A 110,702-nucleotide genomic window follows, 5' to 3' on the forward strand; every position below is an offset into this window, starting at 1 on the left:
TGTCGCGGTCGCGGTGTGTCGTTCGCATTCAACCGAAATCGCCTCGACCACTTAAGGCCGTCGTATCGTCGGCGTCGTGAGAGTGCGAGGCACTCCCCGAGCGACGTTTCGTCGGTGGGGTCGAGGGGCGTTCGGATGTTTGGCGCTCCGGGAGTGTCCCGGGGCGCCCCGCGTATTTCTACCAATGGCAGGGTAACATAAAAGGCCGTCGAACCGGGACCGCTTCGTCATGCGATTTCATGCCTCGTGTGTCGCGGACGCGACCCATCCGACGTGGAGACCGGTCGGTCGAGCGACCCTCACGGCGGCGTCGCTCACGGTGGTAGTGTCCGGAGATGTCGCGCGGTCGGAGGCCGGTCGGTCATCCCTCGCGTTCGGCGTCGGGTCGGACCGGGTGTTAGCCGCGCGAGTGAGCGTCGTCGGGCGACGGTCAAAGCGGTGTCGGATGCCACTGGCGGTTGACGCACGCGTGTGCGCGAAGAAAAATCTGAAACGGCGTCTCTCGGCGATTACTCTTCGATGTGTTCGATACCCTGTTTCGAGACGTTCCCCTTCGTGATGTCGCCCTCCATCCAGTCCGGTTTGTCACCCGGGGCGTCGTCCACCCACGCCCACGCGTGGAAGATGTGTACCTTGTCGGTTCCTTTCTCACGGAGACGAATCTCTGTGGCGTGTTCTTTCGCTTCGTCTTCGGACCCGCGCGGTTCGAGACGTCGAGCGGCTTTCAGGGCGGCCTGTCGCGGCATACTCCCGGAGAAGACGCTCGACTCCGAGCCGTCCTCCTCCCGCAGCACGAAATTCCGCTTGCCGTCCTCGCGTACCATGTTTTTGACCTCCATGGCAACCGAACACATGATTGGGCTTAAATATATCGGCAAAAGTGGGGTGCGGCGGCGAGGTGCTTATATACGATAGCACGGGTTGAACGTCGGGACCGGTCAGTTTCGAAGAGCGGATTCGAGCGACAGACGCCGCGTGGGCCGAGCAGACGAGAGACGACGCGTAGACAACACTTATGTATATCCTACGGCGAAGGGTCGAACAGAGAGACCCCGATGGTCCGGAAAAAGAAGCTCAGCCCGAGTGGCGCCAAAGACGAGAACGGCGAGTACCACAACGTCCACGTGAACCTCCACGAGGACGAACTCGCCGTTGCCGGAATGGACATCGGCGACGAGGTGTTCGTCCGAGTCCGAGATGGCAAGATAATCATCCAGAAGGCTGACCCCGACGAAGTCGAACACGACTTCTGAATGCGTTCGACGAGAGATGTCTCGAACGGCAGACACACCGCACGGCGGTACTCCTCGATGAATTCCCTCTATCGAACGCTCAAACCCGTACTGTTCTCACTCCCACCGGAGACGGCGCATCACCTCGTCCACCGGGGGCTTCGAACCGTCCAGCACACGCCCGTCTCCGACGCACTCGCGACGCGGTACCGCGTCGACGACGACAGACTGCGAACGGAGGCGTTCGGGTGTTCGTTCGACAACCCCGTCGGCGTCGCCGCCGGGTTCGACAAGAACGCCGAGGTTCCCGACGTGTTGGGCGCACTGGGCTTCGGTCACGTCGAAGTCGGCGGGGTGACCGCTGAACCGCAGGACGGCAACCCTCGCCCGCGGATGTTCCGTCTCCCGGAGGACCGCGCGATAATCAACCGGATGGGGCTGAACAACGAGGGTGCCGACGCGGTGGGCGCGCGCCTCGCGTCCGGACCCGACCCGAGCGTCCCCGTCGGCGTCAACCTCGCCCTCTCGGAGTCGACGGACGCGTCCGACGCGCCGGCCGACTACCGCTACACGTACGAACGGGTGGGCGACCACGCGGACTACGTCGCCGTCAACGTCTCCTGTCCCAACAGCGAGGGCTTTCGCGACCTCCAGAACCGCGACTCGCTCGAAGCGATTCTGGGCGGACTCGTCGACGCCGGTGCGTCACCGCTGTTGGTGAAACTCTCGCCGGACCTCCCCGAACCGGCCATCGAGGACGCCCTCGACGTCGTCCGCGAGTACGGCTTAGACGGCGTCGTCGCGACGAACACGACGACGGAACGGCCCGAGGGCCTGACGAGTCCGAACCGCGCGGAACGCGGCGGCCTCTCGGGTGCGCCCATCGAGGACCACGCCACCGAGATGGTCCGCTTCGTCGCCGAACGGACCGACGTGCCCGTCGTCGGCGTCGGCGGCGTCTCCTCCGCCGAGGGCGCGTACGCGAAGATTCGCGCCGGGGCGAGCCTCGTCCAACTGTACACCGGCCTCGTCTTCGAGGGACCGACCCTCGCGCGCGACATCAACGACGGCCTCCTCGACTTGCTCGAACGTGACGGCTTCGACTCGGTCGAAGACGCCGTCGGCGCGGACCTGTAGTCTGTCATCCGACGAACTGCCAGCAGGGCTATTTATCCCCGCCGAGTCGTCCGGAGCGTGCCAGACATCGGAAGCCCCGCCGGCTTCGACCTCGCGACCGTACTGACCGGGTCCGGTCTCACCCTCCTCCTCTCGGCCGGTATCGCCAGATACGGCGACCAGTTCCAGTACACCCCCGCCGAGTTGTACGGCATCAGCGGTGCCGCCCTCGTCGTCGTCGGCGTGCTGTTCGGACTACTCCTCGTGGCGACCGGAAACCGCTAGCGGGAACCAGAAGAGACGGGAGAGCGAGCGACTGGTTCAGTCGCCGTGCTGGACGATGACGACGGCGTCGCCCGCTTCGAGCATCTCGCCCTCGCCGACGTACTTTCGCTCCTCTTCGATGGTGAACATCTCGGGGGCGAGTTCGACGCCCGCGGCGTGGAGTTCGCCGTCGACGACGTCGTACGCCTCGTCTTCGAGTGCCGCCTCGATGTCCGGCACCTGCGCGCCGAACTCGGGGCCGACGAGCGAGTAGTCGAGGTCGACGCCGGTGACGACGGACTCTATCTGCGGTTCCTCGTCGAGCGTCTCCAACTCCTCGACGTGCATCACGCCGGAGATGTCGTCCTCGAAGCCCTGGACGGAGCCCCAGACCTGCACGCGGTCCAGTTCGGCGTTCATCGACAGTTGGTTGTCGCTCTTGTACTTGCGGAGTGCGCCGACGACGGCCATCGCCGTCTCGCCGGCCGCGAAGTCGGCCTCCAGTCCGAGCGGTTCGGGCCACGCGGCGCGGTGGACGCTCCCCTCGTCGTACATCTCGCGCCAGAGTTCCTCGGTGACGTGCGCGAGGACCGGCGCGAACAGTTTGACGAAGCGACGGTGCGCCGTCTGGAGCGTGTACTTCGCGGAGGCGTCGCCGTCGCGGGCGCGGCCCTTCGCTATCTCCAGGTAGTCGTCGCAGAACGTGTGCCAGAAGAAACTCCGGAGGCCGTCGCGGGCCTTCGAGAACTCGCGGTTCTCCAGTTTCGCCGTGACCGTCTCTATCTGGTCGTCCAACTCGGCGAGCAACCAGCGGTCGATGGCGCGGAGGTCGGCGTGGTCGAACTCCTCGGGTGCGTCATCGGTGAGACCCTCGACGAGTTTCGAGGCGTTCCACAGTTTACGGATGAGTTTCTCGCCGGCGCGGAGTCCCTTCTCCGAGTACGGCAGGTCGTCGCCGACGGCCGACCCCGCGGCCCAGTAGCGCGCGGCGTCGACGGGGTACTTCGAGACGACTTCGTCCGGCGAGACGACGTTACCCTTCGACTTCGACATCTTCTCGCGGTTCTCGTCCAACACCATCCCGTTTATCATCACGCTGTCGAACGGCACCTCGCCGGTGTGCTCGTAGCACTTGACGACGGTGTGGAACAACCAGAACGAGATGATGTCGTGACCCTGCGGGCGCAGGTCGAACTGGTAGAGTTCGGGTCGGTCGAGGACCGTCTCTTCTGTCTCCGAGTCCCAGTCCCATCCGGCGTTGATGAGGGGCGTGAGAGACGAGGTGGCCCACGTGTCGAACACGTCGTCCTCGGGGACGAACTCGTCGTGACCGCACTCCGGACAGGCGTCGACCGGCGGGTCGTCGCTCAGGGGGTCGACCGGGAGCGACTCGCGTTCGGCGACGACGACGTGTTCGCACTCGCCGCAGTACCAGACGGGGAACGGGATGCCGGAGGAGCGCTGTCGGGAGATGGACCAGTCCCACTGGAGCCCCTCGATCCAATTTTTGTACCGCGTGAACATCTTCTCGGGGTACCAGTCCATCTGGCGGCCCGCTTCGAGGTACTCGTCGGTCTTGTCGAGCAGTTCGACGTACCACTGGTCCTTGACGAGGAACTCGACGCTCGTCCCGCAGCGTTCGTGGACGTTGACCGTGTGCGTGATGGCGCGCTTGTCGAGGAGGGCGCCCGCGTCGTCTAAGTCGGAGACGATGCGTTCGCGTGCGTCCTCCGAGGAGAGACCCGAGTACTCGCCCGCCACGTCCGTGAGCGTCCCGGACTCGTCGATGGCGATGCGGAGGTCCAGGTCGTGCGCCTGGTACCACTCGATGTCGGTCTGGTCGCCGAACGTACAGCACATGACGATACCGGACCCGGTTTCGAGGTCGACGCGTTCGTCCTCGATGATGGGCACCTCCTGACCGAACAGCGGAATCCGCGCCTCTTCGCCGACCAAGTGCTGGTTGTCGTCGTCGTCGGGGTGGACGAAGACGGCGACGCAGGCGGGGAGCAGTTCGGGTCGCGTCGTGGAGATGACGAACGACTCCTCCCCCTCGACCACGTCGAACTCGATATCGTGGAAGTGACTCGCCTGTTCGTCGTCTTCGGTCTCGACCTGCGAGATGGCCGTCTCGCACTCGGGACACCAGATGGCGGGGGCGCGCTGGCGGTACTCGCGGCCCTCGTCGTACAGTTCGACGAACGAGAGCTGAGAGGTGCGCTGGACTTCGGGAGAGATGGTCTGGTACGTCTGCTCCCAGTCGATGGAGATGCCGAGTTGCTGCATCTTCTCCGTGAACTCGGCCTCGTACTGTTCGCAGACCTCCCGGCACATCTGCTGGAACTCGCGCCGGTCATACTCTTGGTGGCGAACGTCCAGTTCCTCCTCGGTCAATCGCTCGGAGGCGATGCCGTTGTCGTCGAAGCCGAACGGGAAGAAGACGTTCTCGCCTCGCATCCGTTCGAACCGAGCGACGAAGTCCTGCAGGGTGAAGCCGTAGGCGTGGCCCCAGTGGAGACTCCCCGAAACCGTCGGCGGCGGCGAGTCGATGGAGAAGGCGGTGTCGGGGTCTACGCCGCCCTCGGCGTACGCGTACGTGTCCTCGTCGACCCACCTATCCTGCCACTTCGATTCGACCGTCTCGGGGTCGTATTCTCCGCTCGGCATTCTTGTCCAGAGGTACCACCGGAAGCCGTGTTAAGTTACTCGGTTACGGGTGCGAGACTGCCCCACGAGGACGATTCACCGCGATACACGAGTCGAGAGCCACTCGCGCGGAGACGGTCGAGAGCCGACGCTCCGAGACGGATTCAGATGGCGTCCAGACCCCTCGCCAGGTCCGAGAGCAGGTCGTCCTCGTGCTCGACGCCGACGGAGATTCGCAAGAGACCGTCGGTGATGCCGAGGAAGTCGCGGTCCGCCTGCGTGAGCGGAGAGTGGGTCATCGTCGCCGGATGCTCGACGAGCGACTCCACGCCGCCGAGACTCACCGCCAGCGGGAAGTGGTCGAGGGCGGCGACGAACCGCGCGACGCCGTCGAGGTCGGTGTCGAGTTCGACCGAGAGGACGCCGCCGTAGCCCGACATCTGCCGCGTCGCGAGTTCGTGTTGCGGGTGCGACTCCAACCCGGGGTAGTGGACGGCGCTGACCCGCGAGTCCGCTTCTAAGAACTCGGCGACGGCCTGCGCGTTCGAGGCGTGTTTGTCCATCCGGAGGGGGAGCGTCTTCAGGCCGCGGAGGGTGAGGTAGGCGTCGAACGGTGCGAGCATGTTGCCCATGCCGACGCGTTGGAGGAACGTGACCTCCTCGGCGTACACGTCGTCGTTCGTCGCGAGTGCGCCGCCGATGGAGTCGGAGTGGCCGTTGAGGTACTTCGTCGTGGAGTGGACGACGACGTCCGCGCCGAGTTCGAGCGGTCGCTGGAAGTACGGACCGACGAACGTGTTGTCGACGCCGAACGTCGCGTCGTACTCGTCGGCGATGGCGGCGATGGCCTCCATATCACAGAGGCGGAGGAGCGGGTTCGTCGGTGACTCCATCCAGACGAGCGCCGTCTCCTCGCGCATCGCCGCGGCCACCTCGTCGGTGTCGCGCGCGTCCACGAACGAGGTGGTGACGCCGAGGCGTTCCTCGAAGAAGCGCGTGAGCATCGATTTCGTCCCGCCGTAGAGGTCCTCGAAGGCGACGACGTGGTCGCCGGGTTCGACGGCGGCCGAGATGGCGGTGACGATGGCCGCGGTGCCCGACGCGAACGCGAGGGCGTGGTCGCCTCCGCAGAGCGCGGCGAGGCGGTGTTCCAGCGCGTTGCGCGTCGGGTTCGAGAGTCGAGAGTAGAAGAACTCGCCCGCGTCGGGGTCGAGCGTCTCCAGCGACGCGTCGGGGTCGATATCGGGCACCGCGTACGTCGACGCGAGGTGGACGGGGACGGCCACGTCCTCGACGCCCTCGGCGGGTCGCTGTCCGCGCTCACCGTACGTCACCGCGAGCGTCTCGAAGTGACCGACACTATCGTTCATGTGTGATAGCGAGGCGTCGGGATACTAAACGTTTCTATGGATTGCGAAGAGATAATTAGAGATAATTTTATAGAGAGGGAGATACGCTCAGGTTATGTCGAACGAGCCGGGAGAGCGCGTGTCGGCCGTGGTCGTCGTCCATGGTTATTTGACGGTCGACGCGGAACACCGGCCGATGAGCCTTCACGCGCTCGCGTCTCGGCTACTGGCGCAGACGGGGTATCCCGACCCGGTCCGGCGTCTTCTCGACTTCTCGCCCGTCGAGACGCACATCGAGACCGAGGGACCGTACGACATCGCTCCCGGAACCGAAGTGTTGGGGAGCCTCCACCTCGGCGCGAACGTGGACATTCCCAGAGGATGCTTCCTCGACGGCGACATCCACATCGGCCGCGGAAGCAGTCTCGGGGTCCAAAACCGCGTCGTCGGCGACGTTCGCATCGGACGGTACGTCGCCGTCGCTCCGAGCGTCGTCTTTCAAGAACCGAACCACGAGCAGGCAAAGATGGCGATACAGGGGAAGTTCTACCGTCGCGTTCTCGACGAACCGTTGGCCGTCGATACCGACGGACCGATACGAATCGGTCACGACGTCTGGATCGGCGACGGCGCGAAGATTCTCTCCGGCGTCGAGGTCGGTCACGGTGCGGTGGTCGCTGCGGGGGCGATAGTTACGAAAGACGTCGAACCGTACGCCGTCGTCGCGGGCGTCCCCGCCCGACGAATCGAGTACCGGTTCGACGAGGCAGTCAGAGAGCGACTGTTGGAACTGGCGTGGTGGGAGCGAGAGGAGGACGAACTTCGACGGCGACGCGAGTGGTTCGAAGGGGAAATTCGGAGCGTCGAGGACCTACCGGACCCCGACGAGCGGTGACCGGGCAGGCGGAGATACGACCTCGCTACCGCAACGCGTCCAGGTTGAATTCGAACGCCGCGACGGGGAGTTCCAAGTCGTGTTCGACGAGCACGCGCGGGTGGAGTTCGCCGACGACGCCGACGTCGTCGCCGTCGATTCGGACGCCCGCGACCCGTCCGTCGATGAACGACGGGTGCGTCGTCGCCGGCGTCTCCAGTTCGACGCCGAAGTCGCGGCAGAGCGCCTGCAGGCGTCCCTTCGCGTCCTCGAAGGTGGCGTCGTGACGGGCGAGGACGGCCGCGACGTGCCGCCGTTCTCGCACCCGCGTGTTCACCGAGTCGTCGCGTTCGGCGACCAACCCTATCTCGGCGAGGTCCTGCGGGTACGCTCGGTGCGTATTGTTCTCTAAGACCATCGCCAGCGAGGGGAGCGCCCACGTGCGCAGGATGGTGTAGTCCTCGCTGTACGGGCCGGTGATGCGTGCGGGGTCGCCACCGCCGAGGTAGTCCGACCCGGCCTCGACGTTCATCCGGTCGTGGACCTCCGCCTCGCTCGTCATGTGGAAGTTCAGCATGTCCTCGAAGCCGAGGCCGACGAGGGAGGCGCGGGCGGCGTCCTCCAGTCGAGAGCGTTCGTGTCTGCCGCCGACGGTACCGACGTTCGGGTAGCGCGGTTCGAGTTCGTTGAACCCGTACGCGCGGCCGACGTCGTCCACCAAGTCGAGGGGGTGAAGGATGTCCACGCGGTACGGCGGAATCGACACTTCGTAGACGGTGTCGCTCTGGTCGGCGGCGTCGTCGCGAGCGTCGTCGACGTTCACGTCGGCGTCGAGTCCCGACCGCTCGAACAGGTCGACGACTTCGCGGGCCTCGAAGTCGACGCCGAGCATCGTCTCGATTCGCTCGTGCGGGACGGACTTCGTGTCCACCTCGAAGTCCGGGCGGACGGCCGTCCGGTCGGGGTACTCGACTTCGACTTCCTCGATGGTCGCGCCGCGGGCGTCCAGGGCGTAGCAGACGATGTTGCACATCCGGTCGATGGTCCACTGGTCGGTGCCGGTGAGTTCGACGAGGAGTTCGCGCGACTCCGTCGACACCTCGGTCCGGCGACCGTTGATGACCGGCGGGAACGAGAACAGACCGAGTTCGTCGTAGATGGCCGGGTAGCGGTCGTACTCGCCGACCAGGTCGGCGTACTTCTGCCCGGTCTGGTGTTCGTCGAGCACCTCGGCGGGCGTCATCTCCCGGTCGCCGTCCAAGGGGACGAACGTGTCGCCCTGGGGGTCGACGCCGGTGTAGGTGATGGAGTTCCCGCTGGTGTCCTCCCGCAGGACTTCGCCCTTTATCATCGTCAGGTCGTGGATACCGATTGCGCCCTTCGCGCGCTTTCTGCCCATCGTCGCGTGCAGTTTCTCCTGCAGTTGGATGAGCGAGTCGAGGGCGTCCTCGTCCAAGTCGACGCCGCGAATCACCGCGCCGGTGACGTACGGGCGTTCCTCGGGCACGTCCTCGTCGACGACGAACGTGAAGTCGGGGTCGTTCGTCTTCGGGACGTAGACGCCGCGCGCGTCGCCGTACTGATAGCGAAGCGACCGGGCGACACCCTCGACGGAGAGTCGGTCGAGTCTGTCCGGACCGAACTCCAACTGGAACGCGCCGTCTTCGGTCTCGCCTTCGAACTCCAAGCCGAGGGCGAACAGGTCGTCTTTGAACTCCTGGTCGGACTTGTCGTCGTGGCCCGTCAGTTGCCGCAGTTCGTCGGGGTGGACGTCGACGACGGGCATTATCGGAGCACCTCCGTCTCGCGGAGCAGTTCGATGTCGGACATCGTCCCGTGCACGTCGCGGATGTCGTCGAAGCCGTACATGAGCATCAGTAGTCTCTCCAAGGCGAGGCCCCACGCCATCACGTCGCACTCGACGCCCAGCGGTTCGAGCACCTCGTCGCGGAACATTCCCGAGTTGCCTATCTCTATCAGTTCGCCCGTCTCGGGGTGGCGTCCGAACAGCTCGAACGACGGTTCCGTGTAGGGGTTGTAATGCGGTTTGAACTGGATGTCCGTGATGCCGAACTGCGCGTAGAACTCCTCGAACGTACCCATCAGGTCGCGCACGGAGAGGTCCTCGGCCATCACCCAGCCCTCTATCTGGTAGAACTCGAGCAGGTGCGTCGGGTCCAAGGTGTCGTTGCGGTACACCTTCTCGACGGAGAAGTACCGCTGGGGCGGTTCGAGGTCACCGACCTCGTGTCCGGAGAGATAGCGCATCGACAGCGAGGTGGTGTGCCCGCGGAGCGCGATTGCCCGCGCGAAGTCCTCGGACCACGGCGAGTGGTAGCCGTCGCCGTCGTCGCCGACGCCGTTTCGGTGGGCGTCCTCGACTCGGTCGACGAGGTCCTCGGGCACGTCCTCGATGGGCGGCACGTCGAGGGCGAAGCGGTCCCAGTGGGTTCTGGCGGGGTGGTCCTGCGGCATGAACAGGCAGTCGTTGATCCAGAAGTCGGCGTCCGCGTGCGGGCCCTCCATCTCCTGAAAGCCCATGCCGACGAGCACGTCTTTCACCCGGTCTGCGGTCTGTCGGAGGATGTGCGTCTTGCCGCCGTTGACCTCGGGCGCGTCGGCTTCGACGTTGTACTCGGTGAACTCCACGTCCTCCCACTCGCCGGAGGTGAGCATCTCGGGCGTCAGGCGGTCGACCGTCTCCGCGGCTTCGACGCCTTCCATGAGGAGCGTGACGCCCGCCTCGGTGAGCGTGACGGAGCGAACGGTCTGTTCGTGACGTTCGACGAGGTTGCGGGAGACGAGTTGCTCTAACACGCCCTCGTCGACGACCGCTTCGCCCGCTTCGAGGGCCGTCAGGACGACGGACTCGGGGTCGTCTTCGGCGTCCGCGTCGGCGTCCGCCGAGAGTTGGCCGCTCTCTATCTGTCCGTATCCCTTCCGGCCGAAGTTCGCCAGCGCGATGTCCACCTCGGGGCCGCCGAGGCCGGACGCGCCGATGACCTGTCCCATGCCGACGGCGTCTTCGGTCGCACCGGCCTCGACGGCGGCCCGGTAGAGTCGGACCTCCGGGAGGCCGTCCTCGACGTACTCGCGGCCCTCGTCGGTGAGGTCGTACTCGACGCGCTCCTCCTCCGAGACGGCGACGTAGCCCTCGTCGCGGAGTTCGAAAGCGGCCTGCGTCACCGTCTCCGGTTTCAGTCCGGTCTCGTCGGCGAGACTGTCGATGGTCTGTTCGTCTGTCGCACTCGCGGCGTTCAACACCGCGACCTGTGATTCGGGTAGTCTCATTAGTTCGTCTTCGTGTTCGGGGTCGTCTCGGTCGTTGTCGCGTCTACCGACCGCGTGTTAGTTATACCGTCGGTTTCCGAGAGCGCGGACGCCGCGTCCGCACCGGGCCGGTTCGGCCGGTTTCGGCACCGAGGACCGCAGGACGGGCGTGAACCCACCGCGACGGCCCTCGGAGCGTCCACCGCCCTCACAGGACCCGAAAGAAGAAGCCGAACCCGTCGGTGACTGTCGAATCGCGCGCGACGCCTCCGCCGTCTCGGGGTCCGGTCGACATACTCCGAGGATACCCTGCCGCCGACAAAACGGTTCCGACTGTCCGGTTCTCGCCGCCGCTCACCCGTGCCGTCGGCGCCGACGACGCCCGGCGGTTCCGCTCGGCGAGTCGAACCGCCACGTCTCCGTCGGCCCGCAGACTCATGCCGACGCCGCGTCTCCGCTCTCGGTGCATGCGCGAAGCCGACCTGTCACGTTCGAGACGACGTATCGCCGACGAACCGTTCGGAACGCCCACCCGGAGGGGCCGATAGATGCTCGACCCACTACTCCTGCAAGCGGGGCGTGGCGGGTCCGTCGCGGGCGCGGTCATCGTCTTCGTCGTCAACCTGCTCATCGGAGCCGTCGGCATCCACACCGGCGCGCGCCTCATCGTCGACAGGGACGTCGGCTACGGGCGAGCGGTGTTCACGGCCCTCGTCGGCGCACTCGTCTGGGCCGTCGTCGCGTTCTTCCTCGGGTGGATTCCGCTCCTCGGCCCCATCCTCGCACTCGTCGCGTGGGTCGGCGTCATCAACTGGCAGTACCCCGGCGGGTGGGGGTCGGCCGTCGCCATCGGCTTCGTCGCGTGGCTGGTCGCCGCACTCGTCCTCTACGCCCTCGCCGTAATCGGCCTGTTCGAGTTCTCGGCGTTCGGCATCCCCGGCGCCTGACGGGAGTACCGGACTCCGTCTCGGCTCGAACCGGAGCGGTTCGGCCGTGTTTTTTATTCGCACGCTGTCCCACCGGTGCGTATGGCCAGCAAGACGCTGAACGCCGAGAAACTCTCGCGAGAGGAGACCGCAGAGCGACTGCGAACGCTCGCCGACGCCATCGAGGGAGACGGCCCCGCGGCCGTCGACGTCGGCAACAAAGAGATACGGCTCAGTCCGCGTTCGTCGCTCGCCTACGAAATCGGCGTCCGCGAGCGGTCGTCCATCCTCCGGGGGAGCAGAGAGGGAATCACCGTCAAGATGGACTGGAAAGCGCGGCGGAGCGACTGAGCGACCTCACGCGACGTTCCGTTCGACCGCGGTCTCGCCGTCTTCGAACCGCGTCAGCGACAGCGCCGAGATGTCGACGTGCGTCGCCTCGCCGTCCAGACACAACTCCGCGACGCACCGACCCGTCGCGGGGGCGTGTTGGAAGCCGTGGCCGGAGAACCCGGCGGCGACGACGAACCCCGGTCGGACCTCGTCGACGATAGCGTGGTGGTCGGGCGTGACGGCGTACAGTCCGGCCCACCCGTTTCTGACGCGCGTCTCGGGGCCGAAGTAGCCCGCCACGTCGGCCGCGCGTTCGACGGCCTCGGCCGTCCAGTCGAGGTCCGGCGACTCCGAGAAGTCGTCGGGGTCCACGTCCGGGTCGGCGTCCGCGAAGTGCCCGCCGACGAGCGCCGTTTCCTCCCGTTCGGGGCGAAAGTACGACCCACGGTCTAAGTCGATGGTCAGCGGATGCGACTCGGCCAGCGGTCGTTCTGGTTCGACGACGGCCGCCTGCCGACGACGCGGGGCGATGGGTAACTCCGCGCCCGCGAGGCGGCCGACGCGGCGCGCCCACGCGCCGGCGGCGTTCACGACGTAGTCCGCCGGGAGCGTCTCGCCCGGCGTCTCCACGTGCCACGTCTCCGTCGCCCCCTCTCGGGCGAGTCCGGTCACCGGCGTCTTCGTCCGCACGTCGACGCCCGCGTCGGCGAGTGCCGCGGCGTAGCCCTGTACCGCCGAGTGCGGGTCGGCGACGCCGTCGCCGGGGCAGTACGTCGCCGCGACGAACGACTCGGCGTGAAGTTCTGGACAGTGCTCCCGCGCCTCGTCGGGCGTGAGCGTCCGACTGTCGACGCCGCGGGCCGTCTGCATCTCGACGTTTCGCTCGAAGTCGGCCGCGGTGGCCGCCTCGCGGGCGAGGAAGAGATACCCCGTGCGCCGGTAGTCGATGTCGACGCCGAATCGCTCCTCGAACGACTCCCAGACGGGGACGCTGGCGACGGAGAGGTCCACGTTCACGGGCGTGGAGAACTGCAGGCGAATCCCGCCGGCCGCGCGACCGGTGCTCCCGCCGCCGAGCGTTCCGGACTCGCAGACGGTCACGTCCGCGCCGCGTTCGGCGAGGGCGTGCGCACACGAGAGGCCGACGACGCCTCCGCCGACGATGACGACGTGCATGTCCGCGCTTCGACGGCGGTGCGTATGAACCCCACCCACGCTCAGAGCGGAAGAACGATTCCTCGGGGGCGAGAACGGAGGGGCATGACCGACGTCCGAGTGCTCTCCGAGGACCACGTCGCTTCGTTACTGTCGCTGTCCGACCTCCTGCCCGAGATAGAACGCGCCTTCGTGAAGCAGGGCTGCGGCGAGGTGGAACGGCCGCCCCGTCCGCACTACCCGGTGGGGACGAAGACGCCCGGAACCGCGCTGACGATGCCCGCGTACGTCCACGGCGACGCGACGTACGCGACGAAACTCGCCGCCGTCCACGAGGCGAACGCGGAGCGAAATCTGCCGACGGTGAACGCGCAAGTCGCGGTGACGGACGCCGAGACGGGCCTCCCGCTCGCGTACCTCGCCGGGACGCGCGTCACGAACGCCCGAACGGGCTGTATCGGCGGCCTCGCGGCGCGCGAACTCGCCACCGGCCCGGTCCGACTCGGCGTGTTCGGCGCGGGGGCGCAGGCGCGGTGGCAGACGCGGGCCATCGCGGCGGCGACTGACCTCGAACGGGTCCGAATCTACTCGCCCTCCGACTCGCGCGAGTCGTGCGCGGCGGACCTGAGAGAGCGATTCCCGGACGTGGACGTCGCGGCCGTCGACTCGCCGGACGAAGTCGTCTCCGACGCGAACGTCGTCGTCACCGCGACGACGAGCACGGAACCGGTGTTCGACGGCGCGCGACTGACCCCCGGAACGCTCGTCGTCGCCGTCGGCGCGTTCACCTCCGAGATGCGCGAGTTGGACGAGGAGACGGTCCGCCGGGCGAGTCGGCTGTTCGCCGACGTGCCCGAAGAGGCCGTCGAGACGGGCGACTTCGCCGACTCCGACGTGGGCGTGACCGACCTCACACCGCTCTCGGACGTGTTCGAAGGAGCAGTCGGCCGCGAGGACGACGGCGAGATTCTCGTCGTCGGGAGCGTCGGCTCTGCGGTGCTGGACGCCGTCACCGCGGAACTGCTGTACGAGAAGGCGAGAGAAGCGGACGTCGGGTCGGTCGTCGACCTCTGAGCGACCCGGACGGGGTCGGCGTCAGTCGTCGCCGGGGGCGACGCCGCGCCGCGCGGACTCGGTGGAGATGTCGAGCGAGTCGAGAAGTTCCTCGGCCTCCTCGCGTTTCTCCTGGTGGTCTTCGAGGAACTCGCGCATGAGTTCGGCGGCCTGTTCTTTGCATCCGCCGCAGAGGCGTTCGCCGCCGACGCACTCGTCGTACACCTCTTTGGCGAACTCGTCGTCGTCGCCCGACAGCAGGTAGGCGTACAGTTCGTACACCGGACATTTGTCCGCCTCGCCGCCCTTCTCTCGTTGCTCTTCGGCGGTGGAACGGCCGCCCGTCGTCGCGGACTTCACCTTGTCGTAGCCGTCCTCGGGGTCGTCGAGGAGCGAGATGTGACTCGCGGGGACCGACGAGGACATCTTCCCGCCGGTCAGACCGGTCATGAACCGGTGGTAGATGGACGACGGCGCGCGGAAGCCGTAGCCGCCGTGGTCGACCTCTATCTCGCGGGCGAGTTCGTCGGCATCGGCGAACGAGAGGTCGAACGCGTCGACGTGTTCGTCGTACCGGCGTTTCTCGCCGTCGATGGCCTCGATGAGCGCTTCGAACGCCGCCTCGGTGGCGTTGGCGTCGAGGAACCGCGTTCGGGGACGGAGCGGTTCCATGCCCGCGTTCGCCAGTTTCTCGACGGTGGACTCGCGGACCGACTCCGCGACGACGACGCCGAGCGAATCGAGGTCGGCCTCGGAGAGCCACTCGCCCGCCTCGCCGCATCGGGGCATCTCCGCGTCTTCGGCGTACTCCTCGCGGGCGTCGTAGACGGCGGCGACGAGCGGTCGTTCGGCGTCTCGAAGTTCGAAGCTCGCGTACGCCTCCGTCACCTTGAAAAAGCGCATCCGGTCTGCGAGGTCACGCGCGAGGCGAACGTGCGGGTCCTGGTCCGGGCCGACGGGGATGACCGTCGGTTTCGGCTCGTCCAACTGCGGGTAGAGGATGTCGGCCATCTGCGTGACGACCGACTGCACGTGCGAGACGTTCGTACTGCCGTCGAAGCCGTAGATGGCCTCGAACTCCGAGTAGTTCGCCTTCGAGCCGAGTTCGAAAGCGAGGTCCTGTAGCTCTCGGTTGTCCGACTGCCGGTAGAGTTCTCCCTCCTCGGGGTCGAACCCGAGCGCCAGAAGCGACAGCAGGTAGTCGCGGGCGTGTTCGTCTATCTCCTCCCACGTCATCCCGCGCGCGGAGTGCGCCTCCAAGTCGGCGATGAGGCCGTACGCGTCGCCGCCCTGCCGTTGGTGCCAGATTATCTCGTCGAAGACGAGTTTGTGGCCGATGTGGGGGTCGCCCGTCGGCATGAATCCAGAGAGGACGGCGAAGTCGTCGCCCTCGCGCATCGCTCTCGCGACGGGGTCGTAGTCGCGGTGGCCGAAGATGACGCCGCGACGCATCAGGTAGTGCGGGTTCGGCACGTCGGGGAGAACGTCGTCGAACTCCTCGATGCCGAACTCCTCGAACAGTTTGCGGTAGTCCGAGATGGTCGAGGAACCCCACGGGTCGAGAGCCACGTCGTCGGCGCCCTCGGCGGACGTGCCGCCGTCTGTGCGGGCGTGTTCGCGTACCGACTCGTCGGTCTCGGTGTCGTCGTCTCGTATCATGGAGTCAGGCGGGCTACCGAAAGCCAGTCTATGCCTTCCGTGGCGTCGGTGAGCGCAAAAACCATTCGTTTCCGCACCCCGCCGGCGAGGCGAACGTCCAAGGAGAGGTCGCGCGGCGCGAACGTGTGGTCGGGCGTGACGACGCGGACCAGGTCGGCGGAGTGACTCAGGTCCGAGACGGAGTCGAAGTCGGTGTAGACGCGGAAGTCCGCGCCGAACTTGAACCCGCTCTTGGGGACAGAACCGGCGTCTCGGAGGGCGGCGTACGCGCGGAGTCTGCGGTCGAACCGGTCGCCCTCGACGTCGCGGGCGAGTCCCACGACGGCGTCGGCGTCCACGTCGAGGACGCCGCGTTGGGCGAGGTACGCGCCCTCCACGAGCGACAGTTGAAGGGGGCCGTCGTCGGCGTTGCGCCCGAACAGTCGCTGGCCGTAGAAGCCGCGTTCGTACACCTCGTCGGGCGACTCGTAGCAGACCACCCGGTCGGCGAGCAAGTCGGCGTCCAGTCCGGTCGGCGGGTCGTACGACTCCGTCCCGCCGACGTCCGGGGCCGAGTCGGTGTCGAAGTACGTCAGGTCGCCGTCCTCGTCGACGACGGCGAGGACGACGTCGCCGAGCGAACCGGCCGCGACGCGTTCGCGTTCGCCGGTCACCCGCATCCGATGTTCGACGACGCCGTCGGTGGGTCCCTTCCCGCGCGGGTAGACGACGAAGTCGACGCCGTCGTCGTCAGCCACGTCGTCGTCGACGCCCGGCCACGCCGCGCGGGCGGGCGAGAGGTAGAAGCCCCGGTCCCGCAGGTCCTTGTAGACGACGAACGACAGCACCGCGCCCGTCTCCGCGAGGAACTCCCGGAAGTCCATCCCGTCGACGGCGTCGATGTCGCCTCGTGAGAGCAGGTGCGCCGCCTCGACCGGCGCGAGTTCGATGCGGTTCCCGTCGAGCGGTCGGCCGTAGCCTCTCGCGTCGTAGAACCGTTGACGCGCGTCGTCTCCCACCCGGACGACGCCCTCGTGTAGTGTCGCGTCCATGCACGGGAACGCGCCCGGCGACGACATAGGGCCTGCGATGCGGGCGTGTCGTTCGCGGCGGCCTCGGCACGAGGGCTTCGACGCGACGACTCAGCGTCTCACTCGCCTCCGACGAACGCCTCGCACGTCCCGTCGAGACACCGCCGTCCGCGGGCCGTCTCGAACACGGGGAGACCGCAGTCGCACTCACCGACGACGACGCCCGCGGGTATCGAGAACGCCGTCTCGCAGTCCGGATACGCCGAACACCCCGCGAGCAGTCGCCCGCCCCGGCGGATGATTCGCAGGTCGGACCCGCAGTCCGGACAGGTCCACTCGCCGTCGAACCGGTCGCGCACGGCGTCGTCGAGCGACTCGCAGGCACGGTCCACACAGAGTTCGAAGACGGCCCCGCACTCGGCGCGTATCGTCGGCAGGCCGCAGTCCTCGCAGGCGTCGTCCAGCACCGTCGCGCCCGCGGGGAGTCGGTACTCCGCGTCGGAGTCGAGGCCGACGACGGCCCCGCCGGTTCGGACGAGGGGTTCGCCCGTCCGCGGGTGCGACCCGACCGGAACGCCCGCCTCGGTGGCGGGGTACTCGACCCATCCGCTCGACTCGTGGCTCCGCACGCGGAGCACTTGTTCGTCCGTTCTGGCGACGAGACCGAAGCCCGAACTGTCCGTCTCGACGGTCAGCGAGTCCGGGCGGGTGAGCCACGACACCGGTTGATAGCCGTCGGCGTCGTGGACGAGGACGGTTCTATCGGGTTTCACCACGACGACGACGCGGCCGCGTTGGGTGCGGGCGCGAGACCCCTCGAACGTCGTCGTACAGTCGCCGGCGAACACGCGAATCGTCTCTGGCATGGGGTCGCTGGCCGCCCGTTGCAACATGAACCTCCGCACGAAGACCTTTGAGTCAGAGGGACGGTGTGGGCGTATGAACGTCCCCGACGACGCGGTGCTGTTCGACATGGACGGCGTGTTGGTCGACTCCGAGACGTACTGGCACCGGTTCGAGAACGACTGGGTGTACGCCGACGCCATCTCTCAGGGGTCGCCCGACCACGAGGAGATAACGGGCATGAACTACCGCGAGATATACGACTACCTCTCCGCGGAGTACGGCACGACGCTGTCGAAAGAGGAGTTCGTCGGCGCGTACGACGACCACGCCGAGTCCGTGTACGGCGAGAACGTCGTCCTCATGAACGGCGCGAACGAGCTGTTCGACGACATCCGCGACGCCGGGCGAAAGCTGGCTATCGTCTCCTCCGCGCCGCAGGCCTGGATTGCCATCGTCCGCGACCGGTTCGGACTCGACCCCTTAGACCTCGTGTTGAGCGCCGACGACATCGACGACCCCGGGAAACCCGAACCGCACATCTACGAACACGCGGCCGCGGAGTTGGGTCTGGAACCCGAGGACTGCGTCGTCGTCGAGGACTCCGTCCACGGCATCGCCGCCGCCGCGGCGTCCGGCGCGTTCACCGTCGCCTACCGGTCGACGCACAACGCCGAGTTGGACCTCTCCGCGGCCGACGTCGTGGTGGATGGACCGGACGAACTGCGCGACGTGCTGTTGGACTGAACGACTGTGAGAAGCGGTTCACTCCACCCGAACCGTCCGCGTCTCCGTGATGGGGTGTAACGGCGCGTCGGGGAACGTCACCTCGACGCGGTAGGTCACCTCGTCGGCGGGCGCGCCGAAGACGCCGACGTGGACGTCCGTCTCGTCGGTGAGGTAGGTTGTCTTGGCCGTCATCTCGACTTCGTTCCCCTCGTCGGCGACGGCGGTGACGCGGATACCGACGGCGGCACCGCCGCCTCGGTTGCGAACGCGGACGGCGCACATCTGGTTCTCGCCCGTCGCGATGGAGTCGGGGAAGTCGCCCCACTCGACGTCGACGTCGGGGAAGTTCCGCGCGTTCTTCACCACCTGTTTCGCCACGCCCTCCGAGAGGCCCGCCTGCCGGAGTTCGCTCTCGCCGGCGTCGACGACGTCTCGCGGAGAGCGCAGGCCGCCGGTGGCGAGTTTGCTCGCGCGGTTCGGGCCGATGCCGTCGACGGCGGTGAGGGCGACGGCGTCGCGAGAGACGCCGTGTTCGACGCGCGCTTCGACGCGGCGCGCGAGGTTCGCGGCGCGCGGCCCGGCGAAGTCAGAGAGGAACTCCCTGAGCGCCGAGAGCAGTCTGAGACCGTTCTGGCGGATGACCCACGCGTCCGACCGGAGGTCCGCGGGCGTGCTGTTCGCCATCCCGGCGTGGAGGATGGCGAGCACCTTCCGCGGGCCGTCTTCGAGCGTCGTGTCGACGCCCGTGAGGACGGAGTTCACGGCGTCCATCTCCGACTGGCGGGCGGAGACGTCGTGGAACTCGGCCGCGCCGGCGACGGCCTCCAGAATCGAGTCGTCGGTGATGGTGTCGCGTTCGCAGAGCGTCGCGAACCGGCGGGCGGTGTCGAGGCGGAGGTAGTACTTCGAGGCGAGGCGGCCGAGCGTCGTCGCCTCGATGGAGAGGTCCGAACCCATCTCGACGAACCCGCGGGAGACGAGCGATTCGAGCGTCTCGCGCACCCGGTCTCGGAGTCCCTCGAAGTCGTAGTCGTCTGGTTTCGAGCGGGCGCGCTGGTAGTAGAACGTCGTCCGGAGCCACGACATCACGTCCTCTAAGTCGCCGATGGTGCCCATCGCTATCTCGGCGTTGAGATGCGAGTCCAGGTCTTCGGCCAGTCGGGACTCTATCTCCTTGCCCTCGCGGAGGAGCCTGCGGTACTTGTCGGCGTCCGAGCGGTCGCAGACGACCCAGCCGTACCCGACGTCGTCGTAGCCGGGGCGGCCCGCGCGACCGAGCATCTGGAGGATGTCGAGCGGCGAGATGTCCACCTCGCCTTCGAGGGGGTCGTGGTACTTCGTGTCGCGGATGACGACGCAGCGAGCGGGGAGGTTGACGCCCCACGCGAGCGTCGAGGTGGAGAACAACAGCTGAATCTTGCCCTCCTTGAACCACTGTTCGACCTTGTCGCGGTCGTCTTTCGCGAGTCCGGCGTGGTGGAAGCCGACGCCGTCGGGGGCGGCCTTGCGCAACGCGTCGTTGCTCAACTCCTTGGCCTCGTTGTGGAAGTCGTAGTCGCCGCGCGCGCCGATGGGGATGTCGCGTTTCCCGAGTTCGTCGCGGGCCTTCCCGGCGGCGCGGACGGTGTCCTGCCGCGAGGAGACGAACACGAGGGCCTGCCCGCCGTCGCGGATGTGCTGTTCCGAGAGGTCGATGGCGCGGTAGAGCCGTCGGTACTTGTCGGCGAAGGCGTTGTCGCCGTGCGAGTACGTCTTCACGCCCGCGTGGAGGTCCACGGGTCGGTAGTCGTCGCCGAACTCGAACGTCGTCTCCGGCGGCGCGTCGAGCCAGTTCGCCACGTCCTCGATGTTCGGCATCGTCGCGGAGAGCGCGACGACGCGCGGGTCGCAGATGCGTCGGAGTCGCGAGACGGTGACTTCGAGGACGCCGCCGCGCGTGTCGGAGTCCAAGAGGTGTACCTCGTCGATGACGCAGCAGTCGACGTCGGTGATGAACGAGTAGCGCGCCGAGTCGTGTTTCCTCGTCGCCGAGTCCGTCTTCTCGGGCGTCATCACGAGGATGTCCGCGCGTTCGGCGCGGCGCGGGTTCAGGTCCCGTTCGCCGGTGACGACGTAGACGGAGTAGCCGAGTTCCTCGAAGCGCGCCCACTCGGCCTCCTTCTCGTTCGTGAGGGCGCGAAGCGGGGCGATGAAGAGGGCTGTGCCGCCGTTTCGGAGGGCGCGACAGATGGCCAACTCCGCGAGCGCCGTCTTTCCGCTGGCCGTCGGCGCGGCGGCGACGACGTTCTCCTCGCGCTCTAAGATGGCCGGGGCGGCCTCGCGTTGCATCCGATTGAACTCGTCGAAGCCGAACGCGTCGGCGAACTCGGGGACGACCGATTCGACCTTCACGTGACCGACCTCCGAGGACGGAACGCGAGCGAGAGAGTCATACGCGACACCGGGTACTACGGACTAAAAGGCGTTTCTCCACGTGGCGAGCGCGATACCTCTCAAAAGTACGTCGCACGTCGACTGCACCAAAGAAATCGGGAGGGGCGCTACGCTGCACCGACGGCCGCGGCGATGAACGACCACTTGGTCCCGGTTTTCGTCTCTTCTTTCTTCGATTCTGCCTTGGTTCTGTCGCGGCGGTGTTTCCAGTGCACGGGGTCCTTAGAATTCACTCGGATATGAGTTTTTCGGAAATATGATATATGTCACGGTCGTCGATGGTCGATGCGGAACAGTCGTGAACGACCGCCGGAGACGGCCCGCGGTCACCGGTGTCGGGGAGACGCGAAAAACGAGCGGCGGAGAAACGAGCGACGGAGCGGTGTGACGGCCGGGCGAAGACTACTCTAACTGCTTCTTCGTCGGTTCGCCGAACGACGACTCGCCGACCTCCAGGGTGCTCTCGAGCAGGTTCTTGTGGCCGCGGCGGAGTCGTTCGGAGACCGCCTGCTGGGAGATGTCGAGCGTCTCCGCGAGGTCGCCCATCGTGACGCTTCGGGGGACGTCGAAGTATCCCTGTTCGATGGCCGTCGTGAGTACCTCGTACTGGTCGCGCGAGAGACCGTACTGGCCGCGTCCGACCGACCCGTCGAGTTCGTAGATGTGCTTGATGACGAACGTGATTCCCTCCTCCTCGCAGAACTGCGCCGTCTGCGTGAGCGAATCTCGGTCCGGGAGGAGGATGCGGAGTCGCCAGCAGTCTTGATGCCCGTGCATCTCCAGCACCGCCCCCTCCTCCTCTAACAGGAGGTGGACGACCACGAGGATGTCTTTGACCCACTCCATCCGGTAGAGTCGTTCCTCGCCGAGGTCGTCGACGAGACGCCACGACTGGACCGTCGTGTCCTCGTCCAGTGCGTCGTGGAAGGCGTCGAAGTCGTCCGCGCTCACTCGGACGTACGGGACGACGGTCTGTTCGTCCGTCGCGGCGACCCTGATGACCTCTACTTCACCGTTCGTGAGCGAGGGCAACGACTGACCGAGGGCGAACTCGTCCGCGTTCAGTTCGATTGCCGCGATAGTGCTCATCACCAGAAAAGCCAACCCCGAACGCGTATCAAGCCGTCGGCCACCAGACGGCAGAGCGTACAGTAGTACTCGAAAGAGTGTAATTTCCCCCCGAGTGTACAGAATCGAAGAAACTTCCAACGTACCGGATAATTTCGACAGAATAGCGTATAAACTGCACGGATATACAACCACAAACAAGTACGGCAATCCCGGTGTTGTTTATTTCAGAGGATGGACCCCTACAATCGGCTGGACAGGGGGCGGATGCCCTGTCACTGGTACGTGGTATCTTCACGGGATTGCATCGCCTTCCGGCACCGTGAGCGAGATATCACGGTCGAAGCGGTGGAGGCCGACGGCCCACATCGCGAACTCGCGGGTCGCTGGCAGTTGCAGTACCGCCACCACCGAAACGACGCCGAATCGCGCCGCGTCGTCGGGCACGTGACGAGCGAGTCCGAGGCGCTCGGCGCGCTGTTCGAGTGGATGGAGCGTATCAACCGCGCCGTGCAGTCGAACGACGTGACACCCGACGTGGTCGGTCTCGGCCGGGCGGTCACGGCCGACACCGCGCCGCAGTCGAGTGCGGGTTGGCTCCCGAACGACGACGGGTCGGCCGACGAGTCGCCGGACACTCACTCGGGCCCCGTACGCCCCGGCGAGAACGGGTCACGCGAACGCGTGCGGAGATAGATTTTCAGATGTCAGAGACACCTTCAGTGGAACTCACGGACGACATTCGTCCGAACGTAGACGACAGGATAGCTGCGGAAGCAGAGACGACCCTCGAAGACGAGGAGACGGAACGCGACCTCGTCGTCGTCTCGAACCGCGAACCGTATCAACACGAGTACGACTCCGACGGAAGCGTCGTCGTCGAAGAACCGGTCGGTGGGCTGACCGCCGGACTCGACCCCGTGGTCCAGAAGACGCAGGGCGACTGGGTCGCGTGGGGAGACGGCGACGCCGACGCCGTCGTCACCGACGACGACGACTGCGTGGCCGTCCCGCCGGACGACGAGCGATACACGCTACGCCGCGTGTGGTTGGAAGACGAGGAAGTGGAGGGTTACTACTACGGCTACAGCAACCGCGTGCTGTGGCCGTTGTGTCACGACTTGGTCGACCGAGTCGAGATGGAACCCGACTACTGGGACACCTACCGGTCGGTCAACGAGTCGTTCGGCGAGGCGGCCGTCGAACGGGCGACGGAGAACTCCACCGTCTGGATTCAGGACTACCACTTCTGTCTCGCCCCGAAGACGATTCGGGAGTCGCTTCCCGACGGGGCGTCGATGGTGCAGTTCTGGCACATCCCGTGGCCCGCGTGGGACACGTTCCGCGTCGTCCCGCACGCCGAGGAACTCGTCGAGGGTCTCCTCTCGAACGACGTCGTCGGCTTCCACATCGACCGCTACCGAGACAACTTCCTCGAATGCGCCGCGCAGTTAGACGACACGCGCGTGGACCGAGACGCGGGCGTCGTCCACGTCGACGGCCGAACGGTCGAGGTGGGCGCGTTCGAGATGGGCGTCGACGCCGACCGTATCGCCGAGACGGCCGAGACGTTCGACCACCACGCGTGGGCGCATCTCGCCGGGAAGTACGACATCGACCCCAACATCAACGTCGCCGTCGGCGTCGACCGCATCGACTACACGAAGGGGATTCCGAAGCGAATCGACGCCTTAGAGCAGTTCTGGGAGGAACACCCCGAGTGGCGCGGCGAGTTGACGTTCGTGCAGAAGTCGAGCCACAGTCGTTCGCAGATTCCGGCCTACCAGCGCGCCGCGAACGAAGTCGAGGAGGCCATCGAACGCGTGAACGACCGGTTCGGGACCGAGGACTGGCAGCCCATCGTCCACGTCGACGACCACCTCTCACAGCGCGAACTGTTCGGCCTCTACCGCCACGCCGACATCGCCCTCGTGAGTCCCCTGCGCGACGGCCTGAACCTCGTCGCGAAGGAGTACGTCGCCGCGCAAGTCGAAGACGACGGCGTCCTCTTGTTGAGCGAGTTCGCGGGCGCGCACCAGACGCTCGACGAGGCGGTGACCATCAACCCCTACTCACCCGAGGGGTTCGCCGAGGCGATTCACCAGTCGCTGTCGATGACGGCCGTCGAACGGGGTCGCCGGATGCGGTCGCTTCGAAGCGTCGTCACCGAACACGACTTGGACGACTGGGTGGCCGAACTCCTGACCGCCACGGTACCCGACGGCGAGGAGTTCACCGTGGAGGGAACGGATGTCTGACCCGCGAAGCGACGCGTTCGAGTCCACCGTCGAGACGCTGTCGTCGCGACTGGCCGACCACGAGGAACTCCTCCTCTGTACGGACTTCGACGGGACGCTCTCGCCCATCGTGGACGACCCCGACGCGGCGGAGATACTCCCCGAGAGTCGCGCCGCGTTGGAGGAACTGCACAGTCATCCGAGCGTCACCGTCGCCGTCGTCAGCGGTCGGAAACTCGCAGACGTGCGGGCGCGAGTCGACCTCCCCAGCGTGACGTACGCCGGGAACCACGGCCTCGAACTGCGGACCGAGGGCGTGACGCAGGTCCACCCCGTCGCCAAGGAGTACCAGTCGGACGTATCGGAGCTGTACGATGCTCTCGGAGACGCCTTCGAGCGAGAGCGAGGCGTCGTCGTGGAGAACAAGGGCCAGACGCTGACGGTGCACCACCGGAACGCTCCGCCGGCCCACGCCGAACGGGTGAGAGAACGGACCGCGCGACTGGTCGGACAGGTGGGCGGCGAGACGCTGACCGTCCGCGGCGACAGACAGGTCGTCGAGGTGCGACCGGCCGTCGACTGGGACAAAGGCAGCGTCGTCTCGACGCTCGAACGCGAGAGCGCCTCCTGTCTCCCGGTCTTCCTCGGCGACGCGAGAACGGACGAATCCGGGTTCCGTGCAGTCGAACGCGACGGCGTCGGAATCCGCGTCGGCGAACCGGACGAGCGAGCGACGGCGGCGACGGAGTTCCTCCGAAGTCCGGCGGAGACGGCGGCGCTCTTGGAGTGGTTTCGACGCACGGGCGTGGACAGACTCGCCGGGCGCGTCGAGACGGCGGCACCGGCCCGGACGCCGAACTCCGGCGACGACCGACGACCGCAGTCGGGCTAATCCTCACGTTTTTCACGTCTCCCGCGAACACTCGACTATGAGCGGCAGGCGGAAGCCCGATTGGTTGAAGATGCGTCCGCCGTCGGGGCGACGCTTCACCGACATCAAGCAGACGCTCCGTGACCGTGACCTCCACACCGTCTGCGAGGAGGCGAACTGCCCGAACATGGGCGACTGCTGGAGCGGACGCGACGGCCCGGGGACGGCGACGTTCATGCTGATGGGCGACCGCTGTTCGCGCGGGTGTAACTTCTGTGACGTCCAGACCGGCGGGATGGAGCCGTTGGACCCCGACGAACCCGAGAACGTCGCGGCCGCGGTGGCCGAAATCGGCCTCGACTACGTCGTCCTCACCTCCGTGGACCGAGACGACTTACCCGACCAGGGCGCGTCGCACTTCGCCGAGACCATCCGCGAGATAAAGCGGCGCGACGCCTCGATTCTGGTCGAAGTCCTCATCCCCGACTTCCAGGGCGACGAGGACGCCGTCCGGAAGATAATCGACGCCGGACCCGACGTCATCGCGCACAACATCGAGACGGTCGAACGCCTCCAGTGGCCGATTCGGGACCGACGAGCGAACTACGAGCAGTCGCTGTCGGTGCTCGAACAGGTGAAACGCGAGTCCGACATCTACACGAAGACGAGCATCATGCTCGGCCTCGGCGAGTACGACCACGAGGTGTACCAGACGCTGTCTGACCTCCGCGAGGCGGACGTCGACGTGGTGACGCTCGGACAGTATCTCCAGCCCTCGCGGACGCATCTCGACGTGTTCGAGTACGTCCACCCCGACGCGTTCGAGACGTGGCGACGGGCCGCCGAAGAGGAACTGGACTTCCTCTACTGCGCCTCCGGCCCGATGGTCAGGTCGTCGTACAAGGCGGGCGAGTTGTTCGTGGACGCCGTCGTCCGCGACGGGAAGAGCGTCGAACAAGCGCGGCGCGAGGCGCGAACGGCGGCCGGCGACTGACACCGTATCGCACGACCACGCCACGGTGCGTGCCCACATTTCCCACGACCGTCACACGGTTCTACACATTCGTCCATTACTTTACCCGAGAGCGAACTATCGGAGGAGGAATCGTCGCCGTGCCGGGGCATAAATTGTAAGATTCGATTTTTTACCCCCAAGGATGGACGGTTTTCGCGTGGGCGGCAGTATTTCTTCCCATAGTAAACTATTTACGAAAACACTATACGCGGTCCGGGAGACGTGCGCAACATGAACAGGTGGGTACACCCATGAGCGTACTACAGCGAGACCCGCAGGACATGCTTCGCGTCCTCGACGAGGACGGCGAACCGGTCGGCGAGGTCCCGGACCTGAGCGACGACGAGTTGGTGACCATGTACCGCGAGATGTATCTCGCCCGCCACTTCGACACCCGCGCCGTGAGCCTCCAGCGGCAGGGTCGGATGGGGACGTATCCCCCGCTCTCGGGCCAAGAGGGAGCGCAGATAGGCAGTGCGTTCGCACTCGACGAAGAGGACTGGATGTTCCCGAGTTACCGCGAACACGGGGCGGCCCTCCACCGCGGTCTGCCGCTGAAGCGCACCCTCCTCTACTGGATGGGCCACGAGAAGGGTAATCAGATTCCCGACCACGTGAACATGTTCCCCGTAGCCGTCCCCATCGCCACGCAGATTCTCCACGCCACGGGCGCGGCGTGGGCGAAGAAACTGCAGGACAAGAACGAGGCCGTCATCTGCTACTTCGGCGACGGCGGCACCTCCGAGGGCGACTTCCACGAGGGGCTGAACTTCGCCGGCGTGTTCGACACGCCGAACGTGTTCTTCTGCAACAACAACCAGTGGGCCATCTCGGTCCCGCGCGAACGCCAGACGGCCTCGGCGACCATCGCACAGAAGGCCGTCGCCTACGGCTTCGAAGGCGTCCAAGTGGACGGCATGGACCCTCTCGCCGTCTACGCGGCGACGCGCGCGGCCGTCGAGAAGGCGAAGAACCCCGGCGAGGGAGAACGTCGTCCGACGCTCATCGAGGCGGTGCAGTACCGCTTCGGCGCGCACACGACGGCGGACGACCCCACCGTCTACCGCGACTCCGACGAAGTGGAGCAGTGGAAGAAGAAGGACCCCATCCCGCGTCTGGAGCGATTCCTCCGCGACACCGGACGCTTAGACGACGAGAAGGTCGACGCCATCCACGCGGAGGTCGAAGACCAAGTCGCGACGGCCATCAAGGAGGCGGAGGCCGAACCGCGCCCCGAACCCGAAGAGATGTTCAACAACGTGTTCGCCGAGATGACGCCCGAAATTCGGGCGCAGGCGGACGAGTTCGCGGAACTGTACGAGAAGCACGGCGACGAAGGATTCCTCAGAGAATAATGAGTCAGAGTCAGCAGACACAGAACCTCACGTTGGTACAGGCGGTACGAGACGGTCTCTACACCGAGATGCAGGCCGACGACCGAGTGGTCGTCATGGGCGAGGACGTCGGGAAGAACGGCGGCGTCTTCCGCGCGACGGAAGGCCTCTGGGACGAGTTCGGCGACGACCGGGTCATCGACACGCCACTCGCGGAGTCCGGCATCGCCGGGACGGCCATCGGCATGGCGACGATGGGGATGCGTCCCGTCGCGGAGATGCAGTTCTCCGGCTTCATGTACCCCGCGTTCGACCAGATAGTGAGTCACGCGGCGCGCCTCCGAAACCGGAGTCGCGGTCGGTTCACCTGTCCCCTCGTCGTCCGCGCCCCCTACGGCGGCGGCATCCGCGCGCCCGAACACCACTCCGAGTCGAAGGAGGCGTTCTACACCCACGAGTCCGGCCTGAAGGTGGTCATCCCCTCCACGCCGTACGACACGAAGGGACTGCTCATCTCCGCGATTCGCGACCCCGACCCGGTCATCTTCCTCGAACCGAAACTCATCTACCGCGCCTTCCGCGGCGACGTGCCCGAGGGCGACTACGAAATCCCCATCGGCGAGGCGTCCGTTCGCCGCGAGGGCACCGACATCTCCGTCTACACCTACGGCGCGATGACGCGGCCGACGCTCGACGCGGCCGAGAACCTCGACGAGGAGGGAATCAGCGTCGAAGTCGTCGACCTCCGGACCGTCTCGCCGATGGACAAAGAGACGGTGGTCGAGTCGTTCAAGAAGACGGGCCGCGCCGCCGTCGTCCACGAGGCACCGAAGACGGCCGGCCTCGGCGCGGAGATTACGGCGACGATTCAGGAGGAAGCGCTGCTCTACCAGGAGGCACCGGTCGAGCGTATCGCCGGCTACGACGTTCCGTACCCCCTGTACGCGCTCGAAGACTACTACCTCCCGTCGGTCGCACGGGTCGAAGAAGGTATCCGCGACGCGGTGGAGTTCTGAACGATGGCTATCAAGGAATTCAAACTGCCGGACGTGGGCGAGGGCGTCGCCGAGGGCGAACTCGTCACGTGGCACGTCTCGCCCGGCGACACGGTCACGGAAGACCAAGTCGTCGCCGAGGTGGAGACGGACAAGGCACTGGTGGACGTCCCCTCCCCGTACGACGGGACCGTGAGCGAACTCCGCGCCGAAGAGGGCGAGATGGTCCCCGTCGGCAACGTCATCATCACCTTCGAAGTCGAGGGTGAGGAGGACGAGGCGGGCGCGTCCGAGGCCGAACCGGACGTCGAGAGCGAGGCGGCCGAGACGACAGCCGAGAGCGAGACGGCGGCCGAGACGACAGCCGAGAGCGAGGCGGCCGAGACGACAGCCGAGAGCGAGACGGAGACGCCGTCGGGCCGCGTCTTCGCGTCGCCGAGCGTCCGCCGGCTCGCTCGTGAACTCGGCGTCGACATCGCGTCCGTCTCGGGAAGCGGCCCGAGCGGTCGGGTCACCGAGTCGGACGTGCGCGCCGCGGACTCCGGCGGCGACGACGCGGACGCCGACGACGACGGCCCCCGGAACGTCTCGTTCTCGGGCAACTCTGCCGTCTCGAAGTCCGGCGACGCCGGCAACGGCAAGACCGCCGGGGCGGCGTCTGCAGAGGCCGCCGGGCGCGCCAGGACGCTGGCCGCGCCGGCGACGCGCCGCCTCGCCGACGAGGAGGGCGTGAACATCGACGACGTACCCGCGACCGAACAGCGTGACGGCGAGGCGTTCGTCACCGCCGCCGCGGTCCAGCAGTACGCCGAACAGCAGCGGCAGGCGCAGGAGGCCGACGCGCAGGCGCTCTCCGAGGAAGCGGGTGCCGGCGAGGCCGAAACGTCGGCCGACGACGGCGCACCGATGGCGGGCGAACGCGTCCCCTACCGGGGCGTCCGCCGGGCCATCGGCGAGCAGATGCAGCGCTCGAAGTACACCGCGCCGCACGTCACCCACCACGACGAGGTGGACGTGACCGAACTCGTCGAACTGCGAGAGGAGCTGAAACCGCTCGCAGAAGAGCAGGGCGTGAAGCTCACCTACATGCCGTTCGTGATGAAGGCCGTCGTCGCGGCCCTGAAGGAGTTCCCGTTCATGAACTCCCAACTCGACGAGGAGAACGAGGAGATAGTCCTCCGCGACGAGTACAACGTCGGCGTCGCCACCGCGACGGACGTGGGCCTCATGGTCCCCGTCGTCCACGGTGCGGACGGGATGGGACTGCTCGACCTCTCGCGCGACATGAACGAGAAGGTGGAGAAGGCCAGAGACCGCAAGATATCCCGCGAGGAGATGCAGGGCGGCACCTTCACCATCACCAACATCGGCGGCATCGGCGGCGAGTACGCGACGCCCATCATCAACTACCCCGAGGTGGGCATCCTCGCGCTGGGGTCGATAAAGGAGAAACCGCAGGTGGTCGACGGCGACATCGTCCCGCGGAAGATGCTCACGCTGTCGCTGTCGTTCGACCACCGCATCGTCGACGGTGCCGTCGGCGCTCGCTTCACGAACAAGGTCGAGGAGTACCTCTCGAACCCCAAACTCCTGATGCTCGAATAATGGTCGTTGGAGATATCTCGACGGGGACGGAAGTACTGATAATCGGCGCGGGTCCGGGCGGCTACGTCGCCGCCATCCGCGCGGCGCAACACGGACTGGACACGACGCTGGTCGAAAAAGACGCCTACGGCGGGACGTGTCTGAACCACGGCTGTATCCCCTCGAAGGCGTTCATCACGGCGTCGTCGCTGGCGCACGAGGCGGGCCACGCCGAAGAGATGGGTATCCACGCCAGTCCGGCGGTGGACATGTCCCAACTGCGCAACTGGAAAGACGGCGTGGTCGACCAACTGACCGGCGGCGTCGAGAAACTGTGCAAGGCGAACGGCGTCAACCTCATCGAGGGGACGGCGCGGTTCAAAGACGACGGCGCGGTGCGCATCGAACACGGCGGCGAGGGACAGGGCTCCGAGACGGTGGAGTTCGAACACTGCATCGTCGCCACCGGCTCTCGGCCCATCCAGATTCCGGGGTTCGAGTTCGCCGACGACCCGGTCTGGTCGTCGCGCGACGCCCTCGCCACCGAGTCGGTCCCCGACCGACTCGTCGTCGTCGGCGCGGGCTACATCGGCATGGAACTGTCGACGACGTTCGCCAAACTCGGCGCGGACGTCACCGTCGTGGAGATGCTCGACGACGTTCTCCCCGGTTACGAGGACGACGTGGCGCGCGTCGTGCGTAAGCGCGCCGAGAGTCTCGGTATCGACTTCCACTTCGGCGAAGGCGCGAGCGGATGGTCGCCCGACGGCGACGACGTGGTCGTCGAGACGGAGACCGAAGACGGCGAGACGTCGACGTACCGCGCGGACAAGGTGCTCGTCGCCGTCGGCCGGTCACCGGTGACCGACACGCTCGACATCGAGAACGCCGGCCTCGAAGCCACGGAGAACGGCTTCTTGGAGACGGACGACCGGATGCGTACCTCGGTCGAACACATCTACGCCGTCGGCGACGTCGTCGCGGACTCGCCGATGCTCGCGCACGTCGGGTCGAAAGAGGGCATCGTCGCCGCCGAACACGTCGCGGGCGAACCCGTCGCCTACGACGCCCAAGCCGTCCCCGCCGCGGTGTTCACCGACCCCGAGATAGGCACCGTGGGGATGACCGAGGCGGAGGCCGAAGAGGCGGGCTTTACCCCCGTCGTCGGCACGATGCCGTTCAACGCCTCCGGCCGCGCGATGACGACGGGTCACACCGACGGCTTCGCCCGAATCGTCGCCGACGAGGAGAGCGGATTCGTCCTCGGCGGCCAGATAGTCGGTCCGGAAGCCTCGGAACTCGTCGCCGAACTCGCGTTCGCCGTCGAGATGGGCGCGACGCTCGAAGACGTCGCGGGCACCATCCACACCCACCCGACGCTGGCCGAAGCCGTCATGGAAGCCGCCGAGAACGCGCAAGGGCAGGCGATTCACACGCTGAATCGGTAGTCGGCCGAATCGACCGGTGCGGGATTTTTCAGCCGTCGAACTCGTCTCGAAGAGCGTCAGTCGCGGCGCTTGACGACGTTGTAGCCCTCCAAGACCTTCCCGAGGCGGTACATCGAAGCGACCACCACGTCGCAGGACGAGCGAACGGCGGGTTTCGGGACGAACCCGACGGAGAGGCCCGCGACTTCCAGCATCGGGAGGTCGTTCGCGCCGTCGCCGACGGCGATGGTTCGAGAGAGTTTCACGCCGAGTTCGTCGGCTAACTCCTCCAGTGCCGTGTCTTTCGTCCCCTCGATGAGCGGTCCGTCCACCTCGCCCGTGAGGCGTCCCCCCTCGACGGGGAGGCGGTTGGCGACGATGGAGTCCACCTCGACGCCTTCCTTCTCTAAGGCGCGTTCGACGCCGCGTTCGAAGCCGCCGGTGAGGATGGCGACGTGGTGTCCGGCGGCCCGGAGGCGAGCGATGAGTTCGGCGGCACCCGGTCGGAGCGTCACCTCGCCGTACGCCTCCTCGGCGTCTTCCTCTTCGAGACCGTCGAGGAGTTTCGCGCGGCGGCGGAGACTGTCGGCGTAGGACATCTCGTCGTTCATCGCACGTTCGGTGATGTCGGCCATCTCGTCGGCCACGTCCATCCGGCGGCCGAGGAGGACAGTCATCTCCGAGTCAGAGAGCGTTCCGTCGAAGTCGAAGGCCACGAGTCGCATACCGGGTACTCGCTTGCGGGCGGTTTGAAACCACCCATCTCGTCAGTATTCAAGCCCACAGACTCGACAATTAATTATTTGTTCTTCCAGCAAAGACAGTCTGTAATGGCTAGCCTTCCGGACGCCGACGGTGAAGAAGACCTCCCCGACGTGGAGCAAGAACTCCGCGAGGATATCGAGGCGAAGGGAGCACGCCCCGGTGACGCACTCGACGCGTTCGTCCGACAACTCCGTGCGACCAACGACGAGGCGGTGCGCGGAATCGGGTGGTACGACGCCGGGAGTTGCGATATTCTCTACCTCCGAGAAGAGATACAGCGCCAGTTTACCGAGGCGGAGAACCGCGAGCGCATCAAGTCGTTCGCGATGAAGGGGCTGTCGGACCCCCGTTCGGACGACACGCTCGAAGATTTCGGCGAACTGGACGCGACGGTCCGGTGGTACGAGAACGCCATCGTCGCCATCTACCCGCTGTCGGAGTGGTCCGGCGTCGTCGCGACGTTCGACCGTCGCGCGTCGCCGTTGGTCGACGCGGCGATGGAACACCTCTACTGACCGCTCCGCTCAGTCGTCGATACTGACGGGCGTCCACGCGCGCGGCCCGTAGTCGGCACCGCGGACGCGGACTTCCAGCGTCTCTCGCTGTCGCACCTCCACGACGGCGTCGAACGCCTGCAAGAGGATACTCTCGTCGCGTTCCGAGACCACTTTTTCGTCGAGAACGAAGACGCCCGTGAACTCGAGCGCCGCGATACGCCCGGTGACGACGTGGAGGAACTGGAAGACGCGTTTGAGGTCCGAGTACATCAGCATCGTCGACAGCGAGTGCAAGCCGATGCGGGCAGCGATTCCCTCGTCGTGGTACCGGCGCATGAACTCCGTGAGTGCGATACCGATACCGGTCAGGTCGCCCGGACTGGAGACGAACCGTCGCATCGGGCCGCCTTCGTCGTCGCCGAACCCGCCGTGGCTGAGACAGTCGACGACGGTGAGTCGTTCGGACGACACGTCGGCGAACGAACGAAACTCGCGTTCGACGACGTGGGCCGGTTTCCGCGTCGTGACGACGGTGGTTCCGCGGGACGCCGCGTCGCCCGCCGCCAAGAGCGCGTACATGAGACGCCGTTTGCTGGTCATGACCGGGCCGGTCACGAGGACGCTCGTTCCCGCCGGTATCGAGAGGATATCCGAGAGTCCGTCCGGCACCGTCGGCTGCGACACTGTCGAGTGATAACCACCGATACCCATTATTGGTTTCGAGTGCCTCCCGACGTCGATATGACGGACGAGAGCACTTCACACAGCTAATACCGCCGTCGAAGAAACCCTTAACCCCCAACCTACGGTGAGTACGCGCATGAAGGTACTCGTCACAGACCCCATCGACGACGCGGGTCTGGAACGCCTTCGTGAAGCGGGTCACGAAGTCGAGACCGCCTACGACGTAACGGGTGACGCACTGCTAGACGCCGTCTCGGACGCGAACGGACTCGTCGTTCGCTCCGGGACGCAGGTGACCGACGCGGTGTTCGAGGCCGCCCCGGACCTCGTCATCGTCGGCCGCGCGGGCATCGGCGTCGACAACATCGACATCGACGCCGCCACCGAACACGGAGTCATCGTCGCCAACGCGCCGGAGGGGAACGTCCGCGCCGCCGCCGAACACACCGTCGCGATGGCGTTCGCCGCCGCCCGGTCGATTCCGCAGGCGCACGCCCGACTCAAGGCGGGCGAGTGGGCCAAGTCCGACTACCTCGGAACCGAACTGAACGCGAAGACGCTCGGTATCGTGGGTCTCGGCCGCGTCGGCCAGGAGGTGGCGAAACGCCTCGACGGCCTCGGGATGGACCTCGTCGCCTACGACCCCTACATCAGCGAGGACCGCGCCGAACGACTCGGGGCCGAACTCGTGGAGTTCGAGGCGTGTCTCGAACGCGCGGACTTCCTGACGGTCCACACGCCGTTGACGCCCGAGACGAAGGACCTCATCTCGACCGACGAGTTGGAACTGATGGGCGGCGGCTACCTCGTCAACTGCGCTCGCGGCGGCGTCGTCGACGAGGCGGCACTCGCCGTCGCCGTCGAGAACGGGACGCTGGACGGCGCCGCAATCGACGTGTTCGCCGAGGAACCCGTCTCCGAGGACAACCCCCTCCTCGACGTGGAGAACGTCGTCGTCACGCCGCACCTCGGCGCGTCCACGGAGGCGGCCCAGGAGAACGTCGCGACGTCCATCGCCGACCAGATAGACGCCGCGTTCAACGGCGAACCCGTGATAAACGCCCTCAACGCGCCGTCGGTGGACCAGAGCGCCTTCCCGCGCATCCGTCCGTACATCGACCTCGCGGAGACGGCGGGCAAGATAGCGGCCCAACTGTTCGACGGTCGCATCTCCTCGGTCGAAGTGTCGTACGCGGGCGACGTCGCCGAAGAGGACGTCGAACTCGTCACCGCCTCGGCGCTGAAAGGCGTCTTCGAACCGCTGGAGTGGCAGGTCAACGCCGTCAACGCGCCGCGAATCGCCGAAGAGCGCGGTATCGAGGTGACGGAGTCGAAGACCCGGCAGGCGGAGGACTTCCAGAGTCTCGTCACCGTCGCCGTCGGCGACGACGAGGAGTCGCTCAGCGTCTGCGGGACCCTGTTCGCGGGCGACGACCCGCGCATCGTCCGCATCGACGGCTTCCGCGTCGACGCCATCCCGCACGGACAGATGCTCGTCGCGCGCAACTACGACAAACCGGGCGTCATCGGCTTCATCGGAACCGTCCTCGGCGAGAACGACGTCAACATCGCGGGGATGTTCAACGCCCGTCGCTCCGTCGAGGGCGGCGAAGCGATAACCGTCTACAACCTCGACGACCCCGTCCCGGACGCGGTCAGAGAGAAACTGCTCGCGGACGACCGGATAACCGACGTCAAGTATCTCACGCTGAACGGCGCGGACGAGTGAAGCGCTCGGAGGCGAGACGTCCGCGGCGCGACAGTCACCGGCGTCGGTAGCGGCGTTCGAGTCGCCGCCGCGTCGTCTCGAACCCGGCTTCGAGGCGCTGCCACAGTTCTTCGAACTCGGCTCCGAGGCGGTCCGTGAGCGACTGCGTCGGCGTCGGCGGTGCCGTCGCGAGGTCCATCGGGTCCGGCGGCGCGTTCGTCGCGTCCGCGGCTTTCGGGGAGACGCCGGCCGAGTCGTCGAGAAGTCGTTCGTATCGGTCGATGACGTCCTGTCGCTGTTTTCGCGTCTGCTGAAGGGCGCGACGGAGTTCGGCGTTCTCTCGGCGGAGTCGTTCCAGTTCCGTCGAGGGCGACTCGGGTCGTCTCCGCGTCGTCGGCGCTTCGGTTTCGGTTTCGGCCTCGGGTGGGGAGTCGCGGACGCGTTCGACGGCGCGCCCGTCGCGTGGAGGGAACGTCCGCCCCCCGAGCGACTCACCGCTCACCGTCCCGGTCGGAAACGTTGGCGAGGGCATGACTGTCACGAAGTACCACGACGGCAAGAAGCTACGTCAGACTCGCGTCATTCACCAGTTAGAAGGTTTGAGAGTCTCGTTTTCTTACTCCGCACCGATGTGTTCGAGGACCTTCTCGGTCGAGTTGGCGACGGGTTCGGGTTCGCCGCCGGCCTCGAACGCCGCGTCGGGGTCTTTGAGGAGGTGGCCGGTGGTGAGACAGACCACGTCTTCGTCGGCGGAGACGACGCCCTCGTGGCGAAGTTTACGCAGGCCGGCGACGGACGCCGCGGAGGCGGGTTCGACCCCGATACCCTCTCTGGCCAAGTCGCGCTGTGCGGTCGTGATCTCCTCGTCGGAGACGGCGACGGCGGTGCCGCCCGTGCCGCGAATGCCGGGGAGTGCCTTCGGCGCGTTGACGGGGTTGCCGATGCGGATGGCCGTCGCGCGCGTCTCCACCTCGTCCCAGCGCTTCGTGTCCTCCCACCCGTTCTCGACGGCTTCGACCATCGGGGCCGCGCCCTCGGCCTGGACGCCGGTGAGTTTCGGCACCTCCTCGGGGTCGAGTGCGCCCGACTGGACGAGTTCGCGGAACGCCTTGTACAGTGCGGCGGTGTTGCCCGCGTTGCCGACGGGGAGGACGATTCGGTCCGGGAACCGGCCGTAGTCGGTCTGGAACGCCTCTAAAATCTCCAATCCGATGGTCTTCTGGCCCTCCAGTCGGAAGGGGTTCAGCGAGTTCAGGAGGTAGACTTCGCCGCGTTGCGCGAGGTCCTGAACGATGTCGAGGCAGGCGTCGAAGTTACCGTCGACTTCGAGGATGCGCGCGTCGTGGAGGGCGGCCTGCGCTATCTTCCCGGCGGCGACCTTTCCGGACGGGAGGAGCACCAGCGTCTCCATCCCGCCGCGGGCCCCGTAGGCGGCGAGTGCCGCGGAGGTGTTGCCGGTGGAGGCACACGCGAGGCGGTTCACGCCGAGTTCCTTCGCGACGCGCACGCCGACGGTCATCCCGCGGTCTTTGAAACTGCCCGTCGGGTTCATCCCCTCGTGCTTGATTCGGAGGTTCCGAACGCCGATGGCGTCCTCCAGTCGCGGGGCCTCGTGAAGCGGCGTGTCGCCCTCGGGGAGGCTGACGCCCTCCTCGAACGGGAGCGCCGAGCGGTATCGCCAGACGCCGCGGCCTTCCCCCTCGAAGTCTTCGAACGTCGGCGGGTCCGCGTAGCGCACTTCGAGGAGGTGGCCGCCGTCGCTGGTATACCGAATCTCGTCGAAGGGGGCGTACGTCTCGCCCGTCTCGATACACTCCAGCCAGACGCCGTCGTCTGCCACGTCCGGCACCTCCGGCGCGGGAGCGGTGAGTTCGAGGCTCATTGTCGGAGCGTGACGTTCGGCGGGCAAAAGCGAGACGGTTCGGGCGCGTACTGCCAGCGAGGCGAACCCGACGTGTCGGTGCGAGGCGACCCGCGAGGAAGCGGGGCCGGACGACTACTCCTCGCGACCGTACTGGTCGATGCTCTCGTGGACCTGTTCGGCCCACTCGTCTAAGGCGGCGTGGAGCATCTCCTTGGCCTCCGGAAGCGGCGTTCCGGTGTACTGGTAGACGTAGCCGCCGGGGTCCAACAGACGGCGCTCTCTGTCGGCGAGGTTCTTGTCCATCAGCGTCGTCAACGAGCGGTTGACGTTGCTCCGGTCTCTGTCGAGGAGTTCCGCGAGTTCGGCGACGGTGCTCCCGGGGTTGTCGAGGAGGGTGATGTACGTCCGACTCTCGTGCTGTTGGATACCGAACACGCACGCGAGGACGTGCTGGAAACTGGGGTCGTCCGTCTCGATGAGTTCCCCCATGTCTGGCGCATCGCTCATACGGAGTATACTCCGCCCGTCCGATTAAAAGGACCTGCCATCGGAAACGAGCGCGGTCACTCCTCGTCGCGGGCGTAACCCATCTTCAGGATGCAGTTGCGCATCCCCTCTTCGTCCTCGTGTTTGTGCAGCGTCGTCGGCGTGTCGCAGTAGAACGTCGTCCCGTCGTGTCGCAACGAGACTTCGTGGACACTGCCCATCATCTCCGCCTCGACGAGGACGCGACGTCCCTCGCGAACCGCCGCCAGAATCTCGTCGACGGTCAACTCGCCGGACTTCGCACGAAGTGGCTCGGGCATCGACTCGTACGACGGTCCTGAGAAGTATGAGAGTACCGTCTGCGCCGTCGCCTCCGCCGACGGTTACTCAGTTCGTCGTCGACTTCGACTGCGGTTCGGACTCGGGTGCTTCGACGCCTTCTGCCGCCTCCGCCGTCGTCGTCTCCTTCTCGACGTCGACGTGCCAGCGGTCCACCTCGTCGTCGTACTCGCCGAGTCGGCGACTGACGTGCGACTTCAACTCGTCGTCGTTGATGTTCACCTCGAAGATGAACGTCACCTCGTCGTCGCCGCGCGCGGACTTCTGGATGTTCGCGCTGACGAGTTCGTTGTCGAAGTAGTACGGCGCGAGTTGCGTCATCACCTTCCGGTAGACGGTGTCTTCGACCTTTCTGAGCGCCTTCCGACCGGCGGAGTCGGCGGCGCGAGCGACGTAGCCGATGGACTCGCTCCAGCGTTCGACCGCACCGTCGCTGTCGCCCTCGTCGACCTTCTGGTACGACTCCGAGAGCTTCTCACCCGCCGTCTGAAGGTCTTCGTTCGGGTCTTTTCCGGCCTTCTCCCCCTGCCCCTCGCCGACGCTCGCCTGTGCCGCCGTCTTCTCGTTTACGTCCTCGTTCAGTCGTTCGTGGGCTTTCGGCCGCCACTCGTCCCACTCCTCGAACGCCGCACTCTCGACCCCGGCGTCGCGGAGTGCGAGTGTGATCCGTTCGCCGTGTTCGACGGCGTCTCCCCACGACCCCCGCATTTTGAAGCCGGAAACGCTCTCTTCCATCTCGTTGACGGGTGGTAAGTTCGCAGTCGTATAAAACTCTATTTGCAGGTTGTATCTGCGCGCGTGGCGAGACAGGGCATCGTTCCCGCCGGCGGGTCAGCGAGACCCGTAGACGAGGCGCGAGGCGGCGTCGTCCAGTCGAGAGACGACGCCGGATAGCCACGCGCCGGGCGACGTGGCCCGAAGTTCGCGGTCCGAGAGTTCGATTCGGTCGCCGTCGAACGGGTTCGCCGTCTCTGACCCCTCGCTCGCCGTGTCGACGACGGTGGACATCGCACACCGACCACAGCTCTCCGTCTTCTTTCCGGACATGGGTACTGTTCACGTGGAGTACGGAACGCTCACGAATAAATGGTGGGGAGCGCGCGAGAGCCGAGCCGTTTTTACACGCGACTAGACGACAGTGGGTATGGGATACCGTGTCGTGGACTGCGACGAGGTGGAGACGACCGACGACAGAGACTGCGAACTGCGTCGGGTGAGCGACGCCGCCGGACTCGAAAACGTCGCCATCAACCGGTTTCGCGCGGAACCGGGCCAGCAGATTCCGCTCGCCTACCACTACCACGAAGAGCAGGAAGAGGCGTTCTACGTCCTCTCGGGGACGCTCTCGGTCGAGACGCCCGAACAGACGTACGAAGTCGAAGCGGGCTGTCTGTTCAGCGTCGAACCGAACTCGCCACAGCGAGCGTACAACGCCGAGGCGGCGACCGAAGCCGTCGAACTCCTCGCTATCGGTGCGCCCGCGGTGACGGGCGACGCGAAGCCGTACGAGGGCTCCGAGGAATGAGCGGGGCGGCCGACGCCGACGACTCGTTCGACCCGAAGGCGGCCGCCGAGGAGGCGGGCATCGACCTCTCGGGCGTCCCCGACTGGGAGGACGACTACCTCGACAGGGTGTCGGACCGCCTCATGTTCAACTACGACCTGGAGCGAGACCGGTCCGTCTCGGGCGAGCGGTTCTCGCTGTTCGGCGAGATGCGCATCGAGTCGGAGAAGCACTTCTTCCACCCGGCGCTGAACTACGCGAACCACGAGAGCCACGAGTACCTGTTCGCCTGTCGCGTCGCCCGTCCGACCGTCGCGGAGTTGGAACGACTGGTCGGACTCGGCCACGAACTCGCCGACAGCGGCGCGTGGTTCGACGCCGACGAAGAACACTTCGGGACGGACTTCACGTTCGTCCTCGTCGCCGAGGAGATACCCGAGGACGTGCGAGCGTTCGTCTCCGAGTTCGCCGACCGGACGCTCATCAAACTCGGCTACTACGGCCACTACGAACTGAACCTCGCCGTCGTCGCGCCGGCGGACGAAGACGTCGTCGCGAGTAGCGGTGCCGACGTGGCGCAGGCGTTCACGCTCTGGACCGACGTGTCGCCGACGGCGCGGCGCGGCATCGTCTCGCGCGTGCTGGACCGTCTCCGACGCTGAGTCGGAACCGTACTGACGAACGGTGTGTCGTCACGAACGGTGTTGCTCTGTCGTCTGGAACGTTCCTCGCTGTTCTCGCGACTCCGGGCCGGCGCTTCAGTCGTTCGTCTCCTCTCTGGCGTGAATCTTGGCCTGTTCGCGAGCGCTGGGGTTGACCGACTCCTTGAACGGAACCTTCGCGACCGTCGCGTACACGGGTTCGCCGGCCTCCTCGGCGTACTCGTCCGGGAGGTGAACTTCGAACTCCGCGTCGACGTCCGCGTCGTATATCGAGTCGTCGAGCGGAACGTCCGTCTCGTCCTGCAGCGTCTCCGCCGGCACGAAGCCGAGGCCGATGTTGGTCCCGAGTTCCGGGTTCCACCACGCCGACGTCAGATAGCCGCACTCCTCGCCGGTCTCCGGGTCCGAAACGAGCCAGAAGTCGGGGGCGTAGTCTCGAATCGGTTCGCCGGCCATCTTCAGGCCGACCAGTTTGTGCGTGAACGGGAACTCGCCGTTCTCGATGGCCTCCTTCTGGCGTTCCAGTTCGGCTTTGCCGACGTAGTCCGCGTCCTTGTCGTCGGGGACCTGATAGCCGAGGTTAACCTGGAACGGCGACGTCTCGTCGTCCATGTCCTGCCCCAGCGACATGATTCCGGCAGCGATACGTCGTTGATGGGATATCGCTGTCGCCGCGCCGCCGTGGGCTTCGACCGTTTCGAGCACCGGGTTCCACACTGCCTCGGCGTTCTTCGTCGCCTCGCGGACGTATATCTCGAATCCGGCCTCTCCGGAGAATCCGGTCTGACTCACCAGCACCGGGACGTCGTTGACCGTGGCTTCCATCAGTCCGTAGTAGGGGATGTCTTCGACAACGTCGCCGATGAGCGACTCTATCACGGCGGGCGATTTCGGGCCCTGAACCTGCATCGGCGAGACGTCGATTTCGTCGATGTCGACGTCGAACTCGGAGTTGACCGTGACCCCTTGCAGCCACTGTTTCAGGTCGGCGTCTGCGATGGAGAACCAGAACTCGTCCTCGGCGAGTCGTAAGAGGACGAAGTCGTTGAGGATACCGCCGTCCTGGTTACAGCAGATGGCGTACTTCCCGCGCATCGGCTCGATATCGGTCGCGTCGCGCGTGATGACGTAGTTGACGAACGCCTCGGCGTCGGGCCCCTGGACGCGAATCTGACGCTCGACTGCGACGTCCATCAGCGTCACCTCGTTGACCAGCATGTCGTACTCGGCGTCCAATCCGCCCTCGTCGGGGTCGATGTACCCTCGCGGGTGGTACATGTGATTGTAGACCGTCGCCTGCCGACACCCCGCCTCGACGGAGAGATGCCAGAACGGCGACTGCCGAACGCGGGTCGTAATCAGGAGGTCGACGTCCGCGTCGCCCGTCTGACGGAGGTTTCTCGGGATGGTGCGGTCCGACTGGTCGACGTCGGGATGGTTCGGATGGTGGTTGTTGCTCGTCATCGTCTATCTATTTCGGTCGTCCTGTGGCCTGTCCGAGGAGCGCCGTCCGGAGACGCCTGAGTCGGCTGACGGTGAACGCCGTGACCCCGACGAGGAGGGAGAACGGTGGTTCAGTCGCTCTGGCTCGGCCGGCGGCATTGTGATTCTGTGCCATATCAGTAGATAGCATGGCCGTGGCCGTATCGTTCTGTAGCTTATTCGTATAACCCGTTTATATGGGGGCAGGAGTTTCGCCGGCGTCGCCGAGTCGAGTACTCTCGAACGCGAACGCGCTGTCGCGGTCGCTGAGACGTCGAGTCGACGGAGAGAAGAGGCGGGGACGGCGGTACGGCGTCGAACGCGGACGCGACGATTCAGTCGTCGCTCGGCGAGAACCCGCCTTCGCCGGGGTTCTCGCGGACGCGCTGGATGTTACGGTAACCCATCACGACGAGCGACAGCGCGAGGTAGATGAGGACGAACGCGATGAGTATCTGCACCACCGCAGACAGCATCGCGAACGTCGTCGCCTCGGCCATCCACGCCGAATCGAGGAACTTCGCGTAGACGTTGTCGTGCAGCGCCAACCAGAGCAGGCCGACGACCGTAATGCCGGTCATGACCGCCATCGGACCGCCCGTGCTGATAAGCTGTTTCGACTCGCTCCAGTTCGCCAGCCACACCGTCGCGGTGAGGAGTGCGAGCGCGGCGAGCAGTTGGTTCGCGCCGCCGAACAGTTGCCAGAGCGTCAGCCACGAACCGCTGGTGATGAGGACGTACGCCGGGAGCGCCTGGACGACGGCGTTGCCGTAGCGGTTCGACGCGAACGACTCGACGGAGGACTCGGGCGTGCCGATTATCTCCTCCATCATGTACCGACCGAGACGGACGGCGGTGTCCGTCGACGTGAGAAGGAAGCTCACGAGGACGAGCGCCATGAACGGCCCGCCGAAGGAGGCGGGGATGCCGAAACTCGTGAGCAGGATTCCGCCGCCCGTCGCGAACGTCGGCAGCGCGAGGCCGATACCGCCGCCGACTTCGGGGGCGACGAGCGCGACGGTGATGAGCGCCACCGTGGCGAGGAGGCCCTCGCCGAGCATCCCGCCGTAGCCGATGACGCGCGCGTCGGACTCGCGGTTCAGTTGCTTCGAGGTGGTGCCCGAAGAGACCAGCGAGTGGAACCCGCTGATGGTCCCGCAGGCGATGGTGATGAAGAGTAGCGGGAACAACGGCGCGCCGCCGCGGCCGATGAAGCCGTAGTACGGTTCGAGGTTCGTGACGAGCGGTTGGCTCGCCGTCCCGAACACGGTGCCGACGATGACGGCGAGGAGTGCCCCACCGACGCCGGTGTACAGGAGGAACGACGAGAGGTAGTCACGTGGTTGGAGAAGTACCCAGACCGGGAGCGCGCTGGCGAGTGCACCGTACACGAGGATGACGGGCACCCACGCGGCGGTGTTGGCACCGAGTGCGCTCGCACCCGGCAGCCACGAGGCGGTGCCGGAGAAGAGCACGAGCGTCTCCGCCGGGGCGCGCGAGGCGGGTTCGAAGAGCGCGAGGGGGTACTGCGTCCCGACGAAGACGCCGACGAACATCGCGGCGACGAACGCCACGGTGCCGGGAACGAACGGGAGGTTCAGTTGGTAGAGGTACGCGCCGAACAGCACGGCGAGACCGATGTATATCAGACTCGCCGTCGCCGCCTCGGGGTAGGCGTTGAAGACGATGGCGACGACGAGGGCGAACACCGCCACGACGAGGATGATGGTCAAGAACGCGAACCACAGCAGCATGTTCTTGCCGCGTTCGCCGACGTACTCGCCGATGATGTAGCCGATGGACTTCCCCTCGTGTCGGAGACTCGCCGACAGCGAGACGAAGTCGTGGACGCTCCCCATCAGGGGGTTCCCGATGGCTATCCACGCGAGGGCGGGGACCCATCCCCAGACGACCCCCGCCGTGATGGGACCGACGATGGGCGCGCCGCCCGCGATACTCGAATAGTGATGCCCCAGTAGGACCGGCTTCTTCGCCGGGACGTACTCCTGTCCGTCTTCGTACTTGTGGGCCGGCGTCTCGCGACTGTCGTCGAGTTCGACGAACTGTGCGAGGTATCTCGAATAGCCGAGATACCCCGCCGTGAACAGTGCGAGCACCGCCGCCACCAGCCAGATTACTTGTACCATGGTGTCGTGCCTCACTCAGTTTCATGGAAAACCGTGACTTAATGATAACGATTGTTACCGTCCGATATCGGCCGAAATGTTGTCTGTACCGACAGAATTCGGCGGTATTTGCTCTCTCTCGACGCGAAGAATTGTGTCCGTGTGCACACTCGGATGATAAAAAACTGTGTATATGTCAAGGTCAGTCGGGGAGAGTAGTCGTTTCGCCGGAGACGTGCGAAACAGATGTTCGAATAGTAAGTATATGCGAACGTCACTGCGATTCGGGGTCGCTTCGGCGGCCGGAACGAGAGAACGTCGTCTCGTCGTCGCCCGCGAACCGGGCCGCGGCGGCGTCGACGGGGTACGTCGCGAACGCGTCTCCAGCGACGCCGCGAGCGTATCGGACTACGCGGGTGCTGCGGTCACGTCGATGTCGAGTTCGTCGGCCACCTCCTCGAGGAAGTTCCCTTTCACCTCGGCGACGCGCGTGGCGATTTCGGCGACGACGGGATAGTCGAACTCCTCGTGGAGTTCGCGGAGTCGTTCGCGTTCGGTCTCGACTCTATCGCGGAGGAAGCGCGCGCCGCGGCCTTCTTCGTGGTCCTCGGGTTCGGGCGTGAGACGGTTGACGGCGAGGCCGCGGACGAGGAGGCCGTACTCGGTTAGTTCGTCGGCGGCCCGACGCGTCTCGCGAATCGAGAGTTCGTCGGGGTTGACCACGAGGAAGAACGCGGCGTCCTCGCGGAGCGTCTCTCCGGCGAACTCGAAGCGCCGTTTTCTGGTCCGCAGACGGTCGAGGATGGGGTCACCCTCCATCACGCGCCGCGGTTCGTTGTTCCCTATCGCCGCCTTCTCGTAGAGGTCGATGGACTTCTCGCGCTTGTAAACGAGGCGGTCTATCCAGCCTTCGAGCAGGTCCGGTAACGAGAGGAGTCTGAGCGTCCCGCCCGTGGGCGACGTGTCGAAGACGACGCGGTCGAACTCCTCCGAAGAGCGCATCACCTCGATGAAGCGGTCCATCAGCGCGGCTTCGTACGCGCCGGGCGTCTGGTGGGCCATCTCTATCTGCCGGTCTATCTCGTTGACCATCGCGGCACTCACCTGGTCGCCCATCGCTCGTTTCGTCTCCATCAGGTGATTCTCCACCTCGGTGTCCGGGTCCACCTCCATCGCGAAGAGGTTCTCCTCGCCGGAGACGGCCTGCGGGTCGTCGCCGAACTGTTGGTCGAACACGTCCGAGGTGCTGTGCGCCGGGTCGGTGGAGACGATGAGCGTTCGCAGACCCGCGCGGGCGCATTTGAGCGCGTACGCAGACGACATCGTGGTCTTGCCGACGCCGCCCTTCCCGCCGAAGAAGACGAACTTGCGCATCAGAAGTGGTACTGCTGGCCCTTTCGTTCGAGGAGCGACCCGCGGTCCCACATCCGCCGCTCCCACGCCTCGAACTCGTCTTCGAGGTACGGCAGGAGTTCGGCGGTGTAGTAGGAGACGGGACTCGGGATGCCGAACGCCTCGGGGAAACACGCCAGCATGAACGCGTCCTCTTGGTCTTCGGCTTCCTTCTCTATCTTCTCGTACGCCGGGTGCGAGAACAGTCCGTGCGAGAGGCCGCGGAGCCACTCTTCGACGACGTCGCGGTACTCCGCGATTCGCTCCGCAAGTGTCATTAGTTCACGTACCCCGTCGGCTCCGGAAAAGGGTATCGTTCACGGACGAACACGCGGGTTCCGTCGGTGCGCACCCACAGATAGCCACGCGGAAGAGATAGTGCCCGGAAGAGACAGGTCAGCTCCGGCGGAATCCACGCTTTTGTGACTCGGAGATTATGTGAACAGCATGAACTTTTCTCGGGGTGCGATAGCCGTCGCACTCGCCCTCCTCGTCGTCGTGGCGGGATGCGCGGGGACGCCGAACGCGACGGCGGACGGAGAACGGGGCGGGACGCAGACGACGGGAGAGTCGGCGTTCCAGTTCGAGACGCCGTCGAACGCGACGAACGCCACCGCGGCCGGTCCGAACGGGACGCTCGAAGTCCACTACATAAACGTCGGACAGTCCTCGAGCACGCTGCTCGTCGCGCCGAACAACGAGACGCTGCTGATAGACACGGGCGACTGGCGCGACGACGGACGAGACGTCCTCCGGTACCTCAGAGCGCAGAACGTCACCCGCATCGACCACCTCGTCACCTCGCACGCCGACGCCGACCACATCGGCGGGCACGCCGCCGTCATCGACTACTACGAGACCGAAGCCGAGGGCGTCGGCGCGGTGTACGACCCCGGTATCGCCTCGTCGTCGCAGACGTACGGTCGATACCTCGACGCGGTCGAACGACACGACGTGACGCTCTATCGCGCGGGCGCGAACGACTCGATTCCGTTCGGGAACGTCTCGACGCGGGTGCTCGCGCCGCCGGACGAACCCCTCGCGGGCGGCCAGCGAAACGAGAACAGTCTCGTCCTCGCCGTCGAACACGGCGGCCACGAGTTCCTCTTCCCCGGCGACGGCGAGACGGAGGCGGAGAGCTACCTCGTGGAACGGTACGGGTCGGCGCTCTCCGCGACGGCGCTCTCCGCGGGCCACCACGGGAGTCGGTCGAGCACGAGCGACGCCTTCCTGAACGCGACGGCCCCCCGCGTCGTCGTCGTCTCCAGCGCCTACGACTCGCAGTACGGCCACCCGCACGAGGAGACGTTACGCCGACTGGCGAACCGGTCGATTCCGACCTACTGGACCGCAACGCACGGCGACGTGGTACTGACGAGCGACGGGCGGAACCTGACCGTCTCGACGCAACGGGCGGCCCCGACGAACGCCTCGCGACTCCGGTCCGTCCCGGCCATCGGTCCCGACGCGAACGAGACGGTGACGGTCCGCGAGACGTTCGTCGTCACGAACGACTCGGAAGCGAACGAGTCGGCGGTGAACGAGTCGACGCCGAACGGGACGCAGACGCCCGAGCGACGGACGGTGGCTCCGACGCCCACCGCGACTGCAACGCCTACCGCGACGGCGACGCCGACGCCGTCGCCGCCTCCCGCCGAGGGAACGCTCTCGCTCGTCCGCGTCCACGCGGACGCGTCGGGCGACGAGTGGGACAACCTCGACGACGAGTATCTCGTCTTCGAGAACACGGGCGACGCGGCACTCGACCTCTCGGGGTGGACCGTCAGCGACGAGGCGGGCCACACCTACCGCTTCGCCGACGGGTTCACGCTCGACGTCGGCGCGTCCGTGACGCTCCGCACGGGGACTGGGGCGGACACCGCGACGGACCGCTACTGGGGGTCCGAGGCACCCGTCTGGAACAACGGCGGCGACACCGTCACCGTGACGACGGCCGAGGGCGAAGTCGTCGTGGAGGAGACCTACTCGTGAGTACACACACCTACACCGCGGTGGTAGACCGCTTCGAGGAGGAAGACGCCGTGCTACTCCTCGAAGCGGACGGCGAGACGGTCGACGAACTCGTCGTTCCGAGGCCGGTTCTCCCCGCCGACGGCCGCCACCGAGACGCGGTGTTCGCCGTCACCCTCGACGCCGACAGAACCGAACTGGTCTACCGCCCCGACGAGACCGACCGCCGACGCGACGCGGCGCAGCGTCGCTTCGACAGACTGGCGAGACCGCTCGGCCGCAAAGACCGAGACGAAGACGGCGAGTGAGCGTCTCGGCGCGACGTCTCCGAGTCCGTGCGTTGATATACCGTGACGCACCAACCGCGAGGTATGAGTCTGGGCACGGCGGGTACGATACCGGTGACTATCCTGAGCGGGAGCCTCGGCGCGGGGAAGACGACGCTTCTGAACCACGTCCTCCGGAACGCGGCCGACCGGAAGATAGCCGTCCTCGTCAACGACATGGGCGAGTTGAACGTCGACGCCGAACTCGTGAGCGAGGAGTCCGAACTCTCCGTCGCCGACGGCACCGTCGCGGAACTGTCGAACGGATGTATCTGCTGTGAGTTACAGGACGACTTGGAGACGGCCGTCGTCCGTCTCGCCCGCGAACGCGACTTCGACCACCTCGTCGTCGAACCCTCCGGAATCAGCGAACCCGCGCCGGTCGCTCGCCTGTTCACCGGCGGGTCGCCCGCGGCCGCGCGGTACGACGTGGACGCCGTCGTCGCCGTCGTGGACGCCCGCCTGTTCGCGGACACGTTCGAGAGCGACGGGACGCCCGAACAGACCGTCGCAGAGGGCGGCGAGGACGAGCGTCGGCCGCTCTCGGACCTCCTCGTCGAACAGGTGGAGTTCGCGAACGTCGTCGTCCTGAACAAGCGCGACCTCGTGACCGACGAGGAACTGGCGCGCGTGGAGTCGGTCGTCCGCGCCCTGCGACCCGACGCGGAAATCGTCACCGCGGAGCACTCCACGGTGCCGATAGCGAGCGTCCTCGGAACCGGCTCGTTCGACCCGCAGACGGCCGCCGAACGCGCCGGATGGCGGCAGGTACTCGGCGAGGGAGAGGCGGAGAGCGATGGGAACGACGAGCACGGCCACGGCGACGGGCACGACCACGGCCACGACGAGAACGACGGGCACGCGCACGACCACACCCATCCCGAGGAGGCGTACGGCATCGACTCGTTCGTCTACGAGCGACGGCGGCCGTTCCACCCCGAGCGAGTCGCCTCGGTCCTCGGAGACCTGCCCGACTCGGTCGTCCGCGCGAAGGGGTCGATGTGGGTCGCCGGGCGCGAAGCGGCGCACCTTACCTACAGTCAGGCCGGGCCGTCGGCGTACGTCGAGGCGACCGGTCGGTGGATAGCGAGCCTCCCCGAGTTCGAACAGAAAGCCTACCGGGACAACCGGTCGGACCTCGGGTTCGAGTGGGACGAGACGTGGGGCGACCGCCGGACGGGACTCGTGTTCATCGGCCGCGACGTGGACGAGGAGTCGCTCTCGGCCGCACTGGACGACTGTCTGCTCACCGACGAAGAGATGGACGCGGCGTGGGACGAGTTCGAGAACCCCTTCCCGGCAGAACCCGGCGAACGGACGACGCTCGCCGAACCGAGCGTCGAAGAGTAGAGCATCTGGGCCGCGAGGAGAGCGGGGCGGGTCAGCAGGCGCACCCGGTCGACCCGGGCGAGCGTTCGAGGTCCATCTCGTCGCCGCAGTCGGGGCACGACGGCGCGTCGTCTCCCTTCACGTCGCGCGCCGGAATCCGCTCTGCGCAGTCGTGACACCAGTACGACCCGAGCGTCTCGTCGGTTCCGGTGCCGCGGTCAGATGACTGCGTCGACGCTTCGAACGCGTCCTTCAGCGTGCCGAGTATTCCCATGGTCGTTCGTGCGAAACCGTGGGCAATAAACCGCGGGCCGGTCGTCCGCGAGAGACGCACGACCGTTCGGTCGTCCCCTCCGGTCAACCGGCCGACACTCAGGCGTCGGCCGCGAGGGCGTCGAGCGCGCGTTCGAGCTCTCCGCGGCGCTTCCACGCGGCGAGTCGGTCGGACAGCGACGGGAGGGGGAGACCCAGAGACACCGTCGAGTGAGCGGTGACGGTGACGCCCCCGTCCGCGGGTTCGACGGTCACCGTCGTCGTCATCGCCTCGAACGGCCCCGCCTCGCCGGCCTGCTCGTAGAAGAGGCCGTTCTCACGCGGCGCGAAGCGGAGCGAGAACTCGACGCCGCGAGCGCCGACGGCGACGGTAGTCGCCTCGGCCGTCTCGCGGACGTCGCGAACGTCGAAGCTCCCTTCGTACCGCACCATCGTCTCCGGCGTGAGTCGTCCGAGCACCGTCGGTTTCGAGCGCGGAACGAACCGCGACACCGTCACCTCGCGCATCCGTGACCTCTCATACGCGGTGGGTCGGTGCGGGTCACAAAAGTGGTATCGAGAGGAGGGCGAACACGAGCGCGAGGACGAGGCCGCCGTACAGCAGTCGGCGGAACCGCGCGTCGACGGGCACCTCGCCGCGGAGTTCGGGGTCGGTCGTCCAGACGTAGCGATGATAAGAGACGACGGCGACACCGGCGGCGACGGCGAGCGAGAGGGGGACACCGACGGAGAAGTCGAGGCCGAACGCCGCGCAGTAGAGCGGGCCGAACGAGACGCAGAGGAGGAGTGCGACGCCGGAGACGACGAGGAAGGGCACGGGGTCGACCGGTTCGCCGTGGCGGTTCCGGGGTCGCATACGCGTCTCTTCGTCCGAGTCGCAAAGAAGCTAAGTGCCGGAACGCGGACGCTCTCGTATGGGAACAAACACCGCGTCGCGCGGCGACCCGCGCGTATTGTTCGCGATGAACCTCGTGCTCTCGTCGGTGTTCGCGTCCGTCGTCGTGTGGGGGTTGGACCTCGTGGGGTTGTTGGAACTCACGTTCGTGAACGTCGCCTCGTTGGCGCTCGTCCTCATGGCGGTCACGTATCTCGTGACGAGGTGAGAGGGCGGCGGACCAGCGGCGACGCTCGAACAGTGACAGCCGACGACCAGTTGTGTCGCGTGAACCTCCCGCACGAGTGTTCTTCCGGGCGATTCAGCGGAATTTATGTCGGTGGGGAGTCCGCGTTTCGAACAACATGCCCATCGAAGACCGAGACGACGCGTACCTCATCACCCACGCGCTCGCGAAGGACACCCTCCTCAGACTCCGCGACGTGGAGACAGAACAGGTCGCGTTCCGCAAAGGCCTCGTGAAACTCGGCCGTATCTGCGGCTACGAGATAATCGACGGCGCGATGGAGACGGAGTACGTCACCGTCCAGACGCCGCTGACCGAGACGACGGGCGAGCGCGTGAAAGGGCTGGACGACGTGGTCATCATCAACGTCCTCCGCGCGGCGACGCCGTTCGTCGAGGGTCTGTTGAAGGCGTTCCCCCGGGCGAAGCAGGGCGTCATCAGCGCCGGCCGCGACGAGGAAGCCGGGATGAACGACGACGGCGAGTTCCCCATCACCATCGACTACGTGAAGCTCCCCGAAATCACGGAGAAAGACACCGTCATCGTGGCCGACCCGATGCTCGCGACGGGCAGTACGATGTGCGCCGTCCTCGACCACGTCTTGGAGAACGCCGGTGCCGACCCGACGGACCTGTTCGTTCTCTCGGCCGTCTCCGCGCCCGACGGCCTCCTCCGCGTCGGCGAGCAGTTCCCCGACGCCGACCTCCTCACCGTCTCTATCGACGACTACCTCGACGACGACGGCTACATCATCCCCGGCCTCGGCGACGCCGGTGACCGCGCGTTCCGCACGAAGTAGCGGACTCTCTTTCTGTCTCTGCTCCCGCACGACGGTAAACGACTATACCGCCGGCCGAGAGAGGTGGGAGCGATGAGCGACGCCGACCCCTGCGACGGGTGTGGAAGTCACGTGTCGGGCGCACTCGCGCGCACCGTCAGAATCACCGTCGACGGCTCCGAAGTCGACAGCCAACGGCTCTGCCCCAACTGCTTCGCCGGGTGGATAGAGCGCTACCGGACCGAGATGACGTCGGGACGCTCCGGCGACGACGAGTCGGGCATCATCGTCGACTGACACCCGTACGGTCGTCCGGCGACGCCGTCCGCGCGCCGAACCCCCTCGCTTCGAGTCGAACGTCGTCGGAGTCCGGCGGTTACACTTCGAATGGAAGGAGTCGAAACGGACCACCGGTCGCGTTCCGTGTGAAACACAGTCGTACCGAGCGGAGCGAAGAGAATAGTCATATCACCGTCACGAACCCCTTCGCTTCGCCTCGAAACCACCCGACAGTGCGGTGATGGCCGCTCGTGTCGTGGACCTGAAACGAACCCCTCACGGCTGGGGAGCACTCCGGAGTGCTCGTTACTCGTCGCGGCCCTCGTCGTCGGCGTCTTCGTCTGCGCTCTCTGCCGCAGAGAGGCCGTCGTCGCCGCGTTCGAGCGCCGTCGGCACGTCGTGGTGGTCGGAGTAGCCGTCGAACCAGCGGACGGTCCGTTCGAGTCTGTCGACCACGTGGGCGGGTTCGCCGGAGCGCGAGAGTTCGTGGCCCTCGCGGGGGTACCGAACGAGGCGCGTCTCGACGCCGTTCTTCTTCAAGAACAGGTAGAACATCTCGCCGTTGTTGACGGGGACGCGGAAGTCGTCGTCCGCGTGCATCACGAGCGTCGGCGTCGTCACCTCGTCGGCGTAGGCGACGGGTGACTGCTCCCAGAGGAACTCCGGTTCGTCCCACGGCGTCGTGCCGAAGTCGCCCTCGATGAGTTTGAACGCGTCCGTCGACCCGTAGAACGACGAGAGGTCGTAGACGCCGCGTTGGGCGACGCCGCCGGCGAAGAAGTCGGTGTGGCCGACGATCCATCCGGTCATGAACCCGCCGAACGAACCGCCGGTGACGAAGGCGTTCTCCTCGTCGACGTAGTCGCGTTCGCAGACGAGTTCGACGCCGTTCATCACGTCGGTCATCGTCACGTCGCCCCAGTCGGACTCGATGGCGGTGGCGAACTCCTCGCCGTACCCCGTCGACCCGCGCGGGTTCGACCAGAAGACGACGTAGCCGCGGGCGGCCAAGAGTTGGTACTCGTGCCACATCGTCCCCGACTCGGACCACATCGCGTGCGGGCCGCCGTGAATCTCGACGGCGAGGGGGTACGTCTCGTCTTCGTCGAACTCCGGCGGCGTCAGCACCCACCCCTGCACCCGCACGCCGTCCGAGTCGAACCAGAGTTCCTCGGGTTCCTGCACGTCCACCTCGGCGAGGTAGTCGGCGTTCACCTCGGTCAGGCGCGTCTCCTCGCCGTCGGCGAAGGCGAACACGTCGCCGCGGTGGTCCCACTCGCTCTTGGCGTAGGCGACGACGGGCGCGTCCGCGTCGCCGCCGACGGAGAGCGTCGTCGCGTGGCCGTCGCCGACGAGGAGTTCCGGGTCCTCCGAGGCGTCTCCGGGCACGCGCCGCGAGACGTAGTGCCCCTCGTCGGGCGTGAGGAAGTAGACGAACTCCTCGTCCGGACCCCACGTGAACCCGCCCGCGAGGTCCACCGTCCGGTCGAGATTCGCGGTCGGGACGGTCGTCTCGTCGGTCTCGGGGTCGTACACCTCGATGTCGGAACTCCGCATCGACAGGCGTTCTTCTGGCGTCTTCGCGTACGCGACGCGGCCGTCGGTGGCCACGTCCATCACGAGACCCCAGCACGTCGTCCGCGTCACGTCCGTCACGTCGCCCGAGTCGAGGTCGAGCGACTGGATGTCGATGACGACGCTGTCGTCGGGTTCGGTCTCACCCTGTGGATACTTCACGCCGAAGTAGACGGTGTCGTCGTCGCGCCACGCGGGAGCGACGTGGTCGAGGTCACCGTCGGTGAGGCGTTCGACCTCGCTCTCGCCGTCTGCGCCGTCCCCGTCGAGATGCGCGAGGTAGGCGTGCGTGACGGTGTCGTCGCGGTACCGTTGGTGCTGACGGTAGACGAGACGGTCGACGACGCGCGGGTCGGGCGTCTCGCGTTCGTACTCCTCGCCGTCGAGGCCGACGTCGAGGCCGTCTTCGCGTTCCGCCTCGGTCGTCGCTTGCTGAAACAGGAGACGACTCCCGTCGGGACTCCACTCGACGCCGGAGACGCCGCCGGGCACGTCCGTCACCTGTTCTGCCTCGCCGCCGTCGACCGGGAGGACCCACAGTTGCGGTCGGTCGTCGTCGGCGCCGCGCGTCGAGACGAACGCGAGTCGGTCGCCGGACGGACTCCACCGCGGGTGCGAGTCGACGCCCTCGGCGATGGTGAGTCGTCGCGGGTCGGACTCGCCGTCGGTCGAGACGGTGTAGATAGTCTGTTCGTAGGAGTCGTCGCCGCTCGGGACCTTCCGAACGAACGCGACGCGCGTCCCGTTCGGTGACACCCGCGTGTCCTCAACCTGTACGATGTCGCAGTAATCAGTCGCGGAGACCGGAGACATACCGCCGCGTTCGGCATCGTTCGTGAAAGGTGTACGCCCATCGGCGGAGACGGCCGCAGATTTTCACATATCAGAACCGAAATGTAACTTTCCATACATCGAGACACTCTCGTATCAGATGAAAATCCGTATATATCTCCCGTCGGATACTAGATGGATATGGCTCGAAAGTTCAATCGTCGTGAGTTCATCGCAGCGACCGGTGCGGCCGGAATCGCCGGATTAGCGGGCTGTTCGTCGAACGGCGGCGACGGCGGAGAGACGGAGACGGAGGAGAACGGTGGCGGCTCCACCGACGCGGAGACGGAGACCGAGACGTCCGGAAACGGCGGCGGAAGCGGGAGCACGCGCCTCTCGTGGCACGCCGGCGGGACGGGCGGGACGTACTTCCCGCTCTCGAACGAGTTCAAGACGGTCGTCGAGGACAACACCGACTACACGCTGCAGGTGCAGTCGACCGGTGCCTCCGTCGAGAACGTCGGCAGTCTCTCCCGCGGCGAGGCCGACTTCGCGCTCATCCAGAACGACATCGCCTACTTCGCGTTCAACGGCGAAGGCATCGACGCGTTCAAAGGGAACGCCGTCGAGAGCCTCCGCGGCGTCGCGACGCTGTACCCGGAGACCATTCACATCGTCACGCTCGCCGACACGGGCATCGAGCAACCGTCGGACCTCTCGGGCGCGACCATCAACACCGGTGACCTCGGGTCCGGGACGCAGGTCAACGCCGTCCAGATTCTCGACGCGCTCGGAATCTCCGACTACGACGAGCAGAACACCGGGTTCTCCACGGCGTCCGACCAGTTGAAGAACGGCGACATCGACGCGGCGTTCGTCGTCGGCGGGTGGCCCGTCGGCGCGCTCGAAGAACTCGCGGCGACCGAAGACGTCGTCGTCGTCCCCGTCGAGGGTGAGAACCGACAGGCCGTCAAGGACGCCGCACCGTTCTACGCGGACGACGAGGTTCCGTCCGGAACGTACGGCCTCGACTCGGCGGTGCCGACCGTCTCCGTGCAGGCGATGATCGCGACGACGACGCAGGTCGACGACGCCGTCGTCGAGGACGTGACGGCGGCCATCTTCGACAACACCGACCAGTTGACCATCAAGACGGACTTCATCACGAAAGAGTCCGCGCAGGACGGGATGTCCATCGACCTGCACCCCGGCGCACAGGCGTACTTCGGCTGAACACGACCGACGATGTCGGGGAGTCTCGCACGTCGTCTGGCGGTCGTCGTCGTCCTCGTTCTCGTCCTCGCGGGTGCGGGGGCGGCAACGACGACCGACGGGCGAACGCTCGTCGTCGAAGACGCAGAGACCGGCGAGACGCTTCTGTCGACACCCGTCTCCGAAGGGACGCTGGTGGCGCTGGAGTACACCCACAGCGTCGAGAAGACTCGCGTGTTGGACGCCTACGCCGTCGACGGGACGAATCTGACGATGACGCGCATGGAGTTCGAATCCTACGGCGCTGGACTCCCGGCGCGAGCGAACGTGACCGTCGAGAACGGGACGTTCGTCTTCGACCCCGACGGCACCTACGAAGAACTGTACGTCAAACCGGGGCGCATCGCGGGGCACGAACTCCACGTCGGATCGGAGACGTACGACCTCGTCGCCCTCTCTGACGCCCGGTCGGTGCGGCTGACCGTCGAGCGACGGTCGGCCCTCGCTCGCGCCCTCTCGTTCGGAGCAACCAGACTATGACAACAGAGAACCACGACGACCGAACAGACCGAGAAGCGGGGGCCGACCCCGAGACGCACGCGCCGCTCGCCGCCGACGGCGGCCGAAACGACGCGAACGACAGTCCCGAAGACCCCGAAGACGACAGTCTGAGCGACGAAGAAGCCGAAGAGATTCTGCAAGAGATCGAACGGAAGCGCTCGCTCTCGCGGTACACGGCCGTCTTCGTCTCCGCCGTCGGCATCCTGTTCTCTCTGTATCAGATATGGCTCGCCGCGCGCGGGTTCGACTTCAGTCTCTCGCTCCCGTTTCTCGGCGAGGTCGGCGTCGGCCAACTCCAACTGCTGCAGGTGAACGCCGTCCACGTCGCGTTCGCCCTCGTCCTCGCGTTCGTGCTCTTCCCCCCGACCAGCGGAACCGGGGCCATCTCCCGTCGCTTCGGCCGAATCGTTCCGTCCGCACGGGCGCGGTTCGGTGAACGGAGTCCGCTCACCCGCGGTGCGGCGGGTCTGCGGCGCGGCGCCCGTTGGGTCGCCGTCGACGCCGAGAGGGACCGCGTGACCGCGATAGACGTGGTTCTCGTCCTCCTCACCGTCGCCACGGCGGAGTACATGGTGACCGAGTGGGAGGAGATTCAGCGACTCCGCGTGTTCGGTCTCGAAGCCGGACGCTCCGTCGCGGAGTATCTCGGCGGCCCGTTCGTCGCACTGGGGGACGCACTCGGTCCGCTCGGATTCCTCGCCGACGCCGTGGTGACGCTCATCGGACTGCTCCCGTTCAGCGACGTCTCCTACCCGTTCTTCCTCGGTGCCGTCGGCGTCCTCCTCGTCCTGGAGGCGACGCGTCGGGCACTCGGCGTCTACTTGATGCTCATCGTCGCGATGTTCATCGTCTACGCGCGGTACGGCTACTTCATCGCGCCCGACACGCCCATCATCGGCGTCCTCTCTATCACCGAGGGGTCGTGGGCGAACATCATCCAGAACCTCTGGTACAACACCGAGAACGGCGTGTTCGGCGTCCCCGTCACCGTCTCCGTGCAGTTCATCTACATATTCATCCTGTTCGGCGCGTTCTTGGAGATGTCCGGGGCGGGTCAGTGGTTCATCGACCTGGCGTACGCCGCCACCGGGACGCGACGCGGCGGTCCCGCGAAGGCGTCCGTCCTCGCCTCGGGATTCATGGGGATGATATCCGGGTCCTCCATCGCCAACACGGTGACGACCGGTGCGTTCACCATTCCGTTGATGAAGCGGTCCGGTTACCGACCCGAGTTCGCGGGGGCCGTCGAGTCGTCGGCCTCCTCCGGCGGACAGATTCTCCCGCCCGTGATGGGCGCGGCGGCGTTCCTGATGATAGAGTTCATCGGCGTCCCCTTCTCCGACATCATCGTCGCGGCCACCATCCCCGCCATCGTGTTCTTCTTCGGCGTCTGGGTGATGGTCCACCTCGAAGCCGTCCGCGTCGACATCGGCGGCTTAGACGAGAGCGAGGTCGTCAACCTGCGGACGCACATGCGCGCCGGGTGGTTCTACCTCGTCCCCCTGTTGCTCCTGTTGTTCTACCTCCTCGTCGAACGACTGACCGTCGCGCGGTCGGCGTGGTTCACCCTCGTCGCCATCATGGCGCTCATCGCCGCCGTCGCGGCGTACAACGAACGCACGCGGATTCCGCTCGTCGGGAGTATCGCGCTCGTGACGCTGGCGCAGTTCGCCTCCTACCTCACCACGGGTGCGGGAATCGTCGACGCGGTCACGGGGCAGACCGAAGAGGCACTGGCCGTCAGCGAGGCGGCGTTCGCCGCGGGCGGTGACCTCGGAACCATCGTCATCCTCGTCAGCGCCGCGTTCCTCCTCGCGCGGCCCAAGATTCGGTCGCCGTACCTCAACCTCGACGACGCGGTGGACGAGACGAGCGACCGACTCGCGGTCACCGTCGGGCGCCCCTCGCTCGGAAAGCTGAACGTGTTCCGCTACGGCACGTTCGTCGGCAAGTCGATGGACTCCGGCGCGCGAACGGCGACGGAAGTCGTCGTCGCCGTCGCCGCCGCGGGAATCATCCCCGGCGTCGTGAGTGCGACGGGCCTCGGCCCGAACCTCACGGCCCTCATCCGGAACGTCGCGGGCGGTTCTATCGTCCTCCTCCTCGTGTTCACGGCCATCGCGTCCATCATCCTCGGGATGGGGATGCCGACGACGGTGACGTACATCATCCTCGTCTCGCTCTTGGGGCCGGCCATCGCGCAGTCCTCGGACATCCCGCTTCTGGCGGCTCACCTGTTCATCCTCTACTTCGGCGTCATCGCCGACATCACGCCGCCCGTCGCCGTCGCCGCCTACGCGGCGTCCGGAATCGCGAAATCAGACCCGTTCAGGACGGGGGTGCAAGCGTTCTCGCTGTCGCTCAACAAGGCCATCGTGCCGTTCGCGTTCGCCCTCACGCCGGGCATCCTGCTCCTGCGCGGGAGCGGTGAGAGCGCGCGAATCCTCACGTTCGCCGACGTGGCCGACGTGGGCTACTTCGTTCCCGAAGTCCTGATTCCCGTCGCCGGCGTGTTCGTCGGCGTCGTCGGCCTCGGCGTGACGGTCATCGGCTACCTCTACGGACCCGCCACGCGGACCGACCGTGCGTTGTTCGCCCTCGCGGCGTTCCTGCTCATGGCACCGATGCTCCTCCTGAACGCCGTCACGGACCTCCTGGGCTTCTTCGGCGTCCTCGCGAACGTCGGCGAACCCCTCCTCGTCGACGTCGGGATGCGGGCGGCCGGCGGCGTCCTGTTCGCCGTCCTCGCGCTCCGAAACCGGCGCAACACCGGCGACGAGTCGAAACCGACGGCCGCGGCGACGACGGACTGAATTCCGCGCGTCGGTAGTCGGCCGTACGGCGTCGCCCCATCTTCGCTGGCTCTCTCTTCGCTTACTCTATCTTCGCGCGTCCGCTCGTCGCACTCCTGAGTCTGTCTCTGAGCGCCGCCCCGTCTTCGACGGGGACGCGAACCTCGAACGAGACGTCCGCCTCGTAGGCGGCGTCGAACTCCGCGTCCGCGCTCTCTAACAGGCCGCGGACCGACCCGGAGTCGTCGTACTCGACGGTGACCGAGAACGTCTCGTGCGGCACCTCCTCGACGACGCCGGCGGCGTCGACGGCGTCTTTCACCCCGCGAGAGTACGCGCGGGCGAGGCCGCCGACGCCGAGGTTGGTGCCGCCGTAGTAGCGCGCGACGACGGCGACGACGTTTCTGAGGTCCTGCTGGACGAGGACGTTCAGCGCGGGCTTTCCCGACGACCCGGTGGGTTCGCCGTCGTCCGAGGAGTACTCGCGGAGCATCGTCCCGGCACCGGCGGACTCGCCGCCGGCGGGGACGCGATACGCGGGGACGTTGTGCGTCGCGTCCGCGTGCCGGTCCCGTACCGAGGCGACGAACGCCTCCGCCTCCTCGACGGTGTTCGCCCGGTCCACGTAGCCGATGAACTCCGACCCGCGAACCTCGAAACTGGCCTCTCCCGGGCCGGCGACGGTGCGGTAGGCGTCGGTCATGGACGGAGTTGGCGCGGTATCGGTCAAAAGGGTTCGGTCGAGAGCGTCGACGAGCGAGGGCGGTCAGGCGATGCTGATGCGGCGGACGAACGAGAGGTCCGAGAGTTCGTTCAACAGGTCGCCCGGCACGGGTTCGTCGGTGACGAGGTAGAGTTTCGGGTCGTCGGTGAACTCGGGGTCCTCGCTTATCGTCTGCCGGATGGAGATACCCGCCTCGGCCAGTCGCGAGGTTATCTCGGCGACGATGCCCGGCGCGTCGGCGTCCGCGACTTCGACGGTGAGCACCGAGAGGTCGAGGACCGGAGCCAGGTCCATCAGACTCGGGATAGAGGAGATGTTCTGAAAGATGCGACGCAGTTGCTCGTCCGCGAGGATGGTGCTCGTCGTGGAGTCGACGACGCGGCGGTCCACGCCGATTTCGCGGGCGATACCCGTGTTCGGAATCTCGATACCACCGGAGACGACGCGCCCCTCGTCGTTGACCGAGAACCCGCGTTCGAGGAGGAGTCGGATGACCGCCTGTTGGCTCGGACTACCCTCGAACTTCCGCATTATCTCGTCGAACATCGGTTTGCCGAAGATACGTACCACCGTTCATTAATGCACGTGTTCGGCCCCCGTCGCTCGCGGTTCCGTGCGGCCCATCGCCGGACTGGCGAGTGGCTTTAACCTCCCGCGGCGACGACGAATCGGTATGCCCATGCGCCAACTGCGCACGTGTGATTTCTGCGGTGACGACGCCGTCGGAATCTACGAAGTCCTCCCCGCCGAACTGTCGCCGACCGAGACCGAACAGCGCCGCGTCGTCCTCTGTGCGGACTGCTCTGAGACGCTCGAAGGCGTTCTCGACCCGCTTCTCGCCCGTCTCGGCGTCGAACAGGAGTCCACGGTCGGTGCGAACGAGGCGGAACGAGACGCCTCGCCGGAACCCGTCCCCGCGGCGTCGGGTCGCGAGGAACGCGCGGACGACGTCGCCGAACGGCGGGACGACGCCGCGAATCGTCGCGTCGACGCGCCGAGTACGTACGAGACGGAGGCGGGCGACGTGACGCCGATGACGGAGCGACCCGCCGACGGACCGGGCGAAGACGAACGCGACGACGGTGCGGGCGAAGACGATGCAGGAGACGACGAGTCCGGCGGCGACGATTCGAGAGGCACCGAGACGGGAGACGGCGAGGTGACCGAGGAGGCGGTGGCCGAACCCGCCGCGGACTACGAAGCCGACGACGCGGACAGGAAGCAGACGGCGGCGGACCCGAGCGAGGATTACGACGTCGTTGGCGACGCCGGAGCGCCGGAGGCGGCCGACGACGACTCTGCGAACGAGGAGTCCGTCGGCGCGGAACCGCCGCAGTTCCGCAAGGTGATGCGCCTCCTGAACAACCGCGAGTTCCCCGTCGACAGAGCCGAGATTACGGACTTAGCGAGCGGTGCGTACGGACTCGAACGTTCGGAGGCCGCGGAGATACTCGACTACGCCATCCAGCGAGACGTCCTGCGAGAAGACGACGGGCAGTTGCGGAAGGCCTGACGGCGACGCGCGGACCGCCTCAGAGTTCGCCTTTCGTGCTCGGCGTGTCGCTCCGTCGTGGGTCCACGCGCGTCGCGTCGTCCAGCGACCGCGCGAGCGCTTTGAACAGCGCTTCGGCCTCGTGGTGCGCGTTCTCGCCGCGAATCTCGGCGTGGAGCGTCAGGCCGGCGTGCATCGAGAGCGAGTACGCGAAGTGTCGCGCCATGTCGCTCGTGAAGTCGCCGATGGTGTCCTGCGAGAACTCGCCGTCGAACGCGAAGTACGGCCGCCCGCTGACGTCGACGACGACGCCCGCGACGGCTTCGTCAAGCGGCACCTGTCTGTCGGCGTAGCGGACGATACCGCGCTTGTCGCCGAGCGCCTCGGTGAAGGCGTCGCCGAGGACGATGGCCACGTCCTCGACGGTGTGGTGGTCGTCGATGTGCAAGTCGCCGTCGCACTGCACGGTCAGGTCGAACAGGCCGTGCTTGGCGAACGCTTCGAGCATGTGGTCGAAGAAGCCGACACCGGTGTCGACGGCGGCGTCTCCGTCGCCGTCTATCGTCAGCGTCACCTCGATAGTCGTCTCGGCCGTCTCCCGCGAGACGGCGGCCGTTCGCGACGTGGCGTCTGCCTCCGCGTCGGCGTCGTCGGTCATACTCGGGTGTCGTCGCCGGTCGGTATCACGATTGCGCTCTCCGGACGAGACGCGCGACCCCACCCCTTCGTGTCCACTGGAGAAACACTCACGAATTCAGAGATGTATGACGCCCGTCTGCCGGTGATTGATGCATCTCTGCCGCCAACGAGGCAGGTGCCATGCGCTTGAAGGGAGCGGTAGTGGCGTTGTACACGCTCGCGCTCGGGTGTCTCCTGCTCTTCGCGCCGTCCGGAACGGGAATCGCACTCGGAGTGGCACTCATCACGCTGGTCTCGGTGGCGGCCATCGCGAAATTCACCGCGAAACGACCCGCCCGCACCTGGCGGCGTCGCGACGTGGAGTGACACGCGGCGCGAAACCGACCTCCGGCCGCCGAAGGCCCCGACAGTGAGGACGCCGGACCGTGCACGACGCGCGTCTGACGTAGGTTCATACCACGTGGCTCCCGAGAACGTGTATGGGAAAGCGGGCGATACTGACGCTCTTGACGTGTCTCGTCAGCGTGCCGTTCGTCACCGCACCGACGGCTGAAACCGTCGGCGTCGGTCTGTTCCTCGCGGCTATCGGCGTCTACGCCACCGCCGAGTCGGTGGGGAGACGGGTGGCGACCCGCGTCGCTTTTTGACGTCCATTGGACGGTCGAATCAGTGCTCGTCCACGGTATGCTGCGCCTCGCGGAGCGTGAACGTCCCCTCGTACAACGCGGTGCCGACGACGACGGCCGCCGCGCCCGCCTCCTTCAACGCCCGAACGTCCGAGAGCGAGGCGACGCCGCCGGAGGCGACGACGGGAATATCCACCGCGTCGACGACGCGCCGCGTCACCGCCGTCTGGACCCCTTCCATTCGTCCTTCCACGTCCACGTCGGTGAACAGAACCGCGCCCGCGCCGAGTTCCTCGTAGCGGGCGGCGGCCTCGGCGGGGTCGAGACCGGTCCCCTCGGTCCACCCCGAGACGAGGACTTCGCCGTCCTTCGCGTCGAGACTCACCATCACCGACCCCGGATGCGTCTCGCTCAGGTCCGAGACGATGTCGGGGTTCTCCACGGCGGCGGTGCCGAGGATGACGCGTTCGACGCCGCGTTCGAGGAGGGCGCGCGCGTCGTCGGCCGTGCGGATGCCGCCGCCGACCTGGACGGGCACGTCCACCGCGTCGACGATGGCCTCGACGGCGTCGGCGTTCTTCCGGTCGCCCTCGAAGGCGCCGTCCAAGTCGACGAGGTGGAGCGTCGTCGCCCCCTCGTCGACCCACCGACGGGCGGCCTCGACGGGCTCGCCGTAGCGTTTCTCGGTGCCGCGTTCGCCCTGTACCAACTGGACCACTTCTCCGTCCTGCATGTCCACCGCGGGAACCACCTCGAACGTCGGAAACGCCTCAGACATGAGAGACGGTGGACGTGCGACGCGCGTAAAGTCACCGAAGGCGGCGGAACTGTGTCGAGACGGTCGGCGACCGAGCGAACCGTCGCGCGCTCCACTCTCGGGGCGGAATCCCTCGAAAGTTCCGAGTCGGAACCGCTTTGATGCCGGACGCATCAGACAGAGGTAATGAAACTGTTCGGTTCGAGTGGGACCCGCGGCGTGGTCGGAGACGGCCTCACGCCCGAGTTCGTCCTGCGCATCGCGAAGGCGGCCGGGACGGTCTGGGAATCGGACCGCGTGGCCGTCGCGTGCGATACTCGAACGACGGGCGAGATGTTCTCGAACGCCGCCGTCAGCGGACTCGCGAGCGTCGGCGTCGACGTGGACGACCTGGGCGTCGTCCCGACACCGGGCGTCGTCCGCTACTGCGACCGAGAGAGCGTCCCGGCCGTCGTCATCACCGCCTCGCACAACCCGCCGGAGTACAACGGCATCAAACTCGTCGGCGACGACGGGGTCGAACTCTCGGTGGCCGACGTAGAACGCGACGAAAACCACGTCCTCGCCGAAGACTTCGCCACCGCGGCGTGGGACGAGGTGGGCGAGGTGCGCGACGTCCAGTCGGCGAACCGCGACTACGTCGACGAGTTGGTCGCCTCCGTGAACCGCGAGGCCATCGCGGACGCGAACCTCACCGTCGCCCTCGACCCCGGCCACGGCGCAGGCTGTCTCACCAGCCCCGAGTTCTTCCGCGAACTCGGCTGTGACGTCGTCACCGTGAACGCCAACCCCGACGGCTACTTCTCCGGTCGGGAGTCCGAACCCGTCGGGAGCAAACTCGGCGACCTCTGCCGCCTCGTGAAAGCCAGCGACGCCGACGTCGGCGTCGCGCACGACGGCGACGCCGACCGGGCCGTCTTCGTGGACGAGAACGGCGAGTTCGTCGCCGGCGAAGCCTCGCTGGCCGCCCTCGCGGCCGCCTACTTGGACGAGGGCGACACCACCGTCGCCGCCGTCAACGTCTCACAGCGACTCGTCGACGTCTGCGAGGACGTGGGCGCGAACCTCGAACTGACACCCATCGGCGCGACGAACATCATCACGCGCATCCGCGACCTGTGGGCCGAGGGCGAGTCCGTTCCCGTCGCCGGCGAGGGCAACGGCGGCGTCTTCTTCCCGGACTACCGCCTCGTCCGCGACGGCGCGTACGTCGCCGCGAAGTTCCTCGAACTCGTCGCGGACCGACCGGTCAGCGAGTTCGTCGCCCCCTACTCGAACTACGTGAACGTCCGCGTCAACCTCCAGTACGACAGCGAGGCCGAGTTGGAGGCGATGCTGGACGCCGCGCACGACTACGCCGAGTCCTCGGAGGCGACGCCGAACACCACCGACGGCTACCGCCTCGACTACGGCGACGCGTGGGTGCTCGTCCGCCCCTCCGGAACCGAACCGAAGGTGCGCGTCTACGCCGAGGCGCGGAACGAGGAACGCGCACAGGAACTGGCCGACAGCGCCGAAGCGGCGCTGAGAGACGCGCTCGAATCGGTCTGAAACCGGTCTGAATAGGTCTGAAACCGGTCCAGATCTGTCGGGTCGTTTCGTTTTTGTCGCTACGCGGAGAGTGAGAAGTGATGTCCGTCACCGTCCGTCCCGTCGCTTCGTTCGAGGAGTACCTCACGGCGATGCGGACGTGGCGTCTCGCGTGGCGCGCCGCCTTCGACCACGTCGTTCCGGCGGAACACCTCCCGTCGGCCGAACTCACGGAGGCACGCCGCGACTCGCTCGAAGCGGTGTACGACGACGTGAGAGACCGCGACGCGGTGTTCGTCGCCGACGCGGGAGGCGTAGTCGGCTACGCGCATCTCGTCACCGACACCGACCGAACGGGGGCGTTCGTCCCCGACGACGACGCCGAACTGCACGCGCTGTACGTCCGTCCCGACCGATGGGGCGAGGGCGTCGGTTCCGCCCTCCTCGAACGGGTGGAGTCGGCCTGTTCGGAGGCGACCCGACTCGTCCTCCAGACGTTCGCCGCGAACGAAGACGGGAGAGCGTTCTACCGCGCTCGCGGGTTCGAACGGGTCGGCGACCACACGTTCGAGGTGGGCGGCGAGTCGTACCCCACCGTCGTCCTCGCGAAGCCGCTCAGAAACTGAACAGGCCGAAGAGGAGACAGAGCAGACCGAGGACGAGGAGGGCGACGCCGCGTTCGACCGCTATCTCCGAGGCCGGGTCGTCGGGCATCTCGGGCGACTCGCCGGGCGGTGTCAGCCACGCCGTCGGCGCGTCGTCGGCACCGGTCACTTTCTCAGTCGCGTCGCGGCGGTTCACGCGGGCGACGGCGCGTCGGAAGTTCAGCGCCCGCGCACCGAAGTAGAAACAGGCGAGACCCGTGAGCAGTGCCACCGCGCCGACGACGGACATCTGTCACCCTTCCTCTCGGAGTTCCGCCGCGAGTGCGTTTCGGGCCTCGCGGAGTTCGCGGCGCTCCGTCTCGACGGCCCCCGACCGGAGTCGGTCGACCTCTTCGTCGGTCAGTTCCGTCCGCGCCCGCGCCGCCGTCCGGAGGCGTTCGTAGTCGTCGCGTCGGGTGAGTTCGCGAACCTCGCGGAGACGCACGATGGTCTCCTCGCTGGCGAAGGTGTCGAGGAGCGAGACGAGTTCGCCCGCGCGCCGACGGAGCGTCTCGGCGTCCGGCGGCGGGAACGAGACGCAGAGCGGGTCGGCGTCGAGGCGTTCCAGATACGTTCGGTGGACGGCGACGGTGGTCTGGAGGGCCGCCGGGTCCTCGGCGTAGTGGTCGAGTTTCGACCCGGAGTAGTCGGCGTAGTCGAGGAGCGTCGGAATCGGTTCGTCGGCGTCGGGGCTCTCGGCCGCGAACTCGCGCAGGTCCCGCGGCGGCGTCCGGAAGTCCACGAGCGAGGACCACTCGGCGCGTTCGACGAACGAGAGCACGTCGGCGATAGACGCCGATTCGACGAACGAGCGAAACTCCTCGGTGACGGCCTCGTCGTACGCCTCGACGGGGTCTCTGAGGCGTTCGATGGGCGCGTCGACGTCGGCCTCTCCGAGCGTCTCCAGTCGGCCGAGTTCCGCGAGTCGCTCGTCGATGTCCTTTCGGAGGAGCTTCGCGTCGCGCTTGGCCGCCGTGAGTTCCTCTCGGGCGGTGCCGCGGCGGTCCAACAGGTCGACGTGGCGACTCGCCGGTTCCAAATCGTCGCGCGCCCCCTCGAAGTCCCGGTCGCGGAGTCGCCGTCGGTCCATCCGGTCGGCGGCGGCCTCGAACGCCTCGCGGTCCGGCAGGTCCTCGGGGAGGTCCTCGACGAGGCCGAGGAAGGTGTCTTGGAACTCGACGTACGCCTGAAAGTCGCCGGTTCCCACCGCCGAATCCTCGTATCGGTCGAGCAGTCGCGTCGCCTTCCGGTAGGCGTCCGCGGCCGCGACGACGGACTCCTCGCCCACGTCGTCGATGGCCGACTCCGCGTCGGCGTACGCGGCGCGGGCGTCCGCGAGTCGCCCCCGCGCGTCCTCGGCGTCGGCCGTCGTCGGCGTCTCCTCCGCCATCGTCACTCGTACACGTCGTCGGGGTCGAACACTCGTTCGCCGACGTCGTCGCCGTCGACGGTGCGGTAGAAGCAGGACCGGTGGCCGGTGTGGCACGCGCCGCCGGTCTGGTCGACGAGATAGAGCAGGGTGTCGGCGTCGCAGTCGACGCGGACCTCGCGAATCGACTGGGTGTGCCCGCTCGTGGCTCCCTTCTCCCAGAGTTCGTCGCGACTGCGGGAGTAGTAGTGCGCGCGCCCCGTCTCGCGGGTCAGTTCGAGCGCCTCGGGCGAGACGTACGCGAGCATCAACACCTCGCCGGAGTCGGCGTCCTGCGCGACGGCGGGCACGAGTCCGTCCTCGCCGAAGTCCACCTCGACGTCGTCTGTCATCGACTCGAACCACGAGAGTCCCGCCGATATGTCTTGTGTACCGCTGGCAGTCGTCAGTCCGTGCCGGTCTCCGTCGAGTCGCCGTCGGCCGGCGAAGCGCCTCCGAGAGCGAGGCCGAGGCCGATACCGGAGAGCGCCGCGCCGACGACGAGGAAGACGAGTGCCCAGCGAAGCGACGAGGGGACGGGAAGCCCGCGGTGGACGCCGAACAGTCCGACGACGAGGACGAGCGCGGCGGGCGCGCCGTCGAGGAGCGACGTGCGCTCGGGGTCGCCGGTCCACACCGCACGGTGCCGAGTCGTGAGGGCGCCGCCGACGCCCCAGCAGAGGCCCGCCGTCGCCGCGAGGAGCGGGTCGGGAAACAGCGTGTAGGCGACGAACGCACCGAGGAGCGAACCGGCGACGCCGACGAAGCGCGTGGTGCGACGCATCGACGTCAGACCAACCCGAGTGCGCCGACGACGCCGAAGACGATGTCGCCGTAGACGAACGCGACGACGGTGCCGAAGAACATCGGGACGATGAACGGGATGCCCGGCGAAATCCACACCTCGTCGCGGGTGGCGACCACCTGCAGGCCGTCGCGGAGTTTCTCGGGCGTCGTGCCGTACGCCGTCGTGTCGATGTCGTCTAGGAACGCCTCCGCACCCCACGGGTCGTCCGCCTCGACGACGCCGCCGTCGACGGCCATCCCGTCGCCCACCGCACCGTCAGTCGGGTCGTGCGTCTCGGTGATACTCGTCGGGTCGCGGAGTCTGTCGGGGCGTTCGCGGAGTTCCGACAGCGTCGTACCGCGCCAGCGGAGGTACATCCGAAGCGCGTCGATGTCGAGGCCGTTTCGAGTGTAGCCGCCCGTCGTCTCGAACAGGCGACCGTGGGCCGTCGAGAGCGACGAGACGCCGATTCGGCGACCGAGGAACATCAGCGGCAGTTCGACGTCGCCGTCCACGAGATTTCTCGCGGCGAGTCCGAGCGGGTAGCCGATGGCGAGGACGACGGTGTTCGTGAGGATGGTCATCGAGAAGACGCCGAGCGTCGTCACGACGAGGGGGAACGACTCGCCCGGAAGCAGGTACGTCGGGAACGTCGGCAGGAGGATGGCGATGGTGATGAGCGCTTTCGCGTCCGCGCCGCCGAACCCGCCGAGACGCCAGAACAGATACGATAACGGTGCGACGAACAGTAGGCTGATTCCGACGCGGAGGAAGTAGAGTTGGTCGACCGGACGGAACGAGAGGTGAGACAGCGAGTCCCACACGAGGAGGACGACGCCGAGAAGGACGAGCGGATACCACGTGACCGAGGGGACCCGTCGTGTCTCGATGTCTCGCCACGCCGCCCATCCCAAGACGGGGACGATGGCGAGACGGAGGATGTCGGGTACGGACGCGAACATACAGAGCGAACGAGTCTGGGGGGAGTTATCGTTTTGGAATTCTGATACCCGGCGAACACGAATCGGAGAGATGTCGGACGGGGGGTACGAGCGTCATCGCTCGACGGGAACCGAGAGCGTCGACTGAATCCACGCCGTGTACTGTTCGACGTCCTGGATGACGGCGACGACGCCGTCGTCCCCCTCGAATTCGAGGTAGTTGTACGTGCGGTCGGTGCGCGGTTCGGTGTTCGAGTCGGTGTCGGTGTTGGGTGCCATCGTCGGTGGAGAGTCTGGTCGTTGGTGATGGGTGCGGTCGTCGGTGGTGAGTACGGTCGTCGGTGTTCGGTTCGTATCGGACGGCGGTGCGGGGTGACAAGCGGCGGTCACTCCGTCGCCTCGGCGGTCCAGACCGTTCTGCAGTCCGTACTGCAGAACAGGTAGACGACGCCCGACCCGTCCGGTGCCGTCGCCGCGGGATGTCTGGCCGTCGGGTCTATCGCCGCCCCGCAGGTCGCACACCGCTTCGGCGACCGGGAATCGTCGTCGGAGCGACAGACCGCGGCCACTTCGGAGTCGGAGTCGGAGTCGGAGTGTCGCGTCATGTTCGAGCGGTCGGCTGTGGCAAGTTAGTCTCCGCCGAGGAAACGTCGCCTCGGGCGGTCACGCGCTATCGGTGGTCGCCGGGTCGCGCGGCCGACACCGGAGCGACGGAGACGGTGCCGCCGCTCTCGACGGTGACGCCACACCCCTCGTACTCGAAGGTGAGGTCGACGTCGTGGGGGCGTGTCAACTCCGAGCCGGGGGCGAACAGTGCGTCTAACGCGTCGGTGTCGACGACGGCGCCGAGCGGAGAGAGTTCGAGAGGGTCGATAGCCCGGACGTCGGCGACGGCGTCGACGACGGTGAAACAGACGCTCTCGTCCGAATTCACCCGGACGGTCTTTGGCTCCTGCATGGTGGTGTACGACTCGTCGTAGTAGTGGTACCGCCAAGACCCTGTGGCGTATCCAGATAGCCTCCGCGCTCGGCAGGGGCCGTATACTGATTCAGACGTCGGAGTCCGCCCCGTCGAAGACCAGCGAGAACAGTTCGTACTCGCCCTTCCTGACGTGCCGGTTCACCGTCGGTTGCGAGATGCCGAGGAGGGAGGCGACCTCCTCGCCGGTCGCTTTCCGCGGCCAGTCGAAGAACCCCGCGAAGTACGCCGTTCGGAGCACCTCCTCCTGCCGTTCGGTGAGTCGCTCGCGGTAGAGCGCGCGGAACTCCGACTCCGTCTGAATCGGGCGGTCTAACTCACGTCGCGCGACGAGTTCGGCACCGGCGTACGAGTTGACGAACGCGTCGAGGAACGCGCGGATATCGCCGTTCCGCGGGAGTTCGACGGTCAGCGTCCCCCCGTCCGGCGTCGCGGTGAACGCCGTCGGGTGCGCGCCGTAGTCCAGGAGCGTCCCGAGGAAACTCCCCTCGCCGAGCGTCGTCTCGAACCGGTAGTCGCCGTCGCGTTCGGAGATGAGGTTCACGTCGCCGATGCTCGGGGTCCGTATCGCGTGTTCCGTGACCGTCTGCGGGTCGACCCCGGTGACGTGGAAGAACGCGCGAATCGTCCCGTCGCTCCGTTCGACGAGCGTGTCGAGCGAGAACTCGCCGCCGGTCTCTCGACAGAACCGAATCGCCGGAATCGACTCGTCGTCGACGGCGAACACCAGTTCGACCGCTTCGTCGCTCACGAGCGCGTTTCGACGTTCGAGCGCGTTGATAGCGAACCCGATGGTCTTTCCGAGTTCCGAGAGCACGTTCACCTCCAACTCGTCGAAGACGTTCGCCTCGTCCGCGTAGAGACACAACACGCCGTAGAGCGTCTCTCGGTAGACGAGTGGGATGGCGATGCTGGCGCGGAATCCGCGTCTCATCGCGGCCGACCGCCACGGTTCGAAAGACCGGTCCATGTTGATGCTGTTCTGGACCTGCGGTTCTCGCGTCCGAATCGCCCTGCCCGCCGGTCCCTGTCCCGTCACGTCGCCGGCGTCGCCCGTCACCGTAATCTCATCGAGGTAGCTTCGTCCGACGCCCGCCGACGCCCTCGGGACGAGTTCGCCGTCCATCGTCTCCTGTTCGCCGACCCACACGAACCGGTAGGGGTCGGCGTTCGCCAACTGCGTACAGACGACCTGTTCTATCTCCTCACGCGTCGTCGCCTCCGTCAGCGCCCGCGTCAACTCCCGGATGACGCCGTTGATGCGGTTCACCCGCTCTAAGGTCGCCGTCCGCGACTCGAGTTCGGCCTTCTGTCGGCGAAGCGTCTCCTCGCGGTCGGTCCGTTCTAACGCGGCGAGAACGTTGGCCACGAGGATGTCGGCCACGAGAACGTCCGTCTCGGTGAAGGCGTCCGGTTCGGTCTCGCCGGTGACGAAGACGCCGTACTGCGCGACGGGGAGGACCATCGCACTCCGCAGCGGAGTCGCCGACGGCGAGACGTCCGCGGCGTCGCAGACGTTCCCGACCACCGTCTTGGTCCCGTCGACGTACGCCTGCCAGGCGACGTCCGACTCCGACCCGAACAGCGCGTCCTCGCCGACGAGTTCGCTCGCGGCGGGCGTCCGCGCCGTCGGGGTGAGCGTCCCAGTCTCCGCGTCGTACAGTTGGAACGTCGAGATGGGCAGGTCGAGCGTCTCCGCCGCGGCGTGGACGGCCACCTCGCACACCTCGCGGGCCGTCTCCGCGGCGGCCAACGCCTGTGCCATCTCGTTGAGGGAGGCGAGTTGCTGTTCTCGGCGCCGTCGCTCGGTGATGTCGCGAACGACGCCGATTCGACCGTATTCGCCGCTCTGCAACGGGAACAGGGAGATGTGTGCTTCGAGCGGGACCGGACCCGCGGGCGTGTCGAGCGTCGTCTCGTAGGTGACGGCGTCGGTGTCCCCTTCGAGCAACGTCCGTTGAAGCGCGTCGACCTCTTCGGAGACGGATTCGCCGGTCACCGTCGTCGACGGCGCACCGAGGAGTTCGTCTCTGTCTCTGCCGACCAACCGGGCGTACGCCTCGTTGACGCCGAGGAACCGACTCGACTCGTCGAGGACGTACACGCCGTCGTGGACGGATTCGAGCATCGCTTCGTACCGTTCTAGCTCGCGTTCGCGACGCGTCTGTTCGGTCACGTCGCGCGCGACGCCGACGAACCACCGGTCGCCGTCCACGCGGAGTTCGTTGAACGAGATGCTCAACGGGACTTCGTGCCCGTCGCGGTGACGGCCGGGGAGGCGGACGTCCTCCCAGTCGAGGGTTCGCTCCCCCGTCTCCAGATAGCGCCGCATCCCCCGCCGGTGGCGTTCGCGAAGTGTCGGCGGAATCAGGACGGTCAGCGGGTTCCCCGTTACCTCGTCGGGGGCGTATCCGAACACGTCTTCGACGGCCGGACTCGCGAAGGTGACGGTGCCCTCGGCGTCGACGACGAGGACGACGTCCGAGACGACGTCCATCGTGGCGGTCACCCCCGGTTGGTCCGTCGTCTCCGCCGACGAGGACGACGCCGACTGCCGGGCGAGGAGGTGGTCGACGAGGACGTCGACCGACGCCGACCCGGAATCGTGGACGTACTCGTCGATACCGGCGTCGGCGACGCGTTCGAGGAGGGCGGGCGAGTGGTCCTCGTCGTACAGAACCGTCGTGGCGGTATCGTCCGCGTCGACGGTCGCGAGCAAGTCGACGCCGTCGCCGTCCGAGAGGGTGGCGCGGGAGACGACGCAGTCGACGGACGCCGCGGTGCACGCCGCCTCGGCGGCGGCGCACGTCTCGGCGACGCGCATCTCTACCTCGGGGTGGCTATCGGTCACAGTCGAACGAATCGATTCGGCGCGGGAGGGGTTCGAGTCGACGTAGAGGACGCCGAGTTCGGTGGCGGTCATAGTGAGGACACCGGTGGAGTGGGGAACAATCGGCAGAATCGTTGTTACTGCGAAAACATAAGCATCTTGGCCAATCGGCTTCCGGGTAAAAAATCTGGGTCGGTGTGACCCTGAGAATCTGAGTGCGACTTAGATGACGCGGTTCTGGAGGTAGTCGAGGTGCTTCGCGTTGTAGACGATTTTGACCTCGTCGGACTCCGGCGAACCGATGCAGGTGAGACGGACGTTCTTCTCAGAGACCTCCTCGTCGGAGAGAATCTGCTGCATGTCCATCTCGATTGCGCCCTCTTTCAGGATCGCTGCGCAGTTCGCGCAGGCGCCGGCGCGGCACGAGAAGGGCCAGTCGTAGCCCTGTGCCTCGGCGGCTTCGAGGATGTACTCGCCCTGGTTGACTTCGAGCGAACCGTAGTCTTCGTCGCCGAGACCCGCGTCTGCGGCGTTCTCGAAGAGGTCGTCGTCGTCGATATCCCAGCCGTTGTCGTCGAGTACTTCGTAGTTGAGGTATTCTACCGTGGGCATCGCCTCACGGTTCGCAACCCATCCCATTAGACTTTGCTGTTTTCGCGCACGGCGTGAAGATATCTCCGTGGGCGACACGGAGCGTCCGCCGATGCGAACCGCCGCCCGCTTCAGAGCGGCGTCAGCGAGAACAGCGCGTAGGAGGCGACGGCCGACAGCGACGGCGTGAGCAACCAGAAGAAGATGACGCGACCGGTCGTCCCGGGGTCGAACAGGTCGGACCCGGCGAGGTCCGTCTCGGACTCCTCGCCGACGGCGGGCACGTCCTCTCTCGTCTCGGCGGTCAGCGCGTTCACCGACATACCGGGCGCCTTCCCGCCGATGGCCTCGCCCAGCGTCACGGTTCGCGTCGCCCGTCCCCACCCGAGGCCGACGATGCACATCGTCGCCGAGACGGCGAGACTCGCGGGGATACCGATGAACGAGAGGAAGGTGATGAGCGACGCCGAGACGGTTTCGACGACGAGGGCGGCGAGAATCGGTAGCTCGGTCAGGTCGTTGCCGACGGTGTCGAGCGTCCGCCGAGCGATGGTGAACGCGCCGAGGCCGATGGCGCCCGCGCCGAGGAAGATACCCTCGTCGATGCCGATTGCCCCGTTACCGACGAGGGGGGCGACGGCGTTCGCGGCGTTCGACGCGCCCGCCGAGTACGCCATGTAACAGGCGATGGCGACGACGAGGACGGTACTCCCCGCCTCGCGGAGCGTCGTGTTCGGCCCGAGCGTCGGTCTCGGGAAGCCCTCTCGGTCGAGTACGACGAGCGGCCCCGGCGAACTGTCGAGTTTGAGTTTGGCGTCGAGATACGGGTAGACGTAGCGGCCGACCACCGCGCAGATCCAGAAGGCGATGACGGGGGCGACGATCCACCACGACACGATTTCGAGCATCACGCCCTCGTCGAGCGTTCCGGAGGCGACGCCCAACCCGGCGATAGCGCCGACGGCGGTCATGGAGGTCGAGGCCGGAACGCCGAACGTGTTCGAGATGAGGAGCGCGAGACCGACGAAGAACAGGACGGCGACGCTGGCGGCGAGTGTGAACTCGTCTTGCGGGACGATTTTCCCGCCCATCGTCTTGATGACCTCCCGGCCGGCCGTCCACGCGCCGAGGAGGGCGAACGTCGACATGAGCGCGGCCGCGAGGAGTTTACTGACGAGTCCGCTTCCGACGGCCGGGCCGAAGGCGACCCCGGTGGAGGAACCACCGATGTTGAACCCGACGAACGCCGCCACGAGGAGGCCGACCAGGAGGAGTATCTCGACCACACTCTCCGTTCGATGCTGCGGTGGATAAGCCTCATCATCCCGTCCGCGGCCTCAGAGACCGACCGCGGGCCCGGCGACGGAGAAGACGAGATACGCCCCGACGGTGGCGATGAAGGGGACGAGGTTCTGCAGGGCGATGACGCGTGCCGTTGCCAGCGGACGGTAGAGCGGGTCGGCGGTGTCGGCGTCGGCGGCGGCGTCAGAACCGCCGTCGGCGGCGTCGACGCTCGCGGTCGAGCGGTGGGCAGCGACGGGTCCGGCGACGTCCGCGACGTTCGGCGTCGAGTCCGTCGGGTCGGGTCGCCGCGTCGTCTCGCGCCCCCACCCGAGACCGACGATGGACATCGTCGCGATGACGACGAAACTGGCCGGGATGCGGAGCCACGAGAGCGCGGTGACGAGCGTCGCACTCACCGTGGCGACGACGAGGGCGGCCGTGAGCGGTAGTTCCGTCAGGTCGTTGCTCACCGTCTCCAGCGTCCGCCGAGCGATGGTGACCGCGCCGACGGCGATAGCGCCGCCCGCCAACAGGATACCGGAGTTCATCGACAGCGACCCGTTGCCGACGAGGGGGGCGACGGCGTTGGCGACGTTCGACGCGCCCGCCGAGAACGCCATGTAGCAGGCGATACCGACGACGAGAGCGGCCCCCGACAGTTCTCGGCGCGTCGTGCCTGCACCGAGCGCTGGTCTCGGGAGGAGGCCGTCGCGACGAATCCGAAGGAGGTCGCCGTCCGAGCGGTCGATAGCGACCCGTGCGGCGATGTCTTCGTAGAAGTAGCGGCCGACGACGGCGCTGACCCAGAAACCGAGGATGGGGGCGACCAGCCACCACGAGACGATTTCCAGCGCCAGTCCGACCGCGAGACGGTCGGTCGCTAATCCGTAGCCCGCGACGGACCCGACGGCCGTCATGGACGTCGAGGCAGGCACGCCGAAGACGTTCGAGACGAACAGGGCGACGCCGATGAACAGCAAGACGACGACACCCGCGGCGACGGAGAACGGCGGGCCGACGATGAGGTCCGAACCGAGCGTCTCGACGACGCGCCGACCGACCGTCCATCCGCCGAGAAGCGCGAACACGCCCATGAGGATGCCGGCACCGAGTTTCGAGACGGTGTTGCTCCCGACCGCCGGACCGAAGGCGACGCCGGTGTTCGACCCGCCGATGTTGAAGCCGACGAACGCGGCGACGGCGAGTCCGCCGACGAGGAGTGTTTCGACCACGTTCGGACTGCGCGGGCACCCCCGTTAAATCCTCATACCGACGTTCGCGTCAGTTCGTCGCCGCCTCGATGGCCTGTCGCAGGTCGGCCACGATGTCGTCAGGGTCCTCGATACCGACCGAGAGGCGGACCATGTCGGGCGTCACGCCGGCGGCCACCTGTTCGTCCTCGGTCAACTGCTGGTGGGTCGTCGAGGCGGGGTGGATGACGAGCGTCTTCGCGTCGCCGACGTTGGCGAGCAGCGACGCCAGTTCGACCTCGTTCACGGTCTCTCGCGCCGCCTCGTAGCCCGCTTCGAGGCCGAACGTGATCATGCCGCCGTATCCGCCTTCGAGGTACTCCGACGCCTCCTCGTGCGTCTCGTGCGATTCGAGGCCGGGGTAGTTCACCCACGACACGGCCTCGTGGTCCTCCAAGAACTCGGCGACGACCTGCGCGTTCTCGCAATGCCTCCGCATCCGCATCGGGAGCGATTCGACCTTCTCCAGCGTGTTCCACGCGTCGAACGGCGACTGCGCGTTCCCGAGGTCACGCAGGCCGCGGGCGATGGCGGCGTACGTGAACGCCGCGTCGCCGAACCGGTCGGAGAAGTTGACGCCGTGGTAGGCGGGGTTCGACTGCGCTATCTCCGGGTAGTCGTCGGCGTACTCGGTCCACGGGAACGACCCGCCGTCGACGAGGACGCCGCCGATGGTGGTGCCCGCGCCGTGAATCCACTTCGTCGTCGACTCCCAGACGAGGTCCGCGCCGTGTTCGAGCGGTCGGCACAGGTACGGCGTCGCGAACGTGTTGTCGACGAACAGGGGGACGCCGTTGTCGTGCGCCACCTCGGCCAATCGCTCGAAGTCGGGCGTGACGAGGGCGGGGTTCCCGATGGTCTCGACGTGGACGAACGCCGTGTCGTCGTCGATGGCCTCGTCGTACGCCTCGTAGTCGAGGGTGTCGACGAACTTCGTCGTGATTCCGCGTCGTTCGACGGTGTGGGTGAGGTAGGTGTACGTCCCGCCGTACAGCGACGACGAGGAGACGATGTTGTCGCCCGCCGACGCGAGGAGGAACGTCGCGAGGTCGAACGCGGCCATCCCCGACGCCGTCGCCACCGCGCCGACGCCGCCTTCGAGCGAGGCGAGACGCTCCTGCAACGTCGCCACCGTCGGGTTCATCAATCGCGAGTAGATGAAGCCCTCTTTCTCCAAGGCGAACTGGCTGGCGGCGTCCTCGGCGTCGTCGAAGACGTACGAGGTGGTCTGGTAGATGGGCGGTGCGCGCGCGCCCGTCGCCGCGTCGGGCGTCTGTCCCGCGTGGAGACTCCGCGTACTGAATCCCGGTGTCGTCTCTTCGCTTGGGTCGTCTGACATACGGAGACCGACGGGCGACTGAGTAGTAAAGCATCATGGGGTCGCAACGTTCGCCGGAGTCTACGACGCCCTGCGGATGGGAGTCCTCACGCCGCCGACCGGCGACGGACGCCGAGCGACGCCCCCGCGAAGAGCAGTGCGAACCCGACGACGACGAACGAGAGGCCGAACAACGGCGTGAGCACCGGGTACGCGAGGACGACGACGCCGCCGACGGCGAGAGCACCGCCGAGCGAGACGGCCGCCGAGCGGCCGCGGCCGAACACGACTGCGAGGGCGACGAGCGTCACGAGCGTACTGAGCAGACCGAGCAGCGAGAACGGCGTCACGACGCCGCGAAGCAGGGCGTCGAGGCCGCTCGCCAGTTCCGGTGACGACGCCACGAGGCCGAAGAAGGCGACGACGAACCCGACGGCGGCGACGACGAGTGCGACGACGCGGGCGGCGAGAGCAGACGGGTACACACACGGGGTATCGCTCGCCAACGAGAAAGTCGCTTTCCCGTCCGCGGAGGGTCACGTCGGCCGGGAGTTGGAGAGACGGAGCGACGCGCCGGCGAAGACCAACGCGAGTCCGCCGACGAGGAGAAGCCCCGCGACGAGGAGCGAGAGGACGGGGACGACGAGGACGACGACGCCGCCGACGGCGAGGACGCCACCGAGCGAGACGGCCGCCGACCGACCGCGGCCGAACACGACCGCCAGGGCGACGGCCGCGAGGAGGACGCCGAGGAGACCGACGGCGGCGAACGCGTTCGGTTCGCCGGCGAGGAGCGAGCCAAGACCCGGGGCCGGTGCGCGGAGGAGTCCGTACGCGGCGACCGAGAGGCCTTCGACGGCGACGAGAACCGCGACCAAGCGACCCGCGAGTTCGGAGGGAGACACGACCGGTCAGTCGCCCGGCGGCGGCAAAGTCGCTTCGAATGCGGTATCGTCGGCCGGTCAGCGACTGAACAGCGACGAGTGGACCGGAGCGAAGTCTCGGTCGTCGGGGACCGACTCGGGTTCGTCCTCGGTGTCGTGGACGGCGCGCCCCTCGACGCCCGATTCGAGGAAGTCCCGAACCGGCGGGCCGACCTTCTCGGGTTCGACGAGGAAGGCGTCGTGGCCGTGGTCGGACTCGATGGCGTGGTGTGCGACGGGGACCGACCGCTCGCGGAACGACGCCGCGAGCGTCTCCGCCTGTTCGGTGGTGAAGTGCCAGTCGCCGGTGAACGAGAGCAAGAGCGTCTCGCCCTCGAAGGCGGCGACGGCGTCGGCGTCCGACTCGTACCCCTCCGAGAGGTCGTAGTCGTCCATCGCACGCGTGAGGTAGAGATAGGAGTTCGCGTCGAAGCGGTCGACGAACTTCTCGGCCTGATAGTCCAGGTACGACTCCACGTCCCGGTACGGGAAGAACGCCGCCGCGGGGTCCGAGGGGAACGAGTCGCGGCGGGCGTCGCGTCCGGCGGCCCGGCGGCCGAACTTGCGCTCCATCGACGCCTTCGAGAGGTACATCACGTGGCCGAGTTGGCGGGCGAGAGCGAGTCCGTCGGTCGGTTTCTCGTCGGCGTCGTAGTAGTCGCCGCCGTTCCAGTCGGGGTCGGTCGTGATGGCGCGGCGAGCGATGGCGTCCAGCGCGAGACACTGCGGGTCCAGGCGCGGGGCGGTGGCGATGCCGACGAGGTAGCGCACGTCGTCGGGGTACTGCCGCACCCAGTCGAGGGCGTTCATGCCGCCGACGCTGCCGCCGACGACGGCGTGCAGGCGGCCGACGCCGAGTTCGTCGAGGAGTCGACGCTGCGCGCGCGTCCAGTCGCCGACGGTGACGGGCGGGAACTCCGTCCCGTACGGGTCGCCGTTCGGCGCGTCCGAGGCCGGACCCGTGGTGCCGTAGCACGACCCGGGGACGTTCGCGCAGACGACGTAGTAGTCGTTCGTGTCGATGGCTTTGCCGGGGCCGACGATGTCGTTCCACCACGCGCGGGCCTGTCCGGCCGTGTCGGTGCCGTAGCCCGCGACGTTCTGACTCCCGGTGAGGGCGTGACAGACGAGGACGGCGTTGTCGCCGTCGAACTCGCCGTACGACTCGTACGCGACTTCCATGTTCGGAATCTCCGCGCCGCACTCGAAGTCGAACGCGCCGAGTTCGACGGTGCCGCTGTCGGACTTCATCGTGTCGCCTCCGCGGCCCGGCGAATCGACTCGTCCAAGTCGGCGACGACGTCGGCGGCGTCTTCGATGCCGACGGAGAGACGGAGCATGTCGGGGCCGACGCCCGCGGCGCGTTGTTCCTCGGCGCTCAACTGCGCGTGCGTCGTCGAGGCGGGGTGGATGACGAGCGTCTTCGCGTCGCCGATGTTCGCCAAGAACGAGGCCAACTGCGTGTTCTCGCAGGTGCGCTTGGCCGCCTCGTAGCCCGCTTCGAGACCGAACGTGACCATGCCGCCGTAGCCACCGGCAGACGATGCGTCTGCCGAGGTCCCACTCGCTTTGCTCGCGGGACCCCCGTCCAGATACTCGCTCGCGTTCTCGTGCGTCGGGTGGTCCTCGAACCCGGGATACGACACCCACGCGACGTCGTCGTGGTCGCGGAGGAACGTCGCCACGTCGTGCGCGTTGTCGCAGTGTCTCTGCATCCGGAGCGGGAGCGTCTCGATTCCCTGCAGGGTCTGCCAGGCGTCGAACGGCGACTGTTGACTGCCCAGCGTCCGGAGCGAGCGCTGCCGGGCGGCCACCGCGAACGCCCTGTCGCCGAAGCGTTCGACGAAGTCGACGCCGAAGGCGGGGTTCTCCCCGGAGAGTTCGTCGTAGTCGGCGTGCTCCCACGGGAACGTCCCGCCGTCGACGAGGATACCCCCCACCGTCGTCCCCGACCCGTGAATCCACTTCGTCGTCGACTCCCAGACGATGTCCGCGCCGTGTTCGAGCGGTCGGCACAGGTACGGCGTCGCGAACGTGTTGTCGACGACGAGGGGGGCGGCGGCGTCGTGCGCGATGTCGGCGAGGCGCTCGAAGTCGGGTGTCTTCAGCGAGGGGTTGGCGATGGTCTCGACGTGGACGAACGCGGTGTTCTCGTCCACCGCCTCCTCGTAGGCGTCGTAGTCCAGCGTGTCGACGACGCGCGTCTCGACGCCGCGGCGCGACGCCATCTTCGTGAGGTACGTCGAGGTGCCGCCGTACATGTCGGCGGAGGCGACGACGTTGTCGCCGACGGACGCGAGGAGGCTCGCGGCGGCGTCGAAGGCGGCCATCCCGGACGCCGTCGCGACGGCCCCGGTCCCCCCTTCGAGGGCCGCCAGTCGGTCCTCCAGCACGCGCGTCGTCGGGTTGGAGATGCGCGAGTAGACGTCGCCCTCGGCGTCGAGCGCGTACAGGTCGGCGGCGTGGTCGGCGTCCTCGAACGCGTACGAGGTGGTCTGGTAGATGGGCGGTGCGCGCGCACCCGTCGCCGCGTCCGGCTCCTGCCCGGCGTGGAGACTCCGGGTGTGGAACCCGTGTTTCATGTACTACACGCATATTCACAGAGAGAGATATAACCTGCGGTTACGGCGCGAGCGACGGTGACAGTCGCACCGAAGTGTTTTTTCACTCCGACCGACGTGTGCGAGTCATGTCGAATCAGGCGGGCGCGGCGGACGCCCGAATCGAGGTGGGGTACGACGCCGCGGTGTACCGACACCTGCGGAGCGGGGACCCGAACCCCCCTGCGGCCGTCAGCGTGGTCACCGACGACAGAGAACTCGCCCGCGGCCACGACGGCCTCCGGTGGCACTGCGAGCAGTTAGTCCGCGCGTTGGAACCGCTCTCGAACGACGACCCCGCCACCGTCGAGTTCTACGACGAGGACAGCAGATACCACCTGTTCCCCGACGGCGACGTGATTCGTTTCGAGTTCGAGACGAACGAGCGAGCGGTGCCGACCGACGGCGTCGACCCGTCCGCGGGCGTCGTCGTCGACCGAGAGCGGTTCGTCACCGAACTGCTCCGAACCGCGGAGACGTTCTGCGACGCGGTGGTCGGCGCGAACCCGGGACTCGCCGGCGAAGTCGCAGAGATACGCGAACGAACCGGGAGAGCACGCGTCGTCGCCGCGGGGTTCGGTGACTGGGGACTCCCCGTCAGACTCCTCGACACCGTCCCCGAGACGGCGCACGACGGGACGGTGTACACGCAGACGACGGTGTTCGCGACCGGCGACGCCCGGTTCGGCGCGTTCGACGGCGACACCCTCGCAGACGACTGCCCCCGCGATGCCCCGGCCGCCGCCCGCATCTGGCTCCACCGGCCCGAACTCGTCGACTGCGGCGACCAGGTCGACTTACAGATAGTCCCGAACCCCGACGCACTCGTCTGGCGGGACCACACGTTCGCGGGCGAAGTCGTCGACGTCTCACCCATCTCCGAATCGGCGCGGACCCCGTCGGACCACAGTCCGGACCGGCGTGCCCTCCTCCACGTCGGCGCGGGTACCGTCGCGTTCGACCCCGACGACGTGGACGGCGTGAGCGATGCGACGTCGTCCGGCGATATCGCCGTCGGCGACCGACTCCGTCTCCGCGCGGCGCGCGTCCACCTCAGCGACGTCGTCGTCACCGACGCGCCGTCGATGGCCGACCGCTCCGAGGAGCAACTCGAAGCCGCCCTCGCGAACCCGACGTTCCGGTCCGCGGCCGCGACCGAACTGGCTCGCCGCGGCGTCGACGCCGTCGACGCCATCGCGGACTGTCTCCGAGCGGCCCCGCCCGTCTCCGACCGGCGCGCACTCGTCCACGCACTGGACGTCCTCGCCGACGAGGCGGCCGTCCCGGCGCTCGTCGAGTGTCTGAACGACGTCGACCCCGACGTTCGCCGCGCCGCCGCCGTCGCCCTCGCCACCGTCGGCGACCCCGGCACGATGGACGCCCTCCTCGCGGCCGTCCGCGCCGAATCCGACGCGGCCACGCGCCGCGCCATCGCCCGCGCCGCCCGGGACGTCGACCCGACGAACGCCCTCGAACACTTCGCGAGTCTCGTCCGGACGGACACCGACTCCGCGGTGCGAGAGAGCGTCGTCCGCGTCCTCAGCGGGACCCAGAGCGTCCACGCGGAGGCACTCGTCGTCGAAGCCGTCGACGATCCGGACCCGGCCGTCGCCTGCGAGGCCATCGCGGCCGTCCGCTGGTTCACCGACGAACGGCCCGTCGGCGGCCTCCTGCGCCGACTCATGGACGACGACCCGACGGTCAGAGTCGCCGCCGCCGACGCGTTCGTCGAACTCGGCGCGCGCGCCTCGCACTACCACGACGGCGACGAACTCGGCCCCGCGACTCGTACGCGGGTGGTTCGCGCACTCCTCGACAGACTGCACGACGAGAACCGAGCGGTCAGAGCGACGGTGATGGAAGCGCTCGGGTCGCAGGCACACCCCGAGTCGGTGTCGCCGCTGTGTACCGCCTACGAGGACGACGAGGCGTGCCGACAGAGCGCCGTCGCCGCGCTCGGCCGAATCGGCGACCTACGAGCCATTCCGACCGTCGTGGCCGCTCTCGACGACGACGAGGCGGGCGTCCGCCGTCGCGCCTGTCGGGCCTGCGCCCGTCTCGACACCAGCGCGGGCGTCCGTCGCCTCTGTGACCTCGCGCGGACCGACCCGGAACTGGCCGTCCGCGTCGAAGCCGTCGAAGCGCTCGGACACGTCGGCGACGACAGAGACGAGGTGTTCGAGACGCTGGAAGCCGTCCTCGGCGTCGACGGCCAGTCCGGGGACGCACGGACGAAACAGCGCGTCTCGGACGCCGAGAGCGACGACGCCGACCTGCGCTGGGAGGCGGTGACGGCACTCGGCCGACTCGACCACCCCCGGGCGCGGTTCGTCCTCCGACAGGTCGCAGAAGACGACCCCGACGAGTCCGTCAGAGACCGGGCGCGCAGTCGCTTAGACTGACCGCGAACGTCGAGTACGGCGCACGACGACGCGAACGGCCGTCACCCCGCGGGTGAGAACCGCGTCACCATCCGTGCGAACAGGTCGGCCCGGCGCATGAGTACCGTCCCGAGGACGCTCGTCATGAGGACGTAGCCGACGGTGAACGCCGGAATCGCCTCGCTGAGCGCGGGCGTCGTGCCCGCCGTCGTCAGGAACGCGGCGACGACGAGCGAGAACTCTCCTCTCGGAGTGAGCGCACATCCTACGCGTATCGCTCGTCGTCGGTCCAGGCCGTACGCTCGCCCGGCCAAGAACCCGCTCGATAGTTGCCCGGCCGTGGTGACGACGGTCGCGACGGTGACGACGGCGAACGTGTCGAACAGGAGTGCGGGGTCCGTCGCCAGTCCGATACCGAGGAAGAACGTCGCGGCGAAGAGGTCCCGACTGGAGGCGACCAATCGCCGGATGCGGTCGACGTGGTGCGTCCGTCCGAACGCCGTTCCGGCGACGAACGCCGCGACGGCCTCGCTCACGCCGACAGCGAGACCGACGCCGGCGACGAAGGTGGCCAGACCGAGGACGCCGAGGAGGAACAGTTCCGACGGACGGTCGTCGAACAGGCGTTCGAGGACGCTCGCGCCGTAGTGAGCGAACGCCACCAGCGCGAGGAGAAACAGGACGGAACGGACGAGAGAGAAGGGGAGGGAGGAGACGTCGCCGCCGTCGACCAGGAGGACGGCGAGCGCCGCGAACCCGAACGCGGTGACGACGTCCTCTACGACGCCGACGCCGAGGATGGCCTTCGCCTCCGGGTCGGCGACCCACCCCAGGTCGACGAGCAGTTTCGCGATGATGACCGTCGACGAGTTGAACACGATGAGCGCGAAGAACGCGGCTTCGAACCAGTCGAATCCGAATCCGAGACCGAGGAGAAATCCGAGCGGGAGGCTGATTCCGACGTCGATTACACCGGCGCGGAGGAGTTCGTCGCGATTCGCGAACAGTTCGTCCAAACTCAGTTCGAGACCGACGAAGAACAGCAGTAAGACGACGCCGATGTCGCCGAACAGGCGCACGACCCCGGGGTCGTCGACGAGAGCGAGAGACGTCCCGGCGACGGTCGGAGCGTGCGGACCGACCGCGATGCCGACGAGGATGTACGCCGGGACGACCGACTGGTCGAACCGAAGCGCGGTGACACCCGCGAGGGCGAGTATCGAGAGGAGTATCCCGAGCGTCGCAAGGAGGTTCAGTTCGACCACGGTGACCGTGGTTCAGCGCACGCGACCATAGTCGTTGTCGAGTGTCAGGTCGGCGAGGCGTGACCGTCTCCCGAGAGGTACGAGTCGAACTCGCGGTAGGCCTCGTCGGTACCGACGACGACGACGACGTCGCCGGGGCGAATCTCGGCGTCGGGAGATGGGGTCGAGAGCGTCCGCTCGCCCCGTTGGATGGCGAGTATCGACACCCCAGTCCGACTCCGAATGCCGGTCTCTCGAATCGTGCGGTTCGCGAGGGGCGAGTCGTCGTCGACTTCGACCCACCGTACCCGGGCGTCGTGAAGCGCCTCTCTCAATCCATCCTCGACGGGGGCGAAGTACGTCCCGTCGAATATCTCGGCTATCTTCCGCGATTCGGACTCGGACACCTCGAACAGGGCGTCGCCGTCGACGGACTGGTTCTCGCGCCAGTACGTCTTTCGCCCGCCGTCGTTTCGGAGCAAGACGACGAACTCCCCGCCGGCGGGGAACCGGAGCGTGTACCGTCGGCCGACACCCGGAACTTGCGTCTCGAACACTCTCATCCGTAGTATTTCGTCGATGAACGATATCGCTGTTCTGGTCGGGGCGGTCCCGGCCGGCCAGCGACGTGAGGCCGTTCGGTTAGACCGATTTTCGTCCCGCGGCGTCGGGTTCCGACGCGCCGTCGTCGGCGCGGAACTGGTCGACGGCGAACGCGAGCGTCGAGAGAACTACCAACCCGGCGAACGGCGCGACGAACCCGCCGATGCTGAACCCCGTGAGGAAGGCGAACACCGGGAGAACGACGGCGAGGACGACGAGCGACGCGAACGACTCCATCCGGACGGCGTACGACACCAGTATCGAGAGGACGACGAGGACGCCCGCCCAGAACGCCGCGACGGGTGCGTTGTCTGCGCCCAATCCCGGACCCTCGACGAATCCGATGCCGGACGGAGACACCGAGAGGTACGGGAGCACCCAGCCGACGAACAACTGAATCGCGCCGACGAGACCGGCGAGGACGGCGACGTAGCCGAGCAGTCGTCCGACGGAGCCCAGAGTGACGGGTGAACGGACCATGCGGGAAGTAGGTCACGCGCCGGCCTAACTCGTCCGGACGCGCGACTGCCGACGTTCCGACGACTTTTCGCACCCGCGCGCCGACGAGTCGACAATGAGCGACGAGGACATCTCAGCGGAGACGCTGGAGTACGCCGACCCGGAGAACCCGTACCTCACCGACCCCGACACCGACTTCGCGTCGCCCGACTCGCTGTCGGCGGCGGACGCCGAACGCGAGGTCGAACTCCTCAGAGCGGCCGTCCGCGAACACGACCACCGGTACTACGTCGTGGCGGACCCCCTCGTCGCCGACCGGACGTACGACGCCCTCTTCTCGCGCCTGCAGGAACTCGAAGACGCCTTCGGACTGACGTCGGAGACGAGTCCGACACAGCGCGTCGGCGGCGAACCGTTGGACGAACTCGACACCGTCGAACACGTCGCGCGGATGCTCTCTATCGACCAGTCCGTGGAGGAAGACGACGTGCGCGACTTCGACCGGCGCGTGCGGAACGACGTCGGCGACGTGCGCTACGTCTGCGAACCGAAGTTCGACGGCCTCTCGGTCGAAGTCGTCTACGAGGACGGCGAGTACGAACGCGCCGCCACCCGCGGCGACGGCGAACGCGGCGACGACGTGACGCGGCAGGTGCGGACGATTCGGTCGATTCCGCTCGAACTCCGCGGCGACCACCCGGACTTTCTCGCCGTTCGCGGCGAGGTGTACATGCCGAAAGACGCCTTCCGCGAACTGAACCGAAAGCGAGAGCAGACGGAGGGCGGCGAGGAACCGTTCGCCAACCCGCGGAACGCGGCCGTCGGCACGCTTCGGCAGTTGGACCCCTCCGTGACGGCGGAGCGACCGCTGGACTGTTTCTTCTACGACGTCCTCGACGCGAGCGAGGTGCCGGACACGCAGTCGGCGACGCTCTCGAAACTGGACGACTGGGGCCTGCGGACGAACGACCGAGTCGTCCCCGCCGACGACATCGACGGCGCAATCGCGTACCGAAACGAGATGATGGCCGACCGCGAGGAGTTGAACTACGAGATAGACGGGACGGTCATCAAAGTCGACGACCGAGACCAGCGCGAACGGTTGGGCGAGACGAGTCGGTCCGTCCGGTGGGCGTTCGCCTACAAGTTCCCCGCGCGGTCGGAGGTGACCCGCGTGACGGACGTGGTGGTGCAGGTGGGTCGGACCGGCCGTCTGACGCCCGTCGCCCTCCTCGAACCCGTCGACGTGGGCGGCGTCACCGTCTCGCGGGCGTCGCTTCACAACCCCGAGGAGATAGCCCGACTCGGCGTGAACGTCGGCGACGAGGTGCGAATCAAGCGCGCGGGCGACGTGATTCCGGACGTCGAGGAAGTCGTCGAGAAACGCTCGGAGGGGACGTTCTCGTTCCCAGCGGAGTGTCCCGTCTGCGGCAGTCCGGTCGAGCGCGACGGTCCCCTCGCGTTCTGTACCGGCGGCCTGACCTGCGAGGCGCAACTCGTCCGCGCCGTCGGCCACTACGCGATGCGCGGCGCACTCGACATCGAGGGCCTCGGTGGCGAGCGCGTCGAGCAGTTGGTCGACGCCGGACTCGTCGAGGGCCTGCCGGACCTCTACCGACTCGAACGCGAGGAACTCGCCGAGTTGGAGGGCTGGGGCGAGACCAGCGCTGACAACCTCGTCACGGAGCTAGAGCACGCGAAGTCGCCCGCGCTGTCGTCCTTCCTCGTCGGTCTCGGCGTGCCCGAAGTCGGCGGGTCCACGGCGCGGAACCTCGCCCGCGCGTTCGGGAGTCTGGACGCGGTGATGGCCGCCTCCGAAGAGGAGTTACGGGAGGTGGACGACGTGGGACCGACCGTCGCCGAGAAGATTCGGGAGTTCTTCGCGAACGACAGCAACCGCGAGGCCATCGAGGAACTCCGGTCGCTCGGCGTCGAACCGGAGACGGAGGAAGTAGTGACCGACGCCGCCGACCAGTTGGAGGGTCTCACGTTCGTCTTCACCGGGTCGCTGTCGATGACGCGGGGGGAGGCGCAGGAACTCGTCCAACGGCACGGCGCGAACGCGACGGGGAGCGTCTCGGGCAACACGGACTATCTGGTCGTCGGCGAGAATCCGGGACAGTCGAAGCGCGACGACGCCGACGCGAACGACGTACCCGTGCTCACGGAAGCGGAGTTCGAGGCGTTCTTGGGAGAGCGCGGAATCGAGTACGCGGCGTGAGGCGGCGACCGAGATGACGACAGACGACTCCCGTCGCTCGACCGTTCGAATCTCGTCGCTCCAGCGACTCGTGGAGGCGCGATTCGCGAACCCGCTTCTCCGCCGTCTCCTCCGGTCGCCGCTGCACTGGCCGGCGAGTCGGTCTCTCGTCCTCGTGTCCTACGTCGGACCGCGGAGCGGGCGACGGTACACGTTCCCGGTGGTGTACGCCCGCGTCGACGAGCGTCTCGTCGTCGTCACACCGGGGCGGGAGAGTCGGTGGTGGCGGAACTTTCGTCGGCCTCGGGCGTGTTCGGTCTGGTTCCGTGGCGAAGAACGCCCGGCGACCGGAACGGTGGTCTCGGGCGACGAACGCAAGCAGTTACTCGGCGCGTACGGCGACGAACACCCGCGATTCGGCCGGAGACTCGGCGTCGGAAGCAGGGAAGAACCGGAGACGGCCGCGGAAGAACTGGTCGTGGTTCGGTTCGCGTTCGACGATTCGTGATTCGTGATTCGGTTCGCGTTCGGCGACCCGTAAGAGAGGTTTCGGCGGCCGCTACAGGTCCTGTTTCTCGAAGACGTAGTAGCCCACGAGCGTCGGGACGGCTATCCACGCCAGAAGGATGGTCATCATCGCCGCGCCGGAGAAGTACGGCGGGATGCCCTGTTCGAAGACGGGCGCGATGACGAGTTGTTCGCCGACGGTGGAACTGACGAGGCGGGCGCGGGCGGGGCCGTAGTACAACTGCGCGGTCAGCGTCTCGTACGTCCGAAGCGGGTTGAGATACTTCAGGAACAGCCCGATTTGGACGCGCGTGACGTTCTCCAGCGCGCCGACGCCGGCCTCTTCGGCCACGTAGTTGAGGAGCTTCGGGATGCCCTCCGCGATGGGCTTCCAGAGGATGCCGAAGATGAGGAAGAGTCCGAGCGTCGCCAGCGTCGCCTCCCGGTTCGAGTCGGCGACGGCGGAGATGCCGAGGCCGATGGAGACGAACGCGAGGGCCAGAAGCGCCGTCAGCGCCACCATCGGGACGAACGAGCCGTAGCTAACGGCCGTCCCCGTGCCGACGAGGACGACGAACGCGGCTAAAAAGCCCGTGAGGAGGGCGACGACGACGACGGCACCGCGGCCGAGCAGTTTCCCGGCGACGAGGTCCGTCCGAGAGTTCGGCAGCGACAGCGCGAGTTTGATACTGCCAGTCTCGCGTTCCTGCGTTATCGACCCGTAGGAAGTCGAGAGCGCGATGAATCCGAGGACGAGTGCGAGTAGGCCGGGGAACGAGAGGCTGAAGATGCCCAGGTCGACGAAGAATCCGAACAGGTTCGAGGCGTCCTTGAGGTCCTGCGGGAGGAGGAATCCGAACGCCAACAGCGCCGCGCCGCCGACGAAGAGGACGAAGAAGGCCGTCGCGCCGTGGAGCCATCGAGAGCGAACGGCGTCGTCGAACTCCTTACGGGCGACCGCTTGCCACGTCATGCGCGCACCTCCCGTTCGTCGTCGGACTCGCTCGGTTCGCCGCCCCCGGACGGGGCGGAACCGCCGTCGGTCCGGTCCGTCCCGTCGTGACCGGTATACGAGAGGAACAGGTCTTCGAGCGACGCCTCGCGCGTCTCGAAGTTCACCACCTCGACGCCCTGCGACTCCAGTTCGGCGATGACGGCCGTCTTCGCGTCGCCCGAGCAGGAGACGGTGAGTGCGTCCTCGGCCGCCTCGGTCGTGACGCTGTGGACGCCGCCGAGAGCGGTGACCGCGTCGGCGTTCACCGCGTCGACGTCGCCCGCGACGCGGACGTGGAGCGTCGAGTCCGCGTCGGACTTCTCGCGAAGGCTCTCGATGCTGTCGACGGCGACGAGTCGTCCCTCGCGCATGATACCGACGCGGTCACAGACCGCTTCGACCTGTTCGAGGACGTGACTGGAGAAGAACACCGTCGTCCCGCGTGCCGCCTCCTCGGTGACGATGTCGCGCATCTCTTTCGCGCCCGCGGGGTCGAGTCCGCTGGAGGGTTCGTCCAGAATCAGGAGGTCGGGGTCGCCGACGAGGGCCATCGCGAGGGCGAGTCGCTGACGCATCCCCTTCGAGTACCCGCCCGCCTTCCGGTCGGCGGCGTCCGAGAGACCGACGCGGTCGAGGACGGCCTCGACTCGGTCGCCGGCCTCTTCGAGTCCCTTCGAGTCGGCGGCGAACTCGACGTGTTCGCGGCCGGTGAGTCGGTCGTACACGTCGAATCCCTCGGGCAGGACTCCGGTTCGCGCACGGACGCCGACGCTGTCGTCGTGGGCGTCGAGTCCGAGCACCTCTATCGTCCCGTCCGTCGGTCGGACGAAGTCCAGAAGCATGTTGATGGTCGTCGACTTGCCCGCGCCGTTCGGGCCGAGGAAGCCGAACACTTCGCCTTCCTCGACGGTCAACGACACGTCGTCGACGGCGGTGACGTCGTCGGGGTCGACGTCCCTGACCGAATCGACGAACCGCGAGAGTCTCCCACCCTCCTCGAATCGTTTTGTCACGCTGTCGAGTTCGATGGCGGCCATGGGCGTGGGTAGTCTGTTCTCCTGATAAAGTGTTTGGTGCGAGAATCAAGCCTGAGACTCGGCGTACGGCGGTCGCACCGAGAACCTATCAGAGTTCTGCGTCGGGGTCGTAGCGGCCGCGGACGCGTTCGACTTCGGTTCGGTACCGGTCCCGCGTCTCCTCGTCGGTGACGGCTTCGAGAGGCGACCGGTCCACCGTCGCCGCCGCCGTCGTCTCGACACCTCGCCGGCGAGCGAGCGTCGCGGAGTACTGCTTTCGGTGCGTCCACTCGCCGTCCGGCGTCGCGTACACGACGTCTATCATCCCGCGGTCGGTGTACGTCCGTTCGAGCAACCAACGGCGAACGGCGTCCGCGTCGTCGCTCGTACGTCGGCGTCAGACAGGGGACAATCGTAACTACCGCCGTATGTGTCTAGATGTTTGAAATAGAACGTTAGCTCAGAGAAGTATTAACTGCCGTGACGAACGTTGTCGTAATGGGATGGGGAGGGAAGCCATGGATACACTCTACGAGATGCTGTCGGCACAGAAGCGAAGACAGGCCCTTAAGGTCCTCACCAGTACTGACGAACCGCTCGCGCGCGATGAGTTAGCGCGGCAGATCGTCGTCCGTCAACGCCCGAGCCCTCGACGCACGAACACGGTCGATACCACTCAGGTCGAGAAGGTGAGAATCTCGCTCGAACACGTTCATCTCCCGAAACTGGAGTCGGGAGGTGTTGTCGAACGGACGCCGGACAACCGGTACGACGTGACCCCTCTCGGACGCGACCTCGAACGTGCGGCGCGCGCGTTCGAGACGGAGTTCGACCGAGACGCTCAGAGCGGCGCGGACGGGTCCGAGACGACGAGAGTCGATGCCGAGGCCGTCACCGCGCACGAGTTCGACCGCGATACGCGCTGACACTTCATTTTCGACCGCGCCCGTCCGTCTCCGCCGAGAGCCGACGGTGACGGCGCGCCGCGCGTCAACCTCATACCCGTCGGGACGCTAGCTGGCGGAGATGGACGCGACCGACGTTCGCGAACGCGCGACCGACCTTCCGACGAGTCCCGGCGTCTACCAGTTCTTCGAGGGAGACACCGTTCTCTACGTCGGTAAAGCGGTCGACATCCGTGCGCGGGTCCGGTCGTACGCCGACCCGCGCGGCGAACGCATCAGACAGATGGTCGACAGAGCGGAGACCATCGACTTCGCCGTCACGGACACCGAGACGCAGGCCCTCCTCCTCGAAGCGAACCTCATCAAGCGCCACCAACCCCGGTACAACGTCCGTCTCAAAGACGACAAGTCGTACCCGCTCGTCCAACTGACGAACCACGCGGTCCCGCGAATCGACGTGACGCGCGACCCGGACGAAGGGGCGACCGTGTTCGGTCCGTACACGAACAAGGGACGCGTCGAGACGGTGGTGAAAGCCCTCCGCGAGGCGTACGGCGTCCGCGGGTGTTCGGACCACAAGTACGCGAACCGGGACCGGCCCTGTCTGGACTACGAGATGGGCCTCTGTACGGCCCCGTGCACCGGCGAGATTTCGGAGGCGGCGTACCGGGAGGACGTCGAGTCGGTCGTACGGTTCTTCGAGGGCGAGACGGGCGTTCTCGCGGACCCCCTCCGACGTGAGATGGAGGCGGCGGCGCAGGCGGAGAACTTCGAGCGTGCGGCGAACGCGCGCGACAAACTGGCGGCCGTCGAGTCGTTCCACGGGGCGGGCGAGGAAGCGGTCGCCACCCAGTCTGACGAACGCGCCGTCGACGTCCTCGGCGTCGCCATCGAGGGCGACTCGGCCACCGTCGCCCGCCTGCACAGCGAACGCGGCCAACTCGTCGACCGGTCTCGGCACCGACTGGACGCCCCCGAAGGCGGCGAACGGGCCGCCGCCGTCCTCTCGGCGTTCCTCACGCAGTACTACGCCGAGCGTCGCCTGCCGGACGCGGTGCTCCTCTCGGAACGCCCCGACGACGAGGACGTGGTCAAGTGGTTGAGCGTGGAGGGCGTGAGCGTGCGCGTCCCCGGCGCGGGTCGGGAGGCGAAACTTGTCGAGTTGGCGCTGAAGAACGCCCGTCGCGGACCCGTCCGCGGCGACGAACTCGGCGCACTCTCGGACGCACTGGGCATCCCCGGCATCTCCCGCATCGAAGGGTTCGACGTGAGTCACGCGCAGGGGAAAGCCGTCGTCGGCAGCGACGTCTGTTTCGTCGACGGCGACGCGGTGAAGGCGGACTATCGCCGGAAGAAACTGCCCGAGCGAAATGACGACTACGCGAACATGCGGGCGCTGATTCGCTGGCGGGCGGAACGCGCCGTGGAGGGCCGCGACGACAGGCCCGACCCGGACTTGCTCCTCATCGACGGCGGGGACGGCCAACTCGGCGCGGCGATGGACGCTCTCGCCGAAACCGGATGGGACGTGCCCGCCGTCGCCCTCGCGAAGGACCGCGAGGTGGTCATCACGCCCGACGGGGTGTACGACTGGCCTTCGGACGCCCCGCATCTGCACGTCCTCCAACGCGTCCGCGACGAGTCGCACCGCTTCGCCGTGCAATACCACCAGACGCTCCGCGACGACGTGCGGACGGTGTTAGACGACGTGCCGGGCGTCGGCGAAAAGACGAGACGCGCCCTCTTGCGCCGGTTCGGGAGCGTCGAGAACGTCCGCGAAGCGACGGTGGCGGACCTGACGGACGTGCCGGGCGTCGGCGAGAAGACGGCCGCGGAACTCAGACGCCGACTGTCTGGGCAGTAACGCCCGCAGGACAGTCCGTATCCACCGTGTTTAGGCTCGCGCCCACTCTATCGCGTCCTCCGCCGTCTCCGGCGTCTCGACGACGACGTTCGTCTCGCGGAGTCGGCCGCGAAGCGCCACCTGCTTGCCCGGCGGGCCGACGAACGCCACGCGCCGGATGTCGAACTCGTCTATCTGCGAGGCGAGGACGTCGAATCGCTCGAAGAACCACTTGCTGATTCCACCGCCCTCGCTCACGACGAAGACGGCCGAGTGCACTTCCGGTCGCGCGAGGATGGCTTCGACCGTCTCGAAGAACCGTTCGAGGAGGACGCCGCCGCCGACGTCGAACTCGGTGAGGTCGAACAGGGCGACACCGTCGACGACGTCGTAGCGGTACACATCTGCGCTCATACTCGAGACGAACGGGAGAGACGTACCTGACTACGCGGCCGCTACTCGGGCCGTAACGGGCCGTTAACCGGGACGCGTTTACGTGCGAGAGGAGGACACGGTGAGGGGTCGGGGGCCGTCGCGTCACCGCCGTCCCCGCAGTTCTCATCGCACGCGGTTACGGACGGGATAGCCGACGGCCAGAGTTCGTGAACGACCCTTCCTCTTCGCGTCGAAGTCCCTGCAGCGGTACAGCCGCCGGTATCGCCACCCTCGCCGGGACCCGCCACTCGAGCTAAGTGAACCTGTCGAGTGTTCGAACGTATGGTCGGTCCGCTCGTGTTCGGCGTCGCCGCGTCGAGTTCGCTCGTGTTCGGGTCGATAGCCGGTGCCTACTGGGACCCGCCGGAGTGGCTCACCGGGTCGCTCGTCGCGTTCGCCAGCGGTGCGCTCATCGTCGCCCTCGCGTTCGAGTTGTTCGAACACGCCTTCGAGACGGCCGGGTTGGCCGTCGCGAGCGCTGGACTCCTCGCTGGTGGTGCCGTCTTCACCGTCGTCGACCACCTCTTAGACGAAGTGTACGGCACGGACTCCTCGGGTCTCGGACTCCTCGCGAGCGTGACGCTCGATGGCGTCCCCGAGAACCTCGCGCTCGGCGTCGCGCTCATCGGGCAGGCGAGTCCGTTCGCCTTGCTCGCGGCCATCTTCGCGTCGAACTTCCCGGAGGCGCTCAGCGGTGCGAAAGACGTCGCCGACGAGGCGTCGAAACTGTACACCGTCAGTATCTGGGTGGGCGCGGCGGCCCTCCTCGCCGCCGCCGTCGTCGTCGGGAACCGCGTGTTCGCGAGCACCGCCGAGGTTCCGCTGGCCGTCGTCCGGGCGTTCGCCGGTGGGTCGGTCGTCGCGTCGCTCACGACCGAGGTCATGCCGGAGGCGTTCGAGGAGGGGGGCGACTACGTCGGGTTCGCCACCGCCGTGGGGTTCGTCCTCGCGTTCGCACTGAAGTGACGCGTGAGCGTCTACGCGGCCGATAAACGGGGTGTCGAAGAGAGAAGAGACGGGTCGTGTCCGTCTACGCGATTTTGCCGTACTGGTCGCGGAGTTTCTCCGCGGCCTCGTCCATCAGTTCCCGTTCGTAGTCGTCGAGGTCCCACTCGACGACCTCCTCGATGCCGTTCGAGCCGAGTTTGACGGGGACGCCGAACGCGGTGTCCTCGTAGCCGTACTCGCCGTCTAAGACGAGCGACCCGGGGAGTACCTCGCCGGTGTCGTTGAGGATGGCCTCGACCATGTGGGCGACGCCCGTCGCCGGACCCCACTGGGTCGCGCCCTTGCGCGAGATGACGTCCATGGCGGACTCCTGCAGGTCGGAGAGAATCTCTTCGCGTTCGTCGGCGGAGAACTCGGGGTCTCGGCCGTCGACGCGGACCTTCGAGAAGACGGGGACCTGCGCGTCGCCGTGTTCGCCGAGGATGGTCGCCTCGACGTTCTTCACGGGGACGTCGAAGCGCTGGCTGAGAACGTAGCGGAAGCGCGCGGAGTCCAGACGGCCGCCGAAGCCGACGACCTTGTGTCGGTCGCGGTCGCCCGCCTCGTACAGGTGGCGGTTCAGGAGGTCGACCGGGTTCGACGTCGTCACCGAGACGAAGTCGTCGTTGTACTCCGCGAGCGACGACCCGATGTCGGCCATGATGGGCGCGTTGTCGCCCGCGAGGTCGATTCGGGTCTGACCCTCTTTGCGGGGGATACCCGCCGTGATGACGACGACGTCGGACCCCTCGGTGTCCTCGTAGCCGCCCTGATACACCTCAGTGTTGGAGTCGTACGCGATGCCGTGGTTCGTGTCGGCCGCCTGTCCGACCGTCTTGTCCTCCATGTCCGGGATGTCGACGAAGACCAGTTCGTCCACGACGTCCCGAAGCGCGAGATTGTACCCGGCGGCGGCGCCGACCGTCCCGGCCGCTCCGACCACGCTAACTTTCGTCATACCACGTAAACGACGCCGCGGATTCCGATTAAACGCTTCGGAACCGGCCTCTCCCGGGCTGTATCGTCGTACGAAAGGTTCGTCGTTCGTCGAACCAGAAGGGGAGAGCGTCGACGACGTGCGAACGGCTCTCCCGGTGGGTTTTTCGACGCACGGCGCGTTCGTGGCCCATATGAGCGACTTCGACAAAGAAGCGGAGCGACAGCGTCTCCGCGAGAAGTACGAGAAAGACGAGGAGCGTCGCAAGGAGACACAACGGATGAGCGAACTGCTCTTGCAGGGCGCGACGATGACGAACAAGCACTGCAACGACTGCGGAACGCCGATATTCCGCTATCAGGGCACCGAGTTCTGCCCCAACTGTCAGAGCAAGCAGGCCGAAGTCGCCGCGGAGGCGGCCGACGACGCCGCCGCCGGCGTCGTAGAGGGGACGCCGGCTTCGAACGGCGCGGCTTCGACGGCGAGTGCGGGTGCGGAGCCGAACCGCGATGCAGAGGAGACGGCGGCGTCGACAGCGGACGCCGTCGGCGAGTCACGCGTCGAGGCCGACGCAGAGTCGTCGCCCACCCCGTCGACGTCGGCGATGCAGTCCGGGTCGGAGACGCGGGCGGAGTCGACGTCGCCCGAACCGCCGGTCCAGTCGGGGTCGGCCGCGCGTCAGCCTCCCAAGACGGCGTCCGGACGCGCCGTCGGCACGGGTACCGCGCCGGCGGAAACGGGGTCACCGGACGCCTCGGTGCAGGCCGCACGCGAGTCGCTCCTGCAGGCGATTATCGAACACGCGCGCCGGTCGACGGCGGCCGACGAACCTCGGCGGGCGAAAGAGCATCTCGAAGCCGCACACGAGGCGGCCGACGCCCTCGCCGCGCTCGACCGCTGAGCGTCTCTCGGACGCCCAGCTCTTTCTCTCTCGCTCACTACTCGGGGACGAAGATACTCGCACCCGTCGACGGGTCCGACTGCAGTATCCGCGCGCCGGAGTTCGCCGTCGAACTCGCCGTCCGCTTCGACGCGACGCTCCGCGTCGTCAACTTCTCGGACGCCGAGACGGTGGTCCGCGACGAGAGCGTTCCCCTGACCGTCGTCCCGTAGTCGGGCTGTCCGACTCAGGCCGTCTGCGCGGCCACTTCGGCGTACGCCCGCATCCACTCGGCGTCCTCGTAGTACGCGTCGCCGTGGAGCGCACGCTCGCACGTCGGAGGCGTTGGGGCGACACGAACGCGTTCGGCGTCGACGCACACCTCCGTCTCGTGCTGCGGCTCCCCGTAGAACGTCCGCACCACACCCTCCGAGAAATTAGTACTCATGATGTAGTAAATAATTATCTCGAAGCCATATAGACGTTTCGCCGACAGTTGTAACTCGTTACTCTCTTTCGTACGAGAGTGTAAATCGTGGACGAATCGAGGCCGCTATCCGCTACTCGTAGTCGGAACCGACGACTTCGCGGATGCGTTCTGCCGTCACCGATCCGATTCCGGACACGTCTAACAGGTCGTCTTCGCGGGCGGTCATCACCGCTTCGACGGTGCCGAACGCCTCCAAGAGGTTACGGGCGGTGACGGGGCCGATGTCGGCGATGGCGGAGACGACGTACTCCTGTTGCTCGGTGAGCGTCTTCGTGCTCTTGCCGCCGTGGACGCTGACGGAGCGTTCGCGTTCGGTCTGTTCGCGCGTGGCGATGGTGAGGAGGAGTTCCGCCGTGTCCGACTCGTCGCGCGTCTGCAGGACGCTCACGTCGAAGTCGACGGCCAGCGAGGCGAGTGCACCTCGAATCGCGCCGGGGTGGATGTTTCGCTCCTCGTAGAGCCCCTCGCCTTCGAGAATCAGAATCGGTCGCGCGTAGGCGCGCGAGAGGTCGCCTATCTGCTCGAACAGCGAGCGGTCGCCGCCGGTCAGCGTGTCGAGGAAGTCCGAGACGGACTTTCGCTCGACGGCGACGCGGTCCGAGAGAACGTAGTCGCCGACGGCGAGCGTCTCCAGCCTCGTCTCCACGCCGTCGCGCGTCGAGAGGTCCTTCGCGATGTTCGAGTCGAGTTCGCGCTGGTCGACGACGAGTTCGACCACGTCGTCGTCGCGTCCGGCCGTCTCGATGGTGCCCTCGCGGTCTTCGACGCGGGGTCGGTCGTCGCCGTCGTCTCCGCCGCGCTCGCCGTCCGCGTCGTCGTTCGCACGCGATATCTCCGCGTCCGTCGCGGCGAACGAGTCCAGTCCCGACTGCCCGTTCGCGTCCGTCCCGTTCGCCGCCGAATCGACGCCCGTCTCGGCCGTCGTCTCCGCATTCGCCGTCTCTACGTTCGCCGCATCCGTGCTTCCCGCGCCCGTGGTCGCCGTTTCCGTCGCAGCCTGCTCGCTGCTCGCGAACGCGTCCAGTCCCTTCTGGGAGTCGTCTAACTCCGCCTCCACGTCGTCGGCGACGCCTTTCAGGTCCCGGAGTTCTGACTCCATCTCCTTCTCGCGGCGGCGCGATATCCAGAAGTACGCCTCGTCGCGCGTGTTCTCGGCCATCAGGACGACGACGCGTCCCTCCGCCTGTCGCCCGGTCCGTCCCTTCCGCTGGATGGAGCGAATCGCCGTCGGGACGGGTTCGAAGAAGAGCACGAGGTCGACTTCCGGCACGTCCAGTCCCTCTTCTGCGACGGAGGTGGAGACGAGCACCTCGAACTCGCCGTTTCTGAACTCGTCTAACGTCTCCTGCTGTTCTTTCTGCGTCATCCCGTCGGAGCCCTCTCTGTCGCCCTGCCCGACGAACCGCCGGACGTCAAACGACGCCGAGAGGAACTCGGTGAGCGCTTCGGCGGTGTCTCTGGACTCGGTGAAGACGATGACTCGCTGGCCGCCCTCGATACCGAGCGTCTGCGCGAGGAGGATGCGCGTGCGGGAGAACTTCGGGTGGAGGCCGTCGAACGACTCGGCTTTCCGCATCGCCTCCCGGACCTTCGGTTCGGCGACGAGTCGCTGACTCGCCTTCGACGCGCCCGAAGAGCGTGCGGCGTTTCGCTGTCGCTCGAAGTAGCGGCGAACGGACTCCACCGACTGCGTCTCGACGAGTTCGACCGCTCGGCGGAGTTTCATCACCTCCGCGTGCGTCGACATCCCCTTGTACCCCTCCGACTGGTCGTTGTTCATCAGCTTCTGCAACTCCGCGCGCATCCCGTTCAACTGCTTCTGGGAGACGTCCGGACTCGTCGTGTTCGTCACGCCGAGCGACTTCAGTTTCTCCAGTCGGTCCTTGATGACCTCGTTGACCGCGTCGCGTATCTCTAAAATCTCGTCGGGCAGTTGGATGCGCTCCCACTCGACGTCGGTGTCGTAGGTGTACTCGTCGACGTCGGCGTCTTCTTCGGTCATCACTTCGACTTCCAGCATGCCGAGGTTCTCACAGACTTCGAGGATGGACTCCTTGTCGCCGCCGGGCGAGGCGCTCATCCCGGTGACGAGTGGGTGCTCGGCGTCCGCGTGGTAGCGTTCGGCGATGTAGACGTAGGCGTAGTCGCCGGTACCGCGGTGACACTCGTCGAACGTGAGATGCGTCACGTCGCGAAGCGAGACGCGATTGCCGATGAGGTCGTTCTCCACGACTTGCGGCGTCGCGATGACTATCTTCGCGTCCTCCCACAGTTCCGCTCTGTCGTCCGGGCGGACGTCGCCCGTGAAGACGACGACGTCGTCGTCGGGTATCTGGAGGGCCTCGCGGTAGAAGTCGGCGTGTTGTTGTACGAGCGGTTTCGTCGGGGCCAGGAACAGCGCTTTCCCACCGACCTCGTGGAGTCTGTCTGCCGTGACGAGGAGACTCACCGTCGTCTTGCCCAGACCCGTCGGGAGGCAGACGAGCGTGTGCGCCTCGCGGGCCGCGCCCGCGAGTCGAATCTGGTACAGTCGTCGTTCGATGAACGACGGACTCAGGAGTGGGTGGTCGACGTGCGCGGGGTCGTCGGCGGCCGCCATCGGCGCAGACTTCGTCGCGACTCGGGTTAAGCGTTGGCGAACCGCGGCGAAAGTGAAGCCGGGAGCCTCGACGCTACTGCGACCGCTCGGCGTCCGCCCACGGACCGGACGTCGCGTCGTGTTCGTCGTCGTCGACCGCGTCCGGAACGGAGCCGCCGACGAGGTCGGCCCACTCCGCGAGGCGGGTTCCGTGGCTGTTCCGCGTCGTACTGTTTCTCACAGCCGACTACCTTCTCGCGCGAATACATAACGATTGTCCCGGTTCCAGTCGGGCGGCGAACGACCGCGGGCGTCTCGAACCCGATTGGAGAGGAGGGACTCAGTCGTCCGCAGTGTCGGTGCGGTCGGTCGCGTCGTCGGACTCCCACCGGAGGAGGACCGCCCACTCCTCGCTGTCGTCGTCGGTGTCGGAGAACTCGATGACGTCGACCGCGTCGTTCGCCGGACCCGGGCCGACGGGCGCGTCCCTGTCGGTGCCGCGGGAGTCGCTGGCGACGCGCGAGCGGAGTCGGTCGAGGTACCGCGCTCGTTCCTCCCCCGTGAGCGTCTCCTGTCGGCGCACGTTCCCACCTTTCGAGATGGCCTCGGCGCGAGCGAGCGTCTCGGTGGCGTAGCCGCCGACGACGGCGTTGATGAGCGCACCGACGAGAATCACCAGTCCCGAGAAGTACAGCCACGTGACGACGAGGATGACGCCGCCGAAGACGCCCGTCGAACTCCCGCCCTTCATCGAGAGGTACAGTTGGAAAGCGACCTGCAGGACGCCCCACCCGACGGCGGCGAAGACGATGCCGGGGAGCACCTCCCGCCACGACAGGTCCTCGTCGGGGAAGAGGTAGTAGATGGGGAAGAACGCGAGCACCAGGCCGACGGCGAGGGCGGCCGGTATCGCGACGCCGACGTACGGGACGACGCCCGAGAAGACGGCGAACGCTCCGCTCACCGCGGCCGTCGCCAGTCCCGCGAGGATGAGCGCGAAGAGGACGATGGCTCCGTCTTGGAGTTGGTCGACGAACGACTCCTCACCCGTCGACTCGTAAATCTCCGAGAAGGCCGTGTCGAGGCCGCGAAACACCTTCAGCGCCCCCCAGAGGAGGACGGCGAGGCTGGCTATCGAGGCACCGGTCCGGACCGACTCGCTCTGGAAGATACTACTGACGACGTTCGCGATGGGCGTCGGGAACGACTGCTGTAAGAGTCCGAGGACCCGTGCTTCGAGGCCGCCGCCGACGAACGAGACGGCTAACAAGAGCAAGAGCAACAGCGGTGCCAACGAGACGAACGCGTTGTACGCGATACCCGCCGCCATGAGCGTGACGTTCTTCCGAGAGAACTCGGAGACGACGCGACTGGCGGTTCGTTTCGTGCCGGAGAGCGTGACCATGTAGTGGGAGTCCCGAGGGAGGGTTAAGGAAGTCGTGGCCGTTTGCGCCGCTCACGGCTCACAAACCGTATTTTCGAGAGAAACTCCACGAAACTAACCCGTCGCGGCGGGCGCTCCGGTTCAGACGACCTGTTCGCCGTCGTCGTCGTACAGTTCGATGGCGTCGACGGGACAGACCCGCGCGGCGAACTCCGCGTCGAACTCGTCGTCTTCGGGCACCTCTACCTCGAAGATGCCGTCTTCGACCTCCTCGGCGCCCGCGAGGTCGGCCTTCCCGTCGTCTAAGTTCTTCTCGAAGGTGTCCCACTCGTCGACGCACTGGAACATCCCGATGCAGGTGTCGCGGTCGTAGCGAATCTTCATGCGTCGTGTTGGCCGAGGGCGTACATATCGGTGGCGACGCGGGGGCGTCACTGGGGCGGCTTGGCGACGAGTTTCTCCGCGGACCGCAGCACCAGTCGTTCGGTGAACCCCGCGAGGAACGCGGCGACGACGACCACCGAGGCAGCCACGCCCGACTCGTCGATGAGGTCCGGGTTCAGGACGACCTCCGAGAGTCCGGACGCGAGAAGCACGGCGGCGATGACGCCGGCCGTCGAACCGACGACGAGGCGCATCGAGAGTATCTCGACGTTCAAGAACGGGTTGGTCAGTTCCGAATCGGTCGCCGTCCCGGCCGAGATGTCACGGAGCGCGAACAGGCTACTCGTGACCGCACCGAGGAAGCCGAACAGACCGACGATGGCGAGCGAGAGCGCCGGCGAGGCGCCTCCGACGGACGGAACGACGCCCGTGAGCGCGCCCGAATCGGCGAGGAGGAACGCGACTCCGAGCGCGACGGCACCGAACACCGACCCGGCGCGCATCAGTCGCTTGACGGCGAACTGCTTCTGCTGTTCGCTCAGGAGGTAGTCGTGGATTCGCGCCGTCGCGACGCGGAGGTCCGTCGGCGTGAGGTCCGTCCGAACTGCGGACGCCTCGCCCTCCGTCGGCGTGGTCGTCAGGAGCCGCCTCAGATGAGAGGCGCGCGCCGCGGGGAGGCTCTCGTCCGCCCAGTCGAGCGTCCGTTCGGCCATCGCGGTCAGATAGTCGTTCTGAGGCGTGGGGGAATCCCGACGGCGGAGTTTCGGGAGGACCGTCGAGAGACGCGCCGGAAGTCGCGGCAGTGCACCGCCGTCCGTCCGGTACGGCGTTCGCAACGCACCGGCTCGCGACTCGAACTCTCGTATCGCGTACTCGATGGTAATCGTCTCGCGCTTCGCGGCTTGGTAGTGGAACACGTAGGCCTCGTACAGTCGCTCGGCGATGGCTTCGTCCGCCACGGTGAGCCGAGCGTTCGCCTCTGCAAGCGCGACGCGAGCCTGTTCGACGTCGAAGCGGAGTTTCGGGTCCTCGTAGTACACCGTCGAGAAGGGGACGTTCGTGGTGAGTTCGTCGAGGTGCCGTTCGAAGGCGTCGAGCGTCGTTCGGTAGCCCTCGACGGCGAGTTCGTACTGTCGCTGCGTTCCGGACGGGTACGACCCGAACAGCGCGAGTGCGACGACGACACCCAACGCGAGGGCGACGACGACGGCACCGCGTCCGAGCGTCGGGTCAAGCGTCGCCTCGAACACGGCGAACAGACCGCCGAGGAGAATCGCGACGAACAGCCCGTATCTGACCGTTCGTTCGACGCGTCGGTACGACGTCTCTTCGAGTGCGGTCGGTCGAACCAACGGGTAGGCGTAGACGGCACCGACGCCGACGGCGAACAAAAGCGCGACGAGCATCCACACCGAGAGCGCCCAGATGTCGGCCGTCGCAGGCTGCTGCAGCCACGCCGTTATGTCGGGCGCGAGTCGAAGTGCGACGAGGAACGTCCCCGCGATTCCGAACGTGACGCCCGACAACGCCAAGAAGTAGATCAGTCGTGCCCGATGGATTGGCCCCTTCGCCTCCTCCCCGTCGTCGCTCTCGTCGTCCGAACCCGACCCCCAGTCGACGACCCCTTTCCACTGCTGTTGAACCTGTGTTGCGAGAGACACCCTCGTCACCTCCGACGCGGACTCACACGGAGCGCCCGAGTCTAGCAGTAACATGGTCCGCAGAGAGCAAATAACTGCGCAGACAGGTCCGAAACGGAGACTGTCCGTAGCGCGTCGTGCACTCGGGCGAGACCCGTGACGGCGCGGTCCGACCATTTAAACCGGGTGACGGCTTACTCCGGCGCAATGAGACCGGAGGACGTGCCGGGCCTGCCGGAGGGGGTGCCCGAGCAGTTGCAGTCGGAGGGTATCGAGGAGTTGTACCCGCCGCAGGCCGAGGCAGTCGAGGCGGGGGTGACGGAGGGCGAGAGCGTCCTCGCCTCCATCCCCACCGCGTCGGGAAAGACGTTCGTCGCGGAGTTGGCGATGCTGTCGAGCGTCCAACGCGGCGGGAAGGCGCTGTACATCGTTCCGCTTCGCGCCCTCGCCTCCGAGAAAAAGGCCGAGTTCGAACGCTGGGAGGCGTTCGGTATCGACGTGGGCGTCTCGACGGGTAACTACGACTCCGACGGCGAGTGGTTGGCGTCGCGAGACATCATCGTCGCCACCTCCGAGAAGGTGGACTCGCTCATCCGAAACAACGCGCCGTGGGTGTCGGACCTCACCTGCGTCGTGAGCGACGAAGTCCACCTCGTGAACGACGCCCACCGCGGCCCGACGCTCGAAGTGACACTCGGGAAGTTGCGGAAGATAAACCCCGGCCTGCAAGTCGTCGCCCTCTCGGCGACGGTTGGCAACGCCGACGAGGTGGCCGAGTGGTTGGACGCCACGCTGGTCGAGTCCGACTGGCGACCCATCGACCTGAAGATGGGCGTCCACTACGGCAACGCCATCTCGTTCGACGACGGGACGCAAAGAGAGGTGCCGGTCGGAAAAGGAGACAGAAAGACGGCCGCACTCGTCGCCGACACCCTCGAAGAGGACGGGTCGTCGCTCGTGTTCGTCAACTCCCGCCGGAACGCCGAAGCGGCGGCGAAGCGGTTGAAAGACGTGACCGCGCGTGCACTGACCGAAGGAGAGAAAAGCGAACTCGCGGAACTCGCACAGGAGATTCGCGACGTGTCGGACACGGAGACGAGCGACACTCTCGCGAACTGCGTGGCGAAGGGCGCGGCGTTTCACCACGCCGGACTCGCCGCCGAACACCGCAGTCTGGTCGAAGACGCGTTCCGCGACCGGTTGGTGAAGGCGGTGTCGGCGACGCCGACGCTCGCGGCGGGCGTGAACACGCCGAGCAGACGGGTCATCGTCCGCGACTGGCGACGCTACGACGGCGAGTTCGGCGGCATGAAACCGCTGGACGTGCTCGAAGTCCACCAGATGATGGGCCGCGCCGGACGGCCCGGACTCGACCCCTACGGCGAAGCTGTGTTGCTGGCGAAAGACTCCGAGACGCGCGACGAACTGTTCGAGCGGTACATCTGGGCCGACGCCGAACCCGTGCGGTCGAAACTCGCGGCCGAACCCGCGCTCAGGACGCACTTGCTCGCCACCGTCGCCTCGGGGTTCGCTCACACCCGCGAGGGCGTCCTCGACTTCCTCGGCCAGACGCTGTACGCGACGCAGACGGACGAACCGGGACGACTCGAACGGGTCACGGACGCCGTCGTCCAGTACCTCGACGTGAACGGCTTCGTCGACGTCGAAGACGGACAGATAACGGCGACGCCCGTCGGCCACACCGTCTCGCGTCTCTACTTGGACCCGATGAGCGCCGCCGAGATACTCGACGGGTTGGAGTGGGCCGCCGACAACCGAGACGAGAACCTCCGCAAACTCGACGGCGTCGCGTCGGCTACGTCGGAACCACAGCAAACGGGCGAGTTCCAACGCGCCAGCGAGATGGTGAGCAACGACGAGGGAACGTACGAGTCGGAGACGACGTACCCCACCGCGCTCGGCCTGTTCCACCTCGTCTCGCGCACGCCGGACATGTACCAACTCTACCTCAAGTCGGGCGACAGAGAGACGTTCACCGAGGAGTGCTACGAACGCGAACCCGAACTGCTCGGGAAGGTCCCCTCCGAGTACGAGGACGTCCGCTTCGAGGAGTGGCTCTCCGCGCTCAAGACCGCCAGACTGCTCGAAGACTGGGCGGGCGAGGTGGACGAGGACCGCATCACCGAACGCTACGGCGTCGGCCCCGGCGACATCAGGGGGAAAGTCGAGACGGCGCAGTGGTTGCTCGGCGCGGCCGAACGACTCGCGGGCGAGTTGGACCTCTCCTCCGTCGTCGCCGTCCGCGAGGCGAAAAAGCGCGTGGAGTACGGCGTCCGCGACGAACTCCTCGACTTGGCGGGCGTCCGCGGCGTCGGGCGAAAGCGCGCCCGCCGCCTGTTCGAGGCCGGAATCGAGACGCGGAGCGACCTCCGCGAGGCGGATAAATCCGTCGTCCTCGCCGCGTTACGAGGACGGCGCAAGACGGCCGAGAACGTCCTCGAAGCGGCCGGCAGACGCGACCCGTCGATGGACGACGTCGACGAGGCAGACGCCGACGTGCCGGCGGCGACGTTCGAACGGGCGAGCGGGCGGCAGAGCCACGGCGGAGACGGCGGTGACGACGGCGACGACCCGCAGGAACAGGCGAGTCTGGGGGACTTCGGATGAGGTTCGTCGAGGGCGTCGCCGACGTCGCGGACGTGGGCGCGTTCGTCGAGCGAGTCGGCGAGATAGCGACGGAGACGGCGACGACGGTGCAGGTGTTCGACGCGCGGTACGTCGTGAGCGAGGCGCACCTCCGACGGGCCGTCGCGTTCGCGGACAGGGCGTTCGAACGCGGCGAGAACGTCGCTCGCGACAGGGGCGTCGAGATACTGCTGTACGCCGCCGGACGCCGGCAGATAGACGACGCGCTGGCGATGGGCGTCGAAGAGGGAGAGACGCCCGTCGTGGTCCTCGTCGACGGCGGAGACGACGCGGACGACGCGGACGAATCGGCCGCCGAACGCCGAGTCTCCGCGTTGCTCGCCGAGGGGGAGACGCTCGGCCGCTACGACGAAGCGACCGTCCGGTCGTTCTTCGACGTCGGCGACGCCGAACTGGCGACGGTCGAGGGTGACCTCGAATCGCTCGTCTGCGAACGCGTCGCGCTGTTGAACGTCGAGAAGTAGCCGCCGAAAACCCCTTCGTTTCGTGTGGAGATTCGAACCTGTGAGTAGCCGTCTAACCCCCTCGTTTCGGGTGGAGAACAGTAGACTGCGCGGTGGTCCGGCGTCCAAACGAAATCGGGCGAACGAGTTCGGACCGAACTGGGGATTACCGAGTAACCGGGGAGGGAACTAAAACGATTCGAATCTCTCGACGGCTACGCCGGAATCGTGAAGAAGAACGTCGACCCCGCTCCCGGTTCGGATTCGGCCCAGATTCGACCGCCGTGGCGTTCGACGATGCTCCGACAGACGGCGAGGCCGATGCCGGTGCCCTCGTACTCGGCGCTCGTGTGGAGTCGCTCGAATATCTGGAAGATGCCGTCCGTCCGGTCGGGGTCCATTCCGATTCCCTCGTCGCGGACGGAGAACACCCACTCGTCGTCTCGGCGGTCCGCGGCGACGTGGACCACGGGCGGGTCGTCGCCGCTGTAGCGGACGGCGTTGCTCACGAGGTTCTGGAGCAGCGTCAGTAACTGCGTCTCGTCGCCCCTGACGGTCGGAAGCGGGTCGGCGGTGACCGTCGCGTCGCTCTCTTCGATGGCCAGTTCGAGGTTCGACACCGTCCGGTCGAACACGAGGTCCATCTCGGTCGGTTCGAGCGGGTTCCCCTGCGTGTCGACGCGCGAGTAGGTCAGGAGGCCGTCTATCATCTCCCGCATCCGGTCCGCGCCGTCGACGGCGTAGTCGACGAACTCCCGCGCGTCCTCGTCGAGTTCGTCCCCGTATCGGCGTTCGAGCAACTGAACGTAACTCGACACCATCCGCAACGGTTCGGTGAGGTCGTGCGAGGCGACGTAGGCGAACCGTTCGAGGCGGTCGTTCGAGCGTTCGAGTTTCTCGACGGTCGCTTCTATCTCCGCCTGCGCGCGTCGGCGTTCGAGGCCGTACCCGACCCACTCTGTCATCAGTTCGGCGAACGTCTGCTCCGCGTCCGTGAACGGGTCGTCTCTGGGCGTCGTATCTGCGAAGCAGAACGTCCCGAACGTCTCGCCGTCGACGACCACCTCCGACCCGAGATAGCAGGAGAGACCGCTTCCGTAGGCGGGGTCGTCCGCGAACCCCTCGGCGACGGCGTCGCGAATCGAAAAACCGCTCGGCGACCCGACCACGTGCTTGCAGTACGTGTCCCTGAGCGGTGCCGAGAGTCCCTCGTGGAACTTCTCGTGCGTGCCGTACATTGCGGCGACGTTGAACGCGTCCGCCTCCTCGTCCACCTCGATGAGAAAGCCGTAGTCGACGCCCAGTCGGTCGCATCCGAGTTGGAGGAACCGGTCGACTTTCTTCTCGAACGTCGACCCCGTGTCCGACGCGATTTCGTACAGTTCGCGGAGGTAGAACTGGCTCTCTTCGAGTTCTCGCTCGGCGCGCTTTCGCTTCGTGATGTCCGAGAGCGCGCCCGTAAAGCGGACCGCCTCGCCGTCCTCGAACTCGACTTCCCCGCGGGCGAGCACCCAGCGAACCGTCTCGTCGGCCGAGACGACGCGGTACTCGTGCTCGAAGGAGCCACCCGACGCCAGCGTGGCGTCTATCTCCCGCTTCGTCTCCCGCCGGTCGTCGGGGTGTATCGACGAGAGGAACGTCTCAAGCGGCATCCCCTCGCGAGCGTCCGCCGGGTCGAGTCCGAACAGGTCGGCGAGCGCCGCGTCCGCGAGCACTTCGTCCTCGGTGACGTTCCAGTCCCACGTCCCGACCGAACCGACGGTCATCGCCACCTCCAGGCGCTCTTTCGTCTCCTGTAACTCCCGTTCGCGCCGTCGACGGTCGGTGACGTCGGTGAGCGCGCCGTTCATCCGAAGCGCCTCGCCGTCCTCGTCGTACTCGACCTCGCCGCGAGACGACACCCACGAGACGTCGCCGCTCCCGTCTCGAACCCGGTACTCGGCCGCGAACTCGCCCGTCTCTTCGACCGCTTCGTCGAGGCTTCGCCACACCTCCTCGCGGTCCGCCTCGTGTACCGGTTCGAAGAACTCCTCGATGTGCGCACCCGAAACCGTCGTCTCGGGGTCCATCCCGTACGCCGCCGCGAGCGACTGGTCCGCGGTCACGACGTCCGTGTCGAACTCCCACGTCCACGTCCCGAGCGACCCGGCCTCTGTCGCGACTTCGAGTCGCTCTTTCGTCTCCCGTAACTCGCGTTCCTGTCGCTTCCGTTCGGAGACGTCGTAGTAGAGTTCCAGACGGCCGCCGGCGTACTCGCCGGACTCGATCGGTTGACTGCGGTACTGGAGGTACCGTTCGGGACGGTTCTCGCTCGACGTGACGTGAATCTCGAACTCCTCGGCCGGGTCGTCCGTTCGGTACACGTCGGCGAGTCCACCCGCGAGTCCGTCCGCGTCGACCACGCGCGCTTCGAGGCGGTCCGTCACGAGTTCCGCCATCTCCCACCCCTCCGGAACGGTTTCGTCGAGTCCGAAGTACGTCTCGACCGTCCGGTTCGCCCACGCCACGTCGCCGGCGTCGTCGAGGACGAAGACGCCGACGTCGGACTCGCCGAACACGTCCTCGGCGAGCGACCGGTAGCGCTCGACCGAGGGTTCGCGTCCGGAGTCCCCCTCCTCAGCGAGTTCGTCGGCCGTGGGGACGTCCCCGGCGACGGCCGAGAGGATGCGACGCGCGAGGAGTTCGACGCCGTCTCCCGGCGGTCGGTGAACGTAGTCGGTCACGCCGGCCGAAAGCGCCTCCGCGGGGAGTCCCGAGACGGCGTCCGCCGAGACGAGAACCGACGGAATCGTCCGGGAGTCGTCGACGACGCGGGAGAGGACGGCCACGCCGTCGTTGCCGTCGTCGTCGCTGTCGTCGTGGCTGTCGTCACTGTCGAGTCGGTACTCGCTGACGACGCAGTCGACGTTCGCACCGTCGTCGAGTTCGTCGAGTACGTCCGCCGCGTTCGTCGTCGACACCGTAAACCGGGAGTCTGCTCGGAGCGCCGTCGTCGCGTCGGTGTCGTCGCCGTCGGCGGTGACGAACAGGACGCGAGTCGTGTCGCGTTCCCGTCTCTGTCGGGCGGACCGGTTCGCCCGGTCCGGCGTCCGCGCCGCGTCCCGTTCGCGAGTCATAGGTGTACGCGTCGCCCGAGGCTGAAAATCTCTGCGGCGAGCGTCGCGTCCGTCTCCGAGAACGGTTCCCGTGATTCTCCGTCCCGAGCGGCGACAGATACTTTTCCACCCGTCGGTCATAGCCGGTCATGCATCTGCCAGCGCCGACGAGTGCGGCCGTTCGGAGCGAAGGATGACCGGGGGACGACGCGGGGACGCCGCGGACATCCTCCTCGTCGAAGACAACCCGGGCGACGTTCGACTGACCCGTGAGGCGTTCGAACGGGGGAACATCAGCAACGAACTCCACGTCGTCACGGACGGCGCGGAAGCGCTGGACTTCTGCTATCGACGCGGCGCGTACGAGGACGCACCGCGACCCCACCTCGTCCTCCTCGACCTGAACCTCCCCAAAGTCGACGGAACCGAGGTACTCGAACGACTCAAAGGTGACCCGGACCTCAAGTCCATCCCCGTCGTCGTCCTCACGAGTTCGGAGGCGGAGACTGACGTCGTCGAGAGCTACGAGTTACACACGAACGCGTATCTGACGAAACCCATCGACCCCGACGAGTTCGTCGACCTCGTCCGGACGTTCGAGGACTTCTGGCTGACGCTCGTCAAGTTGCCGCCGCGGGAGGGGGGCGACAGATGAGTAGGGGCGAAGGCGAGTCCGCCGAACCCGACCGCGGGGAGTCGCTTCACGTCTTGCTCGTCGAGGACAACCCCGGCGACGTGCGGTACATCCAGGAGATGCTCAAAGACGCCGGCGAACTCTCCCAGCGTCTCGTGTCGCGGAACCGCGAACTGTCGGCGTCGGCGGTCGACGCTCCCACGCGGGAACCGACGCTCGTTCACGAGACCCGACTCGCCGACGGCCTCGACAGACTGGACGACACCCCAATCGACGTCGTCCTCCTCGATTTGAACCTCCCCGACAGCGAGGGGTTGGAGACGCTCCGGACGGTTCGAGAGCGCACGAGTGCGACCCCAATCGTCGTCATCACCGGACTGAGCGACCGGAAGACGGGGATGGACGCCCTCGAACAGGGGGCCGAAGAGTACCTCGCCAAGGGTGAGGTGAACCCGGACTTGCTCGTCCGGTCGCTGTACCACGCCATAGAGCGCAAGGCGCACGAACGCGAGCGAGAACAGTATCGCACGCTCATCGAGACGGTGAGCGACGGCGTGTACGCCGTCGACGACGACTCCCGGTTCACCCTCGTGAACGACGCGTTCGCCGAGATGACCGGCTACTCCCGCGACGCGTTGCTCGGGACGTCCTCGTCGCTCCTCGGGTGGGCCGACGAACCCGAAGACGGAGCGGAGAGCGTCGAAGCGGCCCGGACGGGGGTTCGCGAGGGCGAACTGCGGACCGCCGACGGCGACGCCATCCCCGTCGAATCGAACGTCTCGTCGTTCCCGTTGGAAGACGGCCGTCGAGGCAGTGCCGGCGTCGTCCGCGACATCACGGACCGGCGGGCGCGCGAACGGCAACTCGAACGCCAGCGAAACCAGTTGGTGACGCTCGACGCGTTGAACGAACTCGTCCACCGAATCTCCGCGGCGGTGCTCGAGTCGAGCACGCGAGAAGCGATCGAACGACTCGTCTGCGAACACCTCGCGGCGTCGGAGTCGTACGAGTTCGCGTGGTTCGGCGACCGCGACCCCACCGACGAGACGGTCAGACTGAGAGCGGAGGCCGGCGCAGAAGACGACTTCGAGGGATTCGGTGGCACCGCCGACGACGGACCGGCGGGACCGACGGCGAGAGCGCTCCGAGACGGCGAGGTACACGTCGTGCAGAACCTGACCGACGCGCCGTCGGACGAACGGTGGCGGAACCGCGCGAGCGAACGCGGCCTCCGCTCCGTCGCGGCGATTCCCGTCGGCTACGACGAGACGCTGTACGGCGTGCTGACGGTCTACTCGGAGCGTCCCGACGCCTTCGGCGACGACGAACGCGCGGTCGTCGGCCGACTCGGACAGGTCGTCGGCCACGCCATCAACGCCATCGAACGCAAGCAGGCGCTGATGAGCGAGGACGTGGTGGAGATTCGCTTCATCGTCGAGAACGCCTTCGACGTCGTCGACGCCCGGACGGCGACGGATAGCGAGATATCGTTCGACCGGGCCGTCCCCGTATCCGACAGCGTCTACCTCATGTACGGGACGGCCGACGGCGACGCCATCGACACACTCCGCGCACTCGTCGACGAGGTACCCCAGTTCGAGTCGCTGAACGTCTTCGACGACGACGCGGCGTCGACCCGGTTCGAGGTTCGACTCACCGAACCCCCGCTCATCTCGACGATTGCGGCCGACGGCGGGCGCGTCGAGTCCGCGACGATTCGGGGGTCCGACTACCACCTCGTCGTCCACGCTCCCCCGAGCGTCGACGTCAACCGGATGGTCGAGGCGGTCAGAGACGACTACTCGAACGCCGTCGTCCGGGCGAAGCGACACACGACGCGAACGACGCAGTCGGTGTCCAGCCTCGAATCGACGGTGTTCGAGGACCTGACCGAGAAACAGCGTGCGGCGCTGGAGGCGGCGTACTACGCGGGCTTTTTCGACTGGCCGCGGGAGTCCTCGGGCGAGGACGTGGCCGAATCGCTGGGCGTCTCCGCGCCGACGTTCCACCAACACGTCCGAATCGCCGAACGCAAACTGTTCGCGGAGATGTTCGAGTCGGACCACTGAGCAGCACCTAAAATTTTAGACTAGCCCGTTTTGCAGATAGACCATCACCGTCTAGTATGGTCGACAATATCGCGTTTTCTTCGCCTGCGGACGAGAAGGCCTACGAACTCGACGTCGAGTCCGACGGCCGACTCGTCGACGCACTCTCTGAGGGGTGCCGCCGCCACGTTTTGACGTATCTGCGGGGACGCCGCGACCCGGTCGAACTGGACGCGCTCGCACGACAGGTCGCCGCGTGGCGATACGACGCCGACGACGAGTCCGTCACCGAGGAACAGCAACGGCGGGAACTGGTGAGACTCCACCACGTCCACCTTCCGAAACTCGAAGCCGCCGCGCTCGTCCGGCGTCGGGGCGGCGGCGTCGTCGCGACGTTCCAGCGCTCCGACGTCGGCGAGGAGTGCGCCGAGCGCCTCGGTCACGACGACCACTATCCCGAAGCACGACTGGACGGACTGTTCGAGGTGCTCTCGAACCCGATTCGGATGAAACTCGTCGTCGCCTTCCAAGCGGAACTGGAAGCCGAGACGCCGTACACCGTCGCCGAACTCGCGGACGCCGTCTCTGCGGTCGACTCGAAGTCCGGCCGTCACGCCGGCCGGTCTGACCGACCCGCCGACGAGTCCGAGCGAATCGCGGTGGCGCTTCGACACGTCCACCTGCCGAAGATGGCCGACGTCGGCG

109 protein-coding genes and 1 pseudogene (1 of these 110 running past the window's edge) are annotated in these 110,702 nt (G+C 66.9%); 47 read left to right on the plus strand and 63 right to left on the minus strand.

Annotated features, from left to right (window positions below):
• Positions 1-509 precede the first annotated feature (509 nt).
• On the minus strand, positions 510-824 hold the full coding sequence (locus BM282_RS00005; RefSeq protein ID WP_089877266.1) for a non-histone chromosomal MC1 family protein: 315 nt from the start codon (positions 822-824) through the stop codon (positions 510-512).
• A gap of 231 nt (positions 825-1,055) precedes the next feature.
• Between BM282_RS00005 and BM282_RS00010 the strand changes: the two genes are divergently transcribed.
• The 3 genes from BM282_RS00010 to BM282_RS00020 are packed head-to-tail and all read left to right on the plus strand — an operon-like array spanning position 1,056 to position 2,633.
• A complete protein-coding gene (locus BM282_RS00010) occupies positions 1,056-1,253 on the plus strand; it encodes a hypothetical protein (RefSeq protein WP_089875558.1) in 198 nt (65 codons plus the stop codon).
• Positions 1,254-1,310: 57 nt separating this feature from the next.
• Positions 1,311-2,369: a quinone-dependent dihydroorotate dehydrogenase gene (locus BM282_RS00015; protein ID WP_089877268.1), complete on the plus strand. Its 1,059-nt coding sequence runs from the start codon at positions 1,311-1,313 to the stop codon at positions 2,367-2,369.
• A 57-nt stretch (positions 2,370-2,426) separates the two neighbouring features.
• Complete coding sequence (locus tag BM282_RS00020; protein ID WP_089875559.1) at positions 2,427-2,633, plus strand: hypothetical protein; 207 nt, start codon at positions 2,427-2,429, stop codon at positions 2,631-2,633.
• A gap of 36 nt (positions 2,634-2,669) precedes the next feature.
• On the opposite strand, the gene BM282_RS00025 is transcribed toward BM282_RS00020, so the two are convergent.
• Positions 2,670-5,279 (minus strand): valine--tRNA ligase, encoded by a 2,610-nt coding sequence (locus BM282_RS00025; protein WP_089875561.1) that lies wholly within the window; start codon positions 5,277-5,279, stop codon positions 2,670-2,672.
• Between the two features lie 143 nt (positions 5,280-5,422).
• The gene (locus tag BM282_RS00030) at positions 5,423-6,628 is read right to left on the minus strand and encodes a trans-sulfuration enzyme family protein (RefSeq protein WP_089875563.1); all 1,206 of its coding nucleotides are present in this window, start codon (positions 6,626-6,628) and stop codon (positions 5,423-5,425) included.
• 175 nt (positions 6,629-6,803) lie between these two features.
• Here BM282_RS00030 and BM282_RS18905 point away from each other — a divergent pair, with 175 nt between their 5' ends.
• Entirely contained in the window at positions 6,804-7,502 is a 699-nt protein-coding gene (locus BM282_RS18905; RefSeq protein ID WP_281244785.1) for a CatB-related O-acetyltransferase, read from the plus strand.
• A 25-nt stretch (positions 7,503-7,527) separates the two neighbouring features.
• On the opposite strand, the gene pheT is transcribed toward BM282_RS18905, so the two are convergent.
• Both pheT and pheS read right to left on the minus strand, forming a co-directional pair.
• On the minus strand, positions 7,528-9,267 hold the full coding sequence (gene pheT / locus BM282_RS00040) for a phenylalanine--tRNA ligase subunit beta (protein WP_089875567.1): 1,740 nt from the start codon (positions 9,265-9,267) through the stop codon (positions 7,528-7,530).
• Entirely contained in the window at positions 9,267-10,772 is a 1,506-nt protein-coding gene (pheS, locus tag BM282_RS00045; RefSeq protein ID WP_089875568.1) for a phenylalanine--tRNA ligase subunit alpha, read from the minus strand. Before pheS ends, pheT begins: the two co-directional genes overlap by 1 nt.
• Positions 10,773-11,299: 527 nt before the next feature.
• Between pheS and BM282_RS00055 the strand changes: the two genes are divergently transcribed.
• Both BM282_RS00055 and BM282_RS00060 read left to right on the plus strand, forming a co-directional pair.
• The gene (locus tag BM282_RS00055; RefSeq protein ID WP_089875571.1) at positions 11,300-11,698 is read left to right on the plus strand and encodes a hypothetical protein; all 399 of its coding nucleotides are present in this window, start codon (positions 11,300-11,302) and stop codon (positions 11,696-11,698) included.
• Between the two features lie 81 nt (positions 11,699-11,779).
• Positions 11,780-12,028: an amphi-Trp domain-containing protein gene (locus BM282_RS00060; protein ID WP_089875573.1), complete on the plus strand. Its 249-nt coding sequence runs from the start codon at positions 11,780-11,782 to the stop codon at positions 12,026-12,028.
• Positions 12,029-12,034: 6 nt separating this feature from the next.
• On the opposite strand, the gene BM282_RS00065 is transcribed toward BM282_RS00060, so the two are convergent.
• On the minus strand, positions 12,035-13,186 hold the full coding sequence (locus BM282_RS00065) for an NAD(P)/FAD-dependent oxidoreductase (protein ID WP_089875576.1): 1,152 nt from the start codon (positions 13,184-13,186) through the stop codon (positions 12,035-12,037).
• 84 nt (positions 13,187-13,270) lie between these two features.
• Here BM282_RS00065 and BM282_RS00070 point away from each other — a divergent pair, with 84 nt between their 5' ends.
• On the plus strand, positions 13,271-14,239 hold the full coding sequence (locus tag BM282_RS00070; protein WP_089875577.1) for an ornithine cyclodeaminase family protein: 969 nt from the start codon (positions 13,271-13,273) through the stop codon (positions 14,237-14,239).
• Positions 14,240-14,260: 21 nt separating this feature from the next.
• Here BM282_RS00070 and BM282_RS00075 read toward each other — a convergent pair whose 3' ends face one another.
• The 3 genes from BM282_RS00075 to BM282_RS00085 all read right to left on the minus strand — a co-directional run bounded on the left by BM282_RS00075 (position 14,261) and on the right by BM282_RS00085 (position 17,753).
• A complete protein-coding gene (locus BM282_RS00075) occupies positions 14,261-15,877 on the minus strand; it encodes a tryptophan--tRNA ligase (protein ID WP_089875579.1) in 1,617 nt (538 codons plus the stop codon).
• A complete protein-coding gene (gene endA, locus BM282_RS00080; RefSeq protein ID WP_089875581.1) occupies positions 15,874-16,908 on the minus strand; it encodes a tRNA-intron lyase in 1,035 nt (344 codons plus the stop codon). Before endA ends, BM282_RS00075 begins: the two co-directional genes overlap by 4 nt.
• Positions 16,909-17,006: 98 nt before the next feature.
• Positions 17,007-17,753: an endonuclease NucS domain-containing protein gene (locus tag BM282_RS00085; protein WP_089875583.1), complete on the minus strand. Its 747-nt coding sequence runs from the start codon at positions 17,751-17,753 to the stop codon at positions 17,007-17,009.
• A gap of 73 nt (positions 17,754-17,826) precedes the next feature.
• Here BM282_RS00085 and BM282_RS00090 point away from each other — a divergent pair, with 73 nt between their 5' ends.
• Positions 17,827-18,477 (plus strand): HAD family hydrolase, encoded by a 651-nt coding sequence (locus BM282_RS00090; protein WP_089875586.1) that lies wholly within the window; start codon positions 17,827-17,829, stop codon positions 18,475-18,477.
• An 18-nt stretch (positions 18,478-18,495) separates the two neighbouring features.
• Here BM282_RS00090 and BM282_RS00095 read toward each other — a convergent pair whose 3' ends face one another.
• Both BM282_RS00095 and BM282_RS00100 read right to left on the minus strand, forming a co-directional pair.
• Complete coding sequence (locus BM282_RS00095; protein ID WP_089875588.1) at positions 18,496-20,850, minus strand: DEAD/DEAH box helicase; 2,355 nt, start codon at positions 20,848-20,850, stop codon at positions 18,496-18,498.
• A 444-nt stretch (positions 20,851-21,294) separates the two neighbouring features.
• Positions 21,295-21,981 carry a helix-turn-helix domain-containing protein gene (locus BM282_RS00100; RefSeq protein ID WP_089875590.1) on the minus strand — a complete coding sequence of 229 codons (687 nt, stop codon included), beginning with the start codon at positions 21,979-21,981 and terminating at the stop codon, positions 21,295-21,297.
• Positions 21,982-22,245: 264 nt separating this feature from the next.
• On the opposite strand from BM282_RS00100, the gene BM282_RS00105 reads away from it, so the two are divergent.
• The 8 genes and pseudogenes from BM282_RS00105 to lpdA all read left to right on the plus strand — a co-directional run bounded on the left by BM282_RS00105 (position 22,246) and on the right by lpdA (position 31,444).
• The gene (locus tag BM282_RS00105; RefSeq protein WP_175501316.1) at positions 22,246-22,656 is read left to right on the plus strand and encodes a hypothetical protein; all 411 of its coding nucleotides are present in this window, start codon (positions 22,246-22,248) and stop codon (positions 22,654-22,656) included.
• Between the two features lie 26 nt (positions 22,657-22,682).
• Entirely contained in the window at positions 22,683-24,218 is a 1,536-nt protein-coding gene (locus BM282_RS00110) for an alpha,alpha-trehalose-phosphate synthase (UDP-forming) (RefSeq protein WP_245758255.1), read from the plus strand.
• Positions 24,211-24,978: pseudogene (gene otsB / locus BM282_RS00115) on the plus strand (trehalose-phosphatase); the annotation flags it as partial. The gene BM282_RS00110 and the pseudogene otsB, both read left to right, overlap by 8 nt.
• On the plus strand, positions 24,875-26,062 hold the full coding sequence (lipA, locus tag BM282_RS00120; protein ID WP_281244786.1) for a lipoyl synthase: 1,188 nt from the start codon (positions 24,875-24,877) through the stop codon (positions 26,060-26,062). The pseudogene otsB and the gene lipA, both read left to right, overlap by 104 nt.
• A 272-nt stretch (positions 26,063-26,334) precedes the next feature.
• Positions 26,335-27,438, plus strand: coding sequence for a pyruvate dehydrogenase (acetyl-transferring) E1 component subunit alpha (pdhA, locus tag BM282_RS00125; protein ID WP_089875601.1), 1,104 nt, complete (start codon positions 26,335-26,337; stop codon positions 27,436-27,438).
• A complete protein-coding gene (locus tag BM282_RS00130; protein ID WP_089875603.1) occupies positions 27,438-28,433 on the plus strand; it encodes an alpha-ketoacid dehydrogenase subunit beta in 996 nt (331 codons plus the stop codon). Before pdhA ends, BM282_RS00130 begins: the two co-directional genes overlap by 1 nt.
• A 3-nt stretch (positions 28,434-28,436) precedes the next feature.
• Entirely contained in the window at positions 28,437-30,017 is a 1,581-nt protein-coding gene (locus BM282_RS00135; protein ID WP_089875605.1) for a dihydrolipoamide acetyltransferase family protein, read from the plus strand.
• Positions 30,017-31,444: a dihydrolipoyl dehydrogenase gene (gene lpdA / locus BM282_RS00140; protein WP_089875607.1), complete on the plus strand. Its 1,428-nt coding sequence runs from the start codon at positions 30,017-30,019 to the stop codon at positions 31,442-31,444. Before BM282_RS00135 ends, lpdA begins: the two co-directional genes overlap by 1 nt.
• A gap of 56 nt (positions 31,445-31,500) precedes the next feature.
• Here lpdA and serB read toward each other — a convergent pair whose 3' ends face one another.
• Positions 31,501-32,148, minus strand: a complete 648-nt coding sequence (gene serB / locus BM282_RS00145; protein ID WP_089875609.1) for a phosphoserine phosphatase SerB — start codon at positions 32,146-32,148, stop codon at positions 31,501-31,503.
• 105 nt (positions 32,149-32,253) lie between these two features.
• Between serB and BM282_RS00150 the strand changes: the two genes are divergently transcribed.
• Positions 32,254-32,703: a hypothetical protein gene (locus BM282_RS00150; RefSeq protein WP_089875611.1), complete on the plus strand. Its 450-nt coding sequence runs from the start codon at positions 32,254-32,256 to the stop codon at positions 32,701-32,703.
• Between the two features lie 9 nt (positions 32,704-32,712).
• Here the strand turns inward: BM282_RS00150 and BM282_RS00155 are convergent, their stop codons facing one another.
• On the minus strand, positions 32,713-33,354 hold the full coding sequence (locus tag BM282_RS00155; protein ID WP_342712130.1) for an RAD55 family ATPase: 642 nt from the start codon (positions 33,352-33,354) through the stop codon (positions 32,713-32,715).
• A 151-nt stretch (positions 33,355-33,505) separates the two neighbouring features.
• On the opposite strand from BM282_RS00155, the gene serA reads away from it, so the two are divergent.
• Positions 33,506-35,098, plus strand: coding sequence for a phosphoglycerate dehydrogenase (serA, locus tag BM282_RS00160; protein ID WP_089875615.1), 1,593 nt, complete (start codon positions 33,506-33,508; stop codon positions 35,096-35,098).
• 34 nt (positions 35,099-35,132) lie between these two features.
• Here the strand turns inward: serA and BM282_RS00165 are convergent, their stop codons facing one another.
• From BM282_RS00165 to BM282_RS00190, 6 genes are all read right to left on the minus strand, one after another.
• Positions 35,133-35,609, minus strand: a complete 477-nt coding sequence (locus tag BM282_RS00165) for a hypothetical protein (RefSeq protein ID WP_089875617.1) — start codon at positions 35,607-35,609, stop codon at positions 35,133-35,135.
• Between the two features lie 84 nt (positions 35,610-35,693).
• On the minus strand, positions 35,694-36,959 hold the full coding sequence (gene thrC / locus BM282_RS00170; RefSeq protein WP_089875619.1) for a threonine synthase: 1,266 nt from the start codon (positions 36,957-36,959) through the stop codon (positions 35,694-35,696).
• A gap of 114 nt (positions 36,960-37,073) precedes the next feature.
• Complete coding sequence (locus BM282_RS00175) at positions 37,074-37,448, minus strand: helix-turn-helix domain-containing protein (protein WP_089875621.1); 375 nt, start codon at positions 37,446-37,448, stop codon at positions 37,074-37,076.
• A gap of 56 nt (positions 37,449-37,504) precedes the next feature.
• Complete coding sequence (locus BM282_RS00180; RefSeq protein WP_089875623.1) at positions 37,505-37,747, minus strand: hypothetical protein; 243 nt, start codon at positions 37,745-37,747, stop codon at positions 37,505-37,507.
• 67 nt (positions 37,748-37,814) lie between these two features.
• On the minus strand, positions 37,815-38,501 hold the full coding sequence (locus tag BM282_RS00185) for a DUF5828 family protein (RefSeq protein WP_089875625.1): 687 nt from the start codon (positions 38,499-38,501) through the stop codon (positions 37,815-37,817).
• 96 nt (positions 38,502-38,597) lie between these two features.
• A complete protein-coding gene (locus BM282_RS00190) occupies positions 38,598-38,774 on the minus strand; it encodes a hypothetical protein (protein WP_394327777.1) in 177 nt (58 codons plus the stop codon).
• Positions 38,775-38,910: 136 nt separating this feature from the next.
• Between BM282_RS00190 and BM282_RS00195 the strand changes: the two genes are divergently transcribed.
• Positions 38,911-39,291 carry a cupin domain-containing protein gene (locus BM282_RS00195; RefSeq protein ID WP_089875628.1) on the plus strand — a complete coding sequence of 127 codons (381 nt, stop codon included), beginning with the start codon at positions 38,911-38,913 and terminating at the stop codon, positions 39,289-39,291.
• A complete protein-coding gene (locus BM282_RS00200; RefSeq protein ID WP_089875629.1) occupies positions 39,288-39,932 on the plus strand; it encodes a hypothetical protein in 645 nt (214 codons plus the stop codon). Before BM282_RS00195 ends, BM282_RS00200 begins: the two co-directional genes overlap by 4 nt.
• A gap of 96 nt (positions 39,933-40,028) precedes the next feature.
• Here the strand turns inward: BM282_RS00200 and BM282_RS00205 are convergent, their stop codons facing one another.
• The 4 genes from BM282_RS00205 to BM282_RS00220 form a co-directional block, all read right to left on the minus strand.
• Positions 40,029-41,396: an aminomethyltransferase family protein gene (locus BM282_RS00205; RefSeq protein ID WP_175501317.1), complete on the minus strand. Its 1,368-nt coding sequence runs from the start codon at positions 41,394-41,396 to the stop codon at positions 40,029-40,031.
• Positions 41,397-41,749: 353 nt separating this feature from the next.
• Positions 41,750-43,561 carry a carbon starvation CstA family protein gene (locus tag BM282_RS00210; RefSeq protein ID WP_089875631.1) on the minus strand — a complete coding sequence of 604 codons (1,812 nt, stop codon included), beginning with the start codon at positions 43,559-43,561 and terminating at the stop codon, positions 41,750-41,752.
• Positions 43,562-43,948: 387 nt separating this feature from the next.
• The gene (locus BM282_RS00215; protein ID WP_089875633.1) at positions 43,949-44,914 is read right to left on the minus strand and encodes an ArsA family ATPase; all 966 of its coding nucleotides are present in this window, start codon (positions 44,912-44,914) and stop codon (positions 43,949-43,951) included.
• Positions 44,914-45,210, minus strand: a complete 297-nt coding sequence (locus BM282_RS00220) for a hypothetical protein (protein ID WP_089875635.1) — start codon at positions 45,208-45,210, stop codon at positions 44,914-44,916. Before BM282_RS00220 ends, BM282_RS00215 begins: the two co-directional genes overlap by 1 nt.
• A gap of 169 nt (positions 45,211-45,379) precedes the next feature.
• Between BM282_RS00220 and BM282_RS00225 the strand changes: the two genes are divergently transcribed.
• The 3 genes from BM282_RS00225 to BM282_RS00230 all read left to right on the plus strand — a co-directional run bounded on the left by BM282_RS00225 (position 45,380) and on the right by BM282_RS00230 (position 48,579).
• The gene (locus BM282_RS00225) at positions 45,380-46,924 is read left to right on the plus strand and encodes a lamin tail domain-containing protein (protein WP_175501318.1); all 1,545 of its coding nucleotides are present in this window, start codon (positions 45,380-45,382) and stop codon (positions 46,922-46,924) included.
• Positions 46,921-47,211 carry a DUF3006 family protein gene (locus tag BM282_RS18790; protein WP_175501319.1) on the plus strand — a complete coding sequence of 97 codons (291 nt, stop codon included), beginning with the start codon at positions 46,921-46,923 and terminating at the stop codon, positions 47,209-47,211. The genes BM282_RS00225 and BM282_RS18790 overlap by 4 nt, the downstream gene beginning before the upstream one ends.
• A 63-nt stretch (positions 47,212-47,274) precedes the next feature.
• Positions 47,275-48,579: a GTP-binding protein gene (locus BM282_RS00230; RefSeq protein ID WP_089875637.1), complete on the plus strand. Its 1,305-nt coding sequence runs from the start codon at positions 47,275-47,277 to the stop codon at positions 48,577-48,579.
• A 31-nt stretch (positions 48,580-48,610) separates the two neighbouring features.
• On the opposite strand, the gene BM282_RS00235 is transcribed toward BM282_RS00230, so the two are convergent.
• The 3 genes from BM282_RS00235 to BM282_RS00245 all read right to left on the minus strand — a co-directional run bounded on the left by BM282_RS00235 (position 48,611) and on the right by BM282_RS00245 (position 49,687).
• Complete coding sequence (locus tag BM282_RS00235; protein WP_089875640.1) at positions 48,611-48,832, minus strand: zinc-ribbon domain-containing protein; 222 nt, start codon at positions 48,830-48,832, stop codon at positions 48,611-48,613.
• Positions 48,833-48,930: 98 nt separating this feature from the next.
• Entirely contained in the window at positions 48,931-49,338 is a 408-nt protein-coding gene (locus BM282_RS00240) for a polyketide cyclase (RefSeq protein ID WP_089875642.1), read from the minus strand.
• 34 nt (positions 49,339-49,372) lie between these two features.
• Positions 49,373-49,687, minus strand: a complete 315-nt coding sequence (locus tag BM282_RS00245; RefSeq protein WP_089875644.1) for a hypothetical protein — start codon at positions 49,685-49,687, stop codon at positions 49,373-49,375.
• Between the two features lie 58 nt (positions 49,688-49,745).
• On the opposite strand from BM282_RS00245, the gene BM282_RS00250 reads away from it, so the two are divergent.
• The 3 genes from BM282_RS00250 to BM282_RS00260 all read left to right on the plus strand — a co-directional run bounded on the left by BM282_RS00250 (position 49,746) and on the right by BM282_RS00260 (position 51,027).
• On the plus strand, positions 49,746-49,934 hold the full coding sequence (locus BM282_RS00250; RefSeq protein WP_089875646.1) for a hypothetical protein: 189 nt from the start codon (positions 49,746-49,748) through the stop codon (positions 49,932-49,934).
• Between the two features lie 136 nt (positions 49,935-50,070).
• On the plus strand, positions 50,071-50,751 hold the full coding sequence (gene upp / locus BM282_RS00255; RefSeq protein ID WP_089875648.1) for a uracil phosphoribosyltransferase: 681 nt from the start codon (positions 50,071-50,073) through the stop codon (positions 50,749-50,751).
• Between the two features lie 72 nt (positions 50,752-50,823).
• Complete coding sequence (locus tag BM282_RS00260; protein ID WP_089875650.1) at positions 50,824-51,027, plus strand: DUF7569 family protein; 204 nt, start codon at positions 50,824-50,826, stop codon at positions 51,025-51,027.
• 288 nt (positions 51,028-51,315) lie between these two features.
• On the opposite strand, the gene BM282_RS00265 is transcribed toward BM282_RS00260, so the two are convergent.
• Positions 51,316-53,397, minus strand: a complete 2,082-nt coding sequence (locus BM282_RS00265; protein WP_089875652.1) for a S9 family peptidase — start codon at positions 53,395-53,397, stop codon at positions 51,316-51,318.
• 159 nt (positions 53,398-53,556) lie between these two features.
• Here BM282_RS00265 and BM282_RS00270 point away from each other — a divergent pair, with 159 nt between their 5' ends.
• The 3 genes from BM282_RS00270 to BM282_RS00280 are packed head-to-tail and all read left to right on the plus strand — an operon-like array spanning position 53,557 to position 57,941.
• The gene (locus BM282_RS00270) at positions 53,557-54,588 is read left to right on the plus strand and encodes a TAXI family TRAP transporter solute-binding subunit (RefSeq protein WP_089875653.1); all 1,032 of its coding nucleotides are present in this window, start codon (positions 53,557-53,559) and stop codon (positions 54,586-54,588) included.
• A gap of 12 nt (positions 54,589-54,600) precedes the next feature.
• Positions 54,601-55,107: a DUF1850 domain-containing protein gene (locus tag BM282_RS00275; protein ID WP_089875655.1), complete on the plus strand. Its 507-nt coding sequence runs from the start codon at positions 54,601-54,603 to the stop codon at positions 55,105-55,107.
• The gene (locus BM282_RS00280) at positions 55,104-57,941 is read left to right on the plus strand and encodes a TRAP transporter permease (protein WP_089875657.1); all 2,838 of its coding nucleotides are present in this window, start codon (positions 55,104-55,106) and stop codon (positions 57,939-57,941) included. The genes BM282_RS00275 and BM282_RS00280 overlap by 4 nt, the downstream gene beginning before the upstream one ends.
• Before the next feature lie 61 nt (positions 57,942-58,002).
• Here the strand turns inward: BM282_RS00280 and BM282_RS00285 are convergent, their stop codons facing one another.
• Together BM282_RS00285 and BM282_RS00290 are read right to left on the minus strand one after the other, a co-directional pair.
• Positions 58,003-58,623: an IMPACT family protein gene (locus tag BM282_RS00285; protein WP_089875659.1), complete on the minus strand. Its 621-nt coding sequence runs from the start codon at positions 58,621-58,623 to the stop codon at positions 58,003-58,005.
• Positions 58,624-58,686: 63 nt separating this feature from the next.
• Positions 58,687-59,190, minus strand: coding sequence for an ACT domain-containing protein (locus tag BM282_RS00290; protein WP_089875661.1), 504 nt, complete (start codon positions 59,188-59,190; stop codon positions 58,687-58,689).
• A 127-nt stretch (positions 59,191-59,317) separates the two neighbouring features.
• On the opposite strand from BM282_RS00290, the gene BM282_RS00295 reads away from it, so the two are divergent.
• Positions 59,318-60,157 carry a hypothetical protein gene (locus BM282_RS00295; RefSeq protein WP_245758256.1) on the plus strand — a complete coding sequence of 280 codons (840 nt, stop codon included), beginning with the start codon at positions 59,318-59,320 and terminating at the stop codon, positions 60,155-60,157.
• Between the two features lie 19 nt (positions 60,158-60,176).
• Here the strand turns inward: BM282_RS00295 and hisB are convergent, their stop codons facing one another.
• Positions 60,177-60,794, minus strand: coding sequence for an imidazoleglycerol-phosphate dehydratase HisB (hisB, locus tag BM282_RS00300; protein ID WP_089875662.1), 618 nt, complete (start codon positions 60,792-60,794; stop codon positions 60,177-60,179).
• 161 nt (positions 60,795-60,955) lie between these two features.
• Between hisB and BM282_RS18060 the strand changes: the two genes are divergently transcribed.
• Together BM282_RS18060 and BM282_RS18310 are read left to right on the plus strand one after the other, a co-directional pair.
• On the plus strand, positions 60,956-61,141 hold the full coding sequence (locus BM282_RS18060) for a hypothetical protein (protein ID WP_139229661.1): 186 nt from the start codon (positions 60,956-60,958) through the stop codon (positions 61,139-61,141).
• Positions 61,142-61,254: 113 nt separating this feature from the next.
• Complete coding sequence (locus BM282_RS18310) at positions 61,255-61,422, plus strand: hypothetical protein (protein WP_175501320.1); 168 nt, start codon at positions 61,255-61,257, stop codon at positions 61,420-61,422.
• Positions 61,423-61,441: 19 nt separating this feature from the next.
• Here the strand turns inward: BM282_RS18310 and hisA are convergent, their stop codons facing one another.
• Entirely contained in the window at positions 61,442-62,179 is a 738-nt protein-coding gene (hisA, locus tag BM282_RS00305) for a 1-(5-phosphoribosyl)-5-[(5-phosphoribosylamino)methylideneamino]imidazole-4-carboxamide isomerase (protein WP_089875664.1), read from the minus strand.
• Between the two features lie 165 nt (positions 62,180-62,344).
• Here hisA and glmM point away from each other — a divergent pair, with 165 nt between their 5' ends.
• A complete protein-coding gene (gene glmM, locus BM282_RS00310) occupies positions 62,345-63,709 on the plus strand; it encodes a phosphoglucosamine mutase (protein ID WP_089875666.1) in 1,365 nt (454 codons plus the stop codon).
• 80 nt (positions 63,710-63,789) lie between these two features.
• Entirely contained in the window at positions 63,790-64,314 is a 525-nt protein-coding gene (locus tag BM282_RS00315) for a GNAT family N-acetyltransferase (protein ID WP_089875668.1), read from the plus strand.
• Here the strand turns inward: BM282_RS00315 and BM282_RS00320 are convergent.
• The 17 genes from BM282_RS00320 to BM282_RS00395 all read right to left on the minus strand — a co-directional run bounded on the left by BM282_RS00320 (position 64,304) and on the right by BM282_RS00395 (position 79,225).
• Positions 64,304-64,582: a hypothetical protein gene (locus tag BM282_RS00320; RefSeq protein ID WP_089875671.1), complete on the minus strand. Its 279-nt coding sequence runs from the start codon at positions 64,580-64,582 to the stop codon at positions 64,304-64,306. The two genes, BM282_RS00315 and BM282_RS00320, sit on opposite strands and share 11 nt — an antisense overlap.
• 3 nt (positions 64,583-64,585) lie before the next feature.
• A complete protein-coding gene (locus tag BM282_RS00325; RefSeq protein ID WP_089875673.1) occupies positions 64,586-65,722 on the minus strand; it encodes a DUF7118 family protein in 1,137 nt (378 codons plus the stop codon).
• A 2-nt stretch (positions 65,723-65,724) separates the two neighbouring features.
• Entirely contained in the window at positions 65,725-66,093 is a 369-nt protein-coding gene (gene hisI, locus BM282_RS00330; RefSeq protein WP_089875675.1) for a phosphoribosyl-AMP cyclohydrolase, read from the minus strand.
• 53 nt (positions 66,094-66,146) lie between these two features.
• Positions 66,147-66,524, minus strand: coding sequence for a hypothetical protein (locus tag BM282_RS00335; protein ID WP_089875677.1), 378 nt, complete (start codon positions 66,522-66,524; stop codon positions 66,147-66,149).
• 5 nt (positions 66,525-66,529) lie between these two features.
• Positions 66,530-67,489, minus strand: coding sequence for an A24 family peptidase (locus BM282_RS00340; RefSeq protein WP_089875679.1), 960 nt, complete (start codon positions 67,487-67,489; stop codon positions 66,530-66,532).
• 93 nt (positions 67,490-67,582) lie between these two features.
• On the minus strand, positions 67,583-67,747 hold the full coding sequence (locus tag BM282_RS18315) for a hypothetical protein (RefSeq protein WP_175501321.1): 165 nt from the start codon (positions 67,745-67,747) through the stop codon (positions 67,583-67,585).
• A gap of 107 nt (positions 67,748-67,854) precedes the next feature.
• A complete protein-coding gene (locus BM282_RS00345) occupies positions 67,855-68,073 on the minus strand; it encodes a DUF7576 family protein (RefSeq protein ID WP_089875681.1) in 219 nt (72 codons plus the stop codon).
• A 65-nt stretch (positions 68,074-68,138) separates the two neighbouring features.
• Positions 68,139-68,426: a HalOD1 output domain-containing protein gene (locus tag BM282_RS00350; protein WP_089875683.1), complete on the minus strand. Its 288-nt coding sequence runs from the start codon at positions 68,424-68,426 to the stop codon at positions 68,139-68,141.
• 91 nt (positions 68,427-68,517) lie between these two features.
• Complete coding sequence (locus BM282_RS00355) at positions 68,518-71,370, minus strand: PAS domain S-box protein (protein ID WP_089875685.1); 2,853 nt, start codon at positions 71,368-71,370, stop codon at positions 68,518-68,520.
• A 129-nt stretch (positions 71,371-71,499) separates the two neighbouring features.
• Positions 71,500-71,889, minus strand: a complete 390-nt coding sequence (gene fer, locus BM282_RS00360) for a ferredoxin Fer (RefSeq protein WP_089875686.1) — start codon at positions 71,887-71,889, stop codon at positions 71,500-71,502.
• Positions 71,890-71,999: 110 nt separating this feature from the next.
• Entirely contained in the window at positions 72,000-73,154 is a 1,155-nt protein-coding gene (locus BM282_RS00365; RefSeq protein WP_089875688.1) for an inorganic phosphate transporter, read from the minus strand.
• A gap of 51 nt (positions 73,155-73,205) precedes the next feature.
• Complete coding sequence (locus BM282_RS00370) at positions 73,206-74,384, minus strand: inorganic phosphate transporter (protein WP_089875690.1); 1,179 nt, start codon at positions 74,382-74,384, stop codon at positions 73,206-73,208.
• Between the two features lie 49 nt (positions 74,385-74,433).
• Entirely contained in the window at positions 74,434-75,741 is a 1,308-nt protein-coding gene (locus BM282_RS00375; protein WP_089875692.1) for an O-acetylhomoserine aminocarboxypropyltransferase/cysteine synthase family protein, read from the minus strand.
• A gap of 86 nt (positions 75,742-75,827) precedes the next feature.
• Complete coding sequence (locus tag BM282_RS00380) at positions 75,828-76,205, minus strand: hypothetical protein (RefSeq protein WP_089875695.1); 378 nt, start codon at positions 76,203-76,205, stop codon at positions 75,828-75,830.
• 51 nt (positions 76,206-76,256) lie between these two features.
• Positions 76,257-76,625: a hypothetical protein gene (locus BM282_RS00385; protein ID WP_089875699.1), complete on the minus strand. Its 369-nt coding sequence runs from the start codon at positions 76,623-76,625 to the stop codon at positions 76,257-76,259.
• Between the two features lie 57 nt (positions 76,626-76,682).
• Positions 76,683-77,894, minus strand: a complete 1,212-nt coding sequence (gene metX, locus BM282_RS00390; RefSeq protein WP_089875701.1) for a homoserine O-acetyltransferase MetX — start codon at positions 77,892-77,894, stop codon at positions 76,683-76,685.
• Entirely contained in the window at positions 77,891-79,225 is a 1,335-nt protein-coding gene (locus BM282_RS00395) for an O-acetylhomoserine aminocarboxypropyltransferase/cysteine synthase family protein (protein WP_089875703.1), read from the minus strand. Before BM282_RS00395 ends, metX begins: the two co-directional genes overlap by 4 nt.
• Positions 79,226-79,332: 107 nt before the next feature.
• On the opposite strand from BM282_RS00395, the gene BM282_RS00400 reads away from it, so the two are divergent.
• Complete coding sequence (locus BM282_RS00400) at positions 79,333-81,645, plus strand: HEAT repeat domain-containing protein (RefSeq protein WP_089875705.1); 2,313 nt, start codon at positions 79,333-79,335, stop codon at positions 81,643-81,645.
• Between the two features lie 41 nt (positions 81,646-81,686).
• On the opposite strand, the gene BM282_RS00405 is transcribed toward BM282_RS00400, so the two are convergent.
• The 3 genes from BM282_RS00405 to BM282_RS00415 all read right to left on the minus strand — a co-directional run bounded on the left by BM282_RS00405 (position 81,687) and on the right by BM282_RS00415 (position 83,951).
• Positions 81,687-82,889 (minus strand): cation:proton antiporter, encoded by a 1,203-nt coding sequence (locus BM282_RS00405; protein ID WP_089875706.1) that lies wholly within the window; start codon positions 82,887-82,889, stop codon positions 81,687-81,689.
• 44 nt (positions 82,890-82,933) lie between these two features.
• Positions 82,934-83,431, minus strand: coding sequence for a cation:proton antiporter regulatory subunit (locus tag BM282_RS00410; protein WP_089875708.1), 498 nt, complete (start codon positions 83,429-83,431; stop codon positions 82,934-82,936).
• 79 nt (positions 83,432-83,510) lie between these two features.
• A complete protein-coding gene (locus BM282_RS00415) occupies positions 83,511-83,951 on the minus strand; it encodes a hypothetical protein (protein ID WP_089875710.1) in 441 nt (146 codons plus the stop codon).
• Positions 83,952-84,045: 94 nt separating this feature from the next.
• Between BM282_RS00415 and ligA the strand changes: the two genes are divergently transcribed.
• Together ligA and BM282_RS00425 are read left to right on the plus strand one after the other, a co-directional pair.
• Complete coding sequence (gene ligA / locus BM282_RS00420; protein WP_089875712.1) at positions 84,046-86,151, plus strand: NAD-dependent DNA ligase LigA; 2,106 nt, start codon at positions 84,046-84,048, stop codon at positions 86,149-86,151.
• Between the two features lie 13 nt (positions 86,152-86,164).
• Positions 86,165-86,638 (plus strand): nitroreductase/quinone reductase family protein, encoded by a 474-nt coding sequence (locus BM282_RS00425; protein WP_089875714.1) that lies wholly within the window; start codon positions 86,165-86,167, stop codon positions 86,636-86,638.
• Positions 86,639-86,689: 51 nt separating this feature from the next.
• On the opposite strand, the gene BM282_RS00430 is transcribed toward BM282_RS00425, so the two are convergent.
• The 3 genes from BM282_RS00430 to BM282_RS00440 form a co-directional block, all read right to left on the minus strand.
• On the minus strand, positions 86,690-87,610 hold the full coding sequence (locus tag BM282_RS00430) for an ABC transporter permease (protein WP_089875716.1): 921 nt from the start codon (positions 87,608-87,610) through the stop codon (positions 86,690-86,692).
• On the minus strand, positions 87,607-88,668 hold the full coding sequence (locus BM282_RS00435) for an ABC transporter ATP-binding protein (RefSeq protein WP_089875718.1): 1,062 nt from the start codon (positions 88,666-88,668) through the stop codon (positions 87,607-87,609). The genes BM282_RS00430 and BM282_RS00435 overlap by 4 nt, the downstream gene beginning before the upstream one ends.
• Positions 88,669-88,756: 88 nt before the next feature.
• Positions 88,757-88,972 carry a hypothetical protein gene (locus BM282_RS00440; protein ID WP_245758257.1) on the minus strand — a complete coding sequence of 72 codons (216 nt, stop codon included), beginning with the start codon at positions 88,970-88,972 and terminating at the stop codon, positions 88,757-88,759.
• 193 nt (positions 88,973-89,165) lie between these two features.
• On the opposite strand from BM282_RS00440, the gene BM282_RS00445 reads away from it, so the two are divergent.
• Entirely contained in the window at positions 89,166-89,573 is a 408-nt protein-coding gene (locus BM282_RS00445) for a DUF7344 domain-containing protein (RefSeq protein ID WP_089875722.1), read from the plus strand.
• Between the two features lie 100 nt (positions 89,574-89,673).
• On the plus strand, positions 89,674-91,416 hold the full coding sequence (locus BM282_RS00450) for an excinuclease ABC subunit C (RefSeq protein ID WP_089875724.1): 1,743 nt from the start codon (positions 89,674-89,676) through the stop codon (positions 91,414-91,416).
• A gap of 30 nt (positions 91,417-91,446) precedes the next feature.
• Here the strand turns inward: BM282_RS00450 and BM282_RS00455 are convergent, their stop codons facing one another.
• Positions 91,447-91,809 (minus strand): hypothetical protein, encoded by a 363-nt coding sequence (locus BM282_RS00455; protein WP_089875726.1) that lies wholly within the window; start codon positions 91,807-91,809, stop codon positions 91,447-91,449.
• 303 nt (positions 91,810-92,112) lie between these two features.
• Here BM282_RS00455 and BM282_RS00460 point away from each other — a divergent pair, with 303 nt between their 5' ends.
• A complete protein-coding gene (locus BM282_RS00460) occupies positions 92,113-92,796 on the plus strand; it encodes a ZIP family metal transporter (protein WP_089875728.1) in 684 nt (227 codons plus the stop codon).
• A gap of 64 nt (positions 92,797-92,860) precedes the next feature.
• Here the strand turns inward: BM282_RS00460 and mdh are convergent, their stop codons facing one another.
• The gene (mdh, locus tag BM282_RS00465) at positions 92,861-93,775 is read right to left on the minus strand and encodes a malate dehydrogenase (protein WP_089875729.1); all 915 of its coding nucleotides are present in this window, start codon (positions 93,773-93,775) and stop codon (positions 92,861-92,863) included.
• Between the two features lie 172 nt (positions 93,776-93,947).
• Here mdh and BM282_RS00470 point away from each other — a divergent pair, with 172 nt between their 5' ends.
• Both BM282_RS00470 and BM282_RS00475 read left to right on the plus strand, forming a co-directional pair.
• A complete protein-coding gene (locus tag BM282_RS00470) occupies positions 93,948-94,655 on the plus strand; it encodes an Sjogren's syndrome/scleroderma autoantigen 1 family protein (RefSeq protein ID WP_089875731.1) in 708 nt (235 codons plus the stop codon).
• Between the two features lie 86 nt (positions 94,656-94,741).
• Positions 94,742-94,867 (plus strand): hypothetical protein, encoded by a 126-nt coding sequence (locus BM282_RS00475; RefSeq protein WP_245758299.1) that lies wholly within the window; start codon positions 94,742-94,744, stop codon positions 94,865-94,867.
• 14 nt (positions 94,868-94,881) lie between these two features.
• Here BM282_RS00475 and BM282_RS18065 read toward each other — a convergent pair whose 3' ends face one another.
• From BM282_RS18065 to BM282_RS00495, 6 genes are all read right to left on the minus strand, one after another.
• Entirely contained in the window at positions 94,882-95,082 is a 201-nt protein-coding gene (locus tag BM282_RS18065) for a hypothetical protein (protein WP_139229662.1), read from the minus strand.
• 112 nt (positions 95,083-95,194) lie between these two features.
• Positions 95,195-97,723: a DEAD/DEAH box helicase gene (locus BM282_RS00480; RefSeq protein WP_089875733.1), complete on the minus strand. Its 2,529-nt coding sequence runs from the start codon at positions 97,721-97,723 to the stop codon at positions 95,195-95,197.
• A gap of 73 nt (positions 97,724-97,796) precedes the next feature.
• Positions 97,797-97,943, minus strand: coding sequence for a hypothetical protein (locus tag BM282_RS18320; protein WP_175501322.1), 147 nt, complete (start codon positions 97,941-97,943; stop codon positions 97,797-97,799).
• Between the two features lie 99 nt (positions 97,944-98,042).
• Complete coding sequence (locus BM282_RS00485; protein ID WP_089875734.1) at positions 98,043-99,107, minus strand: YihY/virulence factor BrkB family protein; 1,065 nt, start codon at positions 99,105-99,107, stop codon at positions 98,043-98,045.
• A gap of 120 nt (positions 99,108-99,227) precedes the next feature.
• Positions 99,228-99,470, minus strand: a complete 243-nt coding sequence (locus BM282_RS00490; protein ID WP_089875737.1) for a ferredoxin — start codon at positions 99,468-99,470, stop codon at positions 99,228-99,230.
• A 47-nt stretch (positions 99,471-99,517) separates the two neighbouring features.
• On the minus strand, positions 99,518-101,131 hold the full coding sequence (locus tag BM282_RS00495) for a hypothetical protein (protein WP_139229663.1): 1,614 nt from the start codon (positions 101,129-101,131) through the stop codon (positions 99,518-99,520).
• A gap of 186 nt (positions 101,132-101,317) precedes the next feature.
• Between BM282_RS00495 and BM282_RS00500 the strand changes: the two genes are divergently transcribed.
• Positions 101,318-103,738 carry an ATP-dependent DNA helicase gene (locus BM282_RS00500; protein ID WP_089875740.1) on the plus strand — a complete coding sequence of 807 codons (2,421 nt, stop codon included), beginning with the start codon at positions 101,318-101,320 and terminating at the stop codon, positions 103,736-103,738.
• Positions 103,735-104,241: a KEOPS complex subunit Cgi121 gene (gene cgi121 / locus BM282_RS00505; protein WP_089875742.1), complete on the plus strand. Its 507-nt coding sequence runs from the start codon at positions 103,735-103,737 to the stop codon at positions 104,239-104,241. Before BM282_RS00500 ends, cgi121 begins: the two co-directional genes overlap by 4 nt.
• 194 nt (positions 104,242-104,435) lie before the next feature.
• Here cgi121 and BM282_RS00510 read toward each other — a convergent pair whose 3' ends face one another.
• Positions 104,436-107,336, minus strand: a complete 2,901-nt coding sequence (locus BM282_RS00510; RefSeq protein ID WP_089875745.1) for a PAS domain-containing protein — start codon at positions 107,334-107,336, stop codon at positions 104,436-104,438.
• 172 nt (positions 107,337-107,508) lie between these two features.
• On the opposite strand from BM282_RS00510, the gene BM282_RS00515 reads away from it, so the two are divergent.
• The 3 genes in view from BM282_RS00515 to BM282_RS00525 are tightly spaced (at most 56 nt apart) and all read left to right on the plus strand, a layout consistent with a single transcriptional unit that may run on beyond the window.
• Positions 107,509-107,970, plus strand: a complete 462-nt coding sequence (locus tag BM282_RS00515) for a response regulator (RefSeq protein ID WP_089875747.1) — start codon at positions 107,509-107,511, stop codon at positions 107,968-107,970.
• Positions 107,967-110,018: a bacterio-opsin activator domain-containing protein gene (locus tag BM282_RS00520; protein ID WP_089875749.1), complete on the plus strand. Its 2,052-nt coding sequence runs from the start codon at positions 107,967-107,969 to the stop codon at positions 110,016-110,018. Before BM282_RS00515 ends, BM282_RS00520 begins: the two co-directional genes overlap by 4 nt.
• 56 nt (positions 110,019-110,074) lie before the next feature.
• Positions 110,075-110,702: the 5' portion of a DUF7344 domain-containing protein gene (locus BM282_RS00525; protein WP_089875751.1), read on the plus strand. Its footprint extends 236 nt past the window's final position; the window shows 628 of its 864 coding nt (coding positions 1-628); its start codon is at positions 110,075-110,077; its stop codon lies beyond the right edge, outside the window.

It is taken from the genome of Halogeometricum limi (genome assembly GCF_900115785.1).
GTDB classification, from domain to species: domain Archaea; phylum Halobacteriota; class Halobacteria; order Halobacteriales; family Haloferacaceae; genus Halogeometricum; species Halogeometricum limi.

Bases quoted from the DNA above. Each gene is read 5' to 3' on its own strand.
- pheT (WP_089875567.1), bottom strand. From the start codon at position 9,267: ATGCCCGTCGTCGACGTCCACCCCGACGAACTGCGGCAACTGACGGGC.
- serA (WP_089875615.1), top strand. From the start codon at position 33,506: ATGAAGGTACTCGTCACAGACCCCATCGACGACGCGGGTCTGGAACGC.
- BM282_RS00220 (WP_089875635.1), bottom strand. From the start codon at position 45,210: ATGACACTTGCGGAGCGAATCGCGGAGTACCGCGACGTCGTCGAAGAG.
- BM282_RS00010 (WP_089875558.1), top strand. From the start codon at position 1,056: ATGGTCCGGAAAAAGAAGCTCAGCCCGAGTGGCGCCAAAGACGAGAAC.
- BM282_RS00395 (WP_089875703.1), bottom strand. From the start codon at position 79,225: ATGAAACACGGGTTCCACACCCGGAGTCTCCACGCCGGGCAGGAGCCG.
- metX (WP_089875701.1), bottom strand. From the start codon at position 77,894: ATGAAGTCCGACAGCGGCACCGTCGAACTCGGCGCGTTCGACTTCGAG.
- BM282_RS00260 (WP_089875650.1), top strand. From the start codon at position 50,824: ATGAGCGACGCCGACCCCTGCGACGGGTGTGGAAGTCACGTGTCGGGC.
- endA (WP_089875581.1), bottom strand. From the start codon at position 16,908: ATGGACGCGACACTACACGAGGGCGTCGTCCGGGTGGGAGACGACGCG.
- BM282_RS00175 (WP_089875621.1), bottom strand. From the start codon at position 37,448: ATGAGCGATGCGCCAGACATGGGGGAACTCATCGAGACGGACGACCCC.
- BM282_RS18905 (WP_281244785.1), top strand. From the start codon at position 6,804: ATGAGCCTTCACGCGCTCGCGTCTCGGCTACTGGCGCAGACGGGGTAT.
- BM282_RS00005 (WP_089877266.1), bottom strand. From the start codon at position 824: ATGGTACGCGAGGACGGCAAGCGGAATTTCGTGCTGCGGGAGGAGGAC.
- BM282_RS00450 (WP_089875724.1), top strand. From the start codon at position 89,674: ATGGACGCGACCGACGTTCGCGAACGCGCGACCGACCTTCCGACGAGT.
- BM282_RS00250 (WP_089875646.1), top strand. From the start codon at position 49,746: ATGGGAACAAACACCGCGTCGCGCGGCGACCCGCGCGTATTGTTCGCG.
- BM282_RS00195 (WP_089875628.1), top strand. From the start codon at position 38,911: ATGGGATACCGTGTCGTGGACTGCGACGAGGTGGAGACGACCGACGAC.
- BM282_RS00335 (WP_089875677.1), bottom strand. From the start codon at position 66,524: ATGCGTCGCACCACGCGCTTCGTCGGCGTCGCCGGTTCGCTCCTCGGT.
- BM282_RS00055 (WP_089875571.1), top strand. From the start codon at position 11,300: ATGCTCGACCCACTACTCCTGCAAGCGGGGCGTGGCGGGTCCGTCGCG.
- BM282_RS18310 (WP_175501320.1), top strand. From the start codon at position 61,255: ATGGGAAAGCGGGCGATACTGACGCTCTTGACGTGTCTCGTCAGCGTG.
- BM282_RS00435 (WP_089875718.1), bottom strand. From the start codon at position 88,668: ATGGCCGCCATCGAACTCGACAGCGTGACAAAACGATTCGAGGAGGGT.
- BM282_RS00280 (WP_089875657.1), top strand. From the start codon at position 55,104: ATGACAACAGAGAACCACGACGACCGAACAGACCGAGAAGCGGGGGCC.
- BM282_RS00320 (WP_089875671.1), bottom strand. From the start codon at position 64,582: ATGTCCGTCGTCGGCGCGGTGGCACTGCTCACGGGTCTCGCCTGTTTC.
- BM282_RS00515 (WP_089875747.1), top strand. From the start codon at position 107,509: ATGACCGGGGGACGACGCGGGGACGCCGCGGACATCCTCCTCGTCGAA.
- BM282_RS00240 (WP_089875642.1), bottom strand. From the start codon at position 49,338: ATGCGCGAGGTGACGGTGTCGCGGTTCGTTCCGCGCTCGAAACCGACG.
- BM282_RS00445 (WP_089875722.1), top strand. From the start codon at position 89,166: ATGGATACACTCTACGAGATGCTGTCGGCACAGAAGCGAAGACAGGCC.
- BM282_RS00400 (WP_089875705.1), top strand. From the start codon at position 79,333: ATGTCGAATCAGGCGGGCGCGGCGGACGCCCGAATCGAGGTGGGGTAC.
- BM282_RS00065 (WP_089875576.1), bottom strand. From the start codon at position 13,186: ATGCACGTCGTCATCGTCGGCGGAGGCGTCGTCGGCCTCTCGTGTGCG.
- BM282_RS00070 (WP_089875577.1), top strand. From the start codon at position 13,271: ATGACCGACGTCCGAGTGCTCTCCGAGGACCACGTCGCTTCGTTACTG.
- BM282_RS00060 (WP_089875573.1), top strand. From the start codon at position 11,780: ATGGCCAGCAAGACGCTGAACGCCGAGAAACTCTCGCGAGAGGAGACC.
- BM282_RS00355 (WP_089875685.1), bottom strand. From the start codon at position 71,370: ATGACCGCCACCGAACTCGGCGTCCTCTACGTCGACTCGAACCCCTCC.
- serB (WP_089875609.1), bottom strand. From the start codon at position 32,148: ATGCGACTCGTGGCCTTCGACTTCGACGGAACGCTCTCTGACTCGGAG.
- fer (WP_089875686.1), bottom strand. From the start codon at position 71,889: ATGCCCACGGTAGAATACCTCAACTACGAAGTACTCGACGACAACGGC.
- BM282_RS00415 (WP_089875710.1), bottom strand. From the start codon at position 83,951: ATGGTCCGTTCACCCGTCACTCTGGGCTCCGTCGGACGACTGCTCGGC.
- BM282_RS00085 (WP_089875583.1), bottom strand. From the start codon at position 17,753: ATGCCAGAGACGATTCGCGTGTTCGCCGGCGACTGTACGACGACGTTC.
- BM282_RS00315 (WP_089875668.1), top strand. From the start codon at position 63,790: ATGTCCGTCACCGTCCGTCCCGTCGCTTCGTTCGAGGAGTACCTCACG.
- mdh (WP_089875729.1), bottom strand. From the start codon at position 93,775: ATGACGAAAGTTAGCGTGGTCGGAGCGGCCGGGACGGTCGGCGCCGCC.
- BM282_RS00090 (WP_089875586.1), top strand. From the start codon at position 17,827: ATGAACGTCCCCGACGACGCGGTGCTGTTCGACATGGACGGCGTGTTG.
- BM282_RS00345 (WP_089875681.1), bottom strand. From the start codon at position 68,073: ATGACGCGACACTCCGACTCCGACTCCGACTCCGAAGTGGCCGCGGTC.
- lpdA (WP_089875607.1), top strand. From the start codon at position 30,017: ATGGTCGTTGGAGATATCTCGACGGGGACGGAAGTACTGATAATCGGC.
- BM282_RS00215 (WP_089875633.1), bottom strand. From the start codon at position 44,914: ATGCGCAAGTTCGTCTTCTTCGGCGGGAAGGGCGGCGTCGGCAAGACC.
- BM282_RS00340 (WP_089875679.1), bottom strand. From the start codon at position 67,489: ATGTTCGCGTCCGTACCCGACATCCTCCGTCTCGCCATCGTCCCCGTC.
- BM282_RS00285 (WP_089875659.1), bottom strand. From the start codon at position 58,623: ATGACCGACGCCTACCGCACCGTCGCCGGCCCGGGAGAGGCCAGTTTC.
- upp (WP_089875648.1), top strand. From the start codon at position 50,071: ATGCCCATCGAAGACCGAGACGACGCGTACCTCATCACCCACGCGCTC.
- BM282_RS00490 (WP_089875737.1), bottom strand. From the start codon at position 99,470: ATGAAGATTCGCTACGACCGCGACACCTGCATCGGGATGTTCCAGTGC.
- BM282_RS00230 (WP_089875637.1), top strand. From the start codon at position 47,275: ATGAGTCTGGGCACGGCGGGTACGATACCGGTGACTATCCTGAGCGGG.
- BM282_RS00325 (WP_089875673.1), bottom strand. From the start codon at position 65,722: ATGGCGGAGGAGACGCCGACGACGGCCGACGCCGAGGACGCGCGGGGG.
- ligA (WP_089875712.1), top strand. From the start codon at position 84,046: ATGAGCGACGAGGACATCTCAGCGGAGACGCTGGAGTACGCCGACCCG.
- BM282_RS00205 (WP_175501317.1), bottom strand. From the start codon at position 41,396: ATGACGAGCAACAACCACCATCCGAACCATCCCGACGTCGACCAGTCG.
- pdhA (WP_089875601.1), top strand. From the start codon at position 26,335: ATGAGCGTACTACAGCGAGACCCGCAGGACATGCTTCGCGTCCTCGAC.
- BM282_RS00270 (WP_089875653.1), top strand. From the start codon at position 53,557: ATGGCTCGAAAGTTCAATCGTCGTGAGTTCATCGCAGCGACCGGTGCG.
- BM282_RS00455 (WP_089875726.1), bottom strand. From the start codon at position 91,809: ATGAGCGCAGATGTGTACCGCTACGACGTCGTCGACGGTGTCGCCCTG.
- BM282_RS00200 (WP_089875629.1), top strand. From the start codon at position 39,288: ATGAGCGGGGCGGCCGACGCCGACGACTCGTTCGACCCGAAGGCGGCC.
- BM282_RS00075 (WP_089875579.1), bottom strand. From the start codon at position 15,877: ATGATACGAGACGACGACACCGAGACCGACGAGTCGGTACGCGAACAC.
- BM282_RS18315 (WP_175501321.1), bottom strand. From the start codon at position 67,747: ATGGCACCCAACACCGACACCGACTCGAACACCGAACCGCGCACCGAC.
- hisA (WP_089875664.1), bottom strand. From the start codon at position 62,179: ATGTCTGAGGCGTTTCCGACGTTCGAGGTGGTTCCCGCGGTGGACATG.
- thrC (WP_089875619.1), bottom strand. From the start codon at position 36,959: ATGAGCCTCGAACTCACCGCTCCCGCGCCGGAGGTGCCGGACGTGGCA.
- BM282_RS18060 (WP_139229661.1), top strand. From the start codon at position 60,956: ATGCGCTTGAAGGGAGCGGTAGTGGCGTTGTACACGCTCGCGCTCGGG.
- BM282_RS00460 (WP_089875728.1), top strand. From the start codon at position 92,113: ATGGTCGGTCCGCTCGTGTTCGGCGTCGCCGCGTCGAGTTCGCTCGTG.
- BM282_RS00100 (WP_089875590.1), bottom strand. From the start codon at position 21,981: ATGAGCACTATCGCGGCAATCGAACTGAACGCGGACGAGTTCGCCCTC.
- BM282_RS00015 (WP_089877268.1), top strand. From the start codon at position 1,311: ATGAATTCCCTCTATCGAACGCTCAAACCCGTACTGTTCTCACTCCCA.
- BM282_RS00265 (WP_089875652.1), bottom strand. From the start codon at position 53,397: ATGTCTCCGGTCTCCGCGACTGATTACTGCGACATCGTACAGGTTGAG.
- BM282_RS00130 (WP_089875603.1), top strand. From the start codon at position 27,438: ATGAGTCAGAGTCAGCAGACACAGAACCTCACGTTGGTACAGGCGGTA.
- hisB (WP_089875662.1), bottom strand. From the start codon at position 60,794: ATGACCGACGACGCCGACGCGGAGGCAGACGCCACGTCGCGAACGGCC.
- hisI (WP_089875675.1), bottom strand. From the start codon at position 66,093: ATGACAGACGACGTCGAGGTGGACTTCGGCGAGGACGGACTCGTGCCC.
- BM282_RS00275 (WP_089875655.1), top strand. From the start codon at position 54,601: ATGTCGGGGAGTCTCGCACGTCGTCTGGCGGTCGTCGTCGTCCTCGTT.
- BM282_RS00225 (WP_175501318.1), top strand. From the start codon at position 45,380: ATGAACTTTTCTCGGGGTGCGATAGCCGTCGCACTCGCCCTCCTCGTC.
- BM282_RS00030 (WP_089875563.1), bottom strand. From the start codon at position 6,628: ATGAACGATAGTGTCGGTCACTTCGAGACGCTCGCGGTGACGTACGGT.
- BM282_RS00185 (WP_089875625.1), bottom strand. From the start codon at position 38,501: ATGGAAGAGAGCGTTTCCGGCTTCAAAATGCGGGGGTCGTGGGGAGAC.
- BM282_RS00295 (WP_245758256.1), top strand. From the start codon at position 59,318: ATGCCCATGCGCCAACTGCGCACGTGTGATTTCTGCGGTGACGACGCC.
- glmM (WP_089875666.1), top strand. From the start codon at position 62,345: ATGAAACTGTTCGGTTCGAGTGGGACCCGCGGCGTGGTCGGAGACGGC.
- BM282_RS00350 (WP_089875683.1), bottom strand. From the start codon at position 68,426: ATGCAGGAGCCAAAGACCGTCCGGGTGAATTCGGACGAGAGCGTCTGT.
- BM282_RS00430 (WP_089875716.1), bottom strand. From the start codon at position 87,610: ATGACGTGGCAAGCGGTCGCCCGTAAGGAGTTCGACGACGCCGTTCGC.
- BM282_RS00375 (WP_089875692.1), bottom strand. From the start codon at position 75,741: ATGTCAGACGACCCAAGCGAAGAGACGACACCGGGATTCAGTACGCGG.
- cgi121 (WP_089875742.1), top strand. From the start codon at position 103,735: ATGAGGTTCGTCGAGGGCGTCGCCGACGTCGCGGACGTGGGCGCGTTC.
- pheS (WP_089875568.1), bottom strand. From the start codon at position 10,772: ATGAGACTACCCGAATCACAGGTCGCGGTGTTGAACGCCGCGAGTGCG.
- BM282_RS00165 (WP_089875617.1), bottom strand. From the start codon at position 35,609: ATGCCCTCGCCAACGTTTCCGACCGGGACGGTGAGCGGTGAGTCGCTC.
- BM282_RS00290 (WP_089875661.1), bottom strand. From the start codon at position 59,190: ATGTTCGACGAGATAATGCGGAAGTTCGAGGGTAGTCCGAGCCAACAG.
- BM282_RS00500 (WP_089875740.1), top strand. From the start codon at position 101,318: ATGAGACCGGAGGACGTGCCGGGCCTGCCGGAGGGGGTGCCCGAGCAG.
- BM282_RS00150 (WP_089875611.1), top strand. From the start codon at position 32,254: ATGGCTAGCCTTCCGGACGCCGACGGTGAAGAAGACCTCCCCGACGTG.
- BM282_RS00510 (WP_089875745.1), bottom strand. From the start codon at position 107,336: ATGACTCGCGAACGGGACGCGGCGCGGACGCCGGACCGGGCGAACCGG.
- BM282_RS00245 (WP_089875644.1), bottom strand. From the start codon at position 49,687: ATGCGACCCCGGAACCGCCACGGCGAACCGGTCGACCCCGTGCCCTTC.
- BM282_RS00520 (WP_089875749.1), top strand. From the start codon at position 107,967: ATGAGTAGGGGCGAAGGCGAGTCCGCCGAACCCGACCGCGGGGAGTCG.
- BM282_RS00190 (WP_394327777.1), bottom strand. From the start codon at position 38,774: ATGTCCACCGTCGTCGACACGGCGAGCGAGGGGTCAGAGACGGCGAAC.
- BM282_RS00425 (WP_089875714.1), top strand. From the start codon at position 86,165: ATGACGACAGACGACTCCCGTCGCTCGACCGTTCGAATCTCGTCGCTC.
- BM282_RS00480 (WP_089875733.1), bottom strand. From the start codon at position 97,723: ATGGCGGCCGCCGACGACCCCGCGCACGTCGACCACCCACTCCTGAGT.
- BM282_RS00485 (WP_089875734.1), bottom strand. From the start codon at position 99,107: ATGGTCACGCTCTCCGGCACGAAACGAACCGCCAGTCGCGTCGTCTCC.
- BM282_RS00180 (WP_089875623.1), bottom strand. From the start codon at position 37,747: ATGCCCGAGCCACTTCGTGCGAAGTCCGGCGAGTTGACCGTCGACGAG.
- BM282_RS00470 (WP_089875731.1), top strand. From the start codon at position 93,948: ATGAGCGACTTCGACAAAGAAGCGGAGCGACAGCGTCTCCGCGAGAAG.
- BM282_RS00135 (WP_089875605.1), top strand. From the start codon at position 28,437: ATGGCTATCAAGGAATTCAAACTGCCGGACGTGGGCGAGGGCGTCGCC.
- BM282_RS00025 (WP_089875561.1), bottom strand. From the start codon at position 5,279: ATGCCGAGCGGAGAATACGACCCCGAGACGGTCGAATCGAAGTGGCAG.
- BM282_RS00410 (WP_089875708.1), bottom strand. From the start codon at position 83,431: ATGAGAGTGTTCGAGACGCAAGTTCCGGGTGTCGGCCGACGGTACACG.
- BM282_RS00235 (WP_089875640.1), bottom strand. From the start codon at position 48,832: ATGGGAATACTCGGCACGCTGAAGGACGCGTTCGAAGCGTCGACGCAG.
- BM282_RS00440 (WP_245758257.1), bottom strand. From the start codon at position 88,972: ATGATAGACGTCGTGTACGCGACGCCGGACGGCGAGTGGACGCACCGA.
- BM282_RS18065 (WP_139229662.1), bottom strand. From the start codon at position 95,082: ATGAGTACTAATTTCTCGGAGGGTGTGGTGCGGACGTTCTACGGGGAG.
- BM282_RS00210 (WP_089875631.1), bottom strand. From the start codon at position 43,561: ATGGTACAAGTAATCTGGCTGGTGGCGGCGGTGCTCGCACTGTTCACG.